This is a genomic window from Paenibacillus sp. VCA1 (genome assembly GCF_031583795.1).
GTDB classification, from domain to species: Bacteria; Bacillota; Bacilli; order Paenibacillales; family Paenibacillaceae; genus Paenibacillus_AQ; species Paenibacillus_AQ albilobatus.
In genome coordinates this window covers 1-111,131 of the sequence record NZ_JAVLSX010000016.1, presented here as the reverse complement: position 1 = coordinate 111,131, position 111,131 = coordinate 1, and the positions used below count along the sequence as shown (strand labels likewise).

Annotated in this window: 100 protein-coding genes, 2 tRNA genes, 1 rRNA gene, 2 pseudogenes and 2 other annotated features; of the genes and pseudogenes, 14 read left to right on the top strand and 91 right to left on the bottom strand. The window is 53.3% G+C overall.

Going from position 1 to position 111,131, the window contains the following annotated elements:
- The 54 genes from RJP21_RS27320 to RJP21_RS27055 form a co-directional block, all read right to left on the bottom strand.
- Positions 1-86 (bottom strand): 16S ribosomal RNA (locus RJP21_RS27320); the annotation flags it as partial.
- 361 nt (positions 87-447) lie between these two features.
- Positions 448-1,068: a histidine phosphatase family protein gene (locus tag RJP21_RS27315; protein ID WP_310862075.1), complete on the bottom strand. Its 621-nt coding sequence runs from the start codon at positions 1,066-1,068 to the stop codon at positions 448-450.
- Positions 1,069-1,274: 206 nt separating this feature from the next.
- Positions 1,275-3,227: a LysM peptidoglycan-binding domain-containing protein gene (locus RJP21_RS27310; protein ID WP_310862074.1), complete on the bottom strand. Its 1,953-nt coding sequence runs from the start codon at positions 3,225-3,227 to the stop codon at positions 1,275-1,277.
- 173 nt (positions 3,228-3,400) lie between these two features.
- The gene (ilvE, locus tag RJP21_RS27305; RefSeq protein WP_160045072.1) at positions 3,401-4,279 is read right to left on the bottom strand and encodes a branched-chain-amino-acid transaminase; all 879 of its coding nucleotides are present in this window, start codon (positions 4,277-4,279) and stop codon (positions 3,401-3,403) included.
- A 3-nt stretch (positions 4,280-4,282) separates the two neighbouring features.
- Entirely contained in the window at positions 4,283-5,173 is an 891-nt protein-coding gene (pheA, locus tag RJP21_RS27300) for a prephenate dehydratase (RefSeq protein WP_310862073.1), read from the bottom strand.
- Positions 5,170-6,138 carry a homoserine kinase gene (gene thrB, locus RJP21_RS27295; RefSeq protein ID WP_310862072.1) on the bottom strand — a complete coding sequence of 323 codons (969 nt, stop codon included), beginning with the start codon at positions 6,136-6,138 and terminating at the stop codon, positions 5,170-5,172. The genes pheA and thrB overlap by 4 nt, the downstream gene beginning before the upstream one ends.
- On the bottom strand, positions 6,135-7,205 hold the full coding sequence (thrC, locus tag RJP21_RS27290) for a threonine synthase (protein ID WP_310862071.1): 1,071 nt from the start codon (positions 7,203-7,205) through the stop codon (positions 6,135-6,137). Before thrC ends, thrB begins: the two co-directional genes overlap by 4 nt.
- 87 nt (positions 7,206-7,292) lie before the next feature.
- Positions 7,293-8,579 carry a homoserine dehydrogenase gene (locus tag RJP21_RS27285; RefSeq protein ID WP_310862070.1) on the bottom strand — a complete coding sequence of 429 codons (1,287 nt, stop codon included), beginning with the start codon at positions 8,577-8,579 and terminating at the stop codon, positions 7,293-7,295.
- Positions 8,580-8,680: 101 nt separating this feature from the next.
- Positions 8,681-9,118 (bottom strand): ACT domain-containing protein, encoded by a 438-nt coding sequence (locus tag RJP21_RS27280; RefSeq protein WP_036713034.1) that lies wholly within the window; start codon positions 9,116-9,118, stop codon positions 8,681-8,683.
- Between the two features lie 275 nt (positions 9,119-9,393).
- A complete protein-coding gene (obgE, locus tag RJP21_RS27275) occupies positions 9,394-10,707 on the bottom strand; it encodes a GTPase ObgE (RefSeq protein ID WP_310862069.1) in 1,314 nt (437 codons plus the stop codon).
- 13 nt (positions 10,708-10,720) lie between these two features.
- Positions 10,721-11,458, bottom strand: a complete 738-nt coding sequence (locus RJP21_RS27270; RefSeq protein WP_160045079.1) for a Spo0B domain-containing protein — start codon at positions 11,456-11,458, stop codon at positions 10,721-10,723.
- A 215-nt stretch (positions 11,459-11,673) separates the two neighbouring features.
- Positions 11,674-11,985, bottom strand: coding sequence for a 50S ribosomal protein L27 (gene rpmA / locus RJP21_RS27265; RefSeq protein WP_160045080.1), 312 nt, complete (start codon positions 11,983-11,985; stop codon positions 11,674-11,676).
- A gap of 17 nt (positions 11,986-12,002) precedes the next feature.
- Positions 12,003-12,335: a ribosomal-processing cysteine protease Prp gene (locus RJP21_RS27260; RefSeq protein ID WP_310862068.1), complete on the bottom strand. Its 333-nt coding sequence runs from the start codon at positions 12,333-12,335 to the stop codon at positions 12,003-12,005.
- A gap of 14 nt (positions 12,336-12,349) precedes the next feature.
- Positions 12,350-12,661: a 50S ribosomal protein L21 gene (gene rplU / locus RJP21_RS27255; RefSeq protein ID WP_160045082.1), complete on the bottom strand. Its 312-nt coding sequence runs from the start codon at positions 12,659-12,661 to the stop codon at positions 12,350-12,352.
- A gap of 12 nt (positions 12,662-12,673) precedes the next feature.
- Positions 12,674-12,756, bottom strand: a sequence feature (ribosomal protein L21 leader region).
- 63 nt (positions 12,757-12,819) lie between these two features.
- On the bottom strand, positions 12,820-14,064 hold the full coding sequence (locus RJP21_RS27250) for an Rne/Rng family ribonuclease (protein WP_310862067.1): 1,245 nt from the start codon (positions 14,062-14,064) through the stop codon (positions 12,820-12,822).
- A gap of 116 nt (positions 14,065-14,180) precedes the next feature.
- Positions 14,181-15,047, bottom strand: coding sequence for a M50 family metallopeptidase (locus RJP21_RS27245; RefSeq protein WP_310862066.1), 867 nt, complete (start codon positions 15,045-15,047; stop codon positions 14,181-14,183).
- The gene (locus RJP21_RS27240) at positions 15,040-15,876 is read right to left on the bottom strand and encodes a peptidoglycan DD-metalloendopeptidase family protein (protein WP_310862065.1); all 837 of its coding nucleotides are present in this window, start codon (positions 15,874-15,876) and stop codon (positions 15,040-15,042) included. The genes RJP21_RS27245 and RJP21_RS27240 overlap by 8 nt, the downstream gene beginning before the upstream one ends.
- A gap of 172 nt (positions 15,877-16,048) precedes the next feature.
- Positions 16,049-16,747 carry an ABC transporter permease gene (locus tag RJP21_RS27235; protein ID WP_160045086.1) on the bottom strand — a complete coding sequence of 233 codons (699 nt, stop codon included), beginning with the start codon at positions 16,745-16,747 and terminating at the stop codon, positions 16,049-16,051.
- Between the two features lie 12 nt (positions 16,748-16,759).
- Positions 16,760-17,662: an osmoprotectant ABC transporter substrate-binding protein gene (locus RJP21_RS27230; protein ID WP_310862082.1), complete on the bottom strand. Its 903-nt coding sequence runs from the start codon at positions 17,660-17,662 to the stop codon at positions 16,760-16,762.
- A gap of 41 nt (positions 17,663-17,703) precedes the next feature.
- Positions 17,704-18,363, bottom strand: a complete 660-nt coding sequence (locus RJP21_RS27225) for an ABC transporter permease (protein ID WP_310862081.1) — start codon at positions 18,361-18,363, stop codon at positions 17,704-17,706.
- 2 nt (positions 18,364-18,365) lie between these two features.
- Complete coding sequence (locus tag RJP21_RS27220; protein WP_160045087.1) at positions 18,366-19,535, bottom strand: ABC transporter ATP-binding protein; 1,170 nt, start codon at positions 19,533-19,535, stop codon at positions 18,366-18,368.
- Between the two features lie 526 nt (positions 19,536-20,061).
- The gene (locus RJP21_RS27215; protein ID WP_160045088.1) at positions 20,062-20,577 is read right to left on the bottom strand and encodes a DUF2179 domain-containing protein; all 516 of its coding nucleotides are present in this window, start codon (positions 20,575-20,577) and stop codon (positions 20,062-20,064) included.
- A 162-nt stretch (positions 20,578-20,739) separates the two neighbouring features.
- Complete coding sequence (minD, locus tag RJP21_RS27210; RefSeq protein ID WP_160045089.1) at positions 20,740-21,534, bottom strand: septum site-determining protein MinD; 795 nt, start codon at positions 21,532-21,534, stop codon at positions 20,740-20,742.
- 5 nt (positions 21,535-21,539) lie between these two features.
- Complete coding sequence (minC, locus tag RJP21_RS27205; protein WP_160045090.1) at positions 21,540-22,196, bottom strand: septum site-determining protein MinC; 657 nt, start codon at positions 22,194-22,196, stop codon at positions 21,540-21,542.
- 78 nt (positions 22,197-22,274) lie between these two features.
- The gene (mreD, locus tag RJP21_RS27200; RefSeq protein ID WP_160045091.1) at positions 22,275-22,805 is read right to left on the bottom strand and encodes a rod shape-determining protein MreD; all 531 of its coding nucleotides are present in this window, start codon (positions 22,803-22,805) and stop codon (positions 22,275-22,277) included.
- The gene (gene mreC, locus RJP21_RS27195; RefSeq protein WP_310862064.1) at positions 22,805-23,677 is read right to left on the bottom strand and encodes a rod shape-determining protein MreC; all 873 of its coding nucleotides are present in this window, start codon (positions 23,675-23,677) and stop codon (positions 22,805-22,807) included. Before mreC ends, mreD begins: the two co-directional genes overlap by 1 nt.
- Before the next feature lie 58 nt (positions 23,678-23,735).
- Complete coding sequence (locus RJP21_RS27190; RefSeq protein ID WP_036713014.1) at positions 23,736-24,770, bottom strand: rod shape-determining protein; 1,035 nt, start codon at positions 24,768-24,770, stop codon at positions 23,736-23,738.
- A gap of 39 nt (positions 24,771-24,809) precedes the next feature.
- Complete coding sequence (gene radC / locus RJP21_RS27185) at positions 24,810-25,499, bottom strand: RadC family protein (protein ID WP_160045093.1); 690 nt, start codon at positions 25,497-25,499, stop codon at positions 24,810-24,812.
- A gap of 39 nt (positions 25,500-25,538) precedes the next feature.
- On the bottom strand, positions 25,539-26,141 hold the full coding sequence (locus tag RJP21_RS27180; protein WP_310862063.1) for a Maf family protein: 603 nt from the start codon (positions 26,139-26,141) through the stop codon (positions 25,539-25,541).
- Positions 26,142-26,166: 25 nt separating this feature from the next.
- On the bottom strand, positions 26,167-26,409 hold the full coding sequence (locus tag RJP21_RS27175; protein ID WP_160045095.1) for a DUF4321 domain-containing protein: 243 nt from the start codon (positions 26,407-26,409) through the stop codon (positions 26,167-26,169).
- Between the two features lie 169 nt (positions 26,410-26,578).
- Complete coding sequence (locus RJP21_RS27170) at positions 26,579-27,823, bottom strand: SPOR domain-containing protein (protein ID WP_310862062.1); 1,245 nt, start codon at positions 27,821-27,823, stop codon at positions 26,579-26,581.
- A gap of 245 nt (positions 27,824-28,068) precedes the next feature.
- A complete protein-coding gene (gene murC, locus RJP21_RS27165) occupies positions 28,069-29,436 on the bottom strand; it encodes a UDP-N-acetylmuramate--L-alanine ligase (protein ID WP_310862080.1) in 1,368 nt (455 codons plus the stop codon).
- A gap of 4 nt (positions 29,437-29,440) precedes the next feature.
- Positions 29,441-30,817, bottom strand: coding sequence for a bifunctional folylpolyglutamate synthase/dihydrofolate synthase (locus tag RJP21_RS27160; protein WP_310862061.1), 1,377 nt, complete (start codon positions 30,815-30,817; stop codon positions 29,441-29,443).
- Positions 30,818-30,893: 76 nt separating this feature from the next.
- The gene (locus RJP21_RS27155) at positions 30,894-33,560 is read right to left on the bottom strand and encodes a valine--tRNA ligase (protein ID WP_310862060.1); all 2,667 of its coding nucleotides are present in this window, start codon (positions 33,558-33,560) and stop codon (positions 30,894-30,896) included.
- An 82-nt stretch (positions 33,561-33,642) separates the two neighbouring features.
- Positions 33,643-33,940: a binding site (T-box leader), on the bottom strand.
- Between the two features lie 183 nt (positions 33,941-34,123).
- Complete coding sequence (locus RJP21_RS27150) at positions 34,124-35,437, bottom strand: LysM peptidoglycan-binding domain-containing protein (protein ID WP_310862059.1); 1,314 nt, start codon at positions 35,435-35,437, stop codon at positions 34,124-34,126.
- Between the two features lie 156 nt (positions 35,438-35,593).
- On the bottom strand, positions 35,594-36,499 hold the full coding sequence (locus RJP21_RS27145; protein ID WP_310862058.1) for an RluA family pseudouridine synthase: 906 nt from the start codon (positions 36,497-36,499) through the stop codon (positions 35,594-35,596).
- Entirely contained in the window at positions 36,496-37,797 is a 1,302-nt protein-coding gene (gene hemL / locus RJP21_RS27140; RefSeq protein WP_310862057.1) for a glutamate-1-semialdehyde 2,1-aminomutase, read from the bottom strand. Before hemL ends, RJP21_RS27145 begins: the two co-directional genes overlap by 4 nt.
- Positions 37,798-37,821: 24 nt before the next feature.
- Positions 37,822-38,823, bottom strand: coding sequence for a porphobilinogen synthase (gene hemB / locus RJP21_RS27135; protein ID WP_310862056.1), 1,002 nt, complete (start codon positions 38,821-38,823; stop codon positions 37,822-37,824).
- Positions 38,824-38,858: 35 nt separating this feature from the next.
- Positions 38,859-40,418 carry a uroporphyrinogen-III C-methyltransferase gene (cobA, locus tag RJP21_RS27130; RefSeq protein WP_310862055.1) on the bottom strand — a complete coding sequence of 520 codons (1,560 nt, stop codon included), beginning with the start codon at positions 40,416-40,418 and terminating at the stop codon, positions 38,859-38,861.
- Between the two features lie 12 nt (positions 40,419-40,430).
- The gene (gene hemC / locus RJP21_RS27125; protein WP_310862054.1) at positions 40,431-41,387 is read right to left on the bottom strand and encodes a hydroxymethylbilane synthase; all 957 of its coding nucleotides are present in this window, start codon (positions 41,385-41,387) and stop codon (positions 40,431-40,433) included.
- Between the two features lie 2 nt (positions 41,388-41,389).
- A complete protein-coding gene (locus RJP21_RS27120; RefSeq protein ID WP_310862053.1) occupies positions 41,390-42,037 on the bottom strand; it encodes a precorrin-2 dehydrogenase/sirohydrochlorin ferrochelatase family protein in 648 nt (215 codons plus the stop codon).
- A 6-nt stretch (positions 42,038-42,043) separates the two neighbouring features.
- Positions 42,044-42,865 (bottom strand): cytochrome c biogenesis protein CcsA, encoded by an 822-nt coding sequence (gene ccsA / locus RJP21_RS27115; protein ID WP_310862052.1) that lies wholly within the window; start codon positions 42,863-42,865, stop codon positions 42,044-42,046.
- Positions 42,866-42,887: 22 nt separating this feature from the next.
- Positions 42,888-44,282, bottom strand: a complete 1,395-nt coding sequence (gene hemA / locus RJP21_RS27110; RefSeq protein WP_310862051.1) for a glutamyl-tRNA reductase — start codon at positions 44,280-44,282, stop codon at positions 42,888-42,890.
- A gap of 269 nt (positions 44,283-44,551) precedes the next feature.
- The gene (locus RJP21_RS27105) at positions 44,552-45,076 is read right to left on the bottom strand and encodes an S-adenosylmethionine decarboxylase (RefSeq protein ID WP_310862050.1); all 525 of its coding nucleotides are present in this window, start codon (positions 45,074-45,076) and stop codon (positions 44,552-44,554) included.
- A gap of 408 nt (positions 45,077-45,484) precedes the next feature.
- Complete coding sequence (gene speD / locus RJP21_RS27100) at positions 45,485-45,883, bottom strand: adenosylmethionine decarboxylase (protein WP_160045107.1); 399 nt, start codon at positions 45,881-45,883, stop codon at positions 45,485-45,487.
- A 434-nt stretch (positions 45,884-46,317) separates the two neighbouring features.
- Complete coding sequence (locus RJP21_RS27095; protein WP_310862049.1) at positions 46,318-46,905, bottom strand: non-ribosomal peptide synthetase module; 588 nt, start codon at positions 46,903-46,905, stop codon at positions 46,318-46,320.
- Between the two features lie 347 nt (positions 46,906-47,252).
- Complete coding sequence (gene yihA / locus RJP21_RS27090; RefSeq protein WP_310862048.1) at positions 47,253-47,885, bottom strand: ribosome biogenesis GTP-binding protein YihA/YsxC; 633 nt, start codon at positions 47,883-47,885, stop codon at positions 47,253-47,255.
- A 14-nt stretch (positions 47,886-47,899) separates the two neighbouring features.
- Entirely contained in the window at positions 47,900-50,236 is a 2,337-nt protein-coding gene (gene lon, locus RJP21_RS27085; protein WP_310862047.1) for an endopeptidase La, read from the bottom strand.
- A 90-nt stretch (positions 50,237-50,326) separates the two neighbouring features.
- Positions 50,327-52,108 carry an ATP-dependent protease LonB gene (gene lonB, locus RJP21_RS27080; protein ID WP_310862046.1) on the bottom strand — a complete coding sequence of 594 codons (1,782 nt, stop codon included), beginning with the start codon at positions 52,106-52,108 and terminating at the stop codon, positions 50,327-50,329.
- 254 nt (positions 52,109-52,362) lie between these two features.
- On the bottom strand, positions 52,363-53,460 hold the full coding sequence (gene ispG, locus RJP21_RS27075) for a flavodoxin-dependent (E)-4-hydroxy-3-methylbut-2-enyl-diphosphate synthase (RefSeq protein ID WP_160045112.1): 1,098 nt from the start codon (positions 53,458-53,460) through the stop codon (positions 52,363-52,365).
- A 125-nt stretch (positions 53,461-53,585) separates the two neighbouring features.
- Positions 53,586-54,842 (bottom strand): ATP-dependent protease ATP-binding subunit ClpX, encoded by a 1,257-nt coding sequence (clpX, locus tag RJP21_RS27070; protein WP_160045113.1) that lies wholly within the window; start codon positions 54,840-54,842, stop codon positions 53,586-53,588.
- A 12-nt stretch (positions 54,843-54,854) separates the two neighbouring features.
- Positions 54,855-55,445: an ATP-dependent Clp endopeptidase proteolytic subunit ClpP gene (clpP, locus tag RJP21_RS27065; RefSeq protein ID WP_160045114.1), complete on the bottom strand. Its 591-nt coding sequence runs from the start codon at positions 55,443-55,445 to the stop codon at positions 54,855-54,857.
- Between the two features lie 381 nt (positions 55,446-55,826).
- Positions 55,827-57,152 carry a trigger factor gene (gene tig, locus RJP21_RS27060; RefSeq protein ID WP_310862045.1) on the bottom strand — a complete coding sequence of 442 codons (1,326 nt, stop codon included), beginning with the start codon at positions 57,150-57,152 and terminating at the stop codon, positions 55,827-55,829.
- Between the two features lie 140 nt (positions 57,153-57,292).
- Positions 57,293-58,138: a hypothetical protein gene (locus tag RJP21_RS27055; protein ID WP_310862044.1), complete on the bottom strand. Its 846-nt coding sequence runs from the start codon at positions 58,136-58,138 to the stop codon at positions 57,293-57,295.
- 428 nt (positions 58,139-58,566) lie between these two features.
- Between RJP21_RS27055 and RJP21_RS27050 the strand changes: the two genes are divergently transcribed.
- From RJP21_RS27050 to RJP21_RS27040, 3 genes are all read left to right on the top strand, one after another.
- Positions 58,567-58,640, top strand: a tRNA-Arg gene (locus RJP21_RS27050).
- An 801-nt stretch (positions 58,641-59,441) separates the two neighbouring features.
- On the top strand, positions 59,442-60,320 hold the full coding sequence (gene galU, locus RJP21_RS27045; protein WP_310862043.1) for a UTP--glucose-1-phosphate uridylyltransferase GalU: 879 nt from the start codon (positions 59,442-59,444) through the stop codon (positions 60,318-60,320).
- A 52-nt stretch (positions 60,321-60,372) separates the two neighbouring features.
- Complete coding sequence (locus RJP21_RS27040; protein ID WP_310862042.1) at positions 60,373-61,665, top strand: glycosyltransferase family 8 protein; 1,293 nt, start codon at positions 60,373-60,375, stop codon at positions 61,663-61,665.
- Positions 61,666-61,829: 164 nt separating this feature from the next.
- Here RJP21_RS27040 and RJP21_RS27035 read toward each other — a convergent pair whose 3' ends face one another.
- Entirely contained in the window at positions 61,830-63,647 is a 1,818-nt protein-coding gene (locus RJP21_RS27035; RefSeq protein WP_310862041.1) for an ABC transporter ATP-binding protein, read from the bottom strand.
- Positions 63,640-65,385 (bottom strand): ABC transporter ATP-binding protein, encoded by a 1,746-nt coding sequence (locus RJP21_RS27030; RefSeq protein WP_160045119.1) that lies wholly within the window; start codon positions 65,383-65,385, stop codon positions 63,640-63,642. Before RJP21_RS27030 ends, RJP21_RS27035 begins: the two co-directional genes overlap by 8 nt.
- A gap of 289 nt (positions 65,386-65,674) precedes the next feature.
- On the opposite strand from RJP21_RS27030, the gene RJP21_RS27025 reads away from it, so the two are divergent.
- Positions 65,675-66,454: a class I SAM-dependent methyltransferase gene (locus RJP21_RS27025; protein ID WP_310862040.1), complete on the top strand. Its 780-nt coding sequence runs from the start codon at positions 65,675-65,677 to the stop codon at positions 66,452-66,454.
- 151 nt (positions 66,455-66,605) lie between these two features.
- Here the strand turns inward: RJP21_RS27025 and RJP21_RS27020 are convergent, their stop codons facing one another.
- From RJP21_RS27020 to RJP21_RS26985, 8 genes are all read right to left on the bottom strand, one after another.
- A complete protein-coding gene (locus RJP21_RS27020) occupies positions 66,606-67,487 on the bottom strand; it encodes an AraC family transcriptional regulator (protein WP_310862039.1) in 882 nt (293 codons plus the stop codon).
- 181 nt (positions 67,488-67,668) lie between these two features.
- Positions 67,669-68,886 (bottom strand): CynX/NimT family MFS transporter, encoded by a 1,218-nt coding sequence (locus RJP21_RS27015; protein ID WP_310862038.1) that lies wholly within the window; start codon positions 68,884-68,886, stop codon positions 67,669-67,671.
- Positions 68,879-69,592 (bottom strand): FadR/GntR family transcriptional regulator, encoded by a 714-nt coding sequence (locus tag RJP21_RS27010; RefSeq protein ID WP_310862037.1) that lies wholly within the window; start codon positions 69,590-69,592, stop codon positions 68,879-68,881. Before RJP21_RS27010 ends, RJP21_RS27015 begins: the two co-directional genes overlap by 8 nt.
- Before the next feature lie 165 nt (positions 69,593-69,757).
- A complete protein-coding gene (locus RJP21_RS27005) occupies positions 69,758-70,426 on the bottom strand; it encodes a phosphatase PAP2 family protein (protein WP_310862036.1) in 669 nt (222 codons plus the stop codon).
- 293 nt (positions 70,427-70,719) lie between these two features.
- Positions 70,720-71,601, bottom strand: coding sequence for a phosphate ABC transporter permease PstA (gene pstA, locus RJP21_RS27000; protein ID WP_310862035.1), 882 nt, complete (start codon positions 71,599-71,601; stop codon positions 70,720-70,722).
- Positions 71,598-72,548: a phosphate ABC transporter permease subunit PstC gene (gene pstC, locus RJP21_RS26995; RefSeq protein ID WP_397386292.1), complete on the bottom strand. Its 951-nt coding sequence runs from the start codon at positions 72,546-72,548 to the stop codon at positions 71,598-71,600. Before pstC ends, pstA begins: the two co-directional genes overlap by 4 nt.
- A 92-nt stretch (positions 72,549-72,640) precedes the next feature.
- Positions 72,641-73,495 carry a phosphate ABC transporter substrate-binding protein gene (locus tag RJP21_RS26990; protein ID WP_310862034.1) on the bottom strand — a complete coding sequence of 285 codons (855 nt, stop codon included), beginning with the start codon at positions 73,493-73,495 and terminating at the stop codon, positions 72,641-72,643.
- Positions 73,496-73,523: 28 nt separating this feature from the next.
- Positions 73,524-74,963 carry a stalk domain-containing protein gene (locus tag RJP21_RS26985; protein WP_310862033.1) on the bottom strand — a complete coding sequence of 480 codons (1,440 nt, stop codon included), beginning with the start codon at positions 74,961-74,963 and terminating at the stop codon, positions 73,524-73,526.
- A gap of 224 nt (positions 74,964-75,187) precedes the next feature.
- On the opposite strand from RJP21_RS26985, the gene RJP21_RS26980 reads away from it, so the two are divergent.
- Positions 75,188-76,144 carry an MraY family glycosyltransferase gene (locus RJP21_RS26980; protein ID WP_310862078.1) on the top strand — a complete coding sequence of 319 codons (957 nt, stop codon included), beginning with the start codon at positions 75,188-75,190 and terminating at the stop codon, positions 76,142-76,144.
- Positions 76,145-76,205: 61 nt separating this feature from the next.
- Here RJP21_RS26980 and RJP21_RS26975 read toward each other — a convergent pair whose 3' ends face one another.
- The 7 genes from RJP21_RS26975 to RJP21_RS26945 all read right to left on the bottom strand — a co-directional run bounded on the left by RJP21_RS26975 (position 76,206) and on the right by RJP21_RS26945 (position 87,858).
- A complete protein-coding gene (locus RJP21_RS26975; protein WP_160045128.1) occupies positions 76,206-77,192 on the bottom strand; it encodes a LacI family DNA-binding transcriptional regulator in 987 nt (328 codons plus the stop codon).
- A 152-nt stretch (positions 77,193-77,344) separates the two neighbouring features.
- On the bottom strand, positions 77,345-80,707 hold the full coding sequence (locus tag RJP21_RS26970; RefSeq protein WP_310862032.1) for a GH36-type glycosyl hydrolase domain-containing protein: 3,363 nt from the start codon (positions 80,705-80,707) through the stop codon (positions 77,345-77,347).
- A 127-nt stretch (positions 80,708-80,834) separates the two neighbouring features.
- Positions 80,835-82,994 carry a glycoside hydrolase family 3 N-terminal domain-containing protein gene (locus RJP21_RS26965; RefSeq protein WP_310862031.1) on the bottom strand — a complete coding sequence of 720 codons (2,160 nt, stop codon included), beginning with the start codon at positions 82,992-82,994 and terminating at the stop codon, positions 80,835-80,837.
- A 437-nt stretch (positions 82,995-83,431) separates the two neighbouring features.
- Positions 83,432-85,030 (bottom strand): type 2 periplasmic-binding domain-containing protein, encoded by a 1,599-nt coding sequence (locus RJP21_RS26960; RefSeq protein WP_310862030.1) that lies wholly within the window; start codon positions 85,028-85,030, stop codon positions 83,432-83,434.
- A 171-nt stretch (positions 85,031-85,201) separates the two neighbouring features.
- Complete coding sequence (locus tag RJP21_RS26955) at positions 85,202-86,104, bottom strand: carbohydrate ABC transporter permease (protein WP_310862029.1); 903 nt, start codon at positions 86,102-86,104, stop codon at positions 85,202-85,204.
- A gap of 18 nt (positions 86,105-86,122) precedes the next feature.
- Positions 86,123-87,079 carry an ABC transporter permease gene (locus tag RJP21_RS26950; RefSeq protein WP_310862028.1) on the bottom strand — a complete coding sequence of 319 codons (957 nt, stop codon included), beginning with the start codon at positions 87,077-87,079 and terminating at the stop codon, positions 86,123-86,125.
- A 20-nt stretch (positions 87,080-87,099) separates the two neighbouring features.
- Positions 87,100-87,858, bottom strand: a complete 759-nt coding sequence (locus RJP21_RS26945) for an alpha/beta hydrolase (RefSeq protein WP_310862027.1) — start codon at positions 87,856-87,858, stop codon at positions 87,100-87,102.
- Between the two features lie 491 nt (positions 87,859-88,349).
- Between RJP21_RS26945 and RJP21_RS26940 the strand changes: the two genes are divergently transcribed.
- The gene (locus tag RJP21_RS26940; protein ID WP_310862026.1) at positions 88,350-89,261 is read left to right on the top strand and encodes a serine hydrolase domain-containing protein; all 912 of its coding nucleotides are present in this window, start codon (positions 88,350-88,352) and stop codon (positions 89,259-89,261) included.
- Positions 89,262-89,697: 436 nt separating this feature from the next.
- Here RJP21_RS26940 and RJP21_RS26935 read toward each other — a convergent pair.
- Positions 89,698-89,771, bottom strand: a tRNA-Arg gene (locus RJP21_RS26935).
- Between the two features lie 140 nt (positions 89,772-89,911).
- On the opposite strand from RJP21_RS26935, the gene RJP21_RS26930 reads away from it, so the two are divergent.
- Together RJP21_RS26930 and asnB are read left to right on the top strand one after the other, a co-directional pair.
- Entirely contained in the window at positions 89,912-90,208 is a 297-nt protein-coding gene (locus RJP21_RS26930) for a magnetosome magnetite crystal formation protein family (RefSeq protein WP_310862025.1), read from the top strand.
- Positions 90,209-90,676: 468 nt separating this feature from the next.
- Positions 90,677-92,521, top strand: coding sequence for an asparagine synthase (glutamine-hydrolyzing) (gene asnB / locus RJP21_RS26925; protein ID WP_310862024.1), 1,845 nt, complete (start codon positions 90,677-90,679; stop codon positions 92,519-92,521).
- 118 nt (positions 92,522-92,639) lie between these two features.
- Here the strand turns inward: asnB and fucU are convergent.
- From fucU to RJP21_RS26895, 6 genes and pseudogenes are all read right to left on the bottom strand, one after another.
- Positions 92,640-93,064, bottom strand: a pseudogene (gene fucU, locus RJP21_RS26920) (L-fucose mutarotase).
- A gap of 258 nt (positions 93,065-93,322) precedes the next feature.
- The gene (locus RJP21_RS26915; RefSeq protein WP_310862023.1) at positions 93,323-94,198 is read right to left on the bottom strand and encodes an endonuclease/exonuclease/phosphatase family protein; all 876 of its coding nucleotides are present in this window, start codon (positions 94,196-94,198) and stop codon (positions 93,323-93,325) included.
- Between the two features lie 55 nt (positions 94,199-94,253).
- Complete coding sequence (locus RJP21_RS26910) at positions 94,254-94,706, bottom strand: ASCH domain-containing protein (RefSeq protein WP_310862022.1); 453 nt, start codon at positions 94,704-94,706, stop codon at positions 94,254-94,256.
- A 132-nt stretch (positions 94,707-94,838) separates the two neighbouring features.
- Positions 94,839-95,477, bottom strand: a complete 639-nt coding sequence (locus RJP21_RS26905; RefSeq protein ID WP_310862021.1) for an XTP/dITP diphosphatase — start codon at positions 95,475-95,477, stop codon at positions 94,839-94,841.
- Positions 95,478-95,481: 4 nt separating this feature from the next.
- On the bottom strand, positions 95,482-96,240 hold the full coding sequence (gene rph, locus RJP21_RS26900) for a ribonuclease PH (protein WP_310862020.1): 759 nt from the start codon (positions 96,238-96,240) through the stop codon (positions 95,482-95,484).
- Between the two features lie 132 nt (positions 96,241-96,372).
- Positions 96,373-97,443, bottom strand: coding sequence for a GerMN domain-containing protein (locus RJP21_RS26895; protein WP_310862019.1), 1,071 nt, complete (start codon positions 97,441-97,443; stop codon positions 96,373-96,375).
- 258 nt (positions 97,444-97,701) lie between these two features.
- Here RJP21_RS26895 and RJP21_RS26890 point away from each other — a divergent pair, with 258 nt between their 5' ends.
- Entirely contained in the window at positions 97,702-98,268 is a 567-nt protein-coding gene (locus tag RJP21_RS26890; protein ID WP_310862018.1) for a phosphatidylglycerophosphatase A family protein, read from the top strand.
- 86 nt (positions 98,269-98,354) lie between these two features.
- Here the strand turns inward: RJP21_RS26890 and RJP21_RS26885 are convergent, their stop codons facing one another.
- The 3 genes from RJP21_RS26885 to RJP21_RS26875 form a co-directional block, all read right to left on the bottom strand.
- Positions 98,355-99,341: an MBL fold metallo-hydrolase gene (locus tag RJP21_RS26885; RefSeq protein ID WP_483874805.1), complete on the bottom strand. Its 987-nt coding sequence runs from the start codon at positions 99,339-99,341 to the stop codon at positions 98,355-98,357.
- An 18-nt stretch (positions 99,342-99,359) separates the two neighbouring features.
- On the bottom strand, positions 99,360-100,121 hold the full coding sequence (locus RJP21_RS26880; RefSeq protein WP_397386291.1) for a class I SAM-dependent methyltransferase: 762 nt from the start codon (positions 100,119-100,121) through the stop codon (positions 99,360-99,362).
- Positions 100,122-100,208: 87 nt separating this feature from the next.
- Positions 100,209-100,742: a GNAT family N-acetyltransferase gene (locus tag RJP21_RS26875; protein ID WP_310862017.1), complete on the bottom strand. Its 534-nt coding sequence runs from the start codon at positions 100,740-100,742 to the stop codon at positions 100,209-100,211.
- 301 nt (positions 100,743-101,043) lie between these two features.
- Between RJP21_RS26875 and RJP21_RS26870 the strand changes: the two genes are divergently transcribed.
- Positions 101,044-101,445 carry a hypothetical protein gene (locus RJP21_RS26870; RefSeq protein WP_310862016.1) on the top strand — a complete coding sequence of 134 codons (402 nt, stop codon included), beginning with the start codon at positions 101,044-101,046 and terminating at the stop codon, positions 101,443-101,445.
- A 313-nt stretch (positions 101,446-101,758) separates the two neighbouring features.
- On the opposite strand, the gene RJP21_RS26865 is transcribed toward RJP21_RS26870, so the two are convergent.
- Positions 101,759-102,988, bottom strand: a complete 1,230-nt coding sequence (locus RJP21_RS26865) for an MFS transporter (RefSeq protein WP_310862015.1) — start codon at positions 102,986-102,988, stop codon at positions 101,759-101,761.
- Between the two features lie 46 nt (positions 102,989-103,034).
- On the bottom strand, positions 103,035-103,928 hold the full coding sequence (locus RJP21_RS26860) for a TetR/AcrR family transcriptional regulator (RefSeq protein ID WP_310862014.1): 894 nt from the start codon (positions 103,926-103,928) through the stop codon (positions 103,035-103,037).
- Between the two features lie 277 nt (positions 103,929-104,205).
- Between RJP21_RS26860 and RJP21_RS26855 the strand changes: the two genes are divergently transcribed.
- Positions 104,206-104,397 (top strand): hypothetical protein, encoded by a 192-nt coding sequence (locus RJP21_RS26855; RefSeq protein ID WP_160045601.1) that lies wholly within the window; start codon positions 104,206-104,208, stop codon positions 104,395-104,397.
- Between the two features lie 233 nt (positions 104,398-104,630).
- Here the strand turns inward: RJP21_RS26855 and RJP21_RS26850 are convergent, their stop codons facing one another.
- The 4 genes from RJP21_RS26850 to RJP21_RS26835 form a co-directional block, all read right to left on the bottom strand.
- Positions 104,631-105,560, bottom strand: a complete 930-nt coding sequence (locus tag RJP21_RS26850; protein WP_160045600.1) for a manganese-dependent inorganic pyrophosphatase — start codon at positions 105,558-105,560, stop codon at positions 104,631-104,633.
- 132 nt (positions 105,561-105,692) lie between these two features.
- Positions 105,693-106,037: a DUF1904 family protein gene (locus RJP21_RS26845; protein WP_160045599.1), complete on the bottom strand. Its 345-nt coding sequence runs from the start codon at positions 106,035-106,037 to the stop codon at positions 105,693-105,695.
- A gap of 113 nt (positions 106,038-106,150) precedes the next feature.
- On the bottom strand, positions 106,151-106,900 hold the full coding sequence (gpmA, locus tag RJP21_RS26840; protein WP_310862013.1) for a 2,3-diphosphoglycerate-dependent phosphoglycerate mutase: 750 nt from the start codon (positions 106,898-106,900) through the stop codon (positions 106,151-106,153).
- Between the two features lie 77 nt (positions 106,901-106,977).
- On the bottom strand, positions 106,978-107,340 hold the full coding sequence (locus tag RJP21_RS26835) for a hypothetical protein (protein WP_160045597.1): 363 nt from the start codon (positions 107,338-107,340) through the stop codon (positions 106,978-106,980).
- A 136-nt stretch (positions 107,341-107,476) separates the two neighbouring features.
- Between RJP21_RS26835 and RJP21_RS26830 the strand changes: the two genes are divergently transcribed.
- Together RJP21_RS26830 and RJP21_RS26825 are read left to right on the top strand one after the other, a co-directional pair.
- Positions 107,477-107,938, top strand: coding sequence for a DinB family protein (locus RJP21_RS26830; RefSeq protein ID WP_310862012.1), 462 nt, complete (start codon positions 107,477-107,479; stop codon positions 107,936-107,938).
- A 374-nt stretch (positions 107,939-108,312) separates the two neighbouring features.
- Positions 108,313-108,546, top strand: coding sequence for a DUF6199 family natural product biosynthesis protein (locus tag RJP21_RS26825; protein ID WP_310862011.1), 234 nt, complete (start codon positions 108,313-108,315; stop codon positions 108,544-108,546).
- A gap of 104 nt (positions 108,547-108,650) precedes the next feature.
- Here the strand turns inward: RJP21_RS26825 and RJP21_RS26820 are convergent.
- The 3 genes and pseudogenes from RJP21_RS26820 to RJP21_RS26810 form a co-directional block, all read right to left on the bottom strand.
- Positions 108,651-108,722, bottom strand: a pseudogene (locus RJP21_RS26820) (helix-turn-helix domain-containing protein); the annotation flags it as partial.
- A gap of 346 nt (positions 108,723-109,068) precedes the next feature.
- The gene (locus RJP21_RS26815) at positions 109,069-109,572 is read right to left on the bottom strand and encodes a hypothetical protein (RefSeq protein WP_310862010.1); all 504 of its coding nucleotides are present in this window, start codon (positions 109,570-109,572) and stop codon (positions 109,069-109,071) included.
- A 282-nt stretch (positions 109,573-109,854) separates the two neighbouring features.
- Complete coding sequence (locus RJP21_RS26810) at positions 109,855-110,163, bottom strand: hypothetical protein (RefSeq protein WP_310862009.1); 309 nt, start codon at positions 110,161-110,163, stop codon at positions 109,855-109,857.
- A gap of 140 nt (positions 110,164-110,303) precedes the next feature.
- On the opposite strand from RJP21_RS26810, the gene RJP21_RS26805 reads away from it, so the two are divergent.
- Complete coding sequence (locus tag RJP21_RS26805; RefSeq protein WP_310862008.1) at positions 110,304-110,462, top strand: hypothetical protein; 159 nt, start codon at positions 110,304-110,306, stop codon at positions 110,460-110,462.
- 96 nt (positions 110,463-110,558) lie between these two features.
- On the opposite strand, the gene RJP21_RS26800 is transcribed toward RJP21_RS26805, so the two are convergent.
- Positions 110,559-110,783 (bottom strand): helix-turn-helix domain-containing protein, encoded by a 225-nt coding sequence (locus RJP21_RS26800; RefSeq protein ID WP_036649309.1) that lies wholly within the window; start codon positions 110,781-110,783, stop codon positions 110,559-110,561.
- Positions 110,784-111,131: the final 348 nt, after the last annotated feature.

Sequence of the window (111,131 nt, the reverse complement as noted above, 5' to 3'; positions counted from 1 at the left end):
CCGAAGATCGCTAAGGTCCGCTCGACTTGCATGTATTAGGCACGCCGCCAGCGTTCGTCCTGAGCCAGGATCAAACTCTCCAAGAAAGTTTGTGACTCATTTTGAATCTGACGAGAAATAATTCTCATTTATGCTCCGCAAATCATTCAGTCAAAAGACTCGAACCGATTTGCTTCGCTATCGACCTTGCAAGCAAGGTCTAATCTCACTCGTTGTTCAGTTTTCAAAGATCAAACACTTCGTTTTCGTCGCTGTTGTTGTGTTCAGCAGCAACTCTTATATAATATCATGGTCTCTCGAGATTTGCAAGCTTTTTTTAAAAAACTTTTAATCTTTCAATTCCATCCGGCTTTTCATAGATTTCTTGGCCGGAATATTAATATAACACGCATCAATAACTTTTGGCAAGTCTTTTTCTCTAAAAACATTATCCATTTATTGGGACACTTAAGCATGTTGAAGATGCGGCGTCTGATTTTCCAATGTTAACTCCCATCTTCCGTTTGTCGCTTCAATTTTGTGGATGCTAGTGTTGGCTGCCGGAAAAAACGTGTTTTTATTCGTCCACGTCAAATCCTTTACGATATGGTAGATGATATTGATGACGCCGCCATGCGTTACAACCAACACGTTTTCGCCATCGTTTTCTTCCATTTGGCTTCTGCATAAATCATTGAACGCTTCTTTAATCCGTAAAAAATTTTCAATCGGGCTTTCGCCTCCCGGATAACGTTCATCCATCCTTAAGCTCGAAAAGTATAACCCCGGATATTTTTCATTTGCAGTTTCGTTTGCCATACCGGCCAGAACGCCGTTGTTGGTTTCCCTCCATTTTTCCGATTGAACGACGGATAGGCCGAGTTTTTCCCCAACGATTTGAGCGGTTTCAGATGCTCTGGTCAAATCGCTGGTCAAAATCCGACAGATGTTGTACTGATCCTGATGCTCAAAAAGATACTCTCCCAACCGTTCCGCTTGCCGGATTCCTTCAGGTACCAGCCCTCTCATGCTCCAGCCTCCGCGATACCCTTCTTCGTCTTTGCCGTGGCGAACCAAATAAATGGCCATTGTCATCTCCTCCTTGTTGTAAGCCAAGCTTCCTCAAATTCGACGCCTCGCCGCCTAATTCCTTGTCCGACACGCAAAATTACCCGTTTTCGCAAAGATGCGGCAGCTCGACACCTTTTTTTGCACTTCAACAAAATCTATGTCCCCCCAAACCGGCAAGCAAGCCGGACATAAGCGTCCGGCTTGGCAGCTCTGCTCTTTCGTTATTAGCCTTTGATCCAAGGATTTTTGCGTCTGGAGGAATTTTGCTTCTTTGCTTTATTGGAAACCGATTTATCGCGGGAAGACGTAGCGCTTCTTTTCGTGCTGTTCAATGTTTTGGCTGTCTTACCGGGATCGGCTTCCGTTTTGCCTGTAGCTTCTACGTCTTCAAAGGTTTCGATCGGGGCTTGCGCCGCCGCCTGTACGGCATTTACCGCTGCGGAAGGTTCGGATTCGGATTCGGGTTCCGCCTGCTGCGGAGGGAACGTATATGCTTGAACTTGGGCTTGAGCTTGAGCCCGATCCCACACCGGATATTCCATCCCGCTCCATCCGGGAAACGGCATGTTCGGGTCGTGGTAAGGCATATTCGGATCGTGATAAGGCATATTCGGATCGTGATAAGGCATATTCGGACCATGGGCGTGTGCACCTAATGGAGCATTCGGCTCAACGCCGTAACTTCCCACCAGCGGAACCGGTGCCGGATGCGGATAACACCATGGCGGAAGGACAAAATGCGGATAGCAATAAGGATCATAAACCGCCGGCTGAACAAAGGCCGGTTCAGGTGCATGAAAAACGGGTGCCGTGCCGGAACAACCGCAAGGGTTCGGCGCATGGACCGGTTCGTAATAGATCGGCGAAACCTGGCCGGGATGGTATGGCTGATTCGGCTGATGGCTTACAGGGAACTTCATGTTTGGTTCATAAGCGACGGGCGACGCTTGGTTTTCCCAAGAAGGGCTTACCCAGTGTTGGTTCGGCATCTCGTAATCTTCAGCACCCGCCACGATCCCCGGATAATGCGAGGATTTTCCCGGATATGGCTTATTGCCGTAAGTATGCACTGCCTGAACCTCTTCATCGCAAGGCGTATGATAGAATGAACCGACTTCATGCACGGCGGTCGGGAATTGCATAAACGGATGATGGGCGCCCTCGCATCCGCAAGGCTCCTCTGCTACAGGTTTGACGCCTGACGGTTTTTTTTCGGAAAGAGGCATAATATTCGGTGTCACGTTCGGCATTACATTCGGATGAATGTTCTCAGCCATGACGTTCGGCATCACGTTCGGATGAATGTTCTCTGCCATGACGTTCGGTATCACGTTCGGATGAATGTTCTCTGCCATGACGTTCGGCATTACATTCGGATGAATGTTCTCTGCCATGACGTTCGGCATCACGTTCGGATGAATGTTCTCCGCCATGACGTTTGGCATCACGTTCGGATGAATGTTCTCCGCCATGACGTTCGGCATTACGTTCGGATGAATGTTCTCCGCCATGACGTTCGGCATCACGTTCGGAGCCGTCATTTCAGGCATGACGTTGGATACGTTCGGCATCATATTCGGAATATTCGGCAAATTCGGGAGCGTCATTTCGGGCATAAGATTGGGGAGCGGCACATTAGGCAGTTCCGGAAGCTGCTGCGGCTGAACTTGACTTGGGGCCGTCATCTCCGCTTTAGGGGCAGTCACTTCCGCTTTGGGGGCTGTCATTTCTTCTTTGGGACCGGTGTAAGCCTTCCCGCCGGGTTGAAGTTTTTCGTGTTGCACGTTGGCATTTTCATTCACGTTCGCACTTGGATTCGGGTCGTCGGCCGGCCCCGGATTGCCTTTGGTTTTCGGAATGTTTACGACCTCGCCTACCAATAGCGCATTCGGATTTTTGAGCTGGGGATTGGCGTCGATCATTTCCTTCAAGGAAACTCCCCATGCTTTCGACAGCTTCCACAGCGTATCTCCTTGCTTCACGACATGCTTATGAATGATGTGGTCAGGGCTTGGCACCTGCACCGGTTCCGCCGGAATCTTCACTTTTTGTCCGACCTGCAGCTCGTTGGGATCTGAAATTTGCGGATTGGCGTCGATGATTTTTTGCAGAGGAATATCGTACTTTTTGGAGAGCTCATATAAAGTGTCGCCACTTTTTACGATGTGTATCTTCACGCGGCAAATACCTCCTAAACTCTTATAGGCGCATGAATCGTCCGCCTTCGTTACTACATCTTATGCAGAGGATGGGCGGATGACATCCCTAACGACAAAAAAATCCTTCCATGAGCTTGTCATGAAAGGATTTTTCGCGAACGGGCGCGCATGATCCGGGCGCTTGGTCAGGCTTACCACACTTTGTAGCCGTCCTGAGTGACCGCTTTGCGGAACTCTTCAAGCAGCTTAAGCGTAACCGGACCCGCTTCGCCTGTGCCGATGATCCGTCCGTCGATTTCGCGGGCTGCGATAACTTCTGCGGCCGTACCCGTAAAAAAGACTTCATCCGCAATATACACGTCATGCATCGTAAACGGCTCTTCTTTCAGCTTGTAACCGAGTTTGTCGCACAGTTCGATAATCGCCATCCGGGTGATGCCTTCAAGCGCTCCAAGATAGCAAGGAGGAGTGTACACGACGCCTCTTTTGACGATAAAAATGTTGTCGCCGGAGCCTTCGGTAACGTAGCCTTGCGCATTCATCATAATCGCTTCGTCCGCTTCGGCCAGGTTCGACTGGATTTTCACCAAAATATTGTTCAGGTAGTTCAAGGATTTGATCTTCGGATTTAAGGCGTCCGGCAAATTGCGGCGCGTCGATACCGATACGGCACGGAGGCCTTTTTTGTACGCTTCTTCCGAGTAGATCGCAAGCTGTTCCACGATGATGAGCACCGTCGGTTTCGGGCAGCGTCTTGGATCAAGGCCCAGGTTGCCTGCTCCGCGGGAAACGACAAGGCGGATGTAGCCGTTTCTCATATCGTTGCGGCGGATCGTTTCCGCCATCGCTTCGCGCATTTCCTCAAACGTCAACGGAATCGCAAGGTCGATCGATTTTGCGGAATCGTACAGGCGTTCCAAGTGCTCGTCGCATTTGAAAATGTTGCCTTCATAGATGCGGATCCCCTCAAAAATGCCGTCCCCGTACAAAAAACCGTGATCGAAAACCGATACTTTCGCGTTTTCTTTGGTAACGAATTCTCCATCCAAATAGATCCACTGCTCTGACATAAACTACAGCACCTCCGAAATTAGTTCCTGATAAGTATAGCTTGGATAAGATCCAAGAACGCGCACCTGACAGCCCAAAGCTTCGATTTCTTCAATGGCCGCCGTCAGCAGCACCGATTCCGCCGATTCCAGAACATCGATATAAAAATAATAACTGCCCAGCTTTTTTTTCGTCGGACGGGATTCGATGCGGGACAGGTTCAGGCGTCTCCAGGCGAAAGCGGCAAGCACCTGATGCAGCGCACCCGCAAAATCCTCCGGCAGCGTAACCAGAATGCTCGTTTTCATCTGTTTAACCGGCTTCGGCAGCTCGGTCAGCGCTTCTTTGCCGATCAAAATGAATCTCGTGTAATTGTTGTCGTGGTCCGTTACGCGTTTGGCCAAGACGTCCAGATTGTGCGTCGCGGCGCCAAGCGAAGTGCCGATCGCGGCCAGCCCCTGGCCCGGGTTGTTTTTGACGATCCCGATAGCTTCGGTCGTGCTGCCCGCATTCACCAGCTCCGCCTGCGGCATGTGCTTGCGGATAAATTGCTGGCATTGAGCCATCGCCACGGGGTGGGATAAAATTTTCTGGATTTTCGTAAAATCCGCTTCGCCGGATTCCCCGAGAAATTCCTCGCGGTCTCCGACCAAGTTTTGAATCGACGGATACACCCATTCGATCTGCATCGGAATGTCCACTTCGTTAACGAGCCAATCCATATGAAGGCTAACCGAGCCTTCGATCGTATTTTCGATCGGAATGACGCTGTAATCCGTTTTTCCGTTGGCCGTCGACAAAAACACGTCGGAGATCAGCTTATGGTACACCAGCTCCGCCGTATTCTCTCCAAGCAGTTGCACAACGGCCTCGTGCGACACCGACCCTTCGGGCAATAATGCTATTCGCTTCATGCTTTTACTTCCCCTTCTATCATTTGCATAAATGAGCCAGTCGACATGCTGCCGATCAGGCGTGCCCCTTCGCGGTCGGGGACCAGCCACCTTGCAGACGCGCTTATGCCCTCGGCCTTCATCGTATTCAGCAGATATGACTCAAGTTCCTTTTTCCTTAGCGAATGCCGGTCGACAAGCGCAAGCAGCGTCGGTCCGGCGCCGCTCAGCGCGATCCCCAAAGCCCCATGGTCTGCGGCCCGCTCCAAAATCTCGACCATGCCCGGGACAAGCTCCGCCCGGTACGGCTGATGAAGGCGGTCGGACATCGCCCGGCTGATCAAGTCCAGTCTGCCTTGGGAAAGCGCAGCTACCAGCAAAGAAGATCTGCTAATATTATACACCGCATCCTTGCGGCTTATCTTATCCGGGAGTACCTTTCTTGCTTCCGACGTCGACAATTGGAAATCCGGAATGACGACCAGCACTTCCAAATCATCGTGCGGCTCCATCCGGACGTAATCCGCATGCTCCCCGTCCCAGATCGCCGTAATGAGCCCGCCGAACAAGGAAGCTCCGACGTTATCGGGATGGTCCTCGATCGCCGTCGCCATATCCAGAAGCCTGGCATCGGAAAGGGGAGAACCGATCAATGCGTTTGCGGCATAAAGCGCGCCGACGATGGCCGAAGCGCTGCTGCCTAGCCCCCGGGTCAGCGGGATGTCGGAGTACATCGAAATTTCCAGCTCCGGCAGATGAACGCCGGCTTCCCGAAATACCATCTGGGCCACCTGATAGACGAGGTTGGTTTTATCCCTCGGAATCCCGTCCATTTCGTTTCCGTACAAACGAATCTCCGTTTGGTCCGCTTCCTTCATTCCCACCCATGCATACAAAGACAAGGCCATGCCAAGCGTGTCGAACCCCGGACCCAGATTCGCGGTGCTGGCAGGAATCCTTACGTACACGCCTTCCGGTTTGATCATGCTTTCGCCTCTTCCAGCTTTGCGATAGCCTCCATAACGGCCTCTTCGGTATCCGGCACGACGAGCGGCTCGGCGTTGACGGTTTTGAGGGCGACGTTCGGGTCTTTCAGCCCGTTGCCTGTCAGAACGCAGACGACGGTTTCCCCGCCTTTGAAATAACCCTCCCGCTTCAGCTTGAGCACGCCCGCTACCGAAGCTGCGGAAGCCGGCTCGGCAAATACTCCTTCACGGGATGCAATAAGGCGGTAAGCGGCCAAAATTTCGTCGTCCGTCACATAATTGATTTGTCCGCCCGATTCCTCGGCTGCGGCAACCGCCGTCTTCCAGCTGGCTGGGTTGCCGATCCGGATCGCCGTCGCGATCGTTTCCGGTTCAAGGATCGGCTCGCCTTTGACGATTGCCATGGCGCCTTCGGCTTCGAAGCCGACCATTTTCGGCAGGGAAGACGACTTGCCTGCGGCATGGTATTCCTTAAAACCTTTCCAATAAGCCGAAATGTTGCCCGCGTTCCCGACCGGGATCGCCAAAACGTCAGGCGCTTTGCCAAGCTGGTCGACCACTTCGAACGCAGCCGTTTTTTGGCCTTCGATGCGGTACGGGTTGACCGAGTTTACGAGCGTGATCGGATGCTTGGCCGTAATTTCGCGCACGATCTCCAGCGCGCGGTCGAAGTTGCCTTCGATGGCGATCACCTTCGCGCCGTAAATCATCGCCTGCGCCAGTTTGCCCAGGGCAATGTTGTTGTTCGGAATGAGCACGATGCAGTTCAGTCCCGCCCGGGCCGCATAAGCTGCGGCGGCAGCGGAAGTATTGCCGGTGGATGCGCACATGATGGTGCGGCTGCCTTCTTCGACCGCCTTGGCAACGGCCATCACCATGCCGCGGTCCTTAAACGAACCCGTCGGGTTCAAACCTTCATATTTGAAATGGAGATCAAGCCCAAGCTCCTCCGAAAGATTCACGGCGCGGATCAGCGGCGTATTGCCTTCCTTGAGCGTAAGCATCGGCGTGTTTTCGTTGACAGGCAAATAGGGTTTGTAAGTTTGAAGCAGTCCTTGGTATGACATCGGTATGGCTCCTTTTTTCGTTGTTCAGGATTTGGCAAAATCCTTTATATATATGAAGTTCATTAAGCACGCAAACTAGAATGAGGGTTATCCCTCCACACGGTACACGCTTTTGATCTTGCGGATCACGTCAAGCCCTTCGAAATGCTGCAGCACTTTGTCCATGCTCGCCTTGCTGGCGTTGTGCGTAACGATGATGATCTCCGCTTCCGGATTCAGCTCGTTTGGCTGCTGCACCACCGACTCCAGGCTCACCCCGAATTCGGCGAATACTTGGGTGATTTTTGCAAGTACGCCGGCTTTGTCGTCCACATGAAGCAAAATAAAGTTTTTGAACGCGATTTGCTCGTCGCTCTTCAGCTTTTTCGGTTTATACGGCACGATGGCTTTCAAGCCGTTGACGCCGAGCTTCAAGTTTTTGATGACGGCCACCAAATCGGCAACGACGGAAGTTGCCGTTGGCATCTCTCCCGCGCCGGCACCGTAAAACATCGTCTCGCCTACGGCCTCGCCGTACACGTACACAGCGTTAAATACGCCGTTGACGGAGGCAATCGGATGTCCTTTGCGGACCATCGTCGGCTGAACGCTGATGCTTACGTGATCGTCTTCCCGGTCGGCGATGCCGAGCAGCTTCATCTCGTATCCCAACCGTTTGGCGTACGCAATGTCTTCTTTCGAGACCTGCGAAATGCCGCGCACGCTGACGTCCTTCAGCTCCACGTTGGTACGGAAGCCCAGCGTTCCGAGAATCGCCATTTTGCGGGCCGCATCCAAGCCTTCGACGTCCGAAGTCGGGTCGGCCTCCGCGTAACCCAGTTTCTGCGCCTCCTCCAGCACGGCTTCGTAGGATACTCCTTCCTGGCTCATTTTCGATAAAATATAGTTCGTCGTTCCGTTCACGATCCCCATGATTTTCAAAATGCGGTCGGACGAAAATCCTTCGATCAGCGTACGGATAATCGGGATCCCGCCGGCGACGCTGGCCTCATAAAACACATCGCATTGCTTCTCCTGCGCTTTGGCCAAAATTTCGGAGCCGTGCAAAGCCATCAGATCTTTGTTGGCCGTCACGATATGTTTGTCGCGGTCCAAGGCTTCGAGGATATATTCCTTCGTAAGATCTATGCCGCCCATGACTTCCACGATGACGTCGATTTCGGGATCCCGGATCACTTCCCACGGATCTTCCGTCAACTTGTGTTTGTCCACGGTAATGCTGCGGGTTTTGTCGCTGTTTTTTACGGCGATTTTTTCAATGATGATCGGAGAGCCGACCTGACTGCTCAAATCCTCTTGATGACCCTCCACGATTCTTACGACGCCCGTTCCCACGGTGCCAAGACCCAATAAACCCACTTTAACCGGCTTCATTCCCTCTCCTCCTGTTACATGCGAACATTTCAATTTTTCTATGAACTTCGTTTTTCGACCCTGTCTCTCGCTATTCGGCCTTGACCAAAATCCTTCCAGGATTAGCCTTGTCCGATGAGGTTCGCGCGTTTCACTCCGGCGCAGTCCCTCAGGCTTTCGAGCAAATCCCCGAGCTCTTCGCTAATGCGGGAAACCTCGACGGAAATGACGACATTGGCGATTCCCTGCAGCGGGATGCTTTGGTTGATCGTCAGCACGTTGCCGCCGAAACCGGCCACAAGGCTGAGCACTTTCGACAGCATGCCGGAGCGGTGCTCCATGTCCATCGAAATCGTCACGATCCGTTCTCTCTCCAACTGGTTGATCATGTGGATGCCGTCCTTATATTTGTAAAATGCGCTGCGGCTCATCCCCACCTGTTCCACGGCTTCATGCACCGTCTTGGCGTCGCCGGCGGCGAGGAGCTGCTTGACCTGCATCGTTTTGACCACGGCTTCAGGCAAAATATCTTCCCGGACCAAATAATAGCGTTCTTTCACGAACGTCCTCTCCTCAAAGACTTATGTTTTTATATAGTGGACATTATAAAGAATTGCATCCGAGGGGTCAATAGATTTCAGCCTTTTTGTCCAGAAGAATACAATAAGAGCGCTTACTTGGCAAGATGTTTATGATGATGTTTTATGTATGCGGCCTCCGCAAATATCCGGATATACAAAAAGCCGCTCGGGGTGCGTTAAGCGCCCTCAAACGGCTTGTGAATAGCGTTGGCCGGTAAAAATTTTGCCGGTTCACGGATTGCCCTGGAAGGCTATTAGTAGTAGCTGCTGCCTTCTACGAATTCGAATTCGAAATCGGCGATCCGGACGATCGTTCCTTCCTCCGCCCCGCGTTTGCGCAGCTCGTCGTCAATGCCCATATGGCGCATCGTGCGTGCCAGCTTCAAAATCGCCTCATGCGAATTCAGCTGCATTCGCTTAAGCATGCGTTCGATTTTTTCGCTGTGCACGACAAAGGCTTCGTTATCCCGCGTGATCGTAAACGAATTGTCGTCGTCCTTTTTGTTTAGTTTGTACACTTTTCTTTCCGCCGTATCGGCGACTTCCTCGACGTGAACCTCCTGCGGGATTGAATCGAGAATGTCGGCCGCGCGGTACAGCAGCTCCTGGATTCCCTGGCGGGTCAACGAGGAGATCGGCATAATTTCGATGTCCGGTCTCTGCTCTCCTACCAGCTTGCGGAACGTTTCCAGATTGGCCTCCGCATCCGGCATATCCATCTTGTTCGCCGCCACGATTTGCGGCCGTTCGGCCAGCGCCGCGTTGTACAGCTTCAGTTCTTCGTTGATTTTCACCCAATCCTCAAACGGATCGCGGCCTTCCGATCCCGCCATGTCCACCACGTGGATAATGATCCTTGTCCGTTCCACATGGCGCAAAAATTCATGGCCCAAACCGACGCCCTGGTGAGCGCCTTCGATCAAGCCGGGCAAATCCGCCATGACGAAGCTGCGGCCGTCGCCGACTTCAACCATCCCGAGATTCGGCGTGATGGTCGTAAAATGGTATGCCCCGATTTTCGGCTGGGCCGCGGAGACGACGGAGAGCAGGGTCGATTTGCCGACGCTCGGAAATCCGACAAGCCCGACGTCAGCCATCACCTTCAGCTCCATGACGAGGTAACGCTCCTCGCCTTCTTCCCCGTGCTCCGCCAGCTCCGGAGCCGGATTGCTCGGCGTGGCGAAACGGATGTTGCCACGTCCGCCACGTCCGCCGCGGGCAACCACGACCTCCTGGCCGTGACGGACCATATCGGCAAGCACTTCTCCCGTATCGTCATCGATCAGCACGGTGCCGGGCGGTATCCGCACGATCATATTTTCGGCATTGGCGCCGTGCTGGCTCTTATTCCGTCCCTTTTCACCGCGCTTTGCTTTAAAATGCCGCTGGTAACGGAAATCCATCAGCGTCCGCAGGCCTTCGTCGACGCGGAAAATGACGTCCCCGCCTTTTCCTCCGTCCCCGCCTGCCGGGCCGCCTTCGGGCACGTATTTCTCCCGGCGGAAAGCGATCAATCCGTCGCCCCCGTCACCGCCTTTGACGTAAATTTTCGCTTTATCTACAAACATGACTTCACCTTCCTCATGACTCACACGGCACGCGTAACAGAAACGAAGCCTGAGAGGGATGAAGCTGCTCCGCTTTCATTCGTTTGCCTTGTACCACATTGTAAATTTGCTGCTTCAGCAGTTCCGGATCCCCCATGGCGCCTTCGCCTTCAAAGCACACGACGATTTCCGGGCCGTTCTGGCGCAGGCTCAGCCGCAGCTTGCGCGTGTCGGCCCAAGAGGCTTTGCCTCCGTGCTGGTAAGCGCGCACCGTCTCGATGATGGCCGCCGCCAGATCGGCGCCGTCCCCCGGGCTCAGCTTATCGAGCTGCACATCCGGATCCACGTCGATCTCAAGCTCCAGGTCGCTGTTGGACGTCCGGAACGATTGCAGATAATAAACAAGAGACGGAATGCCCAGCTTCGAAATTTTGCTTTCCCGGTTCATCCGTTCCTTTATTCTTTCCACACTTTCCACAGCTTTATCAATTTTTCCGAGCCGGATATACCCGTACAAAATTTGCAGGTCGTTCATCCAGTCGTGCCGGTGGTGATTCAGCGTCCGAATGGCGCTTTCTTCGAAGTCCCGAAGCTGCGCCTGCCGCTCCGCTTTCTGCCCGCGGCTCATCAGGACGAAACCTCCGGCCAGAACCGCGGCTACCCATAACACCAACACGACGCCCCAGATGAACGACTTGTCCCGCATCACGAAAAACAATGGAACAACGACTGATGCGGCGATGATAGCCAATATGCATTTCCAGGATTTCAAGCGGCCTCTCCCCATTCTTGATCACCGATCATCCTTACATCAATTACCAGTATACCACAGCAATCCTTGTTGTTCATCCAACTGCCCTAAAACTTGCAAATCGCTTTAAAAACGTCGATCGACGCGTCGCATTTTCTTATCTTTTCAAAAAAAAGCCCCCGGCAAGCACTGCCGAAGGCTCTTCTTGTGTTCTACCGTTATCCGCGTAAACGAACTTACGCTTCTACTGCTGCCGCTACAGGAGCAGCTTCAACAGGGTAGACGCTCACTTTTTTGCGGTCGCGGCCCCAACGCTCGAATTTCACGACGCCGTCCACTTTCGCAAACAGAGTATCGTCTTTGCCGATGCCCACGTTCGCGCCAGGATGAATTTTCGTTCCGCGTTGGCGAACCAGGATGCTTCCGCCGGTCACGGTTTGTCCGTCAGCACGCTTCACGCCAAGGCGTTTCGCTTCGCTGTCGCGTCCGTTCTTCGTGGAACCAACACCCTTTTTGGATGCGAACAATTGAAGGTTCAATTTTAACATGTTGTCTACCTCCTTCTTTAAATAGTGACTTCTTTTATTTGAATATACTTCCCGTATGATTCTGCAATCGAATTCAGCATGACAACCATGGATTCGAGCAGCAGCTGTGCCTGAGGATCGACGCCCCGATCTCCTTCGGAAGGAAAATGGGCGCTCAAAAACCCGTCGTTCATTCTGCTGTCCATTACGGTTCCGGTCAGCTCCTCGAGCGAATTTACGGTTCCGACGGTGACCGCCGATACGCCGGCGCACACGATATCCTCTCCGTGCTTCGCAAAGTTCGCGTGACCTTTCACCTCAAAGCCATGGATGCCTCCATCCTTACGTCTTAGTATGCGCACTTGAATCAAAGGAGCGCACCTTCTTACGCTTGGATTTTTTCGATCGTTACTTTAGTGTAAGGTTGACGATGGCCTTGTTTCTTGTGGTAGTTCTTTTTAGGCTTGTATTTGTATACAACAACCTTTTGGCCTTTGCCATGCTTCTCCACTTTTGCGGTTACGGATGCGCCGGAAACGACTGGCGTACCGGTTACCAAACCGTTGTTGCCGGATACAGCCAGAACGCGGTCAAAAGTCACGCTTTCGCCGTCGCCTGCATTCAGCTTTTCGATGTACAATACGTCGCCCTCTTGAACTTTGTATTGTTTGCCGCCAGTTTCGATAATTGCGTACATTGCTTGCACCTCCTCATGTCTCAGACTCGCCTGATCCAGGTGGCCGCCCGAAGGCTGCGCTTAGTAGAACCCGACCGGAGCGGTTACAGCATGTGACAAGCATTCTAGAGAAACACTGGACACATACTCATAGATATTAACATAACCACGGGACCAAGTCAATGGATTCCCAGAAGGCTTATCCGCCCCGTCCCGTCGCAGTGGTCGCAGGTCTTGGCTTGCAGCATCGCCGTGTCGTCCCTGACTTTTTTGCGGGTCAATTCGAGCAGGCCGAGCCTCGTCCAGCCGACCACATGGCTTTTCGTGCGGTCTTTGCTCATCCCCGCTTCGAGCATGTCCACGACCTCTTGACGGTGCTTCTCCTGCTCCATGTCGATAAAATCGACGATGATAATGCCGCCGGCGTCGCGAAGCCGGATCAGCCTGGCGATTTCCTTGGCCGCCTGCAGATTGATCCGCGTGACCGTATCCTCAAGGCTTTCCCCGCCTGTATATTTGCCGGTGTTGACGTCCACGACGGTAAGCGCTTCGGTCTGGTCCCACACGATCGATCCGCCGCTTTCCAGCATCACTTTGCGCGAAAAATCCCGCTCGATCTGCTCCTGAATGCCAAACGCTTTGAAAATATGCTCCTGCCCTTGATACACGTTGACCGGCAGATGGCTGCCATGGGCGATTTCCTCCAAAAATATTTCCGCTTCCCTGGCTTCTTTGGCGCTGTCGATTTGAAGCAAGTCATGCTGCGGGTCAAATACGTCGCGGATAAACCGCTGCACGATGCTCAAATCCCGGTGCAAAAGCGCGGGCGCCGAACACGTCTCGGCCCGCTCCCGGATGGCGCCCCACTGCTCGCGCAGCAAGGCAAGATCGCCGGCGATGGCGTCCGGATGCTCCTCCTCCGAAACCGTCCGCATAATGATACCTTCCCCTTCCAGACGGATTTCTTCGCCCAGCATTTTCAGGCGGCTGCGCTCATGCTCCTTGCTCACCTTTTTCGAAACGGCGACGTAATCCGCGTTCGGCATCAAAACGACCCAGCGGCCGGGCAGCGAATAATGCGTGGTCACGCGCGGCCCTTTGCTTCCCAGCGGCTCTTTCATGACCTGTACGACGATTTCCTGGCCGACGCGCAGCAGCGTCTCGATCGGAGGTTTTTCTTTCGGCTGCTTTTCCAGATTCGGGTGCAGCACGTCGTCCACATACAAAAACGCGTTTTTTTTATGACCGATATCCACAAACGCGGCCTGCATGCCCGGAAGCACGTTGACGACACGTCCTTTATAAAAACTGCCCACCAAGCTGTGATTTTGGCTGCGTTCCGCCGCAAACTCCACCAGCTTGCCTTCCTCCAAGAGGGCCATCTGCGTCAGCTTCGGTTCACAATGAACGATCATTTGTTTCATGGCTTCACCCCTGCTAGAAGACATTTCCATCCCATATTACCATGAAATCTCCTTTTTTAGCTTAAAGCTCTATTTCGGGAATATCCCTTTTTATGCCATACATCAGTTTCGCCCGATCACCGCAGCAGCGTGGGGCGTTCTGTTGCGAAATAAGCCGAAATCAGGCGCTGTTCGGGAAGCATGGCGATCAAGCCTCCCTGTTTGTTTATCACATAAACGACATGGTATTTCCCTCTTTTAAATAGACGCAAAATGCTGTCCAAATGTTTCGCCGGATCGGCAATGATCGGCTGGGCAAAACTGCCTTTTCTCGCCGCCTCGCCGTATCCTTTCTCCCGGTTCATAAGAAACCTCGTAAAGCGGTACGGAATATGCCTATAATCCATCCAATTGGAGTAAAGAAGAAAAATGCCGATCATGAGCAGATTCAAATGAATTTTGGCTTCTCCCTGCAGGAGGGGCGAAACCGATAACAGCACGACCACCGCGCTGCCGGCCACGCTGATCCTGGAGGACCACAATAACGTTTGATGATACGGAAAAAACAGGCTCGCTGCGGCGTGGAGAATTTTCCCCCCGTCGAGCGGCAGGACCGGCAGCAGGTTAAAGCCTGCGATCATGGCGTTCCCGTAAACGACGTAAGACAAAAAAGCGCCGTCTCCCCATCCGGCCTCGCGAAAAAGGAGCGCGCCCCCGATCATCATCGCGTTCATGAGCGGACCCGCGGCGGCGATGCCGATCTCCCTCCAGGCCGTCAGTTGCCCATGGTCCTCGATTTCCACCACGCCGCCGAACGGCAGCATCTGAATCGAGCGGATGCGGACGCCGCACAGCAGCGCGGCCGCGAGATGGCCCAGCTCATGAATGAACACGATGGAAAATAAAACGATCAGCTCCAGAAAATGTCCGGTAACGACGGAAAACAGCATGAGAATGACAAAAAAAGGATGCAGCGACAGCGTGATCCCCCGCACGTTAATCAATGGGGATCACGTCCGCCGGGTCAACGTAGCTGCCATCCTCTTTCACGGAAAAAAACAAGGTTGGCGCCTCTCCTTCCACGCCGGCCTGCAGCTGGCCGATCACGTCTCCCCCTTCGACCCAATCGTTTTTTTGCAGGCGCGTTTTGGCCAAATGCCCGTAGGAAGCGACCAGCTTGCCTGTATGCTGGATCGTGACGGTCATCCCGGTCTCGCTATTTCCCGACACGTCGATAACCCGGCCCGTCTCCACGCTTTTGACTTCGAGCGACGAGCCGGACGTTTGTTTCGGAGCGATCTCCACGCCTTTCAAATTCACGGCAAACGATTGAACGATTTCGCCTTCCAACGGCGGGTACATGGATTTGGAAGCATTCACTTTCAGCGGCGACGCCTGGTTTTGCTTAAAAATCGGGATAAATGCCGGCGCTTTTCCAAAATGGGATTCGTACCATGCCTCCACCGCCTGAAAGTCCATTTCGCGGTTGAGCGACTGCATGACGTACTCCTGGATTTTCGGGCTCCATGGCTGCGGATATTTAAAAAGTCCCCAGACAAGGGCAAACAGGATGACGCTAAAAAACAAACGCCACATAAAGCCGGAAAAAAAACGGGATTTATGATACGACGGGCCTCCGCCCCTGGCATATTCTTGTTTCCAAACCTTCTCCGGATCGGGCTCCGGCGCAAACGTCTCCGGCAATCGGCCTGTGCTCCATAACGGGAGCTGTTCTTCAACGGGCTGCGGCGGCGGGCCAGCCGGTTCCTCGCGGAGCAGAAGATCCCGGATGCGCTCTTCCCTCCGCTGTTTGATCGAAGTCTTTGTGTCCATGTCTGTGATCCCCTTTCGAGGCTTGTTTTTGTTTTATTTTATGAAGGGATGTCCCCGGTTTAGAACAAGCCTTCCAAGCCCCGCGACCACGGTTCCATCCTTGACGCCCGCCTAGCAAAAAAAGAACCCCTCTGATAGAGGAGTTCCCTTTGGAGATCGGCTAGAGCGGTTCTTAACCGATGTTCCGGACTTTGGCGGGCGCCGGGGCCGCTCCGGATTTCCGCTTGGCCAAATCCATCTTGCGCTGCAAATACCCGAGCACGATGTCTGCGACAATGGCCAGCACCGCGGCAGGAATGGCCCCCGCGAAGATGCGGAGCGAGTTGTTGCTGTTGAGGCCGGCATAGATTTCCCGTCCGAGCCCGCCGCCGCCGACAAGCGGAGCGATGGTGACGACCCCGATGGCGATAACGGCCGCGATCCGCAATCCGGACATGATGTAGGTCAGGGCCAGCGGAAACCGCACTTTGACAAGCAGCTGCAGCGGGCTCATGCCGATTCCTTTTCCCGATTCCAGGTAACTTGGGGAGACCTGCTTCAGCCCGACGTACGTATTGCGCGTAATCGGATTAAGCGAGTACAGGAAAAGCCCCACCATCACCGTCTTCATGCCCAAACCGAGCCAGAGCATCAGCACGACCAGCATGGCCAAGCTCGGAACGACCTGAAGAATGTTCGTAATGAACAAGACGATTTTGGCCGCCCAACGGCTTCTGGAGCAAAGGATGCCCAGCGGCACGCCGACGATGACCGCCAGCCCGAGGCCGATGACCACCATGATGATGTGCTGTACGAAATAATCCCACAGCATGCCGCTGTTGCGGGACACGTAGGATAAAAAGTCCATAAACGTCAATTGCTTGTTTTCCATGCTTACCCTCCTTTAGCTTTTCAAGAGGCCCTGCTGCTTCAAGTAGGCAATGGCCACCTCGCGTTCGCTTTTTTTCTCGATGTCCACCTGGTAATTCAGCGAGATCATCGTATCCGCATCCAGATGGCCGACCAGAGGTGCGATCGCATCCTCGATTTCGGGGTGCTTTTTCAGCAGATCCGAACGCAGGACCGGGCTCGCGTCATATGGAGGGAAAAACTGTTGGTCGTCCTTCAGCGTCTGCAAATTGTACGCCTTCAGCCTGGAATCCGTCGAATAAGCAAGCACGATATCGACCTGCTTCTGTGCGACCGCGCTGTATACCAGGCTGATTTCCATCGGAAACACCTGGCCGAATTTGATCCCGTACGTTTTGGAAAATGCCGGATAGCCGTCCGTGCTGCGCTCTAACCACGTCGTATCGACGCCAAGCTTCATGCCTGCCATATCTTTTTTGACGTCGGAGATTTTGGCGTAACCTTTGGATTCGGCCAGATCCTTGCGCACCGTGAAGGCATACGTATTTTCGAATCCGAGCGGTTTCATCCAGGTAAAGTCGTAATATTTTTGGAATCCCGTTTGGGCTTCCTTCAAAACCTCTTCGCGGTCCTTCGAACCGCTGATCGGAAAATGGTTGTTGAAAATTTCACCGGTATATAAGGTCGCCATCTGGACATCGTTTCGTTTCATCGCATTGATGACAAGCGAGCTCGACGCCAGGTCCGGTATGATGTCTACGCTGAGTTTCGTGCGGTCTTCGATGAGGGCTTTGTACATTTCCGCCAAAATTTTCGTTTCGGTATACGTCTGCGTCCCGATCGTGACTTCGCTTTGGATTCCGCAGGCGGATGTCATGCCGGCAAACACGAACGCGCAGAGCAGCATCAGCATCCATTTGAGCTTCTTCAGATTCATCACGCCTCCCTTGTTCAGTTCCGAACGCTTGCTTCCGCGGTTCATAGGGCAGACTCCCTTGTCTGGTGAAAATGCCTGCTGAGCCAGCCCTCCAGAAGGCCAAGCAGCCCGTCGGCGATCAAGGCCAGAAGAATGGCGCCGATCCCGCCGATATAGATCATCTCGGGTTTGTTGACGCCGAGGCCGGATACGATCAGTTGGCCCAGGCCGCCGGCCCCGATCAGGGAAGCAAGCGTCGCCCAGCTGATGATGTACACGGTCGTAATCCGGATCCCCGACATGATGTAAGGGAGCGACAAAGGAAGCTGGATTTTCATGATCGTTTGCACGGTGCTGTAGCCCATCCCTTTGGCGGAATTGAGCACGCCTCTGTCAACCGATTGGAAGCCGTCATATGTGTTGCGCAAAATCGGCATTAACGAATAGAGAAGCAGCGCAAGGATCGCCGGCCTCATCCCGATGCCCATCAGCGGGATCAATATCGCCAGAAGCGCGAGGCTTGGCACCGTCTGAAACAGGTTGGCGATAAAAAACACGACGCTGTTGATCCAGCCCACCCGGCTGTAAACGAGCAAAATCCCGATCGGCACGGCGATGATCGTCCCCAAAATAACCGCCGAAAACGAGATGGACAAATGCTCCTCCAGAGCCTTCAAAATGTCCGGATACCGCTCCGTAATAAAACTCCAGAACGCGTTCATCATCACTCACCCTCTCCACTGTCGGCGGAACGGCCGACCCCCGGGTATACCTCGGCCAAATGTTTGACGACGCTGCCCCTCGTTATGAGCCCGAGAAACCGGTTGCTGCTGTCCACGACGGGCAGATTGCTCAGCTGGTGGCTGTCCATGATTTCAACCGCCTGCGCCAGCGTGCTGCCGGATGCGACGGAATAACGGACCGGTTGCATGACGTCCGCCACCGTTTTGCCTTCCTCCCCGTATTGGTCAAGCACGCGGTAGATGGAAACGGCGCCTTGAAGCTGCTTGTTCCGGTCCACGATGAGCAGGGAATCGACCCGCTTCATTTCCATCATTTTAATGGCTTCCGCCAGTCCCCGGCTCGGGAATACGGTCACCGGGTTCGTAATCATCACTTCGTCGACGAGCGGGATTTGATACGTGCTTTCGCTTTCGCCTTCGTCCTGAAGACGTTTTTGCCCGATGAAATTCCGCACGAAGTCGTTGGCGGGGTGACGAAGTATCGCATCCGGTTTGCCGATCTGAACCACTTCGCCCGCTTTCATCAGCACGATCGTATCCGCGATTTTGATCGCTTCGTCCATATCATGCGTCACGAAAATGATCGTTTTATGCAGCTCCTGCTGCAGCCGGATCAGTTCATCCTGCAGCTGCTCGCGGCTGATCGGATCCAGTGCGGAAAACGGTTCGTCCATCAGGATGATGTCCGGATCGGCCGCCAGGGCGCGCACGACGCCCACCCGCTGCTGCTGCCCGCCGCTTAGCTCCGACGGATAACGGGAGCCATAAACCGCATGGTCCAAGCCGACCATATCCAGCAGCTCATTGACGGTCCGCTCGATTTTGTCCTTATCCCATTTTTTCAGGCGGGGAACGACGCCCACGTTTTTGGAAATGTTCATATGCGGAAACAGACCGACGCTTTGAATGACATAACCGATATTGCGCCGCAGTTCGACCGGATTCATCCCTGAAATGTCCTTGCCGTCGATGAGCACTCTGCCCGATGAAGGCGTATTGAGGGCATTGATCAACTTCATCGTCGTCGATTTGCCGCAGCCGCTCGGCCCGATCAGAACGGTAATCTCGCCCTTTTTAAATTCCAGGTTGATGTCTTTGAGCGCGTGAAAGCCGTTATCGTAAACTTTGTTCACATGGTCCAGTACTATCATTCAATCGCCCCTTTGCAAGCATTATCCATATTATGCGGAGCATTCGGCATATCATCCGTGGGGGGAGTCAAAAAACTGCATGGGAAACCCTTGATGACCTCTCAAAGATCATTTTCGGATCGTCCCCGCTTGCAGATATAGAAGTCATAGGAAGCCAATGACCGAAGTCGAAACACGAAAAGAGGTCAAGCGCATGTAAAATGGGGTGGAAAAATCCAAGAGGAAACCCAGAGGTTCTAAACTGATCGAAAGCATAAATTCTTCGTTACGGCATTAGACTTGCATACCTTAACATTCCACCTTGATCTTAGCTATGTAGTGCCCGCGCGAAAACGAAAAGCATGCGCCCGCCAGGCGCATCTTTTTTGCCTTCCTAAAGCTGTAGTGCTGCTCCCCCCGACTTGAAACGAATGTGGCTATATGCGATTGCCATGCGTCCCCACAGAAGAGAAGGCGCACCCGCAGTTATATGCTCCATGTATTTACCCATTTGGATCAAGGGTGAAACGCTTTTGGGCCATTTTTTTTATTTTTTTGTGCCGCGGGTCCAAAATCCCCCATGAAGCAGCACCGGTTCCGTCACGACGATAAAGGCTTTCGGGTCCAGTTCCAGAATCGAATGATACAATTTTTTTTGATTTTTCCGTTTGGCCAGCACCTCAAACACGAGCCGATGTCCGTCGCGCCCGCTTCCGATCCATGAAGTCACGCCGTACCCGTTGTCCCGCAGCGCGTTGGCCATGTTGCTTTGCGGATCGTTGACGATGACCTTCATCGTAATATAACCGAGCGCGATTCGTCCTTCGATCCAGGAGCCGACCAACACCCCGAGCCCGTAACCGACCGCATAAACGATCAAGCTGAGCGGCTGGTTGACGTATTTCAGCACGATGCTGAGACCCAGCACGTAGATCGTAATCTCAAACATGCTGAGCGCCGCCGCCAAATACTTTTGTCCTTTCAGCGTTAAAATCATGCGCAGCGTAAAAAACGAAACGTAGACGATTTGAATGACAAAAATGGCTGCCAGTATACCAAGCATCACGGATCAACTCCTTCTATCAGTTCCGGCAAGGTATTGCTTGTCGAAAAAACCTCTATTCAAGTAACTTAACCTGATTCAAAGCCTGGTTATACATCAAAGAAGGCAAAAATAAAAAACTCTCCCGCGATTTGCGAGAGAGTCCTCTTCACCGGCAGGCTGTTAGCCCATGCCGAAAATCTTTTTGAATTTTGAAAACATGCCTTTTTTCTGATCCAAATGCATCAGCGGCACCGTATCCCCCAAAATGCGGCGGGCGATGTTGCGGTAGGCGATAGCCGCCCGCGAATCGGGATTCATCACCGTCGGCTCGCCGCTGTTCGCCGCTTTGATGACATGCTCGTCATCGGGCACGATCCCGATCAGATCGATGTTCAGCACCTGGATAACGTCCTCGATGTCGAGCATATCCCCTGTCTTCACCAAATTCGGACGAATGCGGTTGACGACAAGCTTCGGCGAACCGATCTCGGAGCTTTCAAGCAGCCCGATCACCCGGTCCGCGTCGCGCACGGCCGCGTTTTCCGGCGTCGTCACGACGATCGCTTTGTCCGCGCCGGCGATGGCGTTTTTGAACCCTTGCTCGATCCCTGCGGGACAGTCGATAATGACGTATTCATACTCTTTTTTCAGCTCTAAAACGATGTCTTTGACCTGCTCTGGCGACACGGCGTTTTTATCCTTCGTCTGGGCGGCCGGCAGCATATACAGCTCATCGAAACGTTTGTCCTTTACAAGCGCTTGATTCAAACGGCAGCGCCCTTCCGCAACGTCGACCAAATCGTAAATGATCCGGTTTTCAAGGCCCATGACCACGTCCAAATTGCGGAGGCCGATATCCGTATCCACCAGACAGACCTTTTTGCCAAGCAGTGCAAGCGCAGTCCCGATGTTGGCCGATGTGGTGGTTTTTCCGACACCGCCTTTACCGGAAGTAACGACAATAGCCTCTCCCATGTGTGCTACACCCCTTTAAACACGTTAAAATCAGGCCGCAAGCGTACAATATTGCTGATTTTGTCGATTTGCATGGCGCCGTTCTGTAAAAAAGCGAATTCCATGCTGGTTTCGCGCGTCTCCCATTCATCGGGCGGACGGCTGATTTGTTCCGCGATCCGAAGCTGCGTCGGGGCAAAATGGGATGCGGCGATGATCGATTCCTCGTTGCCGTCCACCCCGGCATGCGCCATGCCGCGCAAAGCCCCGAGTATGTAAATATCCCCCGTGCACAAAATGCTGCCGCCCGGGTTCACGTCCCCCAAAAAAAGCAGGTCCCCCTGATGGCGGAGCACTTGGCCGGATCTTACCATGCCGCACATGATCTTGTAAGGCGGAGCTTGCGCCTGCTCGGGTTCGGGATATTCGATCGAGCGGATGAGCAAATTCCCCTTTTGCTTCAAAATGTCGAGCATGCGCTGCTTCTCGTCTTCCGTAATCCTTCTTGATCCTAATTTGACATCCACGTGAATGATCGGACCGGTCAAAATATTTTGATGGCTGTGCTCCAGCTTGAACCGGAGTTCGCCAAGCAGTTCCTCATATTCGCATTCATCGTCAAGCAGGAATACCAGGCCATCTTTGATGCCCTTAATCGTGACGTGATTCGATTTTACTGCCATGCCTGTCCCCCCTATCCCATTACATTTCGCCTTCGGACGGCAAAGTTCCTGCCGGAAAGGAAAAATGGCGTATGAGACTTACGCCGCCTTTTCTTTTTTCTCACGACTAGCAATCTTTTCTAGCTGTTTTCGCAAAGGAACGTAAATGATAAGCCCGAACACGAAATGAAGCACAAGGTCGGGGAGAATGTGGTGCAGCAAATTCCAGTCATAAGTCACTTGCGTGAGCGAGAACAACCGGTATATCCCGTACAGCATGCTGTCGAACAACAGGCTGCCCAAAATGACGACCGTCATCATGACGGGCATCGGCGCCCGCCGGACGCGGAAAATGAAGCCCATAATATAGGTGGAAAAACCCATCACCAAAGAATAACTGCCGATCATATCGCCGTAAAAAACCACGTCATGAAGCATGCCGAAAATGATGCCGAGAACCAAAGCGGTATGGCGGTTATGGTAAATCGAAACGAACAGCAACACGATAAATACGAGATTGGGCGCAAGAATGCTCTGCCAAGAACCCGGCAAAAGCCACGGGACCAAGGTGCCTTCCAGGATAAACAGCAGAAACAGCAGCAGAAGAAGGACTTGCTTTCGCATCTTCATTACTTCGGAGCCTCCGGCGTAAAGACGACGAACAGCTGCTTCCAATCCTGGAATTCGGCCGCTGGCTTAATCGTTGCCGTTTTTGTTTTGCCGAACTTGCTTTCCTGCACGCTCAGCACTTTACCGATAATCAACCCCCGCGGATATTTGTCCGTATCGCCCAAAGAGACGATGGTGTCATCCTTTTTAATCGGATCATCCTGTTTGATCTGGGTCATGAGCAGCGTCTTCGTCGTCTCGTCATAACTTTCCACGATGCCGAAGGTTTGATGATTGTTCATCGACGTCGCCGCAATTCCGTTCGAATTCGGGTCCTTGGCGTCCATCGCCGTAATCAGCTTCACCGTCGAGGTGAAATTGCTGACATGGCTGATCACGCCGATCATGCCGTCGATGGAAATGACCGACTGCCCTACCTTGACGCCATCCCGTTCGCCGAGGTCAATGACCAAGGTTTTGTTGACCACATCCGCATTCACGCTGATGACTTGAGCGATATGATAGGAATAATTGAATTTATTTTTTTGCTGTTCCGTGAAATGCAGTGCTTCCTGAAGGTCTTTATTCTGCTTTTCAATAAAATTATAATTGGCTTTTTCCCGCGTATATTGGGCAAGCGCAATTTTCAATCGTTGATTTTCCTCGTATATCTCTCGCATATTGCCGATATCTTTAAACAAGCCCGCTATGTATCCAGCGGGCTTATAGATGATGTTTTGGACAAAACCGACAGTATCCCTCAAAAATTTCTCGGGCAAGGACAGCGACGCCCTTGGACCGAGCGTGAAACCCATCAGTGCGATAAACATAACAAGGGCGATCAAAATGACAAATAAGCGTTTGTTTCCAAGCAGCTTAAACAGTTTCAACACCCTCTAACTCTACTGATTTCTCTCTCCCAATATCAGGGGTTGACCCACAATTTCCGGCTTAGCGCTTCGAGCGCACCGCCGAGCTGCTGCGGGATTTGAACAAATGAATGTTTTCAAGCGCTTTGCCTGTGCCGATCGCGACGCAGTCCAGCGGATTTTCGGCAACGATCACCGGCATGCCGGTTTCTTCCGCAAGCAGCTTGTCCAGGTTGCGCAGCAAAGCGCCGCCGCCCGTAAGCACGATTCCGCGGTCCATAATGTCCGCAGCCAGCTCCGGCGGGCATTTCTCCAAGGTTACCTTCACGGCTTCGACAATGGCGTTCACCGTATCGGAAAGAGCTTCACTGATTTCGTCGGACGTAATCGTGATCGTCTTCGGCAAGCCGGTAACCAGGTCGCGGCCGCGGATTTCGCTTGTTTCCACCTGCTCCAGCGGCAGCGCGGAGCCGATTTCCATTTTGAGCTGTTCGGACGTTCTTTCCCCGATCATCAGGTTGTATTGGCGTTTGATGTACTGGATGATCGATTCATCCATTTCATCGCCCGCCACGCGCACGGAGCGGCTCGTTACGATCCCGCCAAGCGAAATGACGGCCACTTCCGTCGTACCGCCGCCGATGTCGACGACCATGCTCCCTGTCGGCTCCCATACCGGAAGGTCGGCGCCGATGGCTGCCGCAAACGGCTCTTCAATGGTATAGGCCTCGCGCGCTCCGGCCTGCTTCGTCGCATCCTCCACCGCACGCTGTTCGACGGCCGTAATGCCGGAAGGCACGCACACCATCACGTTCGGATGGCGCTGGAACATCGAGCGCTGTTTTTGAGCTTGACGGATAAAATATTTAATCATGGTTGCCGTCGTGTCGAAATCGGCGATGACGCCGTCTTTCATCGGACGGATGGCACGAATGTTGCCCGGCGTGCGGCCGATCATTTTTTTAGCGGATTCGCCGACGGCCTCGATGCTTTTCGTATCCGTACGGATCGCAACAACCGAAGGTTCTCTTACGACAATTCCTTTTCCACGGACGTAAACAAGCGTATTCGCCGTCCCCAAGTCAATTCCCAAATCTTTCGTGAAGCTCCCTAACATGCTGTAATCTCCCTTTCCTTGTCAATCTCAACTATTATATTACATCAAGCCTTGCTCCTTCAAACTGACGAATTCCCCGTCGCCGATAATCAAATGATCCAGCACTTCGATCCCCACGATTTCTCCCGCTTCCTTCAGTCTTGAAGTGAGGGAAATGTCTTCGGGGCTTGGGGCCGGATCGCCGCTCGGATGGTTGTGTGCGCACAGGATCGAAGCGCTGCTTCGCTTGATCGCGGCGCGGAACACCTCGCGCGGGTGGACGATGGAGGCATTCAAGCTGCCGATTGAAAGCGTCTCTTGAGCAATAATGTGATTTTTCGTATTTAAAAACAGACAAACAAAATGTTCTTTTTGCAAGTAACGCAGCTGCTCCATAAGCACGTCCGCCGCATCGCGCGGACTGCGGATGACGACGGGCTCGTCCATGCGGGTCCGGGCCAGGCGCTGCCCAAGCTCGATTCCGGCTTTCAGCTGGACGGCTTTGGCGCTGCCGATGCCTTTGATGGCCATCAATTCCTCGGCGCTCATGTCCACAAGCCGGCGCATGCTGCCGACCTGCTGCAAAATGCGCTGCGCCAAATGGATCGCGGACTCCTGCTTCGTTCCCGTCCGCAGCAAAATGGCGAGAAGTTCAGCGTTGCTTAAAGCGCTGGCCCCATACTGCAGCATGCGTTCTCTCGGTCGTTCCTGATGGGGGATGTCGCGCAGCATATACAATTGCGGCTCCATAATTCCCCTACTTTCCTTTCACTCAAATCTCATCCACGTTCAAAGGACGTCGATCCCGAATTCCGACAACATGTCGCTCAGCAGCGAAACGGGCAAACCGACGACGGTAAAATAACAGCCCTTGATGCTTTCGACGAGCGTGGAACCGAGGCCTTGAATGCCGTAAGCCCCCGCTTTGTCGCGAGGTTCGCCGCTTCGGATATAGGCTTCGATCTTCGCGTCCGTCAGCTCCTTCATGACGACCCGCGTCATTTTGTGCCGAACGAGCGATTGTCCCGTAGCCGCGTCTATGCAAGCAACGCCCGTATATACTTGATGGGTTCTCCCCTGCAACGATTTCAGCATGCGAAAGGCGTCCGCATCGTCAGCAGGTTTGCCGAGGACTCGGTCCCCGAGCACAACGATCGTGTCGCTTCCGACGATGACCGCATCTTCGGACGGGCCGCCGATTTGCTCGTAAACGGCTTTGGCTTTGCGAAGCGACAAACCTTCTACGATCTGATCGGGGGTCCAGTCGGTTGGAGTATGTTCATCGGCATGGCTCGGATGAATCTCGTACGGAATATGTAGAGAAGCGATCAGCTCCTGCCTTCTGGGTGAGGTAGATGCCAGGACGACCCGGCGCGAATGGTTTGATTTCAATGAAAGGATCTCCTTTGTCTTGTAGTTACAGCCTGCGATACAGCCACACGGAGACGATGATGCCGATCAAACTTAGCAGGCTCATTTTGAATTTAATGGTGATGTCGTAGCTGATAATGTCCAAATTAGCTTGCGGAGACCACTCCAGCTTCGTGGAAGCGGTCAGAAAGGAGAGGGCTTGTACAGGTTCCAGGGCCTTTGCGATCCAAGCACCCGCCAGCCAGCCAAGCAGCAAAAACAAGAGCAGTATACCTACGTTTTTTTTCATCCTTCTCTTCCCTCGCCATAATTTGACACCCAATTTATTATACGGTTATTTGAACGGCAATACAAACAGAAATCCGGCATGGGGAACTATTTCCAATTCCATGCCGGATGCGCTCTGTTACTTGAATTTTTGGGCATACAAACTCCTTCATGCGCTTCAAACGCGGTACTTACGCTTTTCCTAGTCTGGAAATCAGTTCCTTTTGCTGCATGACGTATTGCATGATCCGGGACTGCACCTCCCAGAGCAGCGACTTGTTCGCGTTGCGCTTGTATTCCGTCAGCGCCGAAACCGCGCTGTTCATCGTTTGCTCGATTTGCGCCCCCAGTTGTTCCTCTTCTTGCCCCAATCCGGTCTGGAACGACTTGATCGCTTCGGTCCAGCGGCTATGGACGTCGGTTATGGCGGCCTCATCGCCCTCATTCAGCGCCGTCGCCTTTTCCTTGCTCAGGAGCGCCGCGGAAAGGCGGCTCAGCTTCGACGCCAGCTCGGAGCTCGTCTCGAAATAACGTCTTGCCGTGTCCGCATCGCCGGCAAACTTCAGCTCGCTGACCGCCGGAATCGTTATTTCCTTCACGTACAGCTCGACGCCCTGGCTTTTAAGCTGGCTGCTCAACAGCTTGGCCTGTTCGCGGTCGGCCGAAATGCCGGCATACACGCGGCTTTTCTGGTCCGGGTCGATTCCTGCGGCGATACCGTATTGCTCGAGTTCTTTTTTTGCCTGCTCGGCCCGCTCCCCGCTGCTGAAAACGCCATATTGAAGCATATAATACGACTCTCCTTTGATCGAAACGGCGACGGGTGCGGCCTGGGCTTGCCCTGCCGTGCTTTTTGCCGCGTTTTCCGACACCGGCTTTACAGGGACATTGGCGCCGCCCGACCCGTCCTTAAAAAAGGTTAAAATGACGAAACCGAACAGCGCCCCGGTGACAACCGCGCCCGTAATCGTTCCGATCATCTTCCACAACGACGTCGGACGTCTTGGCCGATAAGAAATCTCCCCCCGCTCCGGATATATGTCGTCGGCCAAGTCTCGCCATTCCCCTGAACGGCCGGCCTCAAAATCATGGAATTCCGCATCTTCCGGCCGATCCCGGCGGCGCTCCTCTTTACGGTCGTCCCTCGGCCATCCCGAAAGCAGCTCGTCCCAAGGTTCGTCTTTATGGAAAGGATCCGACCAGCCCTGCATCGATCCCGACACGACGTGCAAGTGGTCCCGGTTTTTGCCCGGCACATCCTGTTGATGCTCCTGCCGCGGAGGCTCCACGATGGCCGACTTCTTCGGCGCGCGTTCCTTCTCCGGCATCGGTTTGAACGTTTGCGCCGCCGGTTTCTTTTCTTCCTGCGGAGCATCCGGCTCACGCGGGTTTTCCTGATTGAACCGGAAAGTCATTCTCGCCTTGTTCACGGTCATACACCTCACCCTTGTCTCTATTACAAGGAATATATGACGGATTGTCCGAACTTATGCTGCCGCAACCTGCGAAAAGAGGACGGGCTGCAAGACAAAAGCCGACCGGCAGACGATTCGGCGAAGATGGAACCGGTCTCTATAACCAAAGCCAAAAAGGGCCTCCAGGCCGCAGCAAACGCCGCGGCCTGGAAAGCCCTTTTTCCGAAATCCGTTCCAAATCTATGTAAGCCGCGGCCCTTGCAGGGCTACAGCTCCTTCGCCAGCTGATAGCCGACCTTCCATATGTCACCGGCCCCCATCGTAAGCACGAGAGTTCCCGGATTGATTCTCTGCTTCAGGTCGGCCAGCACGTCCTCCTTGGTCGGAAGGTATCTGGCCCCGCCGTTGCTGTTTTGCACGATCAGTTCCACCAGCTTCGAGGAGTGCACGCCTTCGATCTGCTTTTCTCCCGCCGGCGAATAAATGTCGGTAATGATCACCTCATCCGCCTCGCCGAATGCGCGGCTAAACGCATCCAACAAGAAGAAGGTGCGGGTGTACCGCTGCGGCTGGAATATGGCGATGATCCGTTTGCCCGTCGCTTTGGCCGCGCTGATCGTGGCTTCGATCTCCGTCGGATGGTGGGCGTAGTCGTCAATGATCAGAATATCGTTTTTTTCGCCCAGCACCTGGAACCGGCGCTTCGCCCCATGAAACTTCGAGATGGCGGCAACGATTGACTCGAACGGAACTCCCGCCTTCAGGCAGGAAATGACCGTCGCCATCGCGTTGTATACGTTGTGGCGGCCCGGCACCGACAATTGCACCGTGCCAAGCGGCTGGCCTTTGTGGTTCATCGTAAACGAAACTTGGCGGTCGCCAAGCGCCAGGTCGGTTGCCGTATACTCCGCATTCACGTCGTCAATGCCGTACGTTGCCACCTGGCAGCGGATGCCCGGAATGATCGCCTGGATATTGTCGTCATCCGCGCATACGACGGCCGTGCCGTCCTCGCGGATCTGATTCAGAAACTGAACGTAAGCTTTTTTCAGCTTTTCAAAATCGCCGTCGTAATTTTCAAGATGGTCGGCTTCGATGTTGGTCACGATGCCGAGCCAAGGGTGATATTGCAGAAACGAGCCGTCGCTTTCATCCGCTTCGGCCACGACAAAATCCCCTTTGCCTGCTTTGGCGTTCGTGCCCACGTTCATGATTTCCCCGCCGATGATATACGTCGGATCGACGCCGCATTCTTCCATCACCAAAGCGATCATGGAGGACGTCGTCGTTTTGCCGTGAGCGCCCGCTACCGCAACGCCTTTGCGTTCGTTGAGCAATCTCGCCAGCATTTGCGACCGGTGCAGAACCGGAATGTTCAAATGCTCCGCTTCAACCCGTTCCACGTTGTCTTTCGGCAAAGCCGTCGAATATACGACCAAATCCGCCCCGTGTACCTGCTCGGCCGTATGTCCGATATAAATTTTGGCGCCTTTGGCCGCCAATTTTTCCGTTAATTCCTGGGAAGCCACGTCCGAACCCGTGATCTTGTATCCCATTTCCAGCATAACCCGTGCAATGGCGCTCATCCCGTAGCCACCAATACCGATAAAATGAACATGTTCAGAATTCAACAGATTTTCACCAACCTTTTTCAGAATCGGTTTGACCCAGCAGAGCGGCCCGCACATCCGAAATTAAATAAAGCGTGCCGGATACTACCGCCAAATCCTCCGCTTCTGTCCGTGACTTAAGTAGTTCCAGCGCGTTTTTCCAGTCCGGTTCGACGATGATCTGCAAATCCGGTTTGCCGTAGGAATGCTTCAGCCCCTCCGCGATGTCGCGCAGCGCAGCAGCGTCCATTTTTTTCCGGAAGTCCGGCTCGGTCAGGATAAGCGTATCCACTATAGGAAGTATATGCTTCAAATAGGATTCATGATGCTTATTCGCCAGCATTCCCATCATCAAATTTAACCGTTTATGCGGATAGTGCCGCTCGATGCTTTTCCGCAAGGATTCCGCGCCTTCCGGATTGTGGGCTCCGTCCAGCACGATGCGCGGCGCGGAGCCGGAAGTAATCTCTTCCATGCGTCCGGCCCATGCCGTTTCCCGGAACCCTTTCAAAATGTCTTCCTCTTCCATGACAAAAGCCATGTATTGCCTTAAAACCTCCAGAGCCATCAGCGCCCCGGCCGCGTTGGCAATCTGGTATTCGCCCTTCATGCCGATTTCAATATCGTATTCCCGAAAAGGGCCGCTAAAATGGAAGGATTGGTACGGCCCGTGATTGCCCGTATATTCAAACGTGAATTTTTCCCCCGCCAAATAAAGCGTCGTGCGGCATTCTTCCGCCTTTTTGCGCAAAACCTCGACGGCCTCCGGCTGCTGTACGCAGCTCACCACCGGCACGCCCGGCTTGATGATCCCCGCTTTTTCGAAAGCGATTTGCTCGACCGTATCTCCAAGAATGTCGGTATGGTCCATGCCGATGTTCGTGATGACCGAAACAACCGGGTATACGATATTGGTTACATCCAGCCTTCCCCCAAGACCGGTCTCCCATACGACGATATCCGGCACGCATTCTTCAGCGTAATACAAAATCGCAAGCGCCGTCGAAACCTCGAACATCGTCGGGGATCCGAGCTCGGTCGCCGCAATCTCCTGAACGATCGGATACAGCCGGTTGGCAAGCGCCAGTAGCGTTTCTTCGGGAATGTCCTCGCCGTTGTATTGAAAACGGTTCGTGAACTTGGTGATGTAAGGGGAAGTGAACGTTCCCACGGTATAACCGCTTTGCAGAAGCACCCGGGTCAAAAACGCGCAGGTCGAGCCTTTGCCGTTTGTCCCCGCGACGTGAATGAATTTCAGCCGACGGTGCGGGTTGCCCAGCATCTCCATCATGGTTTCGATTCTGGCCATGCCCGGCCGTATTCCGAAAGGGATCAGCCCGTTAATCCAGTCGGCGGCTTCCGCATAAGTACGCAAATTAGAGAAGCCTTCTAATTGTTCTCCCATGTGCCATTTCACCTTCTGAAATTTATTTGATCCCCGGACGCGAGGCGCGCCCGGGGCAGCAGGTTCCTTATAAAACTCAGCCCTTCAGTTCTTCGATCCGCGCGAGCACCTTGCTACGCTTCTCGGCATAGTCCGCCATTTTCGCCTTTTCCTCTTCGATCACTTTGGCGGGCGCTTTGGATACGAAACCTTGGTTGCCAAGTTTCTTTTCGACGCGTTCCACTTCGCTGTTCAGGTGTTTCAGCTCTTTCTCGAGGCGGGCGATCTCCTGATCGATGTCGATGAGTCCCGCCAAAGGCAGGTAAAGCTCGGCCCCGGTGACGACCGCGGTCATCGCCTTGTCCGGCGCTTCGAGCCCGGTTCCCGCCTTAAAGCTCGACGTGTTGCAGAAGCGCTGTACATAAATTTCATTGCGGTTCACGATTTGGAGCGTTTGGTCGTCCCCGGCGTTAAGCATGAGCTCGACCTTTTTGCTCATCGGCACGTTCACTTCGGCCCGGATGTTGCGAACGGCGCGGATGACATCCATCAGCAAGGACATTTCGCGGGCGGCATCGGCATTTTCGAGGGCCGGATCATATTCAGGCCAAGCGGCCAGCGTGATCGTTTCGCCCTGATGCGGAAGATGCTGCCAAATTTCCTCGGAGATAAACGGCATAAACGGATGGATCATGCGCAGCGTGCGGTCGAGCACGTAGGAAAGCACCGATTTTGTCGTTTTCTTCGCTGCCTCGTCGTCTCCATACAGCGACAGCTTCGAAAATTCGATATACCAGTCGCAGAGGTCATCCCAGATGAAGTTATAAAGCAAGCGGCCGGTTTCGCCAAATTCATAGGCATCTATTAGACGCGTGATGTCCCGGGAAGTTTCGTTCAGGCGGTGCAGAATCCAGCGGTCGGCCGTGCTCAGCTCGCCGCTAATGTCGATGTCGTCATAACTGAACCCTTCAAGATTCATCAGGGCGAAACGCGAGGCGTTCCAGATCTTATTCGCGAAATTCCGTGCCTGCTCAACGCGTTCCCAGCGGAAGCGCAGATCCTGCCCCGGCGTGCTGCCTGTCGAAATCATGTAGCGCATCGCGTCGGCTCCGTACTTCTCGATGACGTCCAGCGGATCGACGCCGTTGCCGAGCGATTTGGACATCTTTTTGCCTTCCGGATCGCGGACCAGGCCATGCATGAGCACGTCCTTGAACGGAATTTCTCCCGTAAATTCAAGCGCGGTAAAGATCATCCGGGCAACCCAGAAATAAATGATGTCGTAGCCGGTCACCAACACATCCGTCGGATAGTAGCGTTTCAAATCGTCGGTTTGGTCAGGCCAGCCCAGCGTCGAAAACGGCCACAATCCGGAGCTGAACCACGTATCCAAGACGTCTTCGTCCTGGTGGAGGTTCCCGGAGCCGCACTTGGAGCATTTTTCAACGTCGTTATAGGCGACATGGATTTCGCCGCAGTCGTCGCAGTACCAAGCCGGGATACGGTGTCCCCACCAAAGCTGGCGGGAAATGCACCAATCGCGAACGTTTTCGATCCAATTCAAATAGGTTTTCTCGAAGCGTTCCGGCACGAAGTTAACGCCTTTGCCCGACTTCTGCGCTTCGATGGCGGCTTCGGCGAGCGGCTGCATTTTGACGAACCATTGCGTGGACAAATAAGGCTCTACGACGGCCCCGGTGCGCTCGCTATGCCCAACCTGATGGACATGGTCCTCGATCCGGATCAGAACGCCCTGCTCCTTCAAGTCCTGGACGATCTGCTTGCGGCATTCGCTGCGGTCAAGTCCTTCGTATTTGCCGGCCTGATCGTTCATCGTGCCCGTTTCGTCCATCACCGTAATTTGCGGCAGGTTATGGCGCAGGCCGACCTCGAAATCGTTCGGGTCATGGGCAGGCGTAATTTTTACCGCTCCGCTTCCGAATTCCTTGTCGACGTACTCGTCGGCGATGATCGGGATTTCGCGCCCGACGATCGGCAGCACGAGCATTTTTCCGATCATGTCCTTGTAACGTTCGTCTTTCGGATGAACCGCGACGGCGGTGTCGCCGAGCATCGTTTCGGGACGTGTCGTCGCAACCGTGATATGCCCGCTTCCATCCTTCAGAGGATAGGAGAGATGATACAGGTGACCCTGCACCTCTTTATATTCGACCTCGATGTCCGACAACGCCGTACGGGCGGCCGGATCCCAGTTGATGATGCGTTTGCCGCGGTAGATGAGCCCTTTTTCATGCAGCTTGACGAATACTTCGCGCACGGCTTTGGACAAACCCTCGTCCAGCGTAAAACGTTCCCTGGAATAGTCGAGGGAGAAGCCCATTTTCGCCCACTGGTCGTGAATGGTTTCCGCATATTTGTCCTTCCACTCCCATACCTTTTCCAGGAACTTCTCCCGGCCCAGGTCGTAACGGGATACGCCTTCCTCGCGCAGCTTCTGCTCCACCTTCGTTTGGGTGGCGATGCCGGCATGGTCAGACCCCGGAAGCCACAGCACGTCATACCCCTGCATCCGCTTGGTGCGGATCAGAATGTCCTGCAGCGTAAAATCGAGCGCGTGCCCGATATGCAGCATGCCGGTGACGTTCGGCGGCGGGATGACGATCGTGTACGGCTTCGCGTCCTTGCGCTGCCCCGCCTTGAAAAACTCGCCGTCAATCCAATATTTGTACCACTTCTCTTCGGCTGCCTTCGGATCATAAGTCGTCGGCATCTCTGTCGTCAATTTGTTGTCCTGCTCTGTCATATTCTTACTCCTCCATCACAAGATCGGCTTCTTCAGGATTGCAATCAATCCTTGGCAAAAAAAACAAAAAAGCCTTCCGTCCTCAAAGGACGAAAGGCTGTTCTTTCGCGGTACCACCTTTGTTTCGCGCCATGGCCAAATGCCAAGCCTGATGCATGCGGCTTCTTTCCATACGGAAGGCTGCCATCATGTACGCGACACTTCATGCAGATAACGGCTGCAGCCGGCCATGCCCTAACCCGAGCGCAAAAGCGAAAGGGATCAAGCAGACAACTCCCGGGCGACTTCGGTTGAAACAGCATCCTGCGGAATCTCTCAGCGCAGCAATTCCGCTCTCTGAAGGGCATGTCAATCCTACTATTCCCGATCATCGTTCTTGACAAAATATATACTCATCATAACTTGGTTATCGACTTTAGTCAACATAACGGGACTGCTCGCCTAAAGTCAATAGACTTTAAGGATTATTATTAACATATGCATGTTTCTTAAACAGGTTCCGCCATGGAAACGGCAAAAAAGCGCCCGGCTCTTTTGAAAGCCGGACGCTTTTTAAGGCAATCTTACGGGATGTACAAAATCTGTCCTTCCTCGACGGTTTGATCCGTCAAGCGATTGTGCAGCAAAATTTCGCGGGCGGTCAATTGATAGCGGTTTGCAATGGTCTCGAGCGTTTCTTCCCGTTGAACGATGCAAAGCCGCACTTTCCGGAATTGATTTTTCTCCGAGCTGCTTCCGAGAAAGAGATTCTGCCACTGGATTTCATCGCTGCCGGTCGATTCCCTTTCCGCTTCCTCCGCCTTCGGCTCTTCCGGCGTAGCCTGCTGCTCCTGATCTTTCAGCGAACGGCTCGACGACAATAGCGAGGAAAAACCGATCGGCTCCTTTTCGCCGGATTGCTGTTCCTTTTTGCTGCCGAACGCAACCCGGGGTTCCCGTTCGTCCTCCGGCGCTTCTTCCTGCGGCACCGGTTCCTGGTGAAAAGCGCTGAACGGGAAGGAGGGCTCAAAGGGTTGTTCCTGCTCGGCTGAAGTCAGGTAGAGGTCCTTTTCCGGTTCCTCGTTCGCTTGTATCGCCGTTTTTTCGGGATGCAGCAGCTCCGATTCGTCCTCATGCTCAAAATGCCAAACGTTTGACTGAACATGGCCCTTGCCGCCGCGCTCCCCGGATTCCTTGTCCGTATGTAACGCGGCAGGTGCAGGCGCCTCCTCAGCTGGCGGCTCCTCTTCGGCAATACGCTGTACGGCCGCCGGTTCGTTGTCCGGCTGCGTTTCGGTTTCGCTTGGACTGCCTGCAGCTTCCGCTGCGGCAGTATCTTCGGCTGCAAACGCCTCCGTCTCCCCGTCATCCGCCGCTGCCGCATCGTACGGCTCCCTGGCTTCCTCCTCATGGGCGCTCGTCTCCCCTTCCTCCAAAAAAGCGGCAAGCACCGGATCCTCCGCGGGATCCTCGGACGCATGTACAACCGTAAATTCATCGGCACTCCATGACGATGCCGGCTCGCTCGCCGCCGTTTCGATGCCGCGGAGCGAAAGAACGCCCGTAATGTTCATGCTCCGTTTGGACAAAAGATCCACGTCGAAGTTTTCGATCTCCACGGAAATCTCGTCCAGCGAAGATACGCGATTCGCCGGAACCGTAATTTCGACGGGAATAAGATGCTCCAGCTTCTGGGTACCGTTATCATCCTCCCCGTCGCCCCTGTACAAGCCGGTTAGCATCAAATGGCCGCGGAGCGCAACCTGTTCATCCTGACTGATGACCTGGATATGGGGCAGCAGCTCGACTTCTTCCAGCTCGGCTATTCCCGGCAGTTCTTCCGATAAATGAATCCGTTCATAAATGTCAAAACGCAAACCGTAGGACTGGTCAAACACGGAATGATGTCCTCCTTTCGGCATATTTCTAACCATGAGCTTCCTCACGGCATGAGCCCCAAAAAGCGTTACTCATTTAATCTATATGCTCCAAATAGAAGGGCATTCCATTTTTGCGCCCGTCCGGCGATTTGCGTCTCTATATTTTCATCTATTTCATTGTATGGTTGACAGCTTCTGCCCAAGCTGCCGCAGATCGTCTGGCCAGGGATCGTCAATTTCGATCCGTTCGCCCGTAAAAGGATGGGTAAAGGCAAGCCGTTCCCCATGCAGCGCCTGTCTGCCGATCAGGGCCGTGCTTCCTCCGTATAGGGAATCCCCGAGAAGCGGATGACCCAGATGGCTGAGATGGACCCGGATTTGATGCGTGCGCCCCGTCTCCAGCTCCAAATGGACAAGCGAGGCGTTTCGGTACGTCTCGCCCAATCGTACGCGGGTAACGGCATGTTGGCCCGTAGGCGATACGCGCCGACGCTGCTTATGGTGGCGGTCTTTGCCGATCGGCAGATCGATCACTTTCAAATCGGCGGACACCTTCCCTTGGACGAACGCGGCGTAGCTGCGGGCGATGCGTTTATGACGCATATCTTCGTCCAGTTTGAGCTGGGCCCAATCGTTTTTCGCATACAGCACCGGGCCGGACGTATCTTGATCCAGCCTGTGGATGTGCCTGACGGCCGCATCCTCGCCCTGCATTTGATAATAAGCGGCGACCGCATGATCCAGCGTCGGCTGCTCCATTTCGTCTTTTCGGCCGTCCGGGTGGATGTTCATGCCTGCCGGTTTATGGACGACCAGGCAAAAATCATCCTCGTACAGCACGTCCAGTTCCCGCCAAACGGGCTTTATGCCCGCCGGCCGAACGGGAAAGAGGGCCAGCCGAAGCCGGTCCCCCCTCCATTCGATCCCTTTGTTGGCCTGCAGCTGCCGAAGCAGCTTTTCCGGCATTCCCAGCGTCTGCAGCAGCCACTGTACCGTAGCCTCATTCCTGTCGGAAGCCCCGGTCAGAACTTTCCCCGGGGTCAGCTCCAGCCACTCGCCGCGGCGGCGCCACGCCGTCACAGATTTTTCAGGGCATTGTAGTTGGCGGCGATGGTCGCGTCGATATCCTCGACGCTGTGGGCGGCCGAAACGAACATGCCCTCGAATTGGGAAGGCGCCACGCTGATGCCTTCCTGCACCAAATTGGCGAAATATTTCGTGAAACGCTGAAGATCGCTGGCTTTCGCCGTATCATAGTTCACGACCGGCCCTTCCGTGAAGAATGGGCACACCATCGAGCCGATCCGGTTGAGCGTTACGGGAACGCCAAGCTCTTTGGCGTTTTTCTCGAATCCGGCCGCAAGGCGCGAGGCGCGTTCTTCAAGCTGGTCGTAAACCGCCGGCGTCAGCAGCTTCAGCGTCGTATAACCGGCCACCATCGCCAGCGGGTTGCCGCTGAGCGTACCCGCCTGGTAGATCGGTCCGGACGGAGCGACCTGCTCCATAATCTCGCGTTTTCCGCCGTATGCTCCGACAGGCAGGCCGCCGCCGATGACTTTGCCTAGACAGGTAAGGTCAGGCGTAATGCCGAACAAGCCCTGCGCACAGTTGATATGTACGCGGAAGCCGGTCATAACCTCGTCGAAGATCAGCAGGCTGCCGTATTGGGTCGTAATGTCGCGAAGTCCCTGCAAAAAGCCGGGGAGCGGCGGCACGACCCCCATGTTGCCGGCGATCGGCTCGACGATGACGCAGGCGATTTCTTCGCCGAAACGTTCGAAAGCCACCTTCACCGATTCCAGGTCGTTGTACGGCACGGTAATCGTGTTCGTCGCCACGCTTTCCGGCACGCCGGGGCTGTCGGGCAGGCCAAGCGTCGCTACGCCGGAGCCCGCTTTGATCAGCAGGCTGTCCGCATGGCCGTGATATGAGCCTTCGAATTTCACGATTTTGCCGCGTCCCGTATAGCCGCGGGCAAGCCGGATCGCGCTCATCGTCGCTTCCGTGCCGGAATTGACCATCCGCACGACGTCGATGGACGGAACCCGCTCGCAGACCAGTCTGGCCATCTCCGTTTCGATCAAGGTGGGTGCGCCAAAGCTGGTTCCTTTGGCCGCCGTTTCCTGAATGGCCGAAATAACTTCGGGATGGGCGTGGCCCATAATGAGAGGACCCCAAGAGCCGATGTAATCGATAAAGCTGTTGCCGTCGATATCGTAAATCCGCGATCCTTGGGCGCGGTCCACGTAAATCGGCGTCAGGCCTACCGATTTGAAAGCCCGCACGGGGCTGTTCACCCCGCCGGGAAGATATTGCTTGGCTTCTTCAAACGCAGCGCGGGAAGCCTCTTCTTTCCGTCTACCATTCATATTGCTCATGAACGTCACTCCCGTATATAAGATTTAGCGCTCCTGCATCCAGCGGGCGGCGTCTTTGGCGAAATACGTTATGATGATGTCGGCGCCGGCCCGTTTCATGCCGGTCAGCATTTCTTCGACGATGGCCTTTTCGTTGATCCAGCCTTGCAGCGCGGCAGCTTTCACCATCGAATATTCGCCGCTTACGTTGTAAGCGACCAGCGGCAAATCGAATTGATCCTTCAGCGTCCGGATGATGTCCATATAGGCGAGCGCCGGTTTGACCATCAGCATGTCCGCGCCCTCCAGCACGTCCGTTTCGGCTTCGCGCAGCGCTTCGCGGGCGTTCGCCGGATCCATTTGGTACGTTTTGCGGTCCCCGAACTGAGGCGCGGAATCGGCCGCTTCGCGGAACGGTCCGTAAAAAGCGGAAGCGTATTTGACCGAATACGACATAATCGGCACATGTTCGAATCCGGCTTCATCCAGCCCGGCGCGAATCGCCTGCACGAATCCGTCCATCATGTTGGACGGAGCGATGATATCCGCTCCGGCTTTCGCCTGGGAGACGGCGGTTTTCGCAAGCAGCTCCAGCGATTCGTCGTTCATGACGTCGCCATGGACCTGGCCGTCCACTTCGAACGTATGAACCATGCCGCAATGGCCGTGGTCGGTAAATTCGCACAGGCAGGTATCCGCTACGACAAGCAGGTTCGGGTACCATTTTTTGATCAAACGGGTCGCTTCCTGTACGATGCCGTCCTCCACAAACGCCGATGTGCCCACGCTGTCTTTCGTTTCGGGAATGCCGAACAACAGCACGGCAGGGATGCCAAGGGCCACGATTTCGTCCACTTCGGGCTTCAACATGTCCAGCGAAAAATGATAAATTCCCGGCATGGAAGAGATTTCGTTTTTCACTCCCGTACCGTGGGTTACGAAAATCGGCATAATCAAATCGTTTACGTTCAGCACGGTTTCGCGCACCAAATTGCGCATGCCAGCCGACTGACGCAAACGGCGGTGTCTTACAATCGGAAAACTCATGATTCATTACCTCCTGTGTCGTTCATGCTTGCTGTTCATTTTGCTTGTTCTTGCCCCTGTTTATCGCTCAGATATGAACAAAGGGAGTCGAGCAGTCCGTCAATCGTCGCCTGTTCGGCCACCACACTGACGCGTAGCCCCGCTTCGGCGGCAGTTTTGGCCGTGATTTCCCCGATGCAGGCGGCTTCCGCTTTGTTCAGCAGCCGGACCGGATCCTGCACGCCCATCTGCTTCAGCTTGGCGATCAGATTCGTTACGGTCGAAGAACTGGTAAAGGTCACCACATGGATGGCCCCTTCCTCAAGCAGCTTCAGAAGCTCCTCGTCCTCATCTCGACTTACGACGGTCTGATAAGTATCTATGGCAGCAACCTCAAGCCCCATTTCGGCCAGCTTCTCCGGCAACCAGGCGCGCGCAAGGTCGCCCCGCGGAAGCAGAACCCGCTGCCCCGGCTTCAGCAGGTCGCCTAAAGTTTCGATCATTCCTTCGGCCTGGAAACGCCCCGGAAGCTCGACCGGAACGATGCCGCGCTGTTTCAGCGCATCGGCCGTGGCCGGCCCGACCGCGGCTATGCTCGCCCGGTGGAGCGCCCGGATATCCCGGCCTTGTTCCTGTAGATGCCGGTAAAAATATTCCACGCCGTTGACGCTCGTGAAAAATACCCAATCATAACTTTCAAGCCTTTGAAAGGCGTCTTCGATCTGTTGAAGCATCTCCCGGTCCTCAGGATATACCGTTTCGATGACCGGAAATTCATAGGCTTCGCCCCCCAGCTCGTCGATCCGCTCCGAGAGTTTGGATGCCTGCGATCTTGCGCGGGTCACGAGGATCCGTTTGCCGAACAAGGGAAGAAATTCGGCCCATTTCAGCTGCTCCCTTTGCAGAACGACATCGCCGACGACGATAACCGCCGGCGGCTGAAAGTTTGCGGCCGACACCCGCTGCTCGATATCCGCCAGCGTTCCCGTCAGCGTCTCCTGCTCGGCGCGCGTTCCCCATCGCACGAGCGCTACCGGCGTGCTGCCGGGGCGGCCGTACCTCATGAGCTGATCCGCAATATAGCCGATCTTGGACACGCCCATCATAAACACAAGCGTCCCCGTCGCATGGGTAACCCGCTCCCAATCGATCATGCGGTCCAGCTTGTCCGGGCTTTCATGCCCGGTGATGATGGAAAGCGACGAAGCCATTTCCCTATGGGTCACCGGGATGCCGGCATAAGCGGGAACGCTGATGGCCGCCGTGACGCCGGGCACGATTTCGTAAGCAATTCCGTTTCTCTTCAGCAGCCCGGCTTCTTCCCCGACGCGCCCGAAAATCGTCGGATCGCCGCCTTTCAGCCGGACGACGGTATGGCCTTCCTTCGCCAAGTCGACAAGCAGCTGGTTGATTTCCTCCTGCTTCATCGTATGCCGGTCCGGCAGCTTGCCGACGTAAATTTTCTTCGTTCCCGGTTTGACCGCCCCAAGCAGCTGCGGGGCTGCAAGGCGGTCATAGACCACCACATCCGCTTTTTGCAGACATTCCATGCCTTTCACCGTGATCAGCTTGGCGTGGCCGGGGCCTGCTCCAACCAGATATACTTTTCCCGCCATCTCCTCATCCCCTTACTCCCTGGCTTGTTCGAGAATTGCCTCCGCTCCGCGTTCAATCAGCTTCCGGGCTACGTCCTCCCCAAGCTTGTCCGGATCGGTCCCGGTCATCGTTTCTTTCAGGATGACGTCTCCGTCCGGGGAGCCGACCATTCCCGTCAATTGTATGACATGTTGTCCGGCCGGGGAATAATCCTCCGTCGTTTTAACCAAGACTGCATGCGCCCCGATCGGAACTTGGCAGCCGCCGTTCAGCACGCCTAAAAATTTGCGTTCCGCCGCCACGGTCAGCTCGGATTCCTTGTCGTTGTACAAGGCCAGCAGCTTCAGCAGCTCCTCGTCGTCCCCGCGGCATTCGATGCCCAGCGCCCCTTGCCCGACGGCAGGCAGACAGGTTTCAACCGGAAGATAAGCCGTGATCCGATCCTCCCAGCCCATGCGGTACAAACCGGCCGCAGCCAGCAAAATCGCCTGAAATCCTTCCGTTTCCAGCTTTTTCAGGCGTGAATCGATGTTGCCGCGCACCGGCTCGAGCGTCAGGTCTGGACGGTACGCCTTCAGCTGGCTGGAGCGGCGGAGGCTGCTAGTCCCCACTTTCGCGCCTTGCGGCAGCTCATCAATGTTTTTGCCGTCCAGCGTGATGAGACAGTCGCGTGGATCCACCCGGCGCGGCACCGCGCCGTTGATCAGTCCATCCGGCAAAACCGAAGGCATGTCCTTCATGCTGTGCACCGCCATGTCGATTTCCCCGTCAAGCATCGCCTGCTCGATTTCTTTGACGAACAGTCCCTTGTCCCCGACTTTGGACAACGTGACGTCCAAAATGCGGTCGCCTTTGGTTACGATTTTTTTCACCTCGAAATCAAATTCGAAGCCATGCTCCTTGCAAAGCTTTTTCAGGTCGTCGATGACCTGTCCCGTTTGTGTCAGTGCCAGCGCACTTTGTCTGCTGCCTACTACGATTGTCCGCATTTCTATTCCTCCTGGTTGTCGTCGATCCACTGCCTGATTCTCTCCGCGCTCCAGCAGGCGAAGCCGTCCCGCCGCAGAGCGTCAAGCATGTCCGGTCCGCTTGCCTTTTTTAACAGCTTTTGCCGTGCCGCCGGATCGCAAACCTGCTCCTTGATCGTTTTTCGCATTTCATATAAGCAATCGAGATAAGCCTCGTATTCCGTACCGAATTGTTCCTCCAGCTTTCTCCGGATCGTGCTCGCCGCAAGCGGCCCGGCTCCCGAAGCCGAAACGGCGATCAAAAGCCGCCCCCGGCGAAGGACGCTCGGATGGATGAAGTTTCCCGATTCCGGACGATCCGCCACGTTGGCCAGAATGCCGCGGCCGGCGGCTTCCTCGGCGACGGAGCGGTTCACTTCCGGATCGTTTGTGGCGGCATGCGCCATAAACGCCCCTTCCAGATCTCCCGGCGCATATTTCCGGGACAACCAACGGAGCTCTCCCTGCTCATGACGCTGCTTCAGGACCGGCGTAATCCGAGGGCTGATGACCGTCACAAGCGCGGAGCAGGCGAGCAGCTCGCCCGCCTTTCTTTCGGCGACCCGCCCGCCACCGACCACGACGCAGACGCGTCCCGCACAATCCAGCATGATCGGCATATACGACTTCACGCCGCATCACTCCCCACTCCAGCGATGAAAATCGGACCATGAATTCAACACAAAAATGATGATGATAAACAGATAGCCCGTCAGCAGCCATTTCGCCATCAACGTTCCCGTATGCTGCTGCGAGCGTTTCTTGAACAGATAGAAATAATAAAACCCGAGCCCCGCAAGCGTCGCAAGCACCTTCAAATCTAGAAGCAAGTTGATCCTGCCTTCGGAGACGACCGACAGCACCGCGACGATAAAGGAAACGGTCAACACGGGCGTCCCGATGAAAGCAAGCGAATAAGCATATTTGTCGAGTATTTCAAGGCTGGGGAGGCGCCGCACCGTGTCCGTCCATTTCTTTCCTTTCAATTTTCGGTGAAGGAACAGGTACATCAGCGCAAAAACCGCCGCGATGGTATAAATGACGAAACTTAGATTAGCGAGCGTAATATGAAGGACAAGCAATCCGTGTACCGTTTCCCAAGTTTTCAGCGGGTTGTTGCCCGGCGAAAACCACAGCCGGTTCAACACCTGCACGCCGAAGCCGATGATGCTCAGCAGCAGCACGGCAAACTCCGCCCGCTGCAGCAAATTCATGATTAGAGCCGCCACGACAAGGCTGAACGCCAGCAGCAGCAAAAAATCGAAAGGCGTAAAAATCGGAAGCGTATGTTCCTCCATAGCTCTGTTAAACAACGCTCCCGCCTGCAAAATGCCGACTACGGCAAGAAGCCCTGTACCCATCCGCTTCGCGCCCCGATTGCGTCGTATGCAATCCGAGATAAAAAACAGAAGGCTCAGGGCATAAATATAAATTCCTGCATCATAAAATCCAGTGAGCATGTCCACTCCCCCTGACAGCCGATTACAGGCCTGCTGGCGTCAGCGATCCTTTAATGGCAAACGGTTTGTGCTCATGCTTTTCCCTGCCGGGTTCGTTTGAGGTTCCGGACTTGCTGCGAAGGCCGTCCTTCGCCTGCCCGGCGTCCTGCAGCTGGTCTTCAAGCGCAAAAATATGCGTGAAGTATTCCAACGCCTCGTTTCCGTTTGTCTCTGCCGTCAGCTCCTTGATCCGGTTGATCGGATCATGCATCATTTGGTTGACGATGCTTTTGGTCAGACGGTGGATGACTTTGCGCTGGCGTTCATCCAGCTCCGGCAGCTTGTTGAACAAGCTTTGAAGCGTTTCTTCGTGAATCGCCGAGGATTTTTCCTGCAAAGCGCGGATGACCGGTCGAACGCCCAGCGTTTTCAACCATTGCTGGAACTCGCCCATTTCATGGCGGATCATCACTTCGATTTTGGCCGCTTCGGCCTTGCGCATTTCCAGATTGCTTTCGACAATCCCTTCCAAGTCGTCAATATCGTACAGGAAGACGTTGTCCAAATCGGCAATCGCCGGGTCAATATCCCTCGGAACGGCAATGTCGATAATAAATAGCGGACGGGATTGGCGTTTCTTCATGCTTTCGCTGACCTGCGCCCGGTCGAGAACGTAATCCTTGGCTCCCGTGGAACTGATCAGGATATCCACATCCTGCAGCCGCTGCATCGCCTGTTCCATCGTGCATGGAGTCCCTTCGAACTTGCTGGCAAGCTCTTCGGCGCGGGCGAGCGTTCTGTTGGCGACGATAACCTCTTCGGCACCGTTCGCGTACAAATGTTTGACCGTAAGCTCGCTCATTTTTCCTGCGCCGAGGATCATCACCTTTTTGTTGTCAAACATGCCAAAAATCCGTTTGCCCAGCTCTACGGCCGCATAGCTGACGGAAACGGCGCTTTCCCCGATGGAGGTTTCCGAATGCGCTCTTTTGCCCAGCGTAACCGCCTGCTTAAAGAGCATGTTAAACCAGGTTCCCGTCGCTTTTTCCTGCTGGCTGAGCAGAAACGCCGAACGGATCTGGCCCAAAATTTGCGTTTCACCGATGACCATCGAATCCAATCCGCAGGTTACGCGGAACAGGTGGGAGATGGCCCGTTCATTTTCATATATATATAAATGCCGGGTAAATTCCTCGCGCGGAATGTCAAACCACTGCTCCATAAAACTGCGGATAAAATGTCCGCACATGTGCAAGCGGTCCACCACGACATAAATTTCCGTTCGATTGCACGTGGCAACGATAACACCTTCCATGACGCTCTTCGTCTGCATAAGCTGGCTGAGCGCTTCCGGCAGTTCGTTCTGCTCGAACGTGAAACGTTCCCTTACTTCTACAGGCGCTGTACGATAGTTCAATCCGACAACGACGATATGCATTAACATGTTCACCTGCCTAAGCTTTCGTTTCAAACAACGAGTTTTGCGGTCGCTTTTCCAAGCATCCGCTTTTGAAAAGTCCGCGCAAAATTATTCAAATCCTGCACCGGATCCAATTGCAGCTTTTGTCGAGTTGCTATATTTAGTATAGCACAGTTGTCCGGATCCCCTGCACGATTTTATGAATTGTTTATGAAAAAATACACGCATTGCCTAAAGCATTTTACTATCTTGCCAAAAACTGTTCCGGTTTATACGACCGGCGCTCCTTATTTCCCCTTGACCAGCTCGGCCAGCTGCTTGCCCGTTTTTTTCAATTCATCGTTTTTCGAGGAAATGACATGCCCGCTTTCGCTCAGCAGCTGCTGATAGGACTGGAGCGCGCCCGAAAACAACCCGCCGTACTCCCGAAGCAGCTCCTTCTCCTCTTCCCGAAGCGGCCGGTTTCCTCCGATCTGCCAGGACGTGATGGCATCCACCAGACCGCCAAGCGCCGGAAAGGCGTAAAGGTTGTTTCTGCCCAGCGCATTGGCCAGTCTGTCGTGGGTATACGCGGCCGAATAAGCCGCCAGCTTCAGCGCGTTCAAACCGTTCGTATCGCCGCTGTCCGCGGCATCCAACAGCGAAGTGTTCAACACCTGCATCTGAAAAAGCGATACCTCGTACAGCATACGCCCGGCATCCGCATGTTCCGTTTGCGGCCGCATCATCCGGTACCCTTGGATAACCAGCAGCCCGACCAGCACCACCATCAAGCCCAAAAACAGCAAATCCCTGAAACCCCGTCTTTTCATTGGCGAGCCCCCTTTGATTCATAGACAGATTGAACTAAAGTTTGCATCCAACTTCCTGTTAAAAGGGCCCGATGCGGCCCTATAGCCTTCATTTCTTTAGTTCACTCTATATAGATAGATTGAATTAAGTAAGTCACATCCTTGAAACGGATATTCCCTGTGGATCAAGGAATGACAAGTAAAAACTTTAATTCATTCTATATAGATAGATTGAATTAAAGTAAGTCACATCCTTGAAACGGATATTCCCTGTGGATCAAGGAATGACAAGCAAAAACTTTAATTCATTCTATATAGATGAGCTTGTTCCATACTTTTAAAGTATATTGGGGACCCGCAAAACAAATAACCATGGAGGGCAGCCTCCATGGTTATGACTCATTATCAATTGTTAAGCGCCGCGGCCTACTATACCAGCTCGACTTGTTCGATTTCCGGCGTTTCCACCTTCAATTCGCCCAATCCGCGTACAAGCTTTTTCGCATACGTTTTTTCGGGTTTCAATACGGATACCAGGTAATCGATTGCCAATTGTGGATCGACGGTTTCGCCGCAGGTGTAGCAATCGATCGCTGCAAATCCTCTCTCGGGATACGTGTGAATCGAGAGGTGACTTTCCGACAGCAAAACAAGCACTGTCGCCCCTTGAGGTTCAAATTGCTTGGATTGTACCGACATCACTGTTGCGCCGCATGTTTCGGCAGCCTCAACCAGTTGGGCTTGCAAAAACTCCGCATCGTTCAGCATATCGAAGTCGACTCCCCAAGTATCAACAGCAACGTGTCTTCCGAAAGTTGAGTATTCCATCTTCCGGTTCCCCCTTCCTAGGAATAAAATGTTTGAAAATTTCATCCGCTAGGACCTACGTCATTCACTTCCCGAGGGAATAATCTCTCGCAACATTCAATGTCCTGAGTGAATCCTGGTTCCTAATATATTCTTTTCAACGAGTTTAAAAATAACATCTATCAGGGCGAATTGCAATACTTTTTTTAAAACTCCGGGCGTTTTATTTTCTGATGGCGTGTCCCGGCTTCAACAAGCAATTCAACGGCGTTTCAACGGCGTTTCAACGTTGTTTGCGGTCGTTTGTCCGCAAGGTTTTCCACCTGATTTTCGAGACGTCTGCAGCTGTGAACTCCGCGCCCATGGCTTCAATACTTGCCCTTATTTCCGAACCATGAATCACGCAAAAAAGGAACCCCTTCTTGTGCGAAGGAGTTCCCCGTTTCATCTATGGATTAGGCCTCTAATGCGAACCATTTTGCGGCCCCTTGCCGCAGCTTCTCGTCGATTCGGGCGACTTCGTCGCTCGTTTCCGCCTTGTTGCGTTCATCGAGCCAATAATCGATGTCCTGGTAAAGCCGGGATATTTCCTGCTCGACGTCGTTCAGCTGATAAACCCGCTGAAGTTCGCCTGCGGTATGTTTGTATTGATACACCAATTTGCGGCCGGAAGCGGTCGCTTCCTCAATCTTCCGGACGGAACCCTGTTCATAATAATACAACATCGTGAATCCTTGATAAATACGTTTCACGACGCCGTTTCCTTTGCAGTCGGTAAAAAGCTTGCGCACCAGATTCGTCAAACGGGGATTCACCAAGCGGCATGACAACTCACAGAAGTATTGGCCATTCTTACTTTCGAGAGGAAAATGAACCTCCTCGCCGCTTTCGTCTTCAAGCACAATTTCTTGTCCTCCGCTGCCGAGCACTTTCACAATGACGTGCACGTGGCAGCATTCAGCCGAATGCATAAACTGGTTCAATTGAAGCTCCGACATTTGTAATGTGGCTTTCACATACTCCGTGGCTAACCGCTGAGCCATAAAAATCTCCTCAATTCTTTGTGATGACGATAGAAATACGGTTCGAACATGATCGAAGCATTTCTATGGTCGGAAGAAAAATTTCCGCTTAAACGCGGGCTTGCCCCATGGATTCGGATCGCAGATTCGCTTCCGGCTGATCCATGCTTTAGTATTATTATACAGCACATCACAAATCGATTGCTTGCAGCCGGAACCATGAATTTTCTTCATATTTCATAAAAAAACGGATTAAACCGGATTTTAGGGCACACTTTTGGCGGGATGCTCACTTTCCTGCCGGTTAAAGTCTGAATCCCTACGCGATACGCTTAAAATATCTGGCTAATGCGCCGGCTATTGTTCCGTTATTCGGGGTTTTGCTCCGTTTTTGCCGGCAAAGGCTCTTCGCGTTCCAGGCCGGATACGGACGTAATGTGCGCCCAGAGTTCGTCCCTTCCGACGCCGGTTTCCGACGAAAACATAATAAAAGCGTCCGTTTTCCGCAGCAAGAGTGCGTCTTTCATCTGCTTGACATGCTTTTGCCACCGCGTTTTCGGGATTTTATCGGCTTTCGTGGCGACGATGCAGACCGGAATGTCATAATGCTTCAACCAGTCGTACATCAACTCGTCGTCCTTGGTCGGCGGATGGCGAAGATCCACCACGAGCAGAACCAGCTTCAGCGTTTCCCGCTCAAGCAAATATTTTTCGATCATCTTGCCCCAAACCTGCCGCTGCGTTTTCGACACTTTGGCGTAGCCGTACCCCGGAAAATCGACGAAATACAGCTCCTCATTGATGCGGTAATAGTTCAAATGCTGGGTTTTGCCCGGCGTCGAACTCGTTCGGGCCAAATTTTTGCGGTTGATCATGCGGTTGATCAACGAAGATTTGCCTACATTGGAACGCCCTGCCAGAGCAATCTCCGGCAAGGCGTCCACTGGATATTGGTCAGGGCCGACGGCACTGATAACAAATTCTGCTTGGGTTACTTTCATCGTAAAGTTCCTCTCTAGTGCACTTCCGTCTGCTCCACGAGCGCATGCTTCAGGACTTGGTCCATATGGGATACCGGAATGAACTCCACTTCATCGCGGACGCTGTCGGGAACATCGCGCAGATCCCGTTCGTTGTCTTTCGGAAGCAGTATTTTTTTGTAGCCGGCGCGGTGAGCGGCAAGCGATTTTTCCTTCAATCCCCCGATCGGGAGCACCCGTCCGCGCAGCGTAATTTCTCCGGTCATCGCCACATGCTTGGAGACGTGTTTTTTGGTAAGAGCCGAAATAAGGGCGGTCGCGATCGTTATGCCGGCCGACGGGCCGTCTTTCGGAATGGCGCCTTCAGGAATGTGAATGTGGATATCGTTTTTCTCGTGAAACTCCGGATCGATCCCGAGTTCCGCCGCTCTGCTGCGGGTATAGCTGAAGGCAGCCTGCGCGGACTCTTTCATCACATCGCCGAGTTGGCCGGTGAGCGTCAGCTTACCGGAGCCCGGCACGACCGTTACTTCGATTATTAACGTTTCGCCGCCCACCTCGGTCCAGGCCAGGCCCGTTACGGTACCTATCTGGTCTTCCAGATCGGCCACGCCGTGACGGAACTTCGGTGCGCCCAAATAATCCTTGACGTCGTCCGGTCCGATCGCAATCGTCTCCGATTCGCCCGATACGATTTTTTTGGCCGCTTTCCGGCAAAGGGCGGCTACCTGCTGTTCCAAGTTCCGGACGCCCGATTCGCGGGTATATTCCCTGACGACTTTAAGCAGCGCGTCTTCGCCGATTTGCAGCTGCTCATCCTGCAGCCCATGCTCCCGTTTCTGCTTCGGCAGCAGATAACGCTTGGCGATTTGCAATTTCTCCAGTTCCGTGTAGCCCGGAATGTTCAACACTTCCATGCGATCAAGAAGCGGCCGCGGAATATTGTGAATCGCGTTGGCGGTCGTAATGAACATGACCTGCGACAGATCGAACGGAATTTCGATAAAATGGTCGCTGAACGTGTTGTTCTGTTCCGGGTCGAGTACCTCCAGCAGTGCTGCCGAAGGATCTCCGCGGAAATCGGAAGCCATTTTGTCGATTTCATCCAGCAGAAAAACCGGGTTTAACGCTCCCGCCGTTTTCATTCCTTGAATGATCCGGCCCGGCATGGCGCCGACATAGGTGCGGCGATGGCCGCGGATTTCGGCTTCGTCGCGGACGCCGCCCAGCGAAATGCGGACGAACTTCCGGTTTAAGGATCTTGCGATGGAACGGGCAAGCGACGTTTTGCCGACGCCCGGAGGACCTACCAAGCAAAGGATCGGCCCCTTCATCTTTTTGACCAGCTGCTGCACGGCCAAATATTCCAGCACCCGCTCTTTCGGCTTATCCAGGCTGTAATGGTCTTCGTTCAACACCTGCTCCGCTTTATGGATATCGAGATCATCCTCGGTTTTGGTGCTCCAAGGCAAAGCAAGCAGCCAATCGACGTAGTTGCGGATGACGCCGCCTTCCGCGGAGCTTGCGGGCATTTTTTCCAGCCGGTCGATTTCTTTCTCGACCTTCTCTTTCACCCGTTCAGGCAGCTCCTGTTTCGCCATCTGCTCGCGCAGTTCCTCGACTTCTCCGGCGCGCCCTTCCTTCTCGCCCAGCTCTTTCTGGATCGCCTTCATCTGTTCGCGCAAATAATATTCCTTTTGGGTCTTTTCCATTTGCTTTTTGACCCGTTGGTTGATCTTGCGCTCGAGCTCCAGCACTTCCCGCTCGTTGTTCAGAATATCCAGCAGCTTCTCGAGCCGTTTGCCGACGTCGATCGTCTCCAGGATTTCCTGTTTGTCCTTGATCTTCAGCGACAGATGGCTGGTGATCACGTCGGCGAGGCGCCCCGGCTCCTCGATGTCGGATACGGCGGCGAGCGTTTCCGGCGTCACCTTTTTCGATAAATTGATATAGTGCTCGAATTGGCTCAGAACGGTGCGCATCAAAGCATCCACTTCCGGATTGCCGCTGTCTTCTTCATGCAGTTCCCGCGCAAGGACCTCGTAATATTCCTCGTTGTCGGTATACTGTATAATTTCGGCGCGCTCCATGCCTTCCACAAGGACACGGATCGTGCCGTTCGGGAGCTTGAGCATTTGTCTCACATTGGCAACCGTGCCGATGCGAAAAATATCGTCATGCGTAGGTTCCTCTATGTTCACCTCGGACTGAGAACAAAGGAGAATCAAATTATCATCCACCATCGCTTTTTCCAGCGCTTTGACCGATTTTTCCCGGCCTACATCGAGATGCAGTACCATGCTCGGGTAGACCAGAAGGCCTCGCAAAGGCAATAACGGAAAACGGCGGCCTTTCGCTTTACTAAGCCCCATCTGCTTTTGCACCTCCAGCCGTTCTCAGGTTATACACATCCGGTTTTATTTTAGCAAATGTTCACAAAAAAAACCAATCATTCGGCTGCTTCAACATGTGCCCGCATCGGTAATTTGCCCCTGACGGCCCGGCTTCGCCTGCAAAAACGAAGCGGCGGGAGCCTGCGGGAAAATTTCCGGCGCCGCGCTTTTGTCCATCGCCTCGCTTGGTTGTTCCTGCGCCTCGGCTCGTGCATCGGCTTCAGCCGCCTCCGGCTTCAACTCGCTTCCGAAAACATGAAGGAACACTTCCTGTACGTTATCGACCGGAATGACCCGCAGTCCTTCCAGGTTTTCAAACAGCGTTTGCCAGTTTTCCTTCGGGATGATGACCGTCGTCGCTCCGGCTTGAAATGCCGCTTCGACTTTGGCAATGACGCCGCCGATCGGTTTGACGCGGCCATGGATGCTGATCTCCCCGGTCATGGCGACCCGGTTGTCCACCGGAATGCCCTTGACCGCCGACATGATGGCCGTGGCCATGGCGATCCCCGCGGATGGTCCGTCGATCGGCGTGCCGCCCGGGAAGTTGATGTGCAAGTCATAGTTTCCCGGATTCAGACCCAGGGAACGGAGCACGGTCAGGACGTTTTCGACCGAACCTTTGGCCATGCTTTTCCGCCGCAGCGTCCGGGAGTTCCCGCCGATTTCTTCTTCCTCGACGACGCCGGTAATATTGTATTTTCCTTCGCCCGGTGCGACCGGAACGGCGGTCACTTCGATTTCGAGCAGCGCCCCCATGTTCGGACCGTAAACGGCCAGGCCGTTGACGAGGCCCACCTGCGGCCGGTCGGGAACCTTGCGTTCCGGACGCGGTTGAAGCTGGCTGCTGCTTGCTACCCACTCCACGTCGGAGGCGGCAAGCGAATCCCTTTTTTCGGTCAAGGCAAGGCCGGCGGCCAGCTGAATGATGTTGACGGCTTCACGTCCGTTCGTCGCGTACTGTTTCACGACTTCAACCGCTTCCGGGCATGGCTTAAGCCCGATTTTCTGGATCGCGTCCTCCGCGATCCGTCCGATTTCGTCCGGCAGCAGCGGACGGAAATAAATTTCCATGCAGCGCGACCGCAGCGCCGGCGGCAGCTCCTGCGGGGAGCGCGTCGTGGCGCCGACAAGTCGGAAATCGGCGGGGAGCCCGTTTTGGAAAATGTCATGGACATACGCGGGCGTATTGCTGTCCTCCGAATTGTAGTATGCGCTCTCGAGCAAAACTTTACGGTCTTCCAGCACTTTTAGCAACTTGTTCATTTGGATCGGGTGCAGCTCCCCGATTTCGTCGACAAACAAAATGCCCCCATGCGCTTTCGTCACGGCGCCCGGTTTGGGCTGCGGAATCCCCGCAACGCCCATGGAGCCGGCCCCCTGGTATATCGGATCATGCACCGATCCGATCAGCGGATCGGCAATGCCCCGCTCGTCAAAACGGGCGGTCGTCGCATCGATTTCCGTGAACTTGGCGTCAGCCTTAAAAGGGGAAGCGGGATTGCGCTTCGCTTCTTCCATCACGACGCGCGCGGCCGCGGTTTTGCCGACGCCGGGCGGTCCGTATATGATGACATGCTGGGGATTGCCGCTGCACAGCGCTGCCTTTAGCGCGCGCAGCCCGTCCTTTTGCCCGACGATATCCCCGAGCGATTGCGGTCTCGTTTTCTCGGCGAGCGGTTTCGTAAGCGATATGGAACGCAGCTTCCGCAGCTTGTCCATTTCCTTGCGGGATTCCCGGTCCACGGCGGTGCGGTTAGTTTTTTGTCCTCGCAGCAAATTCCAAAAATAGATGCCGATGATGACGGCAAAGAAAAATTGAACCAACATCATGATCATGCTCAAATTCATATCCTAAACCCTCCCGTTTCTCTGTCAAGCGGCCAATCCCCCCATTCTTCGATTCCATGATCCCAGGGTCGGCCTGATACATGGTAGTATAGCCGTTTCACACTTACGTAAACGCAACAAAGCGGGAAATATGGGCATATTTTTAAAATCGAGCAAAATCTCTCCTATAAAAGACGTTTCATCGGGGCAGGCCCGGATCAGTTCGGCATAAAAAAAGCTGCACGCCTTTTGAAAGGCCGTGCAGCTGAACATCATTAATGCTTGCGTCCCGGAATTTTTCCGGTCTCTTCATATACTTTTACGATCTCGTCGATCTCTTTTTTGAGCTCGTCGACCATTTCGGCTTCCGGCACTTTGCGGATCATTTCCCCGTAGCGGAAAAGAAGTCCCTCGCCCCGGCCGCCGGCGATGCCGATATCGGCTTCGCGCGCTTCGCCCGGGCCGTTCACCGCGCAGCCGAGCACCGATACTTTAATCGGTACTTTCAGCTTCGAGATGTAAGCTTCGACCTCGTTGGCGATCGAAAACAGATCGATGTCGAGTCTGCCGCAGGTCGGGCAGGAAACGAGCGTGGCCGCGTTGGAAATCAGGCCGAACGCTTTAAGAAGCTCGCGGGCTACTTTTATTTCCTCGACCGGGTCTGCGCTAAGCGAAATGCGGATCGTGCTGCCGATTCCCATCGCCAGGAGCGCGCCGAGGCCGGCCGAGCTTTTGATCGTACCGGAGAACAACGTCCCGGACTCGGTGATGCCCAGATGCAGCGGATACGGAATGACTTCCGCCGCCTTGCGGTAAGCTTCGATCGCCATCGGCACGTCGGATGCCTTAAGCGATACGATTATGTCGTGGAAATCGAGGTCTTCCAAAATTCCAATATGGTACAGGGCGCTTTCCACCATCGCTTCCGGCGTCGGGTAGCCGTATTTCTCCAGCAGATGGCTTTCGAGCGAACCTGCGTTAACGCCGATGCGGATCGGAATGCCGCGCTCCTTGCACGCTTTGACGACCGCTTCGACTTTTTCGCGGCTGCCGATGTTGCCCGGATTAATCCGGACTTTGTCAATGCCGTTTTCGATCGCTTTAAGCGCGAGCTGGTAGTTAAAATGAATATCCGCAACAAGCGGGATATGAATCCGTTTTTTGATTTCCTTGATCGCTTCGGCAGCTTCGTTGTTGTTCACCGTGACGCGCACGAGTTGGCAGCCGGCTTCTTCCAAGCGGAGAATTTCGGCAACCGTCGCTTCGACGTTTGCGGTTTTGGTGGTGCACATGCTTTGAATGACGACTTCATTGCTGCCGCCGATCGTCAAATTACCGACTTTTACGGGTCTAGTGTCTTGTCTCAAAAACATGGTTTGTTCTCTCCCATAACGCCAAGACTCCACCCCTGCCCCTGCAATCGGCTTGCAGCCTTGAGGGGAGGAAGTGGAGAACCGGCATGAATTTCGGAAAGCGGATGCGTTGCCGCCCTTAGAACTTAGGCGCTTTCCTCTTGTTTATTCTCTTTCTTGCTGAGCAGTTCAGGCACGATTTTTTCCTTCACGACCTGCTCCGTAATGACGCAGTCTTTGATATCGTCGCGGGAAGGAACTTCGTACATGACATCCAGCATAATGCCTTCGATGATCGCTCTAAGGCCGCGGGCGCCGGTATTGCGCTTGATCGCTTCCCTTGCGATGGCTTCGAGGGCTTCCGGCTCGAAGGTGAGCTTTACGTTATCCATTTCAAGCAGCTTTTGGTACTGCTTTGTCAGCGCGTTTTTCGGTTCGGACAAAATGCGCACGAGCGTCTTCTCGTCCAGCGGCTCCAGCGTGGAGATAACGGGAAGGCGTCCGACGAATTCCGGAATCAATCCGAATTTCAGCAGGTCTTCCGGAAGCACCAGACCGAGGTACTCGCCCGGTTTCAGGTCCTTCTGGTTTTCGCCCATCGCGTTGAAGCCGATGACTTTTTTGCCGATCCGGCGTTTGATCATCTGTTCGAGACCGTCAAAGGCACCGCCGCAGATGAACAGGATGTTCGTCGTATCGATTTGGATAAATTCCTGATGCGGATGCTTGCGTCCCCCTTGCGGCGGAACGGAAGCGACCGTGCCTTCAAGAATTTTAAGCAGGGCCTGCTGCACGCCCTCTCCGGAAACGTCGCGAGTAATCGACGGATTTTCGGATTTGCGGGCTACTTTATCGATTTCATCAATATAAATGATGCCGCGTTCGGCTTTTTCCACGTCATAGTCCGCAGCCTGAATCAGCTTCAGCAAAATGTTCTCCACGTCTTCGCCGACATAACCGGCTTCCGTGAGGGACGTTGCGTCCGCGATTGCAAACGGCACGTTCAAAATTTTGGCCATCGTTTGGGCAAGCAACGTTTTACCGGAACCGGTAGGGCCGAGCAGGAGAATGTTGCTCTTCTGCAGCTCGACGTCTTCGATCTTGCTGCCCGTATTGATCCGTTTGTAATGGTTGTAAACGGCAACGGACAGCGATTTCTTCGCTTGTTCCTGGCCGATGACGTATTGGTCGAGAATGTCGCAAATTTCCTTTGGTTTCGGAATGTCTTTCAGATCCAGCTCTTCGTCATGACCGAGCTCTTCTTCCACGATCTCCGTGCAGAGCTCGATGCATTCGTCGCATATATAAACACCGGGACCCGCGACAAGCTTGCGCACTTGTTCCTGGGATTTCCCGCAAAAAGAGCATTTCAGCTGCCCTTTTTCATCGTTAAATTTAAACATGTAAACACCCCTTTAAGATATAATCGGTGAAGTGAGAACCTGGTCGATAATGCCGTACGCCTTCGCTTCCTCCGCGCTCATGAAAAAGTCACGATCCGTGTCGCGTTCAATTTTTTCAAGGGGCTGACCTGTGCGTTCCACGTATATTTGATTGAGCTTTTGTCTCGTTTTAATGATCCAGCTCGCGTGAATCTGGATGTCGGCTGCCTGCCCTTGAACCCCGCCCAGCGGCTGGTGAATCATCACTTCGCTGTTGGCTAGCGCATAACGTTTGCCCGGCGCACCCGCTGTCAGCAGGAGAGAGCCCATGCTCGCTGCCATGCCTACGCAGATGGTGGATACATCGGGTTTAATATATTGCATCGTATCGTATATACCCATCCCTGCAGTAACCGAACCACCGGGAGAATTGATATACAAATGGATATCCTTCTCAGGATCTTCGGCAGCAAGGAACAATAGCTGTGCTATGACGAGATTGGCTACATCATCGTCGATCGCATTGCTGAGGAAGATGATGCGATCCTTCAGCAATCTGGAGTAAATATCGTAAGATCTCTCGCCCCGACTGGTTTGCTCTACAACCATAGGTATCAGACTCATGTGTCCAACCTCTTTTCCGTTTAAAGATGTAATGCGTGCATCCATCAGGCTTACAGCATTATTCTATCATGTTCAAAGCTTGATGTCATTTTTCACTTTCCATCCCGCAGTACAGTGTATGAACCCGTTCAGAAAAAATGGCCTGTCGCACGGCTTGACGCTTTTATGTATCGGGATTTTGCGGGGTTATGGGCCACGCGCAAATCCTTAAATGGACGGAAGAGTGAATAAAATCCATTTTATACATGGTTTATGAATAAAATGGATAATCCTAGTTAAAAATAAGGCACGCAATGAAATATACGTGCCTTATCTCTATAGATTTCATATGAAAGACATAACTGCCGTCATGTCCCCAGATGAGTTAGCCTCTTCCGGAACTTATTCTGCTTTTTCTTCAGCAGTCGCTTCGCTTGCTTCCACTTCCTTGCTGTTTTCAACGAGAAGGTCTACCGTTTTGCGAAGCGAAATTTCGTCACGCAGGCTTGCGAGCGATCCGTTTGCCGCCAAAATGTTGCGGATTTCGTCGGCAGTACGTTTGTAAGCTTCAGCCATCGTTTCGAGCTCTTTATTGATGTCTTCTTCGGTCACTTCGATGTTTTCTTCTTTCGCGATTTGCTCGAGAACGAGGTTGTTGCGAACGCGTTTTTCGGCGTCGTCCTTCATTTGCTCTTGCAGATCGGCCGTCGTTTGACCGGAGAAGCTCAGGAACATTTCAAGGTTCATGCCTTGGCTGCGGAGACGGTTGTCAAAATCGCGCATCATGTTTTGAATTTCGCTGTCGATCATCGCTTGCGGAATGTCCACTTCGGCGTTTTCGGAAACTTTGTCTACGACAGCAGCTTCTTTTTTGCCTTTGGCTTCTTGTTCCTTGCGAGCCAGAAGTTCTTTTTTCAGATCTTCTTTGTATTCGTTCAGCGTTTCGAATTCACTTACGTCTTTGGCAAATTCGTCGTCCAGCTCAGGCAGCTGTTTGCGTTTGATTTCGTGAACTTTGACTTTGAACACCGCTTGTTTGCCGGCCAGCTCTTCCGCATGGTACGTGTCAGGGAACGTTACTTCAACGTCCTTGAAGTCGCCTGTTGCCATGCCGACAACCTGCTCTTCGAATCCAGGGATGAACGTGCCGCTGCCAAGCTCGAGGGAATAACGCTCTGCTTTGCCGCCTTCGAATGGTTTGTCGTCTACATAACCGTCAAAGTCGATGATAGCGATGTCGCCGTCTTGAGCCGCGCCTTCGTCGATCACGACGAGTTCGGCATGACGCTCTTGAAGACGTTTCAGTTCTTCGTTCACTTCTTCGTCGGTTACTTCGACTTTTTCCACAGGAACTTCTACGCCTTTGTAAGCGCCGAGGGTAACTTCAGGTTTAACCGTTACTTTGGCTTTGAACTTGAAAGCTTGTCCTTTGGCGAATTGATCGATTTCGACGTCAGGGCGGTCTACAGGGAAGATGTCCGTTTCGTTAACGGCTTCCGTATAAACCTCAGGAAGAAGAATGTCGATCGCGTCTTGATACAGTGCTTCCACACCGTAACGGGCTTCGAAAATCGGGCGAGGCACTTTGCCTTTGCGGAATCCAGGCACGCTTGCTTTTTTGACTACTTTATTAAAGGCTTTGTCAAGAGCCTCGGATACGCGTTCCGCTTCAACTTCAACTTCAAGAACGCCAAGGTTCTTCTCTATTTTTTCCCAGGTTGCTTTCATTTTATGCTTTCCCCTCCAAAAATATTTCACATGGTCATTGGCTTAACACGCACAGAATAACCACTATAGTATAAACAAGATTGTCCCCTTTTTCAAGGGTATCCCTGAAGCTAGTCTTCAGGCAAGGCTTCCTGTTTTTGCTAGGCGTTCGTTCCTGCGGCCACGAACTGTTTCATGGTGCGGTACGCTTGCTCGAAGCGAAAGCGCATCGTGTCGGTCACGCCGTACATATGCCTGATTTCCTCGTCGCTGCGGCTCCCCGTCAGCGTTTCGGCGACGATCTGGTGCAGCGAGGCCGCCCAGATGTCGATCGTTTCGTCATCCTGCTCGTTAACGATGGAATCATAATCGTCCGTTCCGTAAATGGCCATAATAAACTGCGTCCACAGCTCCTGCGCAAAATAGTAGAGCGTAGGCTCCTGAACTTCCGTTTGTTGGGCTACCCGTTCCGTAATCAGGGCGATCTGAGGCGGAAATTCTTCCGGGCCGAGCGGCACGGATTCAACGTCGATTTGGGCCCGTTCCTGCCCGCGGATCAGCTCGATGCTTCCCAGCATTCCGCGTTTGCGCAAGGTTTGCAGGACGCGGAATTGAAGCAGCGGATGCAACGGCCGGCTTTGCAGCCATTCGACGAGCGCGTTGTCGATATCCGCCCCTTCCAGGTACGATAGCTGCTCGAGCGCAAGCAGATTTTGCTCGCCGAACGGCTCCTGCTGGGCGGTGCGGAGCAGCTTCTCGGCATAAAACCGGTCTTCCGCCAGCTTTGCCCGGACGTTCTGCCGTTTCATGTCCTCTTCACTCGGCTCTTCTTCGGCCTCCCCGTCGTCTTCGCGGTCCTTCGTCCCGTGCGCCGATTGGGGAAAGGCGGCCTCAAGCCACTCCAGCAGCGCCCGCCATTCGTCGTAATGCCGCTGATCCTGCCCTTGGCATTGGAGCAAAAAACGCAAAAGATCCATGGCTTCCCCGTACCGTTCGTTTTCCAGCATGACCGTCAGCTGAATCTGATAGAAGTCGAGCGTCTTTGGAAAGAGGATGATGTTGTCTTTTCCGGGGAATGCGGATTCATTGATAGGGGTTTCCTCCTTTCTACCCGATTTGCTTCAATTAATTGTTGATTATAGCATAACCCTGCCGCACATGAAAAAAACGGGCCGTTCGAATCGCGCCTGTCGCATCGTTTAAGGAGCGGCATGGCAGGGAAATTTTTTTGTCCGGCCTATGATCAAAGGAAAGGAAAGTGTGGTTCTATTAGGGTTTCGTGAACATAATAATAAAATGAACGGAGATTCTTCGTTTTGCGGGGGCAGGTTTGGAGGGTGCAAACCCGAACAATTTTTCTTGCTAAATTATATCAATTTATTATTGCAAAACTTCGCTCCATATGTTACGATATTTCTTGCTTGAAATTTTTCTTGTCCCAGTAGCTCAGCAGGATAGAGCAACGGCCTTCTAAGCCGTCGGTCGGGGGTTCGAATCCCTCCTGGGACGTACAAATGCCGCTCTTTGGAGCGGTTTTTTTCATTCCTCGGAGGGATGAGAACCCAATTGGGTTCGTCGGAGCATTAACTTCGTTAGCATCCGCTTCGCAGTCAGCCCGTAAGGGCTGTATCCCGATCTGGGACGTGTTGCCGCTCTTTGGAGCGGTTTTTTTCATTCCTCGGAGGGATGAGAACCCAATTGGGTTCGTCGGAGCATTAACTTCGTTAGCATCCGCTTCGCAGTCAGCCCGTAAGGGCTGTATCCCGATCTGGAACATGTTGCCGCTCTTTGGAGCGGTTTTTTTCATTCCTCGGAGGGATGAGAACCCAATTGGGTTCGTCGGAGCATTAACTTCGTTAGCATCCGCTTCGCAGTCAGCCCGTAAGGGCTGTATCCCGATCCGGGACGTGTTGCCGCTCATTGGAGCGGCTTTTTTTCATTCCTCGGAGGGATGAGAACCCAATTGGGTTCGTCGGAGCATTAACTTCGTTAGCATCCGCTTCGCAGTCAGCCCGTAAGGGCTGTATCCCGATCTGGGACGTGTTGCCGCTCTTTTGGAGCGGTTTTTTTTATTCCTCGGAGGGATGAGAACCCAATAGGGGTTCGTCGAAGCATTAACTTCGTTAGCATCCGCTTCGCAGTCAGCCCGTAAGGGCTGCATCCCGATCCTGGGACGTGTTGCCGCTCTTTGGAGCGGCATTTTTTATTTAAAGGAATTATTTTTTCTCCCACTAGATTGTTGTCCATAATTCTCGCCACCCTCGGGAATATAATGCACCATATGACACTGCATAAAAGGAGGAGGACCGCTTGAAGATTCGTAAAGCGATCATTCCGGCAGCAGGTTTCGGAACGCGGCTTCTTCCGGCTACCAAAGCAATCCCCAAGGAAATGCTTCCGATCATCGATAAACCCACCATACAATTTATCATCGAAGAAGCCGTCGCCTCCGGAGTTGAAGAGATTTTGGTCGTCACCGGAAAAGGCAAGAAGGTCATCGAGGATCATTTCGATTTTGCCCATGAGCTTGAACATTACTTGCAGCAAAAAGGGAAGCTTGAAGAACTCCGTAAAGTAAGGGAATTCTTGGGCAAAGCAGACATCCATTATATTCGCCAATCAGAGCGCAAAGGCCTGGGGCATGCCATAAGCGTCGGAAGGAAGTTCATCGGAGAAGAGCCCTTTGCCGTGCTGCTCGGAGATACCTTCTTCGAGGCGGAGCCTCCGGCGCTAAAGCAGCTGATCAAAGGATTTGAAAGGCTTCAAACCTCGATTCTGGGGGTTCAGACGGTGGCGGCAGACAAGGTATCCAGCTACGGAATCGTCGACGTGAAACCGTTGATCGAGTCTTTCGCTTTTGCGGACCGGTTGGTCGAAAAACCTCCGGCCGGTACGTTGTCGTCACAGCTGGCCATTGTCGGCCGTTATATTTTGACTCCGTCGATCTTTGATATTCTGGAGAATCAGGCACCTGGGGTCGGAGGCGAAATCCAGCTCACGGACGCTTTGAATCAGCTGTTGGCCAAAGAAGCGGTTTACACCTGCGAAATCGACGGCCGATGGCATGATGTAGGCGATCCGCTTGGTTATCTTAAGGCCATTTTAGCCTTAACGGGACAACGCGAACATCTAAAGGATAACCTGCAGGACGAAATTACCCAGCTTTTGAAGGAAAACAAGCCGGAATAAGCACCGAAGAAAAGCGCAATTCAAAACGATGTTGGGAGAGGTGATGGACCGAATGATCGAATTGGCTTTGGCTTTTAATGATCAGGACGGAAGTTATTCCGAACATGCCGCCGCGGTTCTGGCGTCGGTTTTCCGCAATACGGTTACCATGATCAATGTTCATATCCTTCACGACGAAACCTTAACGGAAGAAAACCAAAACAGGCTTGCAGGTTTAGCTTCCAGCTTTAATCACCAAATCAATTTTTATCCGGTAGCCCTGCCTGTCGAAATGGCTGAAGTGTTATCCGGGAGCAGCTCGCTGGAGCGCTGGACTTCGGGAAGCCTGTACCGCCTTCTGCTGCCTACACTGGTTTCCGTCGACAAAGTCATTTACCTGGACTGCGACATCTTAGTGAATATGGATATCTCTGAATTGTGGGACATCGATTTGAACGGCTGCTATTTGGCTGCGGTTCGCGACCAGGGGATCATGGGCATACCGGATGTTGTTGCGTCGTATGGGCTGAACCCGGAAACCTACTTTAATTCCGGGGTCATCGTATTTGAACTAAACAATATTCGCCAAAACTTGAACTGGTATGTTGAAGTGGTGAACTTTCTGCGCAATTTTCCGGGTACGACCATGCCGGACCAGGACACATTAAACTATGTGTTCGGAGGGAACTATCTTCAGTTGGACGAACGCTTTAACTCTTTCAGCGCCCATCATCCCGACCAGGATTTTTATAATAAAATCGTTCATTTTGCCGGTGACGTAAAATGGTGGGACCCTATTTCTCCGAGTTTTGCCCTGTATGAGGAAAATCTCAATATGACCCCTTGGAGAACGCGTGCCGTCATGCCTGCCGTCATGCCCGCTGTCGTGCCGACCGTCATGCCCGCCGTAACGCCGGCGAAGCCTAGAACATTCAGAAGAAAGACCCGCAGCCGACGCTACCTGCTTATTCCGCGAAGAAGCCGGAAGCCAAGTTATAAAAAACGCATACGCGTGACAAAAAACAAGCAAACGGAGACAAGAAACAGGCAAACAGAGACAAGGAACAAGCAAACAGAGACAAGGAACAGGCAAACGGAAACAAAAATCAAGCAGGCAGAGACAATTGTCAAGCAGACAGAGAGAAAAGTCGGGCAGACAGAGACAAAAAACAAGCAGGCGGAGTCAAAACGGCGCAAAAAAACGGTGCGCATTCCCATGGATTCGGCTGCCGTATTCGTACGGCAAGAGACGAAGAAAACGGCCATCCCCCGACCGAATAAAAAAGCGATTCAACCCAAAAAACAGTCCCCCCGCATCGTTCATGGGTCGAGAGTGCCCACGCCCCCGCTGTTGAACTTGAAATAGCGACCGCCAAGCAAAAAAATCAATGACAATACATCATGACAAAATACGAAGCGGCCTTTATAATGCGCAAATCGCATTTGTATCAAGACAAAGGAGCCGTTTCCCGGTCGGATGGACCGAGAAGCGGCTCCTTCTTTTGCGGAACAGCCAAGAAAGTTCCTGGCTCATTCTTCCTCCGACGCCTGCTTAGCGTGGTTGAACAGCTGCTCATAGTAACCGTGCATGGCGATCAGTTCATCATGCGTGCCTTCCTCGACCGCACGGCCGTCCTTCATGACCAAAATGCGGTCGGCATGCATCACCGTTGACAAGCGGTGGGCGATGATCAGCGTCGTCCTTCCTTCGGATACGGTTTGCAGGGCGTTTTGCACCAGCTGCTCCGTCTGCGAGTCCAGATGGGCCGTCGCTTCATCCAAAATGAGAATCCTTGGCTCGAACACCATGATGCGCGCAAAAGAAATCAGCTGCCGCTCGCCCGCGGACAACCCGCTGCCCCGCTCGGACAGCTGCGAATCATAGCCTTGCGGCATCCGCATGATCATGTCATGCACGCCGACCTGCCGGCAGGCCTCCATGACCTGCTCCCGCGGGATGTCGTCCTGGAAAAGCCTGACGTTATCCAGCACGCTGCCCGAAAACAGGAACGGCTCCTGCTGAATCAGGCCGACCAGCCGGTGAAGCTGCTGCTGCGGGATGTCGCGGATGTCGACATCGTCGATCCGGATGCTGCCCCGGTTGACGTCATAAAAACGGTTCAGCAGGCTGATCAGCGTACTTTTCCCGGCCCCGGTCGTGCCGACGATCCCTACCATCTCCCCAGCGGACAGATGCAGGTCGAGATCGGGAATGACCGGACTCGAAGGCGCATAACCGAACGTGACATGGTCAAAATCGACTTTTCCCCGCGTTTTTTCCACGCGCAGTTCGGCTTTGCGCTCAGGCCGCGGATCCTGGACCTCCGGCTCGGTGCTGAATATTTTCCAAATCCGGTCCATGGACACCATCGTCGATTGAAACGTGTTCCACTGCATCGTAATTTGGTTGATCGGCTGGAAAAATTGCCGGATATAGCTCGTAAAAGCGTACAAAACGCCGACCTCGACCGACTTATGGAATACGGCCATCCCGCCGAGCCACACGACCAGCACCAAGGCAAGGTTGCCCAAAATATCGAAGGTCCGGTTGAACAGGACGTTGGCACGCACCTCCCGCATGTTGCCTTCCCAATAGCTTTGGTTGTGCTCGTTGAACCGCCGCGTCTGTTCTTCCTCCTGGCGGAAGGCTTGGATCAGCCCCATGCCGGACAAATTTTCGGCGATGAAGCCGATCAGCCGCGAAAGGCGGCTGCGCGTCACCTGGTAAGCCTGACGGAGATAACGCCGGAACATAAAGGCGACCAAGCCGATCACCGGCAAAATCGTCAGCGAATACCATGCCAGCGTCGTATCAAGACGGAACATGAAATAAATGATGAGTACAAGCGTCATCCCGTCCCGGATAAGGCTGAGCAGCACCTGCGTAAAAAACTGGCTGATCGTCTCGGTATCGCTCGATACGTTTGTGACCAGGCTGCCGCGATGGACCTTATCAAAATACGACATGGACATTTTGGAAATATGATGGAACAAATCCTTCCGGATTTTCGCCACGATGCTTTGTCCCGCGAATTGGAGCAAATTGTTTTGCAGATAGGTGAACAAAAAGCTGATCAGCGAGATCGCTAAATAAATCCCGGCCATCATTGCGATAAAGCCGAATTCCGCTTTCCCTTTGGCCAGATGGTCGTCGATGACGATTTTGACCAGGTAAGGCTGCAGCAGATCCGCCGAAATGCCGAGCAGGGCGCAGACGAAAATGGCGGCGAACGTCAGCTTATGCGGTTTGGCATAGTTCACGACATGTTTAAACGCCGCAAACGATTTGCTTTTCTGTTCATTGGAAACGGCGTTTCCGGCCGTCGCGGTTGCCGAAGAACTAGGCATGCTGCAATCCCTCCTGCTGAATGCGATGCAAGGAAGCGTACAGTCCGTCACGGCACGCGAGCAGCTGCTCGTGGCTGCCCCGCTGCACGATGCGCCCTTCCTCCAACACGATAATTTCGTCGGCGTGCCGGACACTGCTGATGCGGTGAGCGATGATAAGGGTCGTTTTGCCCCGCCGCTCCCGGATCAGATTGTTTAATATCCCCGACTCGGTGAGCGTATCGACCGCGCTCATGCTGTCGTCGAGAATCAGCAGCTCCGGTTTTTTCATCAAGCCCCGCGCCAAGCTGGCCCGCTGTCTTTGCCCGCCCGAAAGGGTTAGGCCGCGTTCGCCCAGCTTCGTCTGAAAACCTTCCTTGAATGTATTCACGCTGTCCAGCAGTAAAGCCTGATCCGCTGCGCTGCGGATTTGCTGCATATTCGCCGACCGGTCGCTGAACGCGATGTTGTCCGCTATATCCGTGCTGAACAAAAATCCGTCCTGCGGCACATAACCGATTTTACGCCGCAGCGTGTCCAGCGATACGTCCCTGATATCCTCCCCGCCCACGCGGATGCTGCCGGCGGGAGGTTCATAGATCCGCAGCAGCAGCTTCGCCAACGTCGATTTCCCGCTGCCCGTCCGCCCGATGAGTCCAATCGTCCGGCCTTTGCGGATCGTAAAGCTGACATCCTCGAGCGCTTTTTCCGAAGCTCCCGGATACGCAAAATCCAAATGGTTAATTTCAATATCCCCAATCGAGCTGAGCTCGACCGCCGAATCATGGTCGCGAACGCTCGGCACTTCCGCCAGCAGGCGGTTTACCCGCTCCAGCGACGCCCCCGAACGCTGCATCATGTTGATGACGTTGCCGATTTGCTGCAGCGGCCCCATCAACATCCGCAAATAAAACGTCAGCGCCACGAAGCTGCCCAGAGACAAATGATGCCCAATCGTCATATAACCGCCAACGAGCAGTGATACGACAAGCGACAACGCGCCGAGAAACGGCAGGATCGCCTGAAACAAGGAGGACATGCGCACGAGGCGGAGCTGCGCCTCACGGACGCCGTCCACCGTGCGGTCAAACCTCCGCTGAGCCGTTTCCTCGATGGCGAACGTCTTCGTGACCCGAATCCCGCCGATTTGCTCGTCCGCGGATTCCGTCATCGTCGCCAGGTTTTCCTGGACTTTCATCGATCGTTCCCGGATCCGCGGCCCGAAATAGATGACAAGAAACGGAATCAGCACCAACGGGCATACGCTGACCAGAATCAGTACGACCGGAATGCCGGTGATCAGCATCATCGCCACGCAGGAAACGACCATAAACACCGCGTTGGTCGTCTGCGTCACGCCGAAGGATATCGCCTCGCGCACCGAAGTTACGTCGTTCATCACGTAACTCAGCAGCTTCCCGGTGCCCTGCCTCGAGAAAAAATCCTCGCTTAACTTTGAAAACTGGGCAAATATGCGGCCGCGGGTAATAAACTCGAACCGCCGTCCGAGCCTCATGATCGTATACTGCCCAAGCCCGAACATGATCCCGTAAGATACCGCAATGGCCAGCAAAATCAGGCTGTACTGAATGATTCCGTCCCGTCCCAGCGTGCCGTCCTTGAGCCCATCCGTTACCTTTCCCAGCATCTGCGGGAGCAAGGACTGGTCTACGTTCGATAAGATGATGAGCAGCACGGCGGTCAAGTAGAGCAGCTTGTTTTCCTTTAGATACTTGGTGAGAAGTTCAAAGTTTCTCAAAATGTCGTCCCTCCTCATGCTTGAAGCGGCATCGTTCTTAACGTTCATTCTTCAACTAAAATATAGCACAATTAAAAAATGCCATGGGCGGCGCAAGGCGAACACCATGGCCGCAAAGCGTTGATATCACTGAACTTTTTTGCCGCCAAAAAAAATTTACGGATGATGAAAACGCTCTATCCGACAATGTCTTATAGATTTTTCCTATTTATTTTATAGATTTCATATATTTCAATTATAACAGAACATGTGTCAAAATCATCCCAACGAACATAAGGGGGTGCTTCAAATGGAATCGATGAATCAATGGAAGCCGCTTGATTACGACCGGAAGCTCGGATTCGTATCCGAATACGGGAAAGATTTGCTGTCCTTGCTGAATCCTCAAAAACACGAGACCATCCTTGACTTGGGCTGCGGCACGGGCGACCTGACAAGCGAAATCGCGGCATCGGGAGCGGAAGTGATCGGGCTCGACGCTTCTTCGGCCATGATCGAACGGGCCAGGGCAAAATATCCGGAGATCTCCTTTCGTACGGGTGACGCGCAGCGCTTCGACACGGATCGGCTGTATGACGCCGTATTTTCGAACGCGGCGCTGCATTGGATGAAAAATGCCGAAAATGCTGCGCAAAGCGTCATTCAAGCGCTGAAACCCGGCGGGCGTTTCGTGGCGGAATTCGGCGGGGCGGGAAACGTCGGCGCCATCGTCCGGGCCATCGTAGGCGTCTTGACCCGGGACTACGGGATCGATGCCGCCGCGAGAAATCCGTGGTATTTTCCCACTCCCGCCGAATACGCCGCCCTGCTGGAGCGCCAAGGTTTTATCGTCCGCCTGTTGGTCTATTTTGACCGCCCCACGAAACTTCCGGACGGGCAAAAAGGCATGCTTAGCTGGCTTTCGCAATTCGGCGGCCCGTTTTTCGCAGGATTAACCGCCGAACAAATCGGCGACGCTTGCGGGAAAATCAGCCGAGAGGTGCTAGGATCGCTGTGGAAAGACGGGGCGGTATATGCCGATTATAAACGTCTGCGGGTGGTGGCCGAAAAACCGGCAGCAGCAAACTGACCCGTTCGTCGCCGGCATAGGTACAAAAAAAGGACTTCGATCCGCCGGTAGGTTTGGCCGATTGGCTAAACGCATCCCCGGCGGGAAGTCCTTGTACTCATTTTAACGAGGCCGATGCGCATCCAGCCTTAGTTCATCGCTACCTTGTCATTCATATCGCCCGTTTTTTCGCAACGGGAATCCAAATTTCGCTCCTGTAGTTGGGCGAGGACGTATCTTTGCTCTCGTTCCACAACAGTTCGGGACCTTCAACCGCTTCGTAACCCGAGGACGGGAACCATTCGGAGTAAATCCGTCCCCACACCGATTGCAAGGCATCGGGAAAAGTCCCGACCGCTTCAAATACGGCCCAAGTCAGGGCCGGAACCTCCAGCGAAGACAGATGGTCCGGACACTCAGCCGTTGTAGCCGCTCCGATGTAATGATCAAGTTCGCCTTGCTCGTTCATCCGTCCTTCCGAAAAATTCGCCGACGCGCTGATCAGCCCCCGCGGCTCGACGTCGGACAATTGTTTCAGCAAAGAGATCGTCCCTTCGTCCAAACTCGCCCACATCGAAGCAATTTCCGCGTTCACCCCGTTGAAAACGATCGGCACCCTTTTTTTCAAGCCCACGATGCGAAACGCCTCTTTTTCTTCCAAACGATAGTTCATTTCTTCTCCTCCTTCAACGGATAATCGGAAGGCCATGGGAGGGAATGCTTTTAGCGAACGGCCGCGGCTTCGCGCTTCCGACGGCGAAATGCCGTGAAACTGCTGGAATGCTCTGGCAAACGCATCCGCCGACTGATATCCGTATTTAACGGAAACGTCGATCACCTTCATCCCGCCTTCGGCCAAATCGAATGCAGCCCGGGTCAGGCGCCTGCGCCGGATGTATTCCGAAAGCGGAATCCCGGCCAGAAAAGAAAACATCCTTTTGAAATGATATTCCGAGCACAATGCCAGCCTGGCCGCCTCCTTGTAGTCGATGTCGTCGTCCAGATGGTCTTCGATATACTTGATGGCCCTGTTCACCTGTTTCAGCACATCCATGTTCATGACCTCCTTCGCATCCAAGAATAGCAGGTTAAAGAAATGTGTATCCGACGATCCGTGCCCCATGTTGCAGGGTCGTTCGCGGGGACACGGGAAACTCTAATCCCGGAAACTATAATAAATAAAAAAACGGCAGCCCGCAGGAAGATCATATCGTCTCCCGGGCCGCCGCGCGGAGTTATTTCTCCCCGATATAGCGATTGCTTCCGGCTCCCCATCCGGCGAGCATATATACGATGCCGACCGCGACCAGCAAAACGATGGCCGCCGTCCAGCTGCCGGTCAGATCGTGGACAAAGCCGAACAGCAAAGGGCCGACTGCCGCCAGCAAATAGCCGATCGATTGCGCCATCCCGGATAGTTCCGCGGCCTGCTGGGAATTATGGGTGCGGAGCACGAAAAACATCGTGCACAAGCCAAAGGCGGAGCCTGTCGCCATGCCGATCGGAATGACGGCCGCGGGCACGAGCGCCTCGACGCCGGTCAGAAGGAACGTAAAGCCGATCATAAAGCATAGGAACGTCAGGAACACGAGCAAACGCTGGTTTTTGAATTTGGCTGCAAGCACGGGCACGATAAACGTTACGGGGACGCTAAACAGCTGCAGCAGCGAAAGCATCCAGCCCGCCGTCGAAGAATCCATCCCGCGCTCGGTCAAAATCTCCGGCAGCCAGGCAACCACGGAATAAAATACAAAGGATTGCAATCCCATCACGACGGTTACCTGCCAAGCAAGCTTGGAACCCCAGACGCCGCTTTTGCCTGAAACCTTCACCTGGGCCGCCTGATGATGATACCGGAGCTGCGGCAGCCAAACAAGCAGCGCCGCGGCGGATAAAATTCCCCACACCACAAGCGAACCTCTCCAGCCCGAATGCAGGTGGGAGGCGACCGGAACGCTGATCCCCGAAGCCACCGCCGCGAAAATGTTCATCGATACCGAATATATCCCCGTCATAATTCCCGTGCGCAGCGGAAAATCCCGCTTGATCAAGCTTGGAAGCAGCACGTTGCTAAGCGCGATGCCCACGCCAAGCAAAATCGTTCCGGCAAACAAGGCGGTCAGCGACGGAATGAACCGCAGCAGCACGCCGGCCGTTACGGCAAGCACCCCAAGGAACAACGTCCGTTCCATCCCCCATTTGCGCGAAAGTTTCGGAGCGAGCGGCGAAATGACGGCAAAGGCCAGCAGCGGAAAAGTCGTCAGCAAGCCGGCGAGCGTGTGCGACATGCCGGTATCGCTGCGGATTGTTTCGATCAGCGGTCCCACCGCCGTAATCGGCGACCGGAGCGTCGTGGCGATCATGATGATCCCCAGCAGCAGCACCGCCGCTTTCACTCCTGTGGATGCCGGCTCGTTGCCCGGTTTGATTTTCGTTTCGGTTGCGTTATTCATGATGTTGTTCATTTCCCCCTTGTGTATCTTGTAAAAGTATCGAGCGCGAAGCGTTGATATACTCGCGGACGGCTTCGGCCGCCCGGTCTTCGTCCCGGTTGGCGATGGATTCGACCAAACGCGCGTTGAACTCCGAGTGGAGCTGCAATAAACACAGACGGCTGCTGCCGTATGTAACGACCTGAAGCACCGCTTCGCTAATGGAATCATAGAGATCGCTCAAAATCGAATTATGCGCCGCCGCGATGATTTCTTTATGAAAAGCATAGTCGGCCTGGACGTGTAATTCGATATCCCCGCTGGCTTCGGCCTGGATGCATGCTTCGTAAGCCGAGCGAATTTTTCCGGTATCCTCCGGCGTTCTCCGCCGCGCGGCGAGACGGGCTCCCTCCTGCTCCAAAGCCGACCGCACTTCAAGCGTTTCGCTCAGTTTTGAACGTTCCAGCCTGCGCGTCAGCACCGGCTTTAAACTGCTGGCCGAGCATACGTAGGTTCCGTCCCCCTGTCTTGTCCGGAGCAACCCCGCATGAATGAGCGCGTGAATCGCCTCCCGGATCGTGTTCCGGCTGACGCCCAGCTCCTTGACAAGCTCGGGTTCGGCAGGAATCCGTTCTCCCACGGGCCAAGTCCCGTTTTCGATAAGCTGCTCCAACTGGGCCACAATTTGTTCGACAAGCGTTCGTTTCGTTGGGCGCTGTAATGTCATCGACATGTCCTCCAAACATCGGATGTTTGGTTCAATTATATCACAAGCTTTGATTTTTGCACTAGTTTCAGAAAAAAAATCCGAAAAAATCTGAAAATAACCGCGTCGATAACAGCAAAAAAGGCTGCTTGGGATAAGCAGCCCTTCTCATAAAAAAATGCATGGTTATGCCTGAAGCTCGCGGCGTTCCGACGCCATTTTGTTTCTATGCCATTCAGGCAGTTTAATGAACAAGAAATTGTAAATTTCGACGAGTGCCACCGCGCCGATTACGTCCATGATGACATGCTGCTTCATGAACAACGTCGACACGATGATAAGCAGCGACATGCCGGTGATCAAAGTGACGTTTTTGCCGTTGCGGGCCGGACTCTTCCAGATCATCCGCATGACCATGTAGCTGGAGAAGCAGTGGATGCTCGGGAAACAGTTAAACGGCTCATCCCGGTTGTAAATAAACCGCGACAGCATCGCAAACGGATCGTTCCCGGTGACGACAGGCCGCGGGACGGTCGTTTGGAACACCATATAGATGACGTAACACGTTAACGCGCAAACCGTATACAAAAAAATGGACCGGTAAAACGAAGGACGGTCGCGGAAGAAAAAATAGACGATGCATACATAAATGTAAAAAATCCAAACTCCGTACGGCACCGCAAAGTATTTGATGAAGGGGGTGGCCCTATCCAGCGGCGTGACAAGCGAATACACGTTATCCGTCGGCTGGTTCACCAGTTGGTAAAGACTCCCGAGAACGGGAAAAACGAGCATCAGCAAGAGAGGAGCCCAGCGGAGCAGCTGCTTGGGAATCCTTTTTTTGAGCCATGACATATAATCAGTACCTTTCAATTTCGAAATCGGGTTTTGGACAAACGGCATATTTCAAGAAAAACCTCGCTGAATCATTGTACTCCGCCATCCGCCATCATTCAACACCGATAAATGTAGATATTTCGTGAAGATAACGGCGCTAGCGCCATATCCGGACGTAATCCGTTCCCATTTGCAAAATGCTGGACTCTCCCCGCAAATCATGGAATTTGCTTTAATAGCGATACTTTCTTAATAATATAAAAAAGAGCCTTTCGCGCCCGATCGGCACGAAGGCTCTTACCTTATGCATGCTAACGTTTCAATTTCCGATTGTTGATCCACAGCGGAATGCGGAAAAGCAGGTTGATGAGCAGTACCACAACGACCAGTACGGCGGCAGAGCGCTGCGCAATCGATGCGGCATCCTCGACGATCGCTTCCGACTGCACGTACCAAAGATGGACGGCCAGCGTTTCGCCCGGCGAAAACAAATTGAAGTCCCACATTTCGCCCGACGTGCTGAGGCCCGCCGTCAGCAAAATGACGGCCGATTCGCCGAAGGCGCGGCCCGCGACCAGACAAATCCCCGTAATGATCCCCTGCAGCGCCATCGGCAGCACGACGGTGCGGATGCATTGGAATTTGGTCGTTCCGAGGGCGTAGGAAGCGTTTTTCACGTCGTGAGGCACGGCGCGGACGGCCTCTTCCGTCACCCTGGCCAGCATCGGCAAATTGAGGAAAGCGAGGCTGACCGCGCCGCCCAAAATCGTCAATCCGATCTGAAAATATTCGGCGAAAATGGCGAGGCCGAGCATCCCGAAGACGATGGACGGAACGGAAGACAGGCTCTCCACGCAGATGCGCAGCACTTCGGTGAATTTATTTTCGGGCGCGTATTCGGCCATGTAAATTCCGGCGCCGACGCCGATCGGAATCGAAATCGCCAGCGACAAAAACAAAATGTAAAAAGAGTTGAACAGGACCGGTCCGATTCCGCCGCCGGGGTCGATGTCCTCCGGCAGTTTCGTCAAAAATTCCAGCGTCAGGCCGGGAAGGCCTTTGCTGAGAATCGTGAACAACAGCCAAAAGATCAATAGCAGCACCAGCGCCCCCAACCCATAAAAAGCGCCCGTCGCAAGCTTGTTGTACGCAAGCGATCTTTGCATTTTGCGGCTTTGCGCCGTCGGCGTCATGCTTTGTCACTCCCCTTCCGTCCGAGATAGCGGATAAACAGGATCAGAAGGAACGAAATGACGAGCAGCAGAAAAGCCATCATATGGAGCGCGTAGTTCCAGGTCGAATCGAACTCGACGTTGGAGATTTGCATCACGATGTTGCTCGTCAGCACGGACGCCGGAGTAAACAGCGTCTTGGCGAGCTGCGCCGTATTCCCGATGACCATGACCACCGCCATCGTTTCCCCGATCGCCCGGGTCATCCCCATAATGATCGCCGCAACAATCCCCCGCCCCGCCGCCGGAATGACGACCCTCATGATCACCTGCAGCCGCGTCGATCCAAGCGCGTACGCCGCTTCCCGGTATTTTTTCGGCACCATGGAAATGGCTTCGTCGCTGATCCGGCAAATGGTGGGCAGCACCATCAGGGCAAGCACCAAAGCCGCGGCAAGCAGCCCGTCGCCCAAGTTTTCCCCGCTCATTCGGCGCAGGATCGGGATCAAGACCGTCAGGCCGAGATACCCGTATACGATGGACGGGATGCCGACAAGCAGATCGAGCACCGGACGCATCATGTTACGCATCCATTTCGGAGCGATTTCGGCGATCAAAACGGCCAAACCGACCGCCACCGGCACCGCCATGACGAGCGTTAAGCCCGTCAAGGACAACGTGTTAATGATGATGCCGGCCGCCCCGAAATGCTCGTCTTCCGGCGTCCAATTCAACGACAGGAAAAAATCGGCAAAGGAAATATGGGCGAAGGTCAATAACGCCGTCTTGCCGATAAAAAAGATGACGAGCCCCAAAACAAAGCAAAGGGCCAAAATGCTGAACAGGAAATAATACTTGAACAGCCGGTTCGCGAATCGCGCTCGAACGTAACGGCCGAACCGCCCGTCGGACGGTTTCGCGAGCGGTCCCGTATCTTCGGGCAGAAGTGGCTGGACAGACGTGCTCACAAATGTTTCCTCCTATAAAGCGGCCAGCCCTTGGTTCAGGACTGGCCTCTAAGTATCCATGATAAGGTCAAGGCTTACTGCCGCTTACGGCATTAGCGCATCGCCGAAATCGGAATGAACTTCAGTTTTTTCAGGGAACCTTGCTGGAATTTTGCGCTTTGCACGTATTCGATGAACGCTTTCGTCGCGCCTGTCGGCTGTCCTTTGGTCATGTAATAACCGTACGCCCAAATTTTGTACGTGCCGTTGATGACGTTGTCCGTGGTCGGAGCTACGCCGTTGAAGCTGAGAGCTTTTACGTCGCTGTTCACATATACCAGGTCGATGTATCCGATGGCGTTCGGAGTCGTCGCCACGGCCGTTTTCATGTCGCCGCTGGAGCCGACTTCCTTGTAGTTTTTATCCTTTTTCACGATGTCGCCGCCTGCCAGCGCCTTAGCCTGGTAGTTAACGCGCGTGCCGGAACCGAAGGCGCGGGTGATGACGACGATATCCGCGTTGTCTCCGCCGACTTCCTTCCAGTTCGTGATTTTCCCGGAGTAGATGCCTTTCAGCTGCTCGGTCGTCAGGTTGTTGACTTTCACGTTTTTGTTGACGATCGTCGCGAAAGGAATCACCGCAACTTTGTTGGCAACTTGGCCGTCAAAGGCTTTAAAGCCGGGAACGTCCATGCTGGCGTCCCAATCGCAGGCGCCGATGTCGGCGATGCCTTTTTTCACCGCCTGTGGTCCGGTCACGGAGCCTTTGCCGGAAGCCGCGATTTTAACTTTCGGATTGAGCTTTTGGAATTCCTTCGCCGCTTGCAGCGTCAAGGGCAGCAGCGCCGTTGAGCCGTTGATCGTAATTTTGCCCGACAGTCCCGAAGCGGCCGATGCCGAGCCGACGAGGGTGGATACGGCCACGAGCGAGGCTGCGGCCAGAAGCGATATTTTTTTGAATAATTTCATGGGAATAATCTCCTCTCGATCTGCGTTATTATTTGGTGAGCTGGCTGGCTTTTCCGTTTTGGATCACGAACACTTTGCCGTCCGCGACGACCGCCACGCGTGTGCCGTCGTCCGAGATGGCCACGCCGGTAATGTCCTCTTTGGTTTCGTATACTTCGGTTTTGACGCCTGCCACCAAGCTGTAAACCTTATAGCTTCCATCAGCGGTTATGCCGGCGGCAACCAGATTGCCGGTCGGGCTTGCCGCACTGATCGTGACGTCCACATCCGCGATCAGATCCTGGGCGATGCCGCTTGCGGAAACGGCTTTGATCGCGCCTTTTGCGTTCGGGTTGTCGGCATCCGCGCTCAAGAAAGCCACGCTTCCATTACTTAAGTAAGCCGGATAAAGTTTGTTGTCCCCGGATGCGGTCAGCGCAACGGGTTTCGCGTCCTTCACTCCGATTTCCAACGTATAGATCTGCTCTCCGGCGCCGGAATAATCAATTTTGAGGGAATCCTCGGTGCTGTCTTTGTCGCTTTGGGCCACGCCCGTCACGTTTACGATGTAAGTGATTTTCTTTTCGTCGGCCGAGACGCGCACCTCGGATTTATTTTCGACCTTGTCGGCCAAAATCTCGGTGATCATGCCCGTATCCACGGAGATGCAGGAGATCTTTTCCTGTTTGTCGCCTTGGACGAAATAGATTTTTTTGCCGTCCGCCGTCCAGGTCAAATCCGTCTTGACCGACGTGTCGGCCCCTAGCTTATGCGGTTGCCCTCCGTCCAGGTTAAGCAGGTAAAGCTGTCCGTTATCGTCCGTATATGCCGCCAGGTCTCCGTTCGGAGAAATTGCCATATTCGATGCGTTCGGGTCCGAAAATAATAAGCTTGAGCTGTAATCGGAGTTTAGGCGGTACACCTGAGCCGGATCTGCATCTTCCTTCACGGCAATGACTTGACCCTTGGCGTCAAACGAAGCGGAAGCGAAACTTCCCGCCACTCTTTCGGCTGTCAGGATTTGCAGCGTTTGCCCGGCAGCGATGATTTCGCCGCCCAGCGCCGTTACGACTGGTTTCAGCTCAACGAAAGCACGGTTGTCCTGCATGATTGGCGCGGCTGAAAAGGTGCGCGCTTCGCCGTCGAGTTTGAATGTTTTGGAACCCGTTTGCAGCTGCAAGCTGTGCCCGTTTTTGCCGGTGCTGAACGTGACGGCGCCTTTTGACGAGGTTACGGCGGCACCGTAAATTTTCGCCAGATCGGCAAGCGCGATCAGCTTTCCGTTACCCGCCTGCAGCATGGAAACGGATTTTTCCTGGCCGTTGACGACGATTCGCTCGCTCGTTACGGCAAGCTTAGCCGATGATGCTTGGGACGCAGTGCTTTTGTCCTGCACCCGCGCGGCCGCGGCATCCACGGTTCCCGCCGACAGTGCGGTCGTGACGAACGCCGCCGCGGCAATGATTTGCAACATTTTATTGTTTTTCAAATGGCTCACCCTTTTCTTCATCGCTTCAGTGGATCTAGGTCTATTTTCGTATAGATTTGTTAGAAACGATTGATTGGTATGTTATGGAAACATTAAATATTTACCGTTGTCATTTGGAAAAATAGGTATTATCCTAGTTAGAAACAGAGCTTTTCCAAGAAATATGGCTAATGGTGGAAGTTTATGTATTAACTCGATGTTAACTGAAGTGATGGAGGCCAAAAATCGTGTATGTCATTGCATTTATTGTATCGCTTGTTATCGTGCTCGCATTGATACCTCCCCTGCGGAAGCTGGCGATCCGATTCGATTTCGTCGACAGGCCGACGAGCCGGAAAATCCATAAAGAGCCTGTCCCTCATTTGGCGAGCATCGCCATTTTCCTGGGATTCATGATCCCCTACGTCATTCTGAGCCGCCAATGGGATTTGGAGATGGCCGGCATCATTGCCGGATCGCTTCTTATTCTGGGCATCGGCATTGTGGACGACTGGTACAAAACCCGCGGCAAAGATTTCCCCGCCCTGCCTAAAACGATCGTGCAGGTGGGCGCGGCCGTCATCGTCTACTTCTGCGGCATTTCCTTCGTCGGCGTGACGATTCCGTTTACGGGGCACATGGTCGTGTTTCCGGAATGGCTTCAATTCATCCTGACGATCCTGTGGATCTTCGGCGTGACGACGGTCATCAACTTTATGGACGGCCTTGACGGGTTGTCGGGAGGCGTAGCGGGCATTTCGGCGCTTACCTTGTTCGTCGTCGCGATTGCCAAAGGCCAGACCCAATCGGCCATCATGGCGATCATCCTCGTCGGGGTTGCGCTCGGGTACCTGAAGTACAACAAGCCGCCGGCCAAAATTTACATGGGGGACGCGGGAGCGACGTTTATCGGATTCATGCTTGGCATCATCGCGCTGGACGGAGCTTTCAAGCAGGTGACCGTCATCTCCATTTTGGTGCCGGTGCTGGCGCTGGGCGTACCGATCTTCGACAACATTTACGTCATCATCAAACGTTATTTGAACGGAAAACCGGTATACAAAGCGGACCGCAGCCAGCTTCACTACCGGTTGCTGTCTTGGGGACTGAGCCCGAAGCAGGCCGTCTTGTTCATTTACTTGATCAGCGCTTGCCTGTCGCTTTCGTCCATCATTTTAATGCTGTTGAGCAAATCTTCGTAATGCAAAAAGACCCGAATGAGGAGCATGGATCATTTCCTGCCTCACTTCGGGTCTTTTAATTTTAACGGGACGCGCTGCCTGCCGAAGACTTTCCCACGGATTCACCTTTTACGAGCGTTACGTAAATGCGCTCATGTTCCACTTTTTCGCCGGAGATGATTTTGATCAGCTGTTCCGACGCGAGCGCCCCCCATTTTCGTTTGGAATAGTCGATGGTGGCAAGCCGCGGCTGCATGTACCGGGTCAACTCGATGTTATCGAAACCGATCAAATGGATCTGCTCGCCGATGTTGAACTCCGTATCCGCAATCCGGTTGCATAATCCGATCGCCATTTCGTCATTCAGGCAAAACACCGCCACGGGCTCCGTGTACTCCCGCATGATTTGCTCGGCCGCCTTTTCACCGCCGCTTTTTTTGAAATCGCCCTGAATTTCGATCCATTCGATGTCGCTGTGCCGGTCCGCCACCATTTTGACGGCTTTCATGCGCTGAATCGAGTCGAATGACCCCTCCGGCCCGGAAACGACATAAATCTTTTGATGTCCCTGCTCAACCAAATATTCGGTCGCCAGCGTGGCGCCGGCCTTGTTGTCCAGCAAAACCTGGTTGATGTTCGGATGCTCCAGCTCGCGGTCCAGCACGACGATTTTATGGTTCCGGTCCGCATATTTAAGCAGCTCGTCGCTGGTGAACGTATGGTCCAATATGACCGCACCGTCGATCAGCCGCTCCGGAAGCATGCGGTGGGACTGTCTGCCGCTGCATACAATGAGATCGTAACCCTGCGAATTGCAGACCTCCTTCATGCCGTCCAGCAGTTCCCCGTATACGTCCCCTTTAAAGTCCGCCAGAAACACGCCGATAATTTTCGTCTCGCGCTTTTTCAAGGTTCTGGCCGCGGCATTCGGAACATAATTCAATTCTTTGGCGATCGCCAGTATTTTCGCGCTGGTTTCATCCGTTACCTTGCTGCTGCCGTTCAAGGCGTAAGAGACGGTCGAGATCGAAACTCCCGCTTTCTTAGCGATATCCTTTATGCTTACCAATTTGTCCTCGCTCCTTAACCTGTTGTTCGCCGGGGATATCGAGGACGGCGGCTCTCCGCCGCCGCCTCTTTTCATCGCATAACCCCGCATCTGTTCTTGATTGCTTGTTTGAACCTATGGAAAACGGCGATCCGCAAAGATCTCCAAAATATTTACATAAAAATTTCAAATACGTTATGATGACCGTTCATCGCCTGTTTCAAAACTTCCCCGGAAATGTGTACGCCGCCTTCGCGGTAAGGGTTGGCCGCTCTTTCGGCGTTCAGCGGACTTCCGTTCAACGTTACGCGGCTTAGGGAGGAGCCGGTAATACGATAGATGAAGGTTGCCTGTACCCCGTCGTATTCGAAATCAAAATGAAGTCCGTCCAGCGAAGCCGGCAGGACAGGGTCGATCGTAAGGCCGCCTTTGTCCTGGCGAATGCCGAGGGCGTTCGAAATCAGCTGGTTCATGTAAATCCCCGGGCCGCTGGAATAGATCCGCCAGCCGCCTTTGACCTGCACCTTGCCGCTGCGAAGGTCGTCAAAATGCGTTTGCGCTTCGTAGCGGTTGTTGAACTTGCCGTCCGAGCTGCTGAAATAGGCGTTGCTTTGCCGGATTTCCGCATTCGGCACGACATCGCGGATGCCTACCGGGTTAATGACGTTCAGTCCGTTCCAGACATCCTCCGCATGTCCCAGCTTCGCCATCGCTTCGACGAACCGGATGTGGGCGTGGACGTATTGAAGCCCGACTTCACGGCCGAAGTTGGAGGCCTGCTCGGCCCGCTTGAAATGCGTGCTGACGCCGCCCGCGTACCCGGCAGGACGGTTCATCAAACGCACGCCGTCCGGGAAAAACAGCTTTTCCTTGATCAAGCGGTAATGCGATTTTGCCCGCTCGGGATCGATCAGCTCCGCGATCATGCTGCGCGTCATCGGAAGCAGGCGGTACTGGATGCCCGTCTCGGTGTCCGTCGGATGAAGCATCAGCTTCGCCGAAGCCGGATCTTCCATGTAAAGGAATCCCGGAATGACGTCGGTTTGCAGCATGTAACGATTGTAATCCCGCTTGATGCCCGCAGCCATTTCCTGAAGCTCGGCCGCAAAGGACGGCTCTTCGGAAAGCAGCGCGGCGGACAATTGGGTTAAAGTCTGGTACGTCAGGGCCACCGTCCAGCTGCTGACCATATATTTTTTGAGCTGGGCGTTCGCCGGCTGCAGCGTATCGTCCCAGTCCCCGTCGCCGTAAGCGGACAGGTACGTATCATGCAGGAAGTGGCTGCGGATGTACCCGATTTCCTTCACCACATGCTCCAGCACCGTAAAGGTTTGTTCCGTAAACCGGAAGCTTCCTTTAATGGTATAAGAAACCTTTTCCTTTAAAATACTGAAATCTTGGGTAGCCGTCAAATAATCGCTCAGCACTTTAAGCGGCCACACGATAATATCGCCATGGCTTTCCTCCTGCTGTACCTTCGCGTAGCGGTCGAACATGAACCACTGCGGCCAGTTTCCGTCATCCTCGTATTGGTGGGAATACACGGTCAGCAAGATGTCTCGGACCTGTTCGAATTTTTGCGTGGCCATAAAATATTCCGAAGGTCCTTGGCATACGTCGCGCGTTCCCCATGCCGCGCCGCCGTATTGCTCCAAACCGTGCGGAACCGAATAATGGACAAGCATGTTATGCGTGTACCACCAGGCAAGGGCGTTAACTTTGAACAATCCGGCCCCTTCGGCTCCGTCGGCCCCGGTCAGGCGGAATCCGTTCATGACTTGTTTGTAAAAATCGCGATACTTCGCAATCTCTTCCCCGATGTTTTTCTCAGCCGCAGGCACCTCTTCCCCGTCCAGCAATCCTTGAACGGTAAGCGTCCACTCCCGGGCGGCATCGATTTGCATCGTGCACAGCGACGCGCTGCCGGCCGGAACGCCTTCGGCAAGGACGGTTTCATCGCCGATCGCGGCGGCGGCGCCCTCGAGCCACATGCGGTACTGCAAGTTCGGATATGCCTCTTTGCGAATGTCATCCTGTCCGCCAAAGAAGGTAAGGAGGCCGTTTGCGTTCGTCATGCGGACCGGCCCCTCGAATTCGTTCACGTTCATCGTCACTTGGCTGGTCACGAGGAAACGGTACGGCTTGCCGCTTTCAGAGCGGACGTGAAGCCTCACTTCCGGCGTATCCACGGTCGTAAAATTGGTGATGATCAGCATGTCGTCGGCCGTTTTGTAATACCAGCGCACATAGTTAAAGCCGATCTCGAAGAGGGACGGCATCGTCAGCAGACGGTACTTTCCATCCGTTTCAACGTAGATCCGCTGGCCTGCGGTTTTCGGCACGTTCAGCGCGTTCCGGGCATTGCTCATCATTTTGTTGAAGTTCGTATTGCCTACCACCAGATGCGAATTGAAAATACCGTACATATAGGATGTGGTCGTGATGACCTTGGCCCCGAACTTCACATTGTTTCCGCTCATCAAAATATGTCCGTGCGGACGTTCAACCAGCAGTTCTTTTTCTTTTAATACGACATGCTCGTAGGAATCGGTGAAAAACGCCAGAAGTTGTCCGCCTTCGCGCTCTTCCTGATGTCTTTGATGTGCCGGGAAACGCTCGTTTACTTCCTCCTCCGTCAAAGAGAGGGTCTGCAGCGGTTCGCCGAGCAAGCTTTTGAAGCGAACCGGCGGCAATGGCCGCAGCACTTCCTTTTCCCCTTCCGCCAGATAGGCTTCCCACGCCTGCTGCACCTCGGCTTTATACCCCAACTCCGTTACAGCCGCCGCATGATCTTCCTTGAACAGGCCGTAAAATACGAAGCGCGCTTCGCCGTTTAACGTTACCCGCCCGGATTGGAGCGCGGTATACGCAAACTCGTATTGATAGATTTCGTTTGCCAGATTGGGTTCGCTTAAACAGAAAGGAACGTTCGTTTCCTTGTAAGACAAGCCGAAAAATTGAAAGCCGTCCGTCGAATAGCCGGCCGCGCGCGTTAAAGCGCCCTGCTGGATGTACGGGAACGCCCCGCCGCTTTGCGGCATGTTTTGCCTGGAGCAGACGACGTAACCGTAATCTTCATCCTCGAAGACGGCATGATCGATATATTGGGACAGGTACGCTTCGTTGCTGCGCACGGCTCCGATATCGGCATTGCCGAGATCCTGTCCGTAGATGACGTCGATGCTGACCCCTTCACCGCGGGCAACCACGTCCCAGAACCAGACGCCTTGTGCCGACAAAGCAAAAGTAACGCGGTATTCCACGCCACCGGCTTCCCCTTCCCAAATCATCCGGTTTTCCCCGGCGCTGACCTTGCTTTGGGAACGGATCCCGAGCAGAGGGTAAAACGAAATGCCCGACTCCCCGTGTATACGCAGGTACAGGTTATTCAAAGCTCCTTCAATCGGGTTCGCCACCAGTTGGTTAATCATGGTTCCGCCGCATAAGGCTTGATGCAAATCGCCGCTTTCCCAAAAGGTGAATTTCAAATCACCCGCTTGAATGTTTAGCTTAGAGTTCGTAATCGTAGCTGTCATATGTTTGTTAATCCTCCTAACCTTTGAAATAAACCGGCGGTATGTCGTTCAGAGCGGCCCGCGCCGAAAGGGCGCAGTAGCCCTGTCGGTCACGGGCGCTCCTATTTCGTCCTATTTTTGGCCCTACCTAAGCCAGCCTGAAAGACGCTTCCAGCGTGTCGCGGCTGTTGGATCCTACGAACACTTGGAAGGCGCCCGGATCGCTTGAGAAGCCCAGATCGGAATGATGGTACCGCAGCTGCTCTTCCGTCAGCGTGAAGGTTGCGGTCTTGCTTTCTCCCGGCTGAAGCTCCAGCTGTACGAAGCCTTTAAGCTCGCGCAGCGGGCGTACAACTTCCCCGGCTACGTCGCGAATGTAAAGCTGAACCGTTTCAACCCCGGCACGTTCTCCCGTATTGGTCACTTTCACTTGAACCGCAACCGGTTCACCCGCCTTCATCTCGCCGCTCGAAAGCGTCAGGTCGCCGTATTCGAATTTCGTGTACGAAAGCCCGAAACCGAACGGCAGCAGCGGATCGTTGGGACTGTCGATATATTTGGATACGTAACGTTCGTCCGATTTGGAAGGATCCATCGGGCGACCCGTATTGAAATGGTTATAATAAACCGGCACCTGGCCTACCGACTGCGGGAAGGACATCGTCAGACGCCCGGACGGATTCACCCGGCCGAGCAAAATGTCGGCGATGGCGGCTCCGCCTTCGCTGCCCGGGAACCAAGCCTCGAGCACCGCGTCGGCCTCGTCGAAAATGCCGTGCAAATCAAGCGGACGGCCGTTGAACAGAACGGCTGCCATCGGCTTGCCAAGCTTCTTCAGCCATTTCAACAGCTCAAGCTGCGCCTTCGGCAAGCGGATGTCCGTTCTCGAGCCGCCTTCGCCGCTCATCGCCGATTCTTCCCCCAAAGCCAATACGATGATGTCAGCGTTTCGTGCGGTTTCCAGCGCTGCCTCAAGCTGGTCCGGCGTCATGCTGTCGATGCTGCAGCCTTCGCTGACGACGAGCGTTCCATCGAAGCGTTCCTTCAGCGCCGCCGCAAGCGGAGCCGCGTCTTCTTTCTCGCCGACGCAGGACCACCAGCCGAGGATGTCGTTGCTTTGCGCAAACGGTCCGATCAATGCGACGTTTGCGCCGGCCTGCAGCGGCAGGACGCCGTTATTTTTCAACAGGACGCTGGACTTGGCAGCCAGCTCGTAAGACACGCTGCGGTGTTCCTCGCAGAACAGAATTTCTTTTTCGCGTTCCGGATCTGCGGCGCGCAGCGGATTTTCAAAAAGACCGAGTTTGTTTTTCAGCCGTAAAATGCGCAGAACAGCTTCGTCGATGAGGGCTTCGTCGACTTTGCCGCCCTCGACCAACTCCGGCAAATGACGGACATAGCAAGGCGTCATCATCTCGATGTCGACGCCGGCCCGGATCGCCCGGTACGCCGCTTCGCGGTCGTCTTCCGCCGCGCCGTGCGCGATCATTTCGCGGATCGACGCCCAGTCGGAGATCAACACGCCTTCAAAGCCCCACTCGTCGCGCAAAATGCCGCGCATCAGCTTTTCGTTGCCTGTCGCCGGAATGCCGTCCACGGTGTTGAACGACGTCATCACCATTTCGCAGCCTTCGTCAAGCGCCGCTTTATAGGCCGGCAAATATTGTTCGCGCAGCTGGCGTTCGGACATGTTGACCGTATTGTAGTCCCGGCCGCCTTCCGGAGCCCCGTAAGCCGCAAAATGCTTCACGCATGCCGCCAAACGGTCCGTTTCCTCCTGCAAGTCGTTTCCTTGGTAGCCTTTAACGAAAGCCCGCGCAAACAGGCCGTTCAAATAAGGGTCCTCGCCCGTCGTTTCCATGACTCTGCCCCAACGCGGATCGCGCACGAGGTCGACCATCGGGGCAAACGTCACGTGGATGCCGGATACAGCCGATTCTTTGGCGGCGATTTCCGCGCTTTTCTCCGCCAGTTCCAAATCCCAGGAGCAGCCGATGGCCAGCGGGATCGGGAAAATGGTTTTAAAACCGTGCACGACGTCCGCCATGAACATCAGCGGAATGCCAAGCCGGCTTTTTTTCAGGTATGATTGCTGCACGTCGATGACCGCCTGCGCTCCGGAGAGGCCGAGTACGGAACCGCTGGCGGTTACCATCGGTTCGGTGATACCCATCTCCTCCATCGGTCCGGTCACTTGCCCTTCGTTGTCGGTGCCCTCATGAAAATGGGCCGTAAGCTGCAGCAATTGGGCTATTTTCTCTTCGAGCGTCATTTGCTTTACAAGGCCTTCTAATTGCTGAATATCCATACAGTTTCCCTCCACAACCCGCTTATTTTTAATCCAGCCGGTTTTTCTCTTTTTCGCTGTACAGGCGCATGGCCGAAAAAAATTTCTACATTATATATGAAAGATTTATAGAATGCCGAAGGCCTGTTTCAGGCTTGTCGGCATCCTTTCTTCTTTCTCAGGAGCTTGCGCAAAACCTGCCTGCCCTCGCGGGCCGGGCAAGGAACGAAAACTTCCCCTAGTCTCATTCGTTGTGCAAACTCCTCATTCAGAAGAACGATGCTCTATCGTCTCTTCACGAGGCCGGAAGCCCGTATGTCCCGGATGGAAAATAAAGGTCTTTCGGCCGCCATGATGAGAAGAACCCGGCTGCACCCTAATGCTGCACACCGGGTTCCAGGACCGAAAGCTGCGGATCGAAATCAGGCAGCCCGCCATCCTTTTATTAAGAGGTATCTTTACTTCGCGAATTTGCTGTTTAATTCATCCAAAACCGGTTGAACGAGGGATTGCTTGCTTTCCACCCATTTCTTCCAGTTCGCTTCCAAATCGCCGCTTTGCAGGATCAGGTTGGCGTACTCGTTTTGATATTCGAACGACGCTTGGCTTTTCGCTTTGGAATCATACAACTGAACGTCCCAATCGTACGTAGCCAGCTTGCCGCCCTCTTTTCCGAGTTTGGCTTTTTCTTGGAAAAGCTGCACGGCCCGGTCGCGGTATTCCTTCTTGATAGCAGGGTTCACGACGCTGAAGTCGTCGCCCAGGACATACAGACCTTCAAAACGCGCAGGATATTTGTCTTCGAGCGATGTTCCTTCCGGAAGCAGGCTTACAGGCTCGTTTTTGTCGTCGTATTTCCAGTCTTTTCCTTCAAAGCCCATGTTGACGAGCATTTGTCCTTCTTTGCTTGTCGAGTAATCGAGAATGTCCATAATACGCTCAAACTTCTCTTTGCTGATGTTCGGCGAGAAGATCAAGGACGACCAGAAGTTGACCTGCTCCAGATTGCGGTACTTCCCGTCGTCGCCGAGAACGATTGCCGTATGCACCAGATCGTCGCTGCTGACGCCCAGGTTTTTCTGCATGTTTTTGTCCAGGTCCTGTCTGTACGAAGCCAGGCCGCCGAGGGACATGATGCCGGCTACGCCTTTGACTCTGAAGTTGTCGCTGCCTTCGTTGTTTTTCCATGTGTAGAACTCAGGGTTCAAGAGGCCTTCTTTGTACGCTTTTTGCATCAGCTTCAAGCCGGTCAACGTTTCAGGATCGGCAGGACCCCAATGGAATTTGCCGTCTTCGCCTTTGTAAAATGCGGATTCCACGCGGGAGTGTTCGCTGTTGGCCATGATGATGTTCGTCAAAGCATCGTCCGCGTTATAAGACATCGGAACCAGCTTGGAGCCCAGTTTGCCCGGGTCCTTCTCTTTGATCAGTTCGGCATAATGAATCAGCTCGCTTGTCGTGTATGCGTCCTTAAGCTCGAATCCGACGGCTTTCGCCCAGTCCTTGCGCAGCGCGATGACGCCGATTTGGTTCACGAGCGGATCGGCCGGTTTGTTTTGGTAATACACCGGTTTCGGCAGGATGTACGTGCCGCCTGTCAGCTCTTCCAATTTGTCCCCAAGGCCCGTCAGCTTGTAGGCTGCGGCCACGTTCGGCCAGCGTTCTTTCCAGTCATCCGGGAATTTATACAAAAGTCCTTGGTCTACGTAGTTCATGAAGTCGCCGTGCACATAGTTCCAGCTTGCCACGTCGGGCAGGTCGCCGGAGTTGATCCACAGGCGGAGTTTTTCCGGCCACGAATCCCACTGCACATAGTTGTAATCCCATTCGACATTGAACTTGTCCATCCAGTACTTGTGGAACTCGTTGTCCAATACGCCGTCTTTCACTTCCGTGGTTTGCGCAACGGAGATTTTCAGCTTGTCCTTGTAGTTTCCGTCCGCGTTTTTTTCGTTGCCGCCGGATGATGCCGAATCTTTCGAGCAGGCAGTGACCGTCACCATAACCGCCGACAGCGCAACGGCCAGGAGTGGTTTAAGCAGCTTTTTGGTGTTCATGTTTTTCCCCCACTTTGATCAGATTTTTGCAGTTCAGGCTTTTGCAAAATTCGATTCCGGCCGCTCCAGAGTACAATATATAGACGAATTAAACCGTTTCGCTATATATTGCTGATTGGAAGTCGCTTTTCGGATTTTTGCAAAATCCTCAGTTAAAAATCTATTGTGTAATCAGGTCTTGATAGCCCCTGTTAACACCCCTTTGGCGAAGTGCTTTTGCAGCATCGGGAAGAAGCACATAATCGGCACCATCGATACGAAGACCGAGGCCATTTTCATTCCCGTGGAGAAACCGGATTTGTTCAGGGCATCCACGCTGGACGCGTTCGAAACGTTCGTTGACGATTCGACGATGATCGTTCGCAGCACGTTTTGCAGCGGCAGCATTTCCGCCTTTCGCAGGAAGATCATGGCGTCGTACCATCCGTTCCAAAAGGCTACGCCGTAGAACAACGTGATGGTGGCCATAATCGGCGCGGCCAGCGGCAGCACGATGGAGAACAGGATCTTCCATTCTCCGGCTCCGTCAAGTCTGGCGGATTCCATGAGCGATTCCGGGAGGCCTTGAAAATAGTTCATCATCAGGATCATGTTGAAGGCGCTGAAGCTTCCAACAAGGATGACCGACCACAAGGTGCCTGTCAGGTGAAGCGACTTCATGACCAGGTAAAGCGGTACGATCCCGCCGTTGAAAATCATGGTGAACAGGACCAGGAAAAAGATCAGCTTTTTGCCCGGAAACTTGTCCCGGCTGAGGCCGTAAGCCATCGTGCTTGTCAGGAACAAGCTGAGCGGCAGCCCGACGACGAGAATCTTGATCGTATTCCAGAAGCCCGTCAAAATCCTTCCGTCCTGGAACAGCGCCCGGTAGGCATCCAGCGTCGGATGCTTCGGAAACAGCATCATCGGGTTATCGGCGTATTCCTTTTGCGAAGCGAACGAAATCGCGATCACGTTGATGAACGGGATCAGGATCATTAAGGACAAAATAATCAGGACGATCAGCAAAGCATAGTCGAGAAACGTCATTTTGCCGATCCGGTATTTATGCCGTTTTGCGGTAGCGGTACTCATCTGTTATTCACTCCTTTCCTAGCGGAACAAGCCGTCTCCGCCCATCAGTTTCGCCACTCGGTCGGCGGCCAGCAGCAGGATCATGTTCACCAGGGAACGGAACAAGCTGACGGCGGTCGAGAACGAGAAGTCCGTCGAGGACTGGAACGTAATGCGGTAGATGTACACGTCAAGCACCTGGGACACGTTTTGCGTGGCTGCATTCGCCAAGTTGAAGATCTGGTCGAAGCCCGCGGACATCAAACCGCCCACGTTAAGAATGAACATGACGGTAACGGTCGGAAGAATGTTCGGCAGCGTAATTTTGAAAATTTGCTGCATTCGCGAAGCGCCGTCGATTTGGGCCGATTCGTACTGGTCCTGATCGATGCCGGAAATGGCCGCCAGGAAGATGATTGCGCCCCAGCCGGTCGACTTCCAGATGTCGGTGAGAATGAGCATCGGCAGGAACATGTTTTCCGAGCCCAGGAAGTTGATCGTCGGCAGCCCCATCAGCTGCAGCGCGCTGTTCAGCAATCCGTCATAGGAAAGCACGTTGATGACGATCCCGGAAACGATAATCCAGGACAGGAACTGCGGAAACGTAAATACCGTTTGGAACAGCTTTTTGGTCTTGCGCATCCGCAGCTCGTTCAGCAGCAGCGCAAGCAGAATCGGGAACGGGAACGTGATCACCAGCTTGATGATGTTGATGTACAGCGTTCTCCATACGGCCTGCGCGAAAGTCGGGTCGCGGAAGACGTACTTGAAGTTTTCGAATCCCACCCAAGGGCTTCCCCAAATGCCCTCGTTGGCCTTGTAATGCTTGAATGCCAGCGACAGACCGCCCATCGGCAGGTAAGCGAACAAAACCAACCAGACCAGGCCGGGAATCAGCAGGGTGTAAGTCATTCGGTGCTTCCAGATTTCCCTGTACCAAGGATTCGCGGAACGCGCTCGTAATTTTTTGTCAGGCCCTAAGGCTGCGGGTTTCAATTTGCATCGCCTCACTCTACTTAATTCTTTTCATTAAACAGGAAGTCGAAGGACGTTTTCAGGTGCCGTTCCCAGAAAAACCAATCATGCGTTCCCGGACCCTCGACATACCGGAATTCAAACGGCGTCTTCCGCATATATTCGGCAAACTCGCGATTCATCCCGATAAAAGGATCCTCTGTTCCGCAGCAGCATAACACCGAAGGCAGCTTGCCGCCTTCTTCGATCCTTCTCGCGGCAAGGGCATACAAATCCTGATCCGGCTTTACCGCCAGCTCCGTGCCGAATACGGCCCGCATTTCCCTTGCCATTCCCGCGTCCATGTTTGGATCGCGAAGGCGTTTCTGGATATCGGTAACGCCGGATAGGGATACCGCCTTCGCATACCGGTCCGGGTAGGTCAAGGCGCATTTCAAGGCTCCGTACCCGCCCATCGACAAGCCGGCCACGAAGGTCCTTTCGGGGTCGGCATTCAGCCGGAGCATTCGCCCGCAAATGCCCGGAAGCTCCTGCGTCACGTAATGGAAGTAGTCGAGACCGTATTCCATATCGGTGTAATAACTTCGGTTCGCTTCCGGCATGATCACCGTGCAGCCGTATTTCGCGGCATACAGCTCGATGGTTGTCAGCCGGTGCCAAGTGCTGGCGTTGTCCCCTGCGCCGTGCAGCAGATAAAGCGTGCTGTTTGCCTGGACGCCGGCATCGACGGGAGATACCACGTGGATGTTGGTTGTCATTCGCAACGTAGGCGATCCCGTGTCTATCGTTAAATGCGCCATATGCAACCCCTTTCATCGGCATCAGTTTACAACATACAGTTTCAAATCTGCTTTTGAATCGATATTTCCATATACAAATTCGACATCTTTCTTAGCTGTTTTAGCGAAACGTTTCTTTGATTGTGACTCGTTCGCTGTCAACGTCCAATTAATGCCTATTTTCCTGTATTTTTAAACCTTTCAGCCTCCAATTGTCGATGTTACCCATTGAATTCAAGAGCTTTATTTGCAGTTTGTAAGCGATTAATTCGAATCGTTTCGATTAACATCATAAATCCTCTTGTCACTTCATGTCAACTACCTTTTTCTCAAACTTCTTTCGATGCCATGGAATGTTCAATTTTTCTACTAAACACCCCATTTTTAACTCGGATTTCTATAAGGAAAGCGATTTCCGAGCGATTGTTGACATCCTCTTCGTCTTGTAATAAATTCTAGTTTAAAAGAATATCATGGAAACGTTTCTATTGAATGAGAAAGAAGGGCTTAGGATGTCCATTCGATTAACCGGATTCGTAAATTTTGTAACGAAACATCACTTAAACGTGCTGTCCGCTCGAGTGCTTCAAAACGGTGCGCAAATTGCCGCTTGGGACGTAACCCGGGACGAGCGCCGACTGCAGCATTCGGTAAGCAAATCCTTTACCTGCATGGCTGTCGGGTTGGCCATTGACGAAGGAAAGCTGTCCCTTGAAACGAAGCTGAAGGACTTTTTTCCTGAACATGCCCAAATCCGCTCCGACGTTCCCTCATCCATGCAGCCTGGGGAACTGACGCTGTACAATCTGCTCCGGATGTCGTCCGGGCATGACTCGCCTCCGCTTTGGGCCGAAGAAAGAGCAACTCTTCAGGAAAAGGATTGGGTGAAGCATTATATGTCCCTTCCGCTGGACAGGCCCCAGGGAGAAAAATTCACGTACAGCAGCGGCGACACGTTCGTCATTTCGGCGCTGGTGCAGGCCGCCGTCGGCGAAACCGTCAAAGATTATTTGACGCCACGGCTGTTCGAGCCGCTTGGCATCCATGACGTCGCCTGGGAGACGTCCCCGCTTGGCGTAACGCTTGGATGTGCCGGACTCTCGATCAGCAACGAAGAGCTGAGCCGGTTCGGGCAATTCCTTTTGCAAAAAGGAATGTGGCAAGGACGGCAGCTGGTGCCGGCGGAATGGATCGAGTTTGCGACGCGCAAACAGATCGACAACGAGGGAAGTCCGGATTGGAGCCAAGGCTACGGCTGCCAATTCTGGATGTGCAGGCATGACGCCTATCGGGCCGACGGTGCTCGCGGGCAGCTTTGCGTCGTCCTTCCGGGCAAAAACGCGGTGATTGCCATTAACAGTGAGGAAGACGATATTCAGGGGATTCTTGACGCAGTGTGGGCGGAAATTTTGCCGCAGCTGTAATTGGGAGAATGGGGATGCGGATTGAAAAAAAAGCCAGCCGAAATTTCGGCTGGCTTGTTCTGACTTACATCGATAAACGAAAGTAACCCACTCCTAAGGTTAGCGCCTCAAGTGGGTTACTGCACGTATCATTCGCATGATCTCGGAGGGGAATCCCACTCAAGATGTTTTGTACAAGGGGCGACCCGGGCCGGCTGCTCCTTACTTATTGTTATCTTAGCATATGGAGAAATATACCTCAGGGTATAGGGGCTCATCTTCTTTATAAGAGCATACTCTCCTCCCAAGAGCGGCTCCCCATCCAGATCGGGATACAGCCCCTCCGGGCTGACTGCGAAGCGGATGCTAACGAAGTTTACGCTCCGACGAACCCTATTGGGTTCTCACCCCTCCGAGGAATGAAAAAATCCGCTATCAATGAGCGGATTTTTTTGTACGTCCCAGGAGGGATTCGAACCCCCGACCGACGGCTTAGAAGGCCGTTGCTCTATCCTGCTGAGCTACTGGGACTTAGTATGTAATAAAAACGGCGCGTTTATTATTATAGCGCATTTTCCGAAAAATTCAAAGGGAAATTTTCGAATATGAATCATCGGGGCGCCGGCGGGGTAATATGATAACAGCAAACCCATGGCAAAGGAGTTATGGCAATGCGTCAACTGCTGTCGGCATTATCGTATTTCAGCATCTTTTTCGCGCCGTTTATCCTTCCCGTCATCATCTGGATCCTATGCAGGGATGATGCGTATGTCGCCACGCACTCAAAACGGGCGCTTCTCTCGCATATCCTCCCTTTCGTCGCAGCGCTCCCCCTGCTCGTCCTTACCTTCGGCGCGGATAATCCGGGATCTGTGCTTGGATATATCATTTTGTTCATCATCATCTATTTCGGAACGATGATCTACAATATCGTCAAGGGCGTTCAAGTGCTGCGCGAATATGCCTGAACCAAAAAAATCCCTTCCATTATATGTAACATCATCCAGATGAAAAACCTCCGGTTGGTCCGGAGGTTTTTCGCTTTAGGGGTTACTTATTGCCAAAACGTCTTGGGTTTTGCGGAACAGCCAAATTTCTGTCGTTTTTACTCAGGACCTCATCGGCAAATTCAGTCTGGTGGGCATACTTGTTGCCTTTCGTCTTTTTGTACGTCAATGCCACTTTCGCTCACCCCCCTAAGCATAGTATGGGATGTGAGCGAGGCAGCTATGACCTTCAATATCTGGCTCGTCATGCAAGCCTGCGCAGAGGTCTAAAAATGCCGCAGTGCAGCGTTATTCATGACATCATCCCTCTTCTTGTGACAAGTTCTCCAGGGCGTTTGCCGCCCGGACAGACATTTTATGCCCTTGTTCGGCATATATCTGTATCACTTTCAGAAAAGGGATTTTTTGCAAAAGAAAGGATGATCCGTCATGTGCGGAATAACCGGTTTTATTGAGTGGAGCGGCGATTTGACGCAACATTCGCAGACTCTCGTAAAAATGACGGAAACCTTGACACCAAGGGGACCGGACGCCTCTGGAACCTGGATCTCGGGCCCCTGCGCCTTCGGACACCGGAGGCTCAGCGTCATCGATCCGGAAAACGGGGCACAGCCCATGCTTGTATACGATGATGAGGATTTATACACCATAGTATATAACGGGGAATTGTACAACGCGGCCGAGCTGAAGCGGGAGCTGCGAAAAAGAGGGCATCGTTTCCGGACGAATTGCGATACGGAAGTTCTTTTGGTCTCCTACATCGAATGGGGGCCTGCTTGCGTCGACAAGTTTAACGGCATTTTTGCTTTTGCCATCTGGGACAGCGTGCGGGAACAGGTCTTTATGGCCCGCGACCGGCTGGGCGTCAAACCCTTTTTCTACAGCCTGATCGACGGTACCTTTGTTTTCGGCTCCGAACCCAAGGCGCTGCTTCAGCATCCGAAAATCGAGCCCGTCGTCGGCGCCGAGGGGCTGGCGGAAATCTTCATCATCGGACCGGCGCGCACGCCGGGTCATGGCGTATACCGCGACATCCAAGAGCTGCGCGCAGGGCATGCGATGGTATTCAGCCGCCAAGGTTTAAGCATTCATCAATACTGGAAACTCGACAGCTACCAGCATGAGGAAGATACCGAAACGACCGCCGCGCAGCTTCGCGACCTGCTTCAGGATACGCTGGAACGCCAGCTTGTCTCCGACGTGCCGGTATGCACGCTGCTTTCCGGGGGACTCGATTCCAGCGCGCTTACGGCGCTTGCGGTGCAGTATTACAACCGGACGGGGCAAGGGCAAATGGACACCTATTCGGTGGACTACGTCGGCAACGACAAAAACTTTAAATCCCATGCGTTTCAGCCGGGTGCCGACGCCCCGTGGATTCAGCGCATGGTCGAGGAGCTTGGCACGAGGCATCATTACATCGAGTTCGACACACCGGAGCTGATCGATTCGCTGAACAACTCCACCCTGACACGGGATTTGCCCGGCATGGCCGATGTGGACGGTTCCCTTTACCTGTTTTGCCGGGAAATCAAAAAAGGCGCTACCGTAGCCGTATCCGGGGAAGCGGCGGACGAAATTTTCGGCGGTTACCCCTGGTTTCACCGTGAAGAGATGCTGAATTCGGGCACGTTCCCGTGGGCGGTGGCTGCGGATATGCGCACCAGCCTGCTTTCTCCCGAAATCCGCGAATGGACGCGGCCGCTCGAATACCTGGGGGACCGCTATGCCGAAGCCGTCCGGGAGGTGCCGAAGCTGCGCGGGGAAACCGGCAAGCAGGCGCAGATGCGCGTCATGTCCTATTTGAACATTACCCGCTTCATGCCGACGCTTCTTGACCGGAAAGACCGGATGAGCATGGGGGTCGGCCTGGAGGTCCGCGTTCCTTATTGCGATCACCGGCTGGTTCAATACGTGTGGAATATTCCATGGGAAATGAAAATGACGGGCGGGCGCGAAAAAGGCATTTTGCGCAAAGCGCTGGAAGGCGTTCTGCCGGAAGACGTGCTGTACCGTAAAAAAAGCCCCTATCCAAAAACCCACAACCCCGATTTCCTCACCGCCGTCAAACAGCAAATGCTCGACATTCTGGACGATTCCTCTTCGCCGATTCTGCCGCTGATCGATCGGGCAAAAATCCGTGAGATTGCCGCTTCCCCCGAAGCGTCCACGAATTTGCCCTGGTTCGGCCAACTGATGTCCGGGCCGCAGTTGTTCGCGTATCTTGCGCAGGTGAACAACTGGCTGAAAACGTACGAAGTTTCGATAAAATAGAAGCTGCTTTAGCTTCAGGTTCGCTTCATCGAAAAAGCCCGTTCCAACGGAACGGGCCATCTTGTTTTATGTGCCGTTTCTTAGACGTGAAAGTGACTTGCCTGCAAAAAAGAAAAGCTTAACCGATAACGCCTTTGGACAAAATCAGGTTGCCGTAAAGCGCCTTTTCTCCCGTGGCCACCACGGCATAGGCTTTTTTCGCCCGTTCGTAAAATTCGAAACGTTCGAGTTCCGCAAATTCGATGCCTTGTTCGGACCGGTTCACCAAATCGCGGTATACGTCCCACACGGGGGTTTGTACCGGATCGCCCGGAGTCACCTGCATCAGCATGACCGGGTGGGTTAAATAACGGTTCAGAGGAAAAAGCTCAAGCGTTGCCGCAAGCAGCTCCGGAATCCCGTGCCCGTCGGCACGGATCAGCCGGTTGGCCGTCGATACGGCGGGAAAATTCGCGTCCGCAAACACAATTTCGTCCCGTGCCCCATTTCGCACAAAATTTTCAGCAGCTCCGGCGACAACAGGGGGGAAATCCCTTTCAGCATGATAAAGCCTCCTTTGCGTCTTTCACATCGCATTCCCCTATTATTACGACGCCGATCGGGACAATCCTTCCTGTTAAAAGAATATTCGCCATCGCCTGTGCAGGCTGTAAGATATCGGATACGGGGACTGAAAGCATTTCCGAATCCCCACGGATCATCCCGGCGCTTGAGCCGATACGCTTCAGCTTCCCCTTCTCCAACAAACGAAGGAGCTGCCTCAGGTAAAGTACCTTCAGGACAGCTCCGCCAATCTCCCGTTTACCATTTGATATCCGCCACGACCGGATAATGGTCCGACGGCATCTTGCCCTGATGGTGATCCGCAACCGCTCCGTAGGTCAGGACTTGAACCTTACCTGCAACGAAAATGAAATCGATCGGGCTTTCGAATTCGATCCCATGGTTGTTCTGCGGCTCCAGAAATGCAGGGAACGTCCGCGCGGCCACTTCCCTGGAATCGAAACCCTGGAACGTGAACGCGGGTCCAAAATGGCGGTAAGCCGCCTCCCTGCTTGCATCCCGCAGCAATGCCGCCCCCGTCTCTCCTTGACCGGTGAGGACGCGGTAAGGCACCGAATCGGCTGTCACGTTAAAATCTCCCGTCAATACGGCCGGGCGATCGATCGCCAACTCCTTGATCCGCTCCAAGATCAAATGGGCGCTTTGTTCGACGGCAACCTTGCCGATATGATCAAAATGCGTATTAAAATGCAAAAACGTCTTGCCCGTGTAAAGATCCTGAAACTCGCCCCATGTCACGATCCTTCTGCAAGCGGCATCCCAGCCAAGCGAACCCGGCTCTTCCGGATGCTCCGACAGCCAGAAAGTGTTCTGGCGCATCGGCTTGAGCCTTTGTGTGCGATAAAAAATGCACGAAAACTCGCCGTCTTTATCCCCGTCTTCCCTGCCTACGCCGATCCAGCCGTATTCGGGCAAAAGCGCTTGCAAGTCTTCGAGCTGACTGTACAGCACTTCCTGCATGCCCACCAGGTCCGGCCGGTGGAAACGGATGATTCCCGCCACCAGCTCCTTGCGGCTGTTCCAGACGTTGTCGCCTTCCTTGTCATACGCGTTTTTGATGTTATAGGACATGCATCGCAGGTCAAGTTCCAGGTTCGCTTTCTCTGCAGACATTTCCCTCACTCCCATCGGTGTCGTTTATAATCCAATCCTTCCCATCATAGAGACATTAACTTTTGACGTCAACCAATCGAAAACGTTCGCACACGAGCGGAATGTCGTCCGAAAACTCCCTGCCTAACCGGTTTAGCTCTTTGGTAAAAAACGTTTCGTGAACCTCCCGCCAATACCGGTAAGTCCGATCCCCCTCGCCTTCCGCGACGGCAAACTCCTCCGGTACTTCATTCATCGGTACGACGGTTACTTCAACCGTTTGAATGATGGCGACGGGTTCGTCCCTGCCGTCCAAAATGATGCTGTAATCGCCGACGGAAGGCAGCGGCTCCTGCTCGGCCTCATAGCTGAAAAGCGCGGAACAGGTTGCGGTTTTCACGCCTTCTATGACCAGCCGTGCCAGCTGATCCGGATCGGCTCCGAAAGGCCAGGCGCTTACCGATGCCGGTTTTTCCCGGCCCTGCCTCTCCCAATATTCGTTCCAATACGTCTGCGCTGCTTGATTCATACGCTATCGCCTCCCATGGTATGTAAAACCTTCGATTCATATCATATCATGTTCCAGTAAAGTTCAGCGCCAAAAAAACGGCGGCCGCAAATCCGGACCGCCGTCGATTTTCGTTTACTTATGACGCCAATGTCAAACGTTAGATTCCTGCTCCTGCAGCATGCCGATCAATTTCCGCAAGGCGGCTCCCCGATGGCTGATCGCCTGCTTTTCCTCCACGGAAAGCTCTGCCATCGTTTTTTCATACTCCGGCAGGTAAAAAAGCGGGTCGTATCCGAAACCCCCGCATCCGGCGGGCTCGTCCGTGATCCAGCCGTCGACTTCCCCGCTTGCCTCCATGTGTGACCCGGTTGCCGGATCGTACAGGACAAGCGTGCAAACGAAACGCGCCGTGCTGAGAAGCGGCTGCTGCGTGTCGTCGCCCATTTTTTTCTCCTCCAACAAACGCAGCAGCTTGTCGTTGTTTTCCTGATCCGACGCATGCTCTCCGGCAAAACGCGCCGAATAGACGCCGGGGCGCCCATCCAGCTCGTCCACGCACAAACCGGAATCATCCGCGAGCACCGGCAAGCCGAGCGCATCGCCGACCGTTTTCGCTTTTTTCAGCGCGTTTTCGGCAAAGGTCTCGCCGTCTTCGACGACCTCCGGCAGCTGCGGATAATCAAACATGCTTTTGACTTGCTTGCCGAGCTGGGCGAAAGCATGCTCAAACTCCTTCACCTTTCCCTGGTTTCGGGTGGCGACGATAATCAGGTTTTGATCCAGCAGCATGCCCTTAAACCCCTCTTCCCGTTTGGCCCGAGCCAATCATGAGGGCGATCGGTCCAAGCGCTTCCTTTTGCTTCTCGATGAGCCGGGCAATGCCCTGCTCCCCAAGCTCCAGCAGCTGGTTCAGCTCCTGGCGGGAGAACGGGCTTTCCTCGCCGGTCCCCTGCAGCTCGACAAAAGAGCCGCCGCCGGTCATCACCAGATTCATGTCCACTTTGGCCGTCGAGTCTTCTTCATAGTTCAAATCCAGCATCGGTTCGTCATTGACGACGCCGACGCTGACCGATGCCAAATAATCCGTGATCGGAAACGCGGGCAGCTTGTGTTGTTCCGCTATTTTGCTGATGGCGATCGCAAGCGCGACAAAAGAGCCGGTGATGGAAGTCGTGCGGGTGCCGCCGTCGGCTTGGATCACGTCGCAGTCGAGCGTAATGGTCCGCTCGCCCAATGCGCGAAGATCAACGACGGAGCGAAGCGCCCTGCCGATCAGCCGCTGGATTTCCATCGTTCGGCCGGTGAGCTTGCCGCGCGCGCTCTCCCGCTGGTTGCGGGACTGCGTCGCCCGCGGAAGCATCGAATATTCCGCCGTTACCCAACCTTTGCCTTGTCCCTTCAAAAACGGCGGAACTTTTTCTTCCACCGTCGCCGTGCATAGTACTTTCGTATCTCCCATTTCAATGAACACGGAGCCTTCCGCATATTTGTTCACGTTTACTGACAATTTCATCGGCCTCAGCTGGTCGCTGCCGCGTCCGTTAGATCTCATCTTTTCTGCCTCCTACATTTACGCATCCTGTAAATATGGATGGGGCAGGATTTTGTCCCGGTTCAGCCCCATCCATATATAGCAAGTTTTATTTTATCAAAGTGTCGGCGCAAAAGCACCCCGCAAAGGCAATTACAGCGGAATCTCATTGATGTATTCGGGTTTGGACACCGGCTTGCTGTAATCGCGGTTGTCGGTGATGCCCGTAATGCTGGTCTGCCCGTTCATGTCGATTTTGACCATGGCGTTGTTGGTATTTTCCGATACGGTCAGAACGACGGATTGAAGCAGTTCATCCGGAATCGGGTCGTTTTTTTCGAACATGTCGTCCTTCAGCGACACGGTCACCGTGCCGTCCTTTTCGGTTTTGACCGACTCGACGGACGTGCCGTCCGTCATGACCATTTCAAGGCCGTCATTTTGCTGCGGACCGGCGATCAGCTCCGAAAGCGCCGCGTTCACCTTGTTCTGTCCGGGCTGCACGAGCCGCGTGACGGGAACGTAATACGAATAGGCCCCGTCAGGCGTCACCGTCGAAAAATAAACCGTGACCGGAGTTGAATTCGTCAAGCTGGCGCCGCCGGATTTCTCCAGATTAATGCCCAGGCTGCGCGTGAGCGGCTGGTTCAGCGGCGTCCCGTTTTGCGGCATTTCCGTCAGGCGCTGGCCGTCGACCCAAAGCTCGACTTTCTGCACGCCAGGGAACCCGGTGGCCGTCCAGACGACCGCCTCCAATATTTTGCGCTCATCCTGAGGATTATATTGGTTAAACGCGCCGTTAAATTCAACGACCGCTTTCTTTTGTTCCTGGTCCATCGTCACCTGCACTTCGGTCCCTTTCGGCAGCACGCCTGCAAAACCTTTAGGCACATATTTGGAATACGCGCCTCCCGATACAAGCGCCGAAAGCGCCTGCTTCAGGCCGTCCTGGTCTTTCGCCTCGGGGATGCCGAGAGACACGGGGGCGAGCAGCCCTTTGTCGTTGGCCAGGTATACCGTCGTTTTAGGACCGGTTTGCTCCCCGCCGCTATTCGTTGAGACCGGGCCGTTCATCATATTCAGCATCTGCTGCTCGATGTCTGCCGGGGGTTTGTCGATATCCATGGAAGATTGCGAACCGAAAAGGCTGCAGCCGGACAGCAATACGGGCACGGCCAACAATCCGGCAGCCGAAATGTTTCGAATTTTTTTCGCCTTCGTCATATTCATGGTTCCTCCTAATCATTTTGTACAGTTTGTACTACCATGTATACGAGCCCCTGCCGCAAAAAATAACAGCCGGTCCAAATTAAATCGCCTCGCAAAGCGCGGCCTGCTTTTTGATGTCATTCAAACCTTTTGCAGGGGCCAAAAATAAAGAAAACAGAGGAATAACGAACACATAATTGGTTAAAACTGGACAAACTGTAGGAAGGAACTTAAAATCTTACTATGACGACGAGCATATAGCGGGGGGATAAAATGAACGATCCGAAAAACGAAAAAATACCGTACAGCCTGAACAGCCGGAAGGTCGCGAGCGCGACCCGAGAATGGCTGCATAAAAGGGGCGTCAAGCTGGAAGAAATCGCCGAGCTCGTCATGTTCCTGCAGAACAAATATTATCCGGATCTGACGATGCAGGAATGCTTGGACAACGTGGAAAAGGTGCTCGCCAAACGCGAGGTGCAAAACGCGGTGCTGACCGGCATCCAGCTGGACGTGCTCGCCGAAGAAGGCAAGCTGATTTCGCCGCTGCAGGAAATGCTGGTCAATGACGAAGGATTGTACGGGGTGGATGAAATTTTGGCTTTCTCCATCGTCAACGTATACGGCAGCATCGGCTTCACCAATTACGGGTACATCGACAAGCTGAAACCCGGCATACTTGAACGGTTGAACGATAAAAGCACCGGCGAGACCAACACGTTTCTCGATGATATCGTCGGCGCGATCGCCGCAGCGGCGAGCAGCCGGATCGCGCACCGGAAGCAGGCCGAACGCGAGCATCAGCACGAAGGAACCGAACCGGAGCTTCCCGAGGATTAATTCAACACCGGTACTGCCGGAGCATAACGACAAGAGCCGTCCCGAAAGGTCATAAATTCGGGGCGGCTCTTTCATTTCGAAGCGCATCAGGACACGGGCCGGAAACGCGTCACGCCGTCTTCGACCGGCGACGTTTCGATCCGCCCTCTGCGCTCAAGCTCTCTGGCATGCGCGAGCGTCTCGCACATGGCAAAACGCATCTGGTGGATGCCGAGTTTTGTCCCAAACAGTGACACGCATAGCTCAAATCCCGTCGCCGGGGATTCTTCAAGCAGCCGCTCGACTTTCGCCAGCCTCTCTTCATGATGCAGCAGGAGCGCATCAAGCCGCTCACCGAAATGCTGAAACGGGTTGCGGTGCCCGGGGTAGGCCGTGCTTACCTCCAAGTTTTTCAGCTTCATTAGCCCCTGCAAAAACGATTGAAGCGGCTCCGGATCGCTGCCCGGCATCAGGCTGACGTTCGGGGATATTTGCGGCAGCACCGCATCCCCGCAAAGGATGGCGCCGCTCTTCGGATCGTAAAAAGACAGATGTCCCGGCGCATGCCCCGCCGTTTCGATCGGCAGCCACCGAAGGCCGCCCATCGCAAACGATTGGCCACCGGGGATGAACGTTACCTCCGGCATCGGGGCAACCTGCGGGAAAAAGCTTTTCATATGGTCTTCGAGCTGGCAAGTCCACTCCTCCGGCATGCCGTGGAGGCGAAACAGCGCCGGCAAATCGCGATTCATGGTGGAACCGGGGCCCCACATCAGCTGAGCTTCCCGATAAGAGCGCTCCGACATCCATACGCGGCAGCCGGACTGCTGCTGCAGCCATCCCGAACAGCCCAAATGATCGGGATGATGATGCGTCAGCACGATCTGCCGGATATCGCCCGGCCGTATGGCCAACCCGGCAAACGCCTTTTGCCATTCCTCCTCGTTCCCTGGCGTCCTCGGCCCCGGGTCGACGATCGTCAGCCCTTCCGGCCCCTGCAATATGTAGCTGTTTACCCAGCGGAGCGGGAAGGACATCGTTATTTTCACTTGAATGATTCCGTTAAAATGGTCCGTAATTTCCGGCATGTTCACTTTTGATTGAACCTCTTTTCACGCTTGCTTGGAGCTATGCGGACGATGCCCGACGAATATCATCCGTTCGGACTTTTGCTCCTCATAACCTTCGTCCTCGTCGTATCCGCCATGGACCTCGTCCACGGCCAGCCCGGCATCCGCGAGCATTTGCCTCATCTGCTCCAGCGTATACAGCTTTACACGTTCGTGATACTGGCGTTTAACGCCATCCCCTTCCAGGGGAGCAATCGTAATGTCTTTGATGACGAAATCCCGCTCGATTTTGCGATTTTCCACGATCCGCTGCCCTTCCGCCTCGCGCTTCGATTCCGGCACCAGATGGGCGCGAACGTGCGGGGAATTCATAAAATCGATGATAAAACGGCCCCCGGGCTCCAGCATCCGGTAAATTTCCCGCAGCACTTTCAGCTGCTCCCCGTCCTCGCGGAAATAACCGAAGGAAGTAAACAGATTAAGCACCGCGTCAAAGCCGCCGTCAAGCGGAAGGTTGCGCATATCGGCCTGATGCCACTCGACGCGCCGGCCTTCATCGGATTTCCTGGCTTCGCGGAGCAGCACGTCCGACAGGTCGACGCCGCTCACGCGGTAGCCGCTGTCTGCCAAAGCTAGCGCATGGCGGCCGGTTCCACAGCATAAATCCAGCACCCGGGCGCCTTGAGGCAGGTCAAGCCAGGAGATCATTTTTTTGACCTCCCGGGCCGCGCCATCCGCATCCCGGTGTTTATAAACGAGCAGGTAGTCTTCCCCGAAACTTTTTTCATACCAATCCTTGATCATCACGGCCTCCTGAGACGATAGCGATTTATGTATTACTTAACCGCGGTTGATCCTATTGTACCCAGGCGGCCGGATCTTCAAAAAATATCATGTTTCCCCGTATTCTTGAACCAGAATGGAATAAAGATGCGAGTCGACGTACCCTCCTTTGTTGGAAAGAAGATGCTCGCGCAAATGCCCCTCCTTACGCATGCCCAGCTTCTGCATCACGCGTTCGGAGCCCCCGTTTTCCGGCCGGCAGGTCGCGTAAATCCGGTGAAGCCCCAGCTGCCCGAAGCCCAGCTCAAGCATCGCCCGAGCACTTTCGCAAGCGTAACCTTGTCCCCAGAAGCCAGGGTGGAAGCAGTAACCGATCTCCCCGTTGGAGCCTTCCATATGAAGTCCGACGCCTCCGATCAGCTCTCCGGTCTCTTTCAGCGTCACTGCGAACTCAAATCCCGTTCTTGGCACCCGGCTTTGCATCGCAAGCATGGACGCGATATGCGCTTTGGTTTCTTGGAGCGTATTCGGCCCCCACAGCATATGCCGCGTCACGTTCGGATCGGAGGCATACCGGTGCACGCTTTCCCAATCGTCCTCGCCATATTCGCGGATGATCAGCCTTTCCGTTTCCAAAATCATTTCAGGTCCACCTCAGCCTTCTGCGTATCGTTGTTTTCAGCTTAATGCATCTTCCCGATCTTGCCAAGGCGAAAACTGCTTGTTCTGCTGGCCGTTCAGGCGTAACATTGGGCGAAAAAAAAACGTTATATATAAATATCGATGAAAATGCGGAGGGATTTGTATTCTAACGAAAAGATGCTGGCTGCTCCTGCTTCTTTGCGTGTTTCTATTGGGCGGATGCGCCGATCGTAACACGATGAACGGGCCGCTTTACGATGGGAAGCCCTTAACCATCGGCGTCATCGGGGAGCCGCCTGAAGTGAGGGAAACGAACATATCTTTCGTAGCTTTAAGACTGGAGGAACTGGCAAAAAATCCGGAGAAGCTGTCATCGCGGTTCGACGCTGTCTTTATTACGAAGGAATATTTTCGCGAAGCCTCGCAGCCGGAATATAAAAAAGCGTTCAAAGAGGCGAACATCCCGTATATCTTCATCAAACTGGATAAATTGATCGTTGCATATACCGTAGAGGAATTAACCTACGATGACGTTCCGGATGCTTTTAATCACCAATTTGCCTTCGGCATTTATCATCCGCCTGGCGGGGAAGAAACTCATTGGGGATTCGGATTGTACAATGACACCGAAAACGAAACCAACGTCAAAACCACGTACTCCACCATATTCCGGACGATCGAGTCCAAAAGCATTAATGAATAATACTCCCTATACAAAAGGGTTCTCCGAAAAGCAAGTCATCTTGCAGCAGAGTGGACGGCTTTTTACAAAAAAGCAGATTTCGCCGAAGCAGCGGAAAGACGAACGACCCGCGGCCAAGCGCCAGCGGTCGCCTTTGCGATTTAGATTTCATCCACGGAACATCATTCAGGAAATCCAAAAACAACAGCGATGCGAGCCACGTTCGTTCCCGAAGCCTTTCGAAATACCAACCGAACTCCTAAACAAAACAGGGACCGTCTTTTGGGACGGCCCCTCTTTGCCATGAAAAAAAGTACTGGTTCTTATTATATGCTTATCCCTGCGTGCCGGCCGTTTCCAGCTTCTGCTTGCGCAGGCTCGACATTTTTCTGCCCCAGGTTAAAGACAACACGAGGCTCAGAATCAAAATGACGGCGCCGAAGGAATACGGCAGATTCATATGAACGTCAAACAGGATGCCCGCAAGCGCAGGACCGAAAATATTGCCAAGGCTCATATAGGCGTTGTTCATCCCCATAACGAAACCCTGCTCATCGGGCCCGGCCATCTTGGACAGGGCGGTGTTGATCGCCGGTCTCATGATGGACGTAAACGTGAAGAAGATCAGGATCAGCAGCATGTTGTACCAGAAGTTGCCCGAAAGCAGCATCAGTACCATCATGATGGCCGAGATCAGGAAGGAAACGTTGATCAGCTTGTTTTCGCCGAAACGAAGCAGCAGCTTGTTGATCACCGCGCCTTGGATGACGACGCCGACGAGCGATCCGACCGTGATGATCACAGAAATTTCCTTCGTGGTATAGGCATACTTGTTATCGACATAGAGGCTGAAGACCGCCTCAAAATTGACGAGACCGAAGGTCAGCGTAAATACGAGAATCAAATAGATAAAATACGGCGCCTTCACGGAAGCGACCAGCTGTTTCAAGATGCTTTCGCGTTTTTGTTCCGACGCTTTGGCTGCCTGACGGCGTTCTGCCGACAGTGTTTCTTTCAGCATGAAAAAAGACAGGACGGTGGCAATCGCTGCAACGAGAGCCGAGATGTAAAACGGCGCGCGCAGTCCGAGATCCGCCAAAAAACCGCCGATCCCCGGCCCGATCACGAAACCGAGCGACATGGCCGCGCCAAGCAGCCCCAAACCTTTGCCGCGCGTTTCCTCCGTCGTGCTGTCCGCGACGTAAGCCATCATGGCCGGAATCATCATCGCGGCGCCGATGCCGCCCAAGAAGCGGGAAGCGTACAGCATCCACATGACGTTTGCGACGGCGAACAAAAATTGGGATAGCGTAAACAGCCCCAGCCCCAAAACGATCATCAGCTTGCGGCCGTATTTATCCGCCCATTCGCCGGCCAGCGGCGAAAACAGAAATTGCGTAAGCCCCGAGGCGGCAATCAAATATCCCGCGGCCGTTCCCCCGGCGTGAAAATCCTCCAGCAGTTTGGGCAAAATCGGAATGACCAGCCCGATGCCCAGCATGGCAATAAACATATTAATCATCAGTACGTACAACGACCTGTTAATTTTTGAACCGGCTGACATGAAGTATAGTTCTCCTTTTCCTATTGACGGATTTTCTTTCTAATCCTCATTCCAAATAACGTTTGATGCCCGGCAGCGCGGCCAAACGGCCGGCAAGCTCCGTTAACGGCTGAACCTGAAGCAGGTTATGCAGCATCCCCTGTACGATAATGCGCCGCGGCGAGGCGCTTTTCAGCTCATGGTCGAGCATCAGGATCGAATTCCGGATATCCTGCTCCTTTTTCCCGGATTCCCCCAGCGCGTCGGCTTTGCGGTACATCCGGCAAATCAGGTTCTCCACATCGTCCGTTTCGGGCTCCGGCATTTCGCATCGTAAATATTCGGGATAGTTATGCTCGCCAAGAATCGGTTTTGCGCCATCGTCCCCCATCAGCCCTTCCGCCATATATCCCAGCAGCCTTAATATATAGCGGGAAAGCTCGGTAATATCGATCGCCACGTTTTCCAAAATGATCAGCACGCTGTATTGCTCCAGCATCGCAAACATCGAAAAGACCATTTCCACCGCATACGGCTCGATCTTCGGCCCGTACACCTTTTTGAACATCTGCTCGAAATGCCGGATCATCCGCGCCCGCATGGCGCCCGACGCTTTCACGATGTCTTCGGTGTAGGCATTCGGGTTTTCGGTGATCAGCATCCGGATCAAGTCGCGGTTCGCCAAAGATTCGCGAAGCTGCAGCTCGATCTGGCGTCTCAGATTATCCTGGGAATCGTCCCCGTGATCCATGCTGGCCTGAAGCTTGACGTAGAGCCTGTCGTTAATCATATGGAAAATGGACAGCAGCAGCTGGTCCTTCGATTTGTAGTGCTGATACAGCGTCGCTTTGGACATGCCGCAACCCTCGGCGATATCCTGCATGGTCGAACCGTTAAACCCCTTGCGGGCGAAAATATGGATGGCAGTATCCATAATCTCCCGTTTACGGTCAATGGACATGGCTTCCTTCACTTCCTCTTGGAAAATCGCTACCCTCAAAAAACTATACGGTTTTGCAACTAAACGATATAGTTTTATCAGATTTTAACCGCAGCATCCCCACACGTCAAGAGATAATTTTCTTTTTCGACAAAAATGCTTCCGCGCCCGTTTTATGGCATAACTTGACGGAAAATAATGCGGTTTCGGCTTCATCTTCCGACACACGTTTTGATAGCCAAATGGTATATTGAAACTGCACTTATAAATAAGTGTTAACAAATGGAGGGATTAAACAATGGAAAATTTCGAAAATGAATTGCTGCTGTCCGACGAAGAGGTAGAATCTCAAATCGACGACATCGAGGAAGACGACGAGGAAGAAGAAGAATCCGACATCGAAATCGAGTCCGACGGCGATGAGGATGATTCCGAGGAAGATTCCGAAGAAGAATCGGAAGAAGATTCGGAGGAAGACGAAGACCAGTAACGCAAAACCAATCCCTTCAACTAGAATGACAGACTCATAAAACCGGCCTGTTCAGTCATGAACAGGTTTTTTTCATGATCTAAGTATCGATGCATCCGCTGCCTTTATCGCAGTAAAAACTGTGGCGCTAACCGCGGTCTGTTCTCCATAAAATTACGCCCATGGCCGTTTTTCTTATGAGCAAAAAAGCGCCCGCCCCGGATGGAACAAGCGCTATATTGCGGCTTCCGAACTTATTTGCTGAGCGTTTCGGTCAATACCGGCACGATTTGCGATTTGCGGGACACGACGCCTTTCAGCACGGCCGTGTTGTTTTCCAGCTTCACGTTGTATGCCGTCTCGACGGCGGAAGCGGCTTTGCCGAGCGCCAGGGCCACGGAATCGTTGTTCAGGATGTCGGTAACGACAAAAACGAACAGATCGAGGCCTTTTTGGTCGATGATGCCGTTCAGGGCGTTTTCCAGCTCTGCCTGGCGGCCCAACACATCGTTCGTATCCACGACGTTCACCTGAGCGATCTCCACCTTGCGGCTGCCCATTTGGAATTCTTTCGCATCGAGGGAGATGAGTTCGGCAATCGTTTTGCTGCTCATGTCCGCTCCGGCTTTCAGCATGTCAAGGCCGTATTCCTCCAGCTTCACGCCGGCAATGTCGGCAAGCTCGCGGGCTGCGGCCACGTCTTCGTCCGTGCAGGTCGGCGATTTAAGCAGCAGCGTGTCCGACACGATCGCCGATACCATCAGGCCGGCGATTTCCTTAGGAATCGCGACGTTTTTTTCCTTGAACAGCTTGTTCAGGATGGTCGCGGTGCAGCCGACCGGCTCCGCGCGGTAATACAGCGGATGGCTTGTCTCGAAATTCGCGATGCGGTGATGGTCGATAACCTCCGTCACGCGCACCTGATCGATGTCGTCGGCGCTTTGTTGGCGTTCGTTATGGTCGACGAGGATGACTTCGCTCGCCTCGCCCGCAACCTTTTCCACAAGGCGTGGAGCTTCAACCTTAAACGTATCCAAAGCGTACTGGGTTTCGCCGTTCACGTTGCCCAGGCGCACGGCTTCCGTGTCGAATCCGAGCTGGTTTTTCAAATAGGAATAAACAATCGCTGACGTAATCGTGTCCGTATCCGGATTTTTATGTCCGAAAATCAAAGTTTTGGCCATGGGTTTCATTGCTCCTTATGGATGTAATAAAGTGCAGACATTCCAGAAATGCCTTGCTTCTTACATTCGATTATAGCGGTAATCAATTAATATTCCAATTCCTTTACAGAGATTAATTTCAAACAGGTAAAATCAGGCTTCGGGAACCGTCTTTCTCGGAATTCCGCTTAGAGGCATCCCTTCTTTGTAATAAAGCGAATGCTGCAGCAGAACAAAGAAGATGTGCACGCGGTCAAAGCCTTGACGTTTCAAATGTCCGTCGATCATTTTGGCGATGGCGTCATGCTTTTCCTGCTCTCTCGGGAACATATAAATTTCAACCGACTGCGGGCTGTTTGTGATTTTTTCCACATGCAAAAGCTCGATTTTAACGATTTCCTGCGGAATGTTGGCGATGGCTGCCATTTCTTCCACGATGGCCGGCGCGACCGCCTCCACCACGTTTTTTTCGAACCCGGTAAATCTGACAAAAGGCACTGCATTTCCCTTCTTTCCTGAAGTTGGTGTTTTCGTGTATTCGGCACTATATACCGTAACACAAAAACACCGGAAGAGTCACCTCCTTGCGGGGGACCCCTCCGTTCATTCCTTTATTCCATAATTTTGGACGGGTTGGCCACCACGTCGATTTTTTCCTGCACACGTTTTTGGTCGCCGAGAAAACGGCGGTGCAGCGGCTTCAGATCGTCATCGAGCTCATACAGGATCGGCACGGCGGTCGGTATGTTCAAATCGACGATATCTTCGTCGCTGATATTTTCCAGCACTTTCATGAGCGCCCGCAGGCTGTTGCCGTGGGCTACGACCAGCACGTGCTCGCCGGCTTTGATGTGCGGGACGATTTCGGCCTCCCAATACGGCACAACCCTGGCGATCGTATCCTTGAGGCTTTCTCCAAGCGGAATCTCCTGTTCGGTCAAGAGGCCGTATCGGCGGTCGTTTTTGGGATACCGCTCGTCTTCCGCCGTGATCGGGAGCGGGGGCACGTCATAACTTCTGCGCCACAGCTTTACCTGCTCCTCTCCGTATTTTTCGGCCGTTTCCTGTTTGTTCAGCCCCTGGAGCGCGCCGTAGTGCCTCTCGTTAAGCTTCCAGCTTTTACGGACTGGAACCCAGAGAAGATCGTTCTCCGCGAGAATATAATCCAGTGTTTTGATGGCTCTTTTAAGAACGGACGTAAACGCAATATCGATTTCGTACGGGAGCGATTTGAGCACTTTCCCGGCTTTGATCGCTTCATGGACGCCTTTTTCCGTCAAATCGACATCCGTCCAGCCCGTAAAGCGGTTTTCCTGATTCCATACGCTCTCTCCATGTCTGACAAGCACAACCTTGTACATCCTGAAACATGCCTCCCTTACTGCAGCGGCTTTGGCGCTGCCTGGCCCGTCTTAGGACCTATTTCTTTTTTTAACCGTTATTCCGTTCTTTGATTCATGCGGGCGACATAATTGTCCGAGGCGAGAAAATGGATTTTGCGCGCCTTTTCATCGTATTCGAAAACGAGAATCGTCCCGTGGTTGCCCGAGTCCGGATTGCTGTCGATCACGGCGAAACGGTTGCCGCCCAAGGATACGATCTGCTCTCCCGGCACGTTCGTTTTGATATTCATCTCGTTGGGAAAGCTTGGGGTAACGATGCCATGGTTGTAAGTGTCTATGCTCCCCGTCAAATGGGATGTGTCCGTCTGCGGCCTGATGATCATAATGACCAGGCAGATGACCACGATCATCATGATGCCGCTTAATACCAGCATAAATACGTTGTTTTTTTGCTCCAATCGGCTTCTTCCTTCCTATCCAAAATCCGCATGTTTACCAAAAATCCGTATATCCTCTTATATGGCGCATGTTGCTCCACCCGCTTACCTACTGTAAAATTGAATGGAGATTACATATCGTAAGGAGGAAAATGACATGAGAGACGCTTACTTATTCGGACTGATGCTAAAAAACCGCAATACGGTGATCAGCAAGGTTGAAAATCTCCCGGCAGACAAACGCATCGTCGTTCCGCAAGGTTTCAACAACAATATTCATTGGCAGGTCGGGCATTTGCTGACCGTAACGAGTGCCATTTTGTTCCGCTTTTCCGGAAGAGACTCCGTCGTTCCCGACGATTACCAGGCTTTTTTCGGCAACGGCACGAAACCGGCCGACTGGAACGGAGAGCCTCCGGCTTGGGATACGCTGATCCAAGGGCTGACCGAGCAATGCAAGCTGATCGAGGACACCTTCACGGGCAAGCTCGGGGAGCCGCTGGCGATCAAAGACAATTTTGCCAAGGCCGAAACCGTCGGGGAAGCGTTCGCCGTGAACCTCGGACACGAAAATTACCATCTTGGCATGATCAACGCCATGCTCAGAGTGCTGGGATAAGGATGACGCACATGTCGGCTGACTCGCCGTGGCAACGTCTAACACCTGGTGTGGCGCGATACATGAGAGGTTCCCGCGACATGTCTAAGCAGCTGTCGTGGCGAGAACCGCAAAAGGCGCCGTTTTCTGCAAATTCGAGCCGGGCACGTCAAAGCTTCGCGTCCTGATTTATAAAAGACTAAAATACCCTCGCTTTCCAAAAAGCGGGGTATTTTTGGTATCCATATTATTACATAGCGCGCCAATATAGTAAACTATTATCCCTTTATTTTCCTGTTTTCTTTTCATCTCACTTTAGAGCGCCTTCGCCCAAAAGATGGTAAACTATTCTTGATCGGCGCATGATCGAATGTGCGTTAAAGGAGTGAACCGAAATGATAGTGGAGATGACTTTTTTTATTCTGATCGGCATTGTGATCCTCGGGTTCGGCGTGCTGATGATGCGTAAGCCTTCATTCGGATGGAGGGCGAACGAGGGATGGAAAGTCGAAGGCGATTCGGAGCCAAGCGATGCCTATCTGGTTACCGCGCAAATCCGCGGGCTCGTGATGATCGTCTTGGGTGCATTTCTGGTTTTGATGGGGATTTTGAAAATTGCACTGGCATAAAATGCCGGTTTACCGTTTTCCGCTAAAGCAAAAAACCTTCTCGCCATGCCCTCCCTATAATAAGGAAGACACAGTTCAGAAGGCTAAAGCATTTGAGGGCTCGATCAGATCTTTAGTTCCCCGAGCTTGATCAGCTCGACGACGGCCTGAGAACGGCCTTTCACATTGAGTTTTTGTTCGAGAAGCATTTTCAAGCACGCAACAAAAGACAAGAAATAAAATATAAGTTTTTCACGGTGATCTCACCACCATTTGAGACGTATATCCTTTTCACGACGCGCATAATAATCATCGCGGTTTTTCGATATCATCATTATACGACATTATATCCGTCAGTTCCCTGAACGACTTCTTTACATCCTGGATCAAGCGTTGCAAATCCAATTGAATCATTTCCTGGATAAATCGCCCCAATTCTCACCCTTTCTACTCATTACGTCTGCTGGCGTTCTTCTCTTTTCTATCATGAATGCATAAAAGAGACACCCTTTTGGGTGCCTCTTAACTTATAAAAATTATTGCTCAAGGATAAAAAGAAAAATTGAACTTATACTGCTCTATTGCTGCAAACTTATTCGCATTGATTCTTAAATAAACTGTAGCACCATCAGGTACGTAGAGATTCCTCATATTAGACTGTTTAGAATTGTTGCCCACGATCGTGGGTTCTGCATACAACATTGTAGTCTCCCGTCCGTCAGTGTATTGAACTATTGATGAAATTTGCAATGAATTCTGAGGCCCTAAATTCAATACACCGGTAGTAACTAATTGGGCAACTCCTGTATTATTGGTCCATTTGTACCAATCTTCATCTTGTGCGCTGTCAATATACAAGCTGTACTCCTGCATATTCATAAGAGTAATAGCATTGTTCCGAGTATCCCCGAGTCCAGACACATATGGCGTGATGGTACCTGAAGGTTGTGCCGTAGCAGGTTCAGCCGAATCAGCAAAAGCAGATGGCGAGATAGCTAAAAGGCTTGATGATATAAGAAGAATAGAGAGCATTTTTTTCAATTTCATTAGTAACTCCGCCTTTCTCGACTTTTTGTTAGGATCGGCCGATTCCTAACTCAATTCTATCATTTTACTTATTATTACAAAATAGTACTTTTGATTCTATATTTCCCACATAAAGGAATATTGTTTTGTAGTTTGAAGTTGGTTGATGTCATTTATTATCTCTTGGTGTCGATAACAGGTTAGTAACTCAAGGCTGTACCCCTTTGTTTACTTACCTGATAAGCTACCTGATCCGATTCGTGTTCCTCACCCTTTCCCCAAAATAAAAAAGCCGCTGTATCTTCAGCGACTCTTCTTTGTCTTTGTCTCAAGCTCATATAAAGTCCAATTTTCTACGGGGTTGTCTTTTTCCAGCCTTCCGGGTTTTATGCAATGATGTTGGATTAAATAATCAGCAGAGTACCCTCTGCCTCTCAAGTAAGCGGCGCATTTATGTCTCATTTCCTGAAGTCCATTCTTACGGTTATCTTTAACTGGCTCGAAAATAACCTCTGTATCGCTTTCGAGCTCAATTAGCCTTCCAGAATAGAACCCACTCTCTTGGTCACCTTCTGTCACAAGGATATGGGGTAATTTATAGCGTCGATCCATAATTTGCTTACCTCCAGAATATTGGTTTGTAAGAACATTATAGCAACTATAAACCCGCATTCACGGAGGGATTCACAAAATGTTTATCCTACATCAAACCGCGAGGAGCAGCATGCAGGTACGCTATGATATAACCCGCGATGATCCCTGAGCTTCAAATTGGACTCGTTGCTTTGAACGATATTCCTGTCCAACTCGTACAGGAGCCATACGGCTTTGACGGGATTCTTGGGATTGATTTTATGATAAAAGCGAAATTCAAAGCGGATTTTGAAGCATTAGAAATTATGTTTAATTAAAACAAGACGTTTCAGCAAAGCAAAAAACCTTCTCGCCATGCCCTCCCTATAATAAGGAAGACACAGTTCAGAAGGCTAAAGCATTTGAGGGCTCGATCAGATCTTTAGTTCCCCGAGCTTGATCAGCTCGACGACGGCCTGAGAACGGCCTTTCACATTGAGTTTTTGCATAACGTTCGAGATATGGTTCCGCACCGTTTTCTCACTGATAAACAGTTGACCGGCGATGTCACGGGTCGTTTTATCCTGAACAAGCAGTTCGAACACTTCACGTTCACGGTGTGTCAATAAAAATTTGCTTTTATGATCGTTCCCCTTCAATGGTGTCACCCCTCCTTGCTCGGGTTTGTATGGTATAACAAGGTAAAGGGATACAGTCAACTCATACTATGTCAGGTTCGGGGCAATGGTGTCGTTGCGGCTTAAAAATGGGCTTAAATCAGCAAAATTCATTATCTGGCCCTGTGAACATAATTACGGCCGAATGATTCATCATTTTATCTTCAATAATCCTTATTTTCCTATAGAAAAAGCCGCTCATGTGAACTGCACCCCAATTGTTAGACACACTCTAACAGTTGGAGGTGCAGTTTTTTTATGACCAAATTTACGAAGGATAGGAAATTGGCGATAATTCAAGGGTATAACTCTGATCTTCTGTCGCTAACG

Bases quoted from the DNA above. Each gene is read 5' to 3' on its own strand.
- rpmA (WP_160045080.1), bottom strand. From the start codon at position 11,985: ATGTTAAAATTGAACCTTCAATTGTTCGCATCCAAAAAGGGTGTTGGT.
- hemA (WP_310862051.1), bottom strand. From the start codon at position 44,282: ATGCATATCGTCGTTGTCGGATTGAACTATCGTACAGCGCCTGTAGAA.
- RJP21_RS27020 (WP_310862039.1), bottom strand. From the start codon at position 67,487: ATGGATGTGCTGAAACAGGTGAACAGGGCCATCAAGTATATCGAAGAC.
- speD (WP_160045107.1), bottom strand. From the start codon at position 45,883: ATGGAATACTCAACTTTCGGAAGACACGTTGCTGTTGATACTTGGGGA.
- RJP21_RS27025 (WP_310862040.1), top strand. From the start codon at position 65,675: ATGGAATCGATGAATCAATGGAAGCCGCTTGATTACGACCGGAAGCTC.
- RJP21_RS27230 (WP_310862082.1), bottom strand. From the start codon at position 17,662: ATGAATCTGAAGAAGCTCAAATGGATGCTGATGCTGCTCTGCGCGTTC.
- RJP21_RS26860 (WP_310862014.1), bottom strand. From the start codon at position 103,928: ATGTCCATTGACCGTAAACGGGAGATTATGGATACTGCCATCCATATT.
- RJP21_RS26960 (WP_310862030.1), bottom strand. From the start codon at position 85,030: ATGAACACCAAAAAGCTGCTTAAACCACTCCTGGCCGTTGCGCTGTCG.
- rplU (WP_160045082.1), bottom strand. From the start codon at position 12,661: ATGTACGCAATTATCGAAACTGGCGGCAAACAATACAAAGTTCAAGAG.
- RJP21_RS26910 (WP_310862022.1), bottom strand. From the start codon at position 94,706: ATGAATCAAGCAGCGCAGACGTATTGGAACGAATATTGGGAGAGGCAG.
- RJP21_RS27190 (WP_036713014.1), bottom strand. From the start codon at position 24,770: ATGTTAGGGAGCTTCACGAAAGATTTGGGAATTGACTTGGGGACGGCG.
- RJP21_RS27155 (WP_310862060.1), bottom strand. From the start codon at position 33,560: ATGACAGAGCAGGACAACAAATTGACGACAGAGATGCCGACGACTTAT.
- ilvE (WP_160045072.1), bottom strand. From the start codon at position 4,279: ATGTCAGAGCAGTGGATCTATTTGGATGGAGAATTCGTTACCAAAGAA.
- RJP21_RS26955 (WP_310862029.1), bottom strand. From the start codon at position 86,104: ATGAGTACCGCTACCGCAAAACGGCATAAATACCGGATCGGCAAAATG.
- RJP21_RS26875 (WP_310862017.1), bottom strand. From the start codon at position 100,742: ATGATTTTGGAAACGGAAAGGCTGATCATCCGCGAATATGGCGAGGAC.
- obgE (WP_310862069.1), bottom strand. From the start codon at position 10,707: ATGTTTGTAGATAAAGCGAAAATTTACGTCAAAGGCGGTGACGGGGGC.
- mreD (WP_160045091.1), bottom strand. From the start codon at position 22,805: ATGAAGATGCGAAAGCAAGTCCTTCTTCTGCTGCTGTTTCTGCTGTTT.
- RJP21_RS26945 (WP_310862027.1), bottom strand. From the start codon at position 87,858: ATGGCGCATTTAACGATAGACACGGGATCGCCTACGTTGCGAATGACA.
- RJP21_RS27220 (WP_160045087.1), bottom strand. From the start codon at position 19,535: ATGATAGTACTGGACCATGTGAACAAAGTTTACGATAACGGCTTTCAC.
- RJP21_RS27225 (WP_310862081.1), bottom strand. From the start codon at position 18,363: ATGAACGCGTTCTGGAGTTTTATTACGGAGCGGTATCCGGACATTTTG.
- tig (WP_310862045.1), bottom strand. From the start codon at position 57,152: ATGAAAGCAACCTGGGAAAAAATAGAGAAGAACCTTGGCGTTCTTGAA.
- ispG (WP_160045112.1), bottom strand. From the start codon at position 53,460: ATGTTTTTGAGACAAGACACTAGACCCGTAAAAGTCGGTAATTTGACG.
- clpP (WP_160045114.1), bottom strand. From the start codon at position 55,445: ATGAGTCTGATACCTATGGTTGTAGAGCAAACCAGTCGGGGCGAGAGA.
- asnB (WP_310862024.1), top strand. From the start codon at position 90,677: ATGTGCGGAATAACCGGTTTTATTGAGTGGAGCGGCGATTTGACGCAA.
- RJP21_RS27250 (WP_310862067.1), bottom strand. From the start codon at position 14,064: ATGAAACAAATGATCGTTCATTGTGAACCGAAGCTGACGCAGATGGCC.
- ccsA (WP_310862052.1), bottom strand. From the start codon at position 42,865: ATGCTCACTGGATTTTATGATGCAGGAATTTATATTTATGCCCTGAGC.
- rph (WP_310862020.1), bottom strand. From the start codon at position 96,240: ATGAGATCTAACGGACGCGGCAGCGACCAGCTGAGGCCGATGAAATTG.
- cobA (WP_310862055.1), bottom strand. From the start codon at position 40,418: ATGGCGGGAAAAGTATATCTGGTTGGAGCAGGCCCCGGCCACGCCAAG.
- RJP21_RS27055 (WP_310862044.1), bottom strand. From the start codon at position 58,138: ATGCTGGAAAACGAACGGTACGGGGAAGCCATGGATCTTTTGCGTTTT.
- RJP21_RS27105 (WP_310862050.1), bottom strand. From the start codon at position 45,076: ATGAAAAGACGGGGTTTCAGGGATTTGCTGTTTTTGGGCTTGATGGTG.
- RJP21_RS27315 (WP_310862075.1), bottom strand. From the start codon at position 1,068: ATGGCCATTTATTTGGTTCGCCACGGCAAAGACGAAGAAGGGTATCGC.
- lon (WP_310862047.1), bottom strand. From the start codon at position 50,236: ATGGGGCTTAGTAAAGCGAAAGGCCGCCGTTTTCCGTTATTGCCTTTG.
- radC (WP_160045093.1), bottom strand. From the start codon at position 25,499: ATGGAGCCGCAATTGTATATGCTGCGCGACATCCCCCATCAGGAACGA.
- RJP21_RS26890 (WP_310862018.1), top strand. From the start codon at position 97,702: ATGAACGATCCGAAAAACGAAAAAATACCGTACAGCCTGAACAGCCGG.
- RJP21_RS26915 (WP_310862023.1), bottom strand. From the start codon at position 94,198: ATGTCTGCAGAGAAAGCGAACCTGGAACTTGACCTGCGATGCATGTCC.
- yihA (WP_310862048.1), bottom strand. From the start codon at position 47,885: ATGAAAGTAACCCAAGCAGAATTTGTTATCAGTGCCGTCGGCCCTGAC.
- RJP21_RS27170 (WP_310862062.1), bottom strand. From the start codon at position 27,823: ATGACCGTGAACAAGGCGAGAATGACTTTCCGGTTCAATCAGGAAAAC.
- RJP21_RS27005 (WP_310862036.1), bottom strand. From the start codon at position 70,426: ATGTCATGGCTCAAAAAAAGGATTCCCAAGCAGCTGCTCCGCTGGGCT.
- RJP21_RS27235 (WP_160045086.1), bottom strand. From the start codon at position 16,747: ATGGAAAACAAGCAATTGACGTTTATGGACTTTTTATCCTACGTGTCC.
- pheA (WP_310862073.1), bottom strand. From the start codon at position 5,173: ATGAAGCGAATAGCATTATTGCCCGAAGGGTCGGTGTCGCACGAGGCC.
- RJP21_RS27035 (WP_310862041.1), bottom strand. From the start codon at position 63,647: ATGCCTAGTTCTTCGGCAACCGCGACGGCCGGAAACGCCGTTTCCAAT.
- minD (WP_160045089.1), bottom strand. From the start codon at position 21,534: ATGGGAGAGGCTATTGTCGTTACTTCCGGTAAAGGCGGTGTCGGAAAA.
- RJP21_RS27010 (WP_310862037.1), bottom strand. From the start codon at position 69,592: ATGACATTACAGCGCCCAACGAAACGAACGCTTGTCGAACAAATTGTG.
- RJP21_RS26990 (WP_310862034.1), bottom strand. From the start codon at position 73,495: ATGAAATTATTCAAAAAAATATCGCTTCTGGCCGCAGCCTCGCTCGTG.
- RJP21_RS27095 (WP_310862049.1), bottom strand. From the start codon at position 46,905: ATGGCTCAGCGGTTAGCCACGGAGTATGTGAAAGCCACATTACAAATG.
- RJP21_RS27285 (WP_310862070.1), bottom strand. From the start codon at position 8,579: ATGAAGCCGGTTAAAGTGGGTTTATTGGGTCTTGGCACCGTGGGAACG.
- hemL (WP_310862057.1), bottom strand. From the start codon at position 37,797: ATGAGCAATATGAATGGTAGACGGAAAGAAGAGGCTTCCCGCGCTGCG.
- RJP21_RS26895 (WP_310862019.1), bottom strand. From the start codon at position 97,443: ATGACGAAGGCGAAAAAAATTCGAAACATTTCGGCTGCCGGATTGTTG.
- RJP21_RS26855 (WP_160045601.1), top strand. From the start codon at position 104,206: ATGGAAAATTTCGAAAATGAATTGCTGCTGTCCGACGAAGAGGTAGAA.
- RJP21_RS26940 (WP_310862026.1), top strand. From the start codon at position 88,350: ATGTCCATTCGATTAACCGGATTCGTAAATTTTGTAACGAAACATCAC.
- RJP21_RS26865 (WP_310862015.1), bottom strand. From the start codon at position 102,988: ATGTCAGCCGGTTCAAAAATTAACAGGTCGTTGTACGTACTGATGATT.
- RJP21_RS26850 (WP_160045600.1), bottom strand. From the start codon at position 105,560: ATGGCCAAAACTTTGATTTTCGGACATAAAAATCCGGATACGGACACG.
- RJP21_RS27215 (WP_160045088.1), bottom strand. From the start codon at position 20,577: ATGCTTGGTATACTGGCAGCCATTTTTGTCATTCAAATCGTCTACGTT.
- RJP21_RS26805 (WP_310862008.1), top strand. From the start codon at position 110,304: ATGATCCCTGAGCTTCAAATTGGACTCGTTGCTTTGAACGATATTCCT.
- RJP21_RS27240 (WP_310862065.1), bottom strand. From the start codon at position 15,876: ATGGACACAAAGACTTCGATCAAACAGCGGAGGGAAGAGCGCATCCGG.
- RJP21_RS26825 (WP_310862011.1), top strand. From the start codon at position 108,313: ATGATAGTGGAGATGACTTTTTTTATTCTGATCGGCATTGTGATCCTC.
- RJP21_RS26905 (WP_310862021.1), bottom strand. From the start codon at position 95,477: ATGCTGCTGGATCAAAACCTGATTATCGTCGCCACCCGAAACCAGGGA.
- gpmA (WP_310862013.1), bottom strand. From the start codon at position 106,900: ATGTACAAGGTTGTGCTTGTCAGACATGGAGAGAGCGTATGGAATCAG.
- minC (WP_160045090.1), bottom strand. From the start codon at position 22,196: ATGGCAGTAAAATCGAATCACGTCACGATTAAGGGCATCAAAGATGGC.
- lonB (WP_310862046.1), bottom strand. From the start codon at position 52,108: ATGAATTTGAGCATGATCATGATGTTGGTTCAATTTTTCTTTGCCGTC.
- RJP21_RS27160 (WP_310862061.1), bottom strand. From the start codon at position 30,817: ATGGGAGAACAATTAGAAGGCTTCTCTAATTTGCGTACTTATGCGGAA.
- RJP21_RS26830 (WP_310862012.1), top strand. From the start codon at position 107,477: ATGAGAGACGCTTACTTATTCGGACTGATGCTAAAAAACCGCAATACG.
- RJP21_RS27040 (WP_310862042.1), top strand. From the start codon at position 60,373: ATGATCGAATTGGCTTTGGCTTTTAATGATCAGGACGGAAGTTATTCC.
- clpX (WP_160045113.1), bottom strand. From the start codon at position 54,842: ATGTTTAAATTTAACGATGAAAAAGGGCAGCTGAAATGCTCTTTTTGC.
- RJP21_RS26815 (WP_310862010.1), bottom strand. From the start codon at position 109,572: ATGAAATTGAAAAAAATGCTCTCTATTCTTCTTATATCATCAAGCCTT.
- thrB (WP_310862072.1), bottom strand. From the start codon at position 6,138: ATGATCAAACCGGAAGGCGTGTACGTAAGGATTCCTGCCAGCACCGCG.
- hemB (WP_310862056.1), bottom strand. From the start codon at position 38,823: ATGAGTTTTCCGATTGTAAGACACCGCCGTTTGCGTCAGTCGGCTGGC.
- RJP21_RS27015 (WP_310862038.1), bottom strand. From the start codon at position 68,886: ATGAATAACGCAACCGAAACGAAAATCAAACCGGGCAACGAGCCGGCA.
- hemC (WP_310862054.1), bottom strand. From the start codon at position 41,387: ATGCGGACAATCGTAGTAGGCAGCAGACAAAGTGCGCTGGCACTGACA.
- RJP21_RS26930 (WP_310862025.1), top strand. From the start codon at position 89,912: ATGCGTCAACTGCTGTCGGCATTATCGTATTTCAGCATCTTTTTCGCG.
- pstA (WP_310862035.1), bottom strand. From the start codon at position 71,601: ATGACGCCGACGGCGCAAAGCCGCAAAATGCAAAGATCGCTTGCGTAC.
- RJP21_RS26810 (WP_310862009.1), bottom strand. From the start codon at position 110,163: ATGGATCGACGCTATAAATTACCCCATATCCTTGTGACAGAAGGTGAC.
- RJP21_RS26965 (WP_310862031.1), bottom strand. From the start codon at position 82,994: ATGGATATTCAGCAATTAGAAGGCCTTGTAAAGCAAATGACGCTCGAA.
- RJP21_RS27175 (WP_160045095.1), bottom strand. From the start codon at position 26,409: ATGAAAAAAAACGTAGGTATACTGCTCTTGTTTTTGCTGCTTGGCTGG.
- RJP21_RS26970 (WP_310862032.1), bottom strand. From the start codon at position 80,707: ATGACAGCTACGATTACGAACTCTAAGCTAAACATTCAAGCGGGTGAT.
- thrC (WP_310862071.1), bottom strand. From the start codon at position 7,205: ATGTCATACCAAGGACTGCTTCAAACTTACAAACCCTATTTGCCTGTC.
- RJP21_RS26880 (WP_397386291.1), bottom strand. From the start codon at position 100,121: ATGATCAAGGATTGGTATGAAAAAAGTTTCGGGGAAGACTACCTGCTC.